General features: G+C 63.0%; 78 protein-coding genes, 1 tRNA gene and 1 pseudogene. 49 read left to right on the top strand and 31 right to left on the bottom strand.

Translation table 11 applies throughout. From position 1 onward, the window contains the following. Nucleotides 1–146: 146 nt before the first annotated feature. Both C0Z19_RS22765 and C0Z19_RS22760 read right to left on the bottom strand, forming a co-directional pair. Entirely contained in the window at nt 147–3,518 is a 3,372-nt protein-coding gene (locus C0Z19_RS22765; protein WP_102612101.1) for a hypothetical protein, read from the bottom strand. Between the two features lie 191 nt (nt 3,519–3,709). Beyond that, entirely contained in the window at nt 3,710–4,609 is a 900-nt protein-coding gene (locus tag C0Z19_RS22760; RefSeq protein WP_102612109.1) for a LysR family transcriptional regulator, read from the bottom strand. 120 nt (nt 4,610–4,729) lie between these two features. Between C0Z19_RS22760 and C0Z19_RS22755 the strand changes: the two genes are divergently transcribed. From C0Z19_RS22755 to C0Z19_RS22725, 7 genes are all read left to right on the top strand, one after another. Then, entirely contained in the window at nt 4,730–6,049 is a 1,320-nt protein-coding gene (locus C0Z19_RS22755; protein ID WP_233196246.1) for an SGNH/GDSL hydrolase family protein, read from the top strand. A gap of 289 nt (nt 6,050–6,338) precedes the next feature. Continuing rightward, nucleotides 6,339–6,422: a potassium-transporting ATPase subunit F gene (locus C0Z19_RS22750; RefSeq protein WP_102612099.1), complete on the top strand. Its 84-nt coding sequence runs from the start codon at nt 6,339–6,341 to the stop codon at nt 6,420–6,422. Beyond that, nucleotides 6,419–8,227 carry a potassium-transporting ATPase subunit KdpA gene (kdpA, locus tag C0Z19_RS22745; RefSeq protein WP_102612098.1) on the top strand — a complete coding sequence of 603 codons (1,809 nt, stop codon included), beginning with the start codon at nt 6,419–6,421 and terminating at the stop codon, nt 8,225–8,227. Before C0Z19_RS22750 ends, kdpA begins: the two co-directional genes overlap by 4 nt. A gap of 13 nt (nt 8,228–8,240) precedes the next feature. Further along, nucleotides 8,241–10,385, top strand: coding sequence for a potassium-transporting ATPase subunit KdpB (kdpB, locus tag C0Z19_RS22740; protein ID WP_102612097.1), 2,145 nt, complete (start codon nt 8,241–8,243; stop codon nt 10,383–10,385). 142 nt (nt 10,386–10,527) lie between these two features. Next, a complete protein-coding gene (gene kdpC, locus C0Z19_RS22735) occupies nt 10,528–11,109 on the top strand; it encodes a potassium-transporting ATPase subunit KdpC (RefSeq protein ID WP_102612096.1) in 582 nt (193 codons plus the stop codon). A gap of 79 nt (nt 11,110–11,188) precedes the next feature. Continuing rightward, on the top strand, nt 11,189–14,053 hold the full coding sequence (locus C0Z19_RS22730) for a DUF4118 domain-containing protein (protein WP_102612095.1): 2,865 nt from the start codon (nt 11,189–11,191) through the stop codon (nt 14,051–14,053). Between the two features lie 2 nt (nt 14,054–14,055). After that, nucleotides 14,056–14,754 carry a response regulator gene (locus C0Z19_RS22725; RefSeq protein WP_102612094.1) on the top strand — a complete coding sequence of 233 codons (699 nt, stop codon included), beginning with the start codon at nt 14,056–14,058 and terminating at the stop codon, nt 14,752–14,754. On the opposite strand, the gene C0Z19_RS22720 is transcribed toward C0Z19_RS22725, so the two are convergent. From C0Z19_RS22720 to C0Z19_RS22710, 3 genes are all read right to left on the bottom strand, one after another. Then, on the bottom strand, nt 14,749–15,012 hold the full coding sequence (locus C0Z19_RS22720) for a hypothetical protein (protein ID WP_102612108.1): 264 nt from the start codon (nt 15,010–15,012) through the stop codon (nt 14,749–14,751). The two genes, C0Z19_RS22725 and C0Z19_RS22720, sit on opposite strands and share 6 nt — an antisense overlap. Nucleotides 15,013–15,122: 110 nt before the next feature. Next, nucleotides 15,123–15,650, bottom strand: a complete 528-nt coding sequence (locus C0Z19_RS22715; protein ID WP_102612093.1) for a low affinity iron permease family protein — start codon at nt 15,648–15,650, stop codon at nt 15,123–15,125. 103 nt (nt 15,651–15,753) lie between these two features. Further along, nucleotides 15,754–16,734, bottom strand: coding sequence for a LysR family transcriptional regulator (locus tag C0Z19_RS22710; protein WP_102612092.1), 981 nt, complete (start codon nt 16,732–16,734; stop codon nt 15,754–15,756). Between the two features lie 75 nt (nt 16,735–16,809). Here C0Z19_RS22710 and C0Z19_RS22705 point away from each other — a divergent pair, with 75 nt between their 5' ends. Continuing rightward, on the top strand, nt 16,810–17,847 hold the full coding sequence (locus C0Z19_RS22705) for a threonine ammonia-lyase (protein ID WP_102612091.1): 1,038 nt from the start codon (nt 16,810–16,812) through the stop codon (nt 17,845–17,847). On the opposite strand, the gene C0Z19_RS22700 is transcribed toward C0Z19_RS22705, so the two are convergent. Continuing rightward, entirely contained in the window at nt 17,844–18,767 is a 924-nt protein-coding gene (locus C0Z19_RS22700) for a helix-turn-helix transcriptional regulator (RefSeq protein WP_233196245.1), read from the bottom strand. The two genes, C0Z19_RS22705 and C0Z19_RS22700, sit on opposite strands and share 4 nt — an antisense overlap. A gap of 103 nt (nt 18,768–18,870) precedes the next feature. Here C0Z19_RS22700 and C0Z19_RS22695 point away from each other — a divergent pair, with 103 nt between their 5' ends. Beyond that, entirely contained in the window at nt 18,871–19,662 is a 792-nt protein-coding gene (locus tag C0Z19_RS22695; protein WP_102612090.1) for a helix-turn-helix transcriptional regulator, read from the top strand. A gap of 304 nt (nt 19,663–19,966) precedes the next feature. Here C0Z19_RS22695 and C0Z19_RS22690 read toward each other — a convergent pair whose 3' ends face one another. Beyond that, nucleotides 19,967–20,902, bottom strand: a complete 936-nt coding sequence (locus C0Z19_RS22690) for a helix-turn-helix transcriptional regulator (protein ID WP_102612089.1) — start codon at nt 20,900–20,902, stop codon at nt 19,967–19,969. A gap of 192 nt (nt 20,903–21,094) precedes the next feature. Here C0Z19_RS22690 and C0Z19_RS22685 point away from each other — a divergent pair, with 192 nt between their 5' ends. Both C0Z19_RS22685 and C0Z19_RS22680 read left to right on the top strand, forming a co-directional pair. Continuing rightward, complete coding sequence (locus C0Z19_RS22685) at nt 21,095–22,105, top strand: LysR substrate-binding domain-containing protein (protein ID WP_102612088.1); 1,011 nt, start codon at nt 21,095–21,097, stop codon at nt 22,103–22,105. Nucleotides 22,106–22,165: 60 nt separating this feature from the next. Further along, nucleotides 22,166–23,251 carry a helix-turn-helix transcriptional regulator gene (locus tag C0Z19_RS22680; RefSeq protein WP_158243050.1) on the top strand — a complete coding sequence of 362 codons (1,086 nt, stop codon included), beginning with the start codon at nt 22,166–22,168 and terminating at the stop codon, nt 23,249–23,251. 41 nt (nt 23,252–23,292) lie between these two features. On the opposite strand, the gene C0Z19_RS22675 is transcribed toward C0Z19_RS22680, so the two are convergent. The 4 genes from C0Z19_RS22675 to C0Z19_RS22660 are packed head-to-tail and all read right to left on the bottom strand — an operon-like array spanning nt 23,293 to nt 26,775. After that, nucleotides 23,293–24,021, bottom strand: coding sequence for a lytic transglycosylase domain-containing protein (locus C0Z19_RS22675; RefSeq protein ID WP_102612086.1), 729 nt, complete (start codon nt 24,019–24,021; stop codon nt 23,293–23,295). 15 nt (nt 24,022–24,036) lie between these two features. Beyond that, nucleotides 24,037–24,696 (bottom strand): type III secretion system export apparatus subunit SctR, encoded by a 660-nt coding sequence (gene sctR / locus C0Z19_RS22670; RefSeq protein ID WP_102612085.1) that lies wholly within the window; start codon nt 24,694–24,696, stop codon nt 24,037–24,039. Beyond that, nucleotides 24,689–25,894: a type III secretion system cytoplasmic ring protein SctQ gene (sctQ, locus tag C0Z19_RS22665; protein WP_102612084.1), complete on the bottom strand. Its 1,206-nt coding sequence runs from the start codon at nt 25,892–25,894 to the stop codon at nt 24,689–24,691. Before sctQ ends, sctR begins: the two co-directional genes overlap by 8 nt. Nucleotides 25,895–25,899: 5 nt before the next feature. Next, complete coding sequence (locus C0Z19_RS22660) at nt 25,900–26,775, bottom strand: helix-turn-helix transcriptional regulator (RefSeq protein WP_175084071.1); 876 nt, start codon at nt 26,773–26,775, stop codon at nt 25,900–25,902. A 246-nt stretch (nt 26,776–27,021) separates the two neighbouring features. Between C0Z19_RS22660 and sctV the strand changes: the two genes are divergently transcribed. From sctV to C0Z19_RS22595, 13 genes are all read left to right on the top strand, one after another. Further along, entirely contained in the window at nt 27,022–29,250 is a 2,229-nt protein-coding gene (gene sctV, locus C0Z19_RS22655) for a type III secretion system export apparatus subunit SctV (protein WP_175084070.1), read from the top strand. Between the two features lie 34 nt (nt 29,251–29,284). Further along, complete coding sequence (gene sctS / locus C0Z19_RS22650) at nt 29,285–29,542, top strand: type III secretion system export apparatus subunit SctS (RefSeq protein ID WP_102612082.1); 258 nt, start codon at nt 29,285–29,287, stop codon at nt 29,540–29,542. Nucleotides 29,543–29,550: 8 nt separating this feature from the next. Then, nucleotides 29,551–31,659 (top strand): type III secretion system outer membrane ring subunit SctC, encoded by a 2,109-nt coding sequence (sctC, locus tag C0Z19_RS22645; protein ID WP_233196244.1) that lies wholly within the window; start codon nt 29,551–29,553, stop codon nt 31,657–31,659. After that, on the top strand, nt 31,660–32,838 hold the full coding sequence (locus C0Z19_RS22640) for an FHA domain-containing protein (RefSeq protein ID WP_102612080.1): 1,179 nt from the start codon (nt 31,660–31,662) through the stop codon (nt 32,836–32,838). A gap of 156 nt (nt 32,839–32,994) precedes the next feature. After that, nucleotides 32,995–33,195 carry a hypothetical protein gene (locus C0Z19_RS22635; RefSeq protein ID WP_102612079.1) on the top strand — a complete coding sequence of 67 codons (201 nt, stop codon included), beginning with the start codon at nt 32,995–32,997 and terminating at the stop codon, nt 33,193–33,195. Between the two features lie 102 nt (nt 33,196–33,297). Further along, nucleotides 33,298–33,768: a hypothetical protein gene (locus C0Z19_RS22630; protein WP_102612078.1), complete on the top strand. Its 471-nt coding sequence runs from the start codon at nt 33,298–33,300 to the stop codon at nt 33,766–33,768. A 62-nt stretch (nt 33,769–33,830) separates the two neighbouring features. Next, nucleotides 33,831–34,595 carry a type III secretion system inner membrane ring lipoprotein SctJ gene (gene sctJ / locus C0Z19_RS22625; RefSeq protein WP_102612077.1) on the top strand — a complete coding sequence of 255 codons (765 nt, stop codon included), beginning with the start codon at nt 33,831–33,833 and terminating at the stop codon, nt 34,593–34,595. Then, complete coding sequence (locus C0Z19_RS22620; protein ID WP_102612076.1) at nt 34,585–35,322, top strand: bcscK; 738 nt, start codon at nt 34,585–34,587, stop codon at nt 35,320–35,322. Before sctJ ends, C0Z19_RS22620 begins: the two co-directional genes overlap by 11 nt. After that, nucleotides 35,304–35,951, top strand: coding sequence for a type III secretion system stator protein SctL (sctL, locus tag C0Z19_RS22615; protein ID WP_102612075.1), 648 nt, complete (start codon nt 35,304–35,306; stop codon nt 35,949–35,951). Before C0Z19_RS22620 ends, sctL begins: the two co-directional genes overlap by 19 nt. Continuing rightward, the gene (locus tag C0Z19_RS22610) at nt 35,948–37,327 is read left to right on the top strand and encodes a FliI/YscN family ATPase (RefSeq protein WP_102612074.1); all 1,380 of its coding nucleotides are present in this window, start codon (nt 35,948–35,950) and stop codon (nt 37,325–37,327) included. Before sctL ends, C0Z19_RS22610 begins: the two co-directional genes overlap by 4 nt. Further along, the gene (locus C0Z19_RS22605; protein WP_102612073.1) at nt 37,308–37,802 is read left to right on the top strand and encodes a hypothetical protein; all 495 of its coding nucleotides are present in this window, start codon (nt 37,308–37,310) and stop codon (nt 37,800–37,802) included. The genes C0Z19_RS22610 and C0Z19_RS22605 overlap by 20 nt, the downstream gene beginning before the upstream one ends. Nucleotides 37,803–37,804: 2 nt before the next feature. After that, entirely contained in the window at nt 37,805–38,593 is a 789-nt protein-coding gene (gene sctT, locus C0Z19_RS22600) for a type III secretion system export apparatus subunit SctT (protein WP_233196243.1), read from the top strand. 27 nt (nt 38,594–38,620) lie between these two features. Further along, nucleotides 38,621–39,661: an EscU/YscU/HrcU family type III secretion system export apparatus switch protein gene (locus C0Z19_RS22595; RefSeq protein WP_102612072.1), complete on the top strand. Its 1,041-nt coding sequence runs from the start codon at nt 38,621–38,623 to the stop codon at nt 39,659–39,661. A gap of 44 nt (nt 39,662–39,705) precedes the next feature. Here C0Z19_RS22595 and C0Z19_RS22590 read toward each other — a convergent pair whose 3' ends face one another. Continuing rightward, the gene (locus C0Z19_RS22590; RefSeq protein WP_102612071.1) at nt 39,706–40,602 is read right to left on the bottom strand and encodes a helix-turn-helix transcriptional regulator; all 897 of its coding nucleotides are present in this window, start codon (nt 40,600–40,602) and stop codon (nt 39,706–39,708) included. A gap of 349 nt (nt 40,603–40,951) precedes the next feature. Between C0Z19_RS22590 and imuA the strand changes: the two genes are divergently transcribed. From imuA to C0Z19_RS22570, 3 genes are read left to right on the top strand one after another with little or no spacing between them, the layout of a single operon-like run. After that, entirely contained in the window at nt 40,952–41,659 is a 708-nt protein-coding gene (gene imuA / locus C0Z19_RS22580; protein ID WP_102612069.1) for a translesion DNA synthesis-associated protein ImuA, read from the top strand. Next, the gene (locus C0Z19_RS22575) at nt 41,589–43,079 is read left to right on the top strand and encodes a Y-family DNA polymerase (RefSeq protein ID WP_102612068.1); all 1,491 of its coding nucleotides are present in this window, start codon (nt 41,589–41,591) and stop codon (nt 43,077–43,079) included. Before imuA ends, C0Z19_RS22575 begins: the two co-directional genes overlap by 71 nt. Nucleotides 43,080–43,085: 6 nt before the next feature. Then, nucleotides 43,086–46,235 carry an error-prone DNA polymerase gene (locus tag C0Z19_RS22570; RefSeq protein WP_102612067.1) on the top strand — a complete coding sequence of 1,050 codons (3,150 nt, stop codon included), beginning with the start codon at nt 43,086–43,088 and terminating at the stop codon, nt 46,233–46,235. 25 nt (nt 46,236–46,260) lie between these two features. Here the strand turns inward: C0Z19_RS22570 and C0Z19_RS22565 are convergent, their stop codons facing one another. Both C0Z19_RS22565 and C0Z19_RS22560 read right to left on the bottom strand, forming a co-directional pair. Then, the gene (locus C0Z19_RS22565; RefSeq protein ID WP_102612066.1) at nt 46,261–47,184 is read right to left on the bottom strand and encodes a dTDP-4-dehydrorhamnose reductase family protein; all 924 of its coding nucleotides are present in this window, start codon (nt 47,182–47,184) and stop codon (nt 46,261–46,263) included. A 16-nt stretch (nt 47,185–47,200) separates the two neighbouring features. Next, nucleotides 47,201–47,416: a heavy-metal-associated domain-containing protein gene (locus C0Z19_RS22560; protein ID WP_102612104.1), complete on the bottom strand. Its 216-nt coding sequence runs from the start codon at nt 47,414–47,416 to the stop codon at nt 47,201–47,203. A gap of 139 nt (nt 47,417–47,555) precedes the next feature. On the opposite strand from C0Z19_RS22560, the gene cueR reads away from it, so the two are divergent. The 3 genes from cueR to C0Z19_RS22545 all read left to right on the top strand — a co-directional run bounded on the left by cueR (nt 47,556) and on the right by C0Z19_RS22545 (nt 48,920). Then, a complete protein-coding gene (gene cueR / locus C0Z19_RS22555) occupies nt 47,556–47,987 on the top strand; it encodes a Cu(I)-responsive transcriptional regulator (RefSeq protein ID WP_102612103.1) in 432 nt (143 codons plus the stop codon). Between the two features lie 206 nt (nt 47,988–48,193). Continuing rightward, nucleotides 48,194–48,340 carry a DUF3563 family protein gene (locus tag C0Z19_RS22550; RefSeq protein ID WP_102612102.1) on the top strand — a complete coding sequence of 49 codons (147 nt, stop codon included), beginning with the start codon at nt 48,194–48,196 and terminating at the stop codon, nt 48,338–48,340. Nucleotides 48,341–48,578: 238 nt separating this feature from the next. Then, a complete protein-coding gene (locus C0Z19_RS22545; protein WP_233196242.1) occupies nt 48,579–48,920 on the top strand; it encodes a hypothetical protein in 342 nt (113 codons plus the stop codon). Between the two features lie 66 nt (nt 48,921–48,986). Here the strand turns inward: C0Z19_RS22545 and C0Z19_RS22540 are convergent, their stop codons facing one another. Beyond that, the gene (locus C0Z19_RS22540) at nt 48,987–49,832 is read right to left on the bottom strand and encodes a 23S rRNA (adenine(2030)-N(6))-methyltransferase RlmJ (RefSeq protein ID WP_102612064.1); all 846 of its coding nucleotides are present in this window, start codon (nt 49,830–49,832) and stop codon (nt 48,987–48,989) included. Between the two features lie 194 nt (nt 49,833–50,026). Further along, nucleotides 50,027–50,998, bottom strand: coding sequence for a potassium channel beta subunit family protein (locus C0Z19_RS22535; RefSeq protein ID WP_102612063.1), 972 nt, complete (start codon nt 50,996–50,998; stop codon nt 50,027–50,029). A gap of 196 nt (nt 50,999–51,194) precedes the next feature. Here C0Z19_RS22535 and C0Z19_RS22530 point away from each other — a divergent pair, with 196 nt between their 5' ends. Both C0Z19_RS22530 and C0Z19_RS22525 read left to right on the top strand, forming a co-directional pair. Beyond that, entirely contained in the window at nt 51,195–51,992 is a 798-nt protein-coding gene (locus C0Z19_RS22530) for a 3-hydroxybutyrate dehydrogenase (protein WP_102612062.1), read from the top strand. 9 nt (nt 51,993–52,001) lie between these two features. Next, complete coding sequence (locus tag C0Z19_RS22525; RefSeq protein WP_102612061.1) at nt 52,002–53,243, top strand: DUF3734 domain-containing protein; 1,242 nt, start codon at nt 52,002–52,004, stop codon at nt 53,241–53,243. Between the two features lie 166 nt (nt 53,244–53,409). Here the strand turns inward: C0Z19_RS22525 and C0Z19_RS22520 are convergent, their stop codons facing one another. Further along, nucleotides 53,410–54,609 (bottom strand): amino acid aminotransferase, encoded by a 1,200-nt coding sequence (locus tag C0Z19_RS22520; RefSeq protein WP_102612060.1) that lies wholly within the window; start codon nt 54,607–54,609, stop codon nt 53,410–53,412. 381 nt (nt 54,610–54,990) lie between these two features. Here C0Z19_RS22520 and uvrB point away from each other — a divergent pair, with 381 nt between their 5' ends. The 5 genes from uvrB to C0Z19_RS22495 all read left to right on the top strand — a co-directional run bounded on the left by uvrB (nt 54,991) and on the right by C0Z19_RS22495 (nt 60,563). After that, nucleotides 54,991–57,081 carry an excinuclease ABC subunit UvrB gene (uvrB, locus tag C0Z19_RS22515; protein WP_102612059.1) on the top strand — a complete coding sequence of 697 codons (2,091 nt, stop codon included), beginning with the start codon at nt 54,991–54,993 and terminating at the stop codon, nt 57,079–57,081. Nucleotides 57,082–57,342: 261 nt separating this feature from the next. Continuing rightward, complete coding sequence (locus C0Z19_RS22510) at nt 57,343–57,891, top strand: iron transporter (RefSeq protein ID WP_102612058.1); 549 nt, start codon at nt 57,343–57,345, stop codon at nt 57,889–57,891. Nucleotides 57,892–57,921: 30 nt separating this feature from the next. Then, nucleotides 57,922–58,254 (top strand): cupredoxin domain-containing protein, encoded by a 333-nt coding sequence (locus C0Z19_RS22505; protein ID WP_102612057.1) that lies wholly within the window; start codon nt 57,922–57,924, stop codon nt 58,252–58,254. A gap of 48 nt (nt 58,255–58,302) precedes the next feature. Next, nucleotides 58,303–59,145, top strand: coding sequence for an FTR1 family iron permease (locus tag C0Z19_RS22500; RefSeq protein ID WP_102612056.1), 843 nt, complete (start codon nt 58,303–58,305; stop codon nt 59,143–59,145). After that, nucleotides 59,142–60,563: a 4Fe-4S binding protein gene (locus tag C0Z19_RS22495; protein ID WP_102612055.1), complete on the top strand. Its 1,422-nt coding sequence runs from the start codon at nt 59,142–59,144 to the stop codon at nt 60,561–60,563. The genes C0Z19_RS22500 and C0Z19_RS22495 overlap by 4 nt, the downstream gene beginning before the upstream one ends. Nucleotides 60,564–61,112: 549 nt before the next feature. Here the strand turns inward: C0Z19_RS22495 and hemP are convergent. From hemP to C0Z19_RS22475, 4 genes are all read right to left on the bottom strand, one after another. After that, complete coding sequence (hemP, locus tag C0Z19_RS22490) at nt 61,113–61,403, bottom strand: hemin uptake protein HemP (protein ID WP_102612054.1); 291 nt, start codon at nt 61,401–61,403, stop codon at nt 61,113–61,115. Nucleotides 61,404–61,561: 158 nt separating this feature from the next. Beyond that, nucleotides 61,562–62,044, bottom strand: coding sequence for an SRPBCC family protein (locus C0Z19_RS22485; protein ID WP_102612053.1), 483 nt, complete (start codon nt 62,042–62,044; stop codon nt 61,562–61,564). A gap of 40 nt (nt 62,045–62,084) precedes the next feature. Continuing rightward, nucleotides 62,085–62,510: an OsmC family protein gene (locus C0Z19_RS22480; protein ID WP_102612052.1), complete on the bottom strand. Its 426-nt coding sequence runs from the start codon at nt 62,508–62,510 to the stop codon at nt 62,085–62,087. A 132-nt stretch (nt 62,511–62,642) separates the two neighbouring features. Beyond that, nucleotides 62,643–63,515 (bottom strand): pirin family protein, encoded by an 873-nt coding sequence (locus tag C0Z19_RS22475; protein ID WP_102612051.1) that lies wholly within the window; start codon nt 63,513–63,515, stop codon nt 62,643–62,645. 127 nt (nt 63,516–63,642) lie between these two features. Here C0Z19_RS22475 and C0Z19_RS22470 point away from each other — a divergent pair, with 127 nt between their 5' ends. Then, on the top strand, nt 63,643–64,647 hold the full coding sequence (locus C0Z19_RS22470) for a LysR family transcriptional regulator (protein WP_102612050.1): 1,005 nt from the start codon (nt 63,643–63,645) through the stop codon (nt 64,645–64,647). 481 nt (nt 64,648–65,128) lie between these two features. Here C0Z19_RS22470 and C0Z19_RS22465 read toward each other — a convergent pair whose 3' ends face one another. Further along, on the bottom strand, nt 65,129–65,668 hold the full coding sequence (locus tag C0Z19_RS22465; protein WP_158243049.1) for an energy transducer TonB: 540 nt from the start codon (nt 65,666–65,668) through the stop codon (nt 65,129–65,131). Between the two features lie 398 nt (nt 65,669–66,066). Here C0Z19_RS22465 and C0Z19_RS28975 point away from each other — a divergent pair, with 398 nt between their 5' ends. Further along, the gene (locus tag C0Z19_RS28975) at nt 66,067–66,198 is read left to right on the top strand and encodes a hypothetical protein (RefSeq protein ID WP_269844880.1); all 132 of its coding nucleotides are present in this window, start codon (nt 66,067–66,069) and stop codon (nt 66,196–66,198) included. Here the strand turns inward: C0Z19_RS28975 and C0Z19_RS22460 are convergent. The 5 genes from C0Z19_RS22460 to C0Z19_RS22440 all read right to left on the bottom strand — a co-directional run bounded on the left by C0Z19_RS22460 (nt 66,177) and on the right by C0Z19_RS22440 (nt 70,829). Then, nucleotides 66,177–66,419, bottom strand: a complete 243-nt coding sequence (locus C0Z19_RS22460) for a (2Fe-2S)-binding protein (RefSeq protein ID WP_102612048.1) — start codon at nt 66,417–66,419, stop codon at nt 66,177–66,179. The two genes, C0Z19_RS28975 and C0Z19_RS22460, sit on opposite strands and share 22 nt — an antisense overlap. Nucleotides 66,420–66,643: 224 nt before the next feature. Then, nucleotides 66,644–67,531 (bottom strand): glutamate racemase, encoded by an 888-nt coding sequence (gene murI, locus C0Z19_RS22455; RefSeq protein WP_102612047.1) that lies wholly within the window; start codon nt 67,529–67,531, stop codon nt 66,644–66,646. Nucleotides 67,532–67,568: 37 nt separating this feature from the next. Continuing rightward, the gene (bfr, locus tag C0Z19_RS22450; RefSeq protein ID WP_102612046.1) at nt 67,569–68,051 is read right to left on the bottom strand and encodes a bacterioferritin; all 483 of its coding nucleotides are present in this window, start codon (nt 68,049–68,051) and stop codon (nt 67,569–67,571) included. 174 nt (nt 68,052–68,225) lie between these two features. Continuing rightward, on the bottom strand, nt 68,226–69,761 hold the full coding sequence (locus tag C0Z19_RS22445; protein ID WP_102612045.1) for a fumarate hydratase: 1,536 nt from the start codon (nt 69,759–69,761) through the stop codon (nt 68,226–68,228). A 165-nt stretch (nt 69,762–69,926) separates the two neighbouring features. After that, the gene (locus C0Z19_RS22440) at nt 69,927–70,829 is read right to left on the bottom strand and encodes a DMT family transporter (protein ID WP_102612044.1); all 903 of its coding nucleotides are present in this window, start codon (nt 70,827–70,829) and stop codon (nt 69,927–69,929) included. Between the two features lie 345 nt (nt 70,830–71,174). Here C0Z19_RS22440 and acs point away from each other — a divergent pair, with 345 nt between their 5' ends. From acs to C0Z19_RS22425, 3 genes are all read left to right on the top strand, one after another. Then, nucleotides 71,175–73,157, top strand: a complete 1,983-nt coding sequence (acs, locus tag C0Z19_RS22435; RefSeq protein ID WP_102612043.1) for an acetate--CoA ligase — start codon at nt 71,175–71,177, stop codon at nt 73,155–73,157. A gap of 128 nt (nt 73,158–73,285) precedes the next feature. Continuing rightward, nucleotides 73,286–73,657 (top strand): DUF4212 domain-containing protein, encoded by a 372-nt coding sequence (locus C0Z19_RS22430; RefSeq protein WP_102612042.1) that lies wholly within the window; start codon nt 73,286–73,288, stop codon nt 73,655–73,657. Continuing rightward, on the top strand, nt 73,654–75,669 hold the full coding sequence (locus C0Z19_RS22425; RefSeq protein ID WP_102612041.1) for a sodium:solute symporter family protein: 2,016 nt from the start codon (nt 73,654–73,656) through the stop codon (nt 75,667–75,669). Before C0Z19_RS22430 ends, C0Z19_RS22425 begins: the two co-directional genes overlap by 4 nt. Nucleotides 75,670–75,785: 116 nt before the next feature. Here the strand turns inward: C0Z19_RS22425 and C0Z19_RS22420 are convergent, their stop codons facing one another. Further along, entirely contained in the window at nt 75,786–77,288 is a 1,503-nt protein-coding gene (locus C0Z19_RS22420; RefSeq protein WP_102612040.1) for a DHA2 family efflux MFS transporter permease subunit, read from the bottom strand. Between the two features lie 165 nt (nt 77,289–77,453). Between C0Z19_RS22420 and C0Z19_RS22415 the strand changes: the two genes are divergently transcribed. Both C0Z19_RS22415 and C0Z19_RS22410 read left to right on the top strand, forming a co-directional pair. Then, a tRNA-Ser gene (locus C0Z19_RS22415) sits at nt 77,454–77,544 on the top strand. Between the two features lie 149 nt (nt 77,545–77,693). Then, nucleotides 77,694–77,912: pseudogene (locus C0Z19_RS22410) on the top strand (Arm DNA-binding domain-containing protein); the annotation flags it as partial. An 81-nt stretch (nt 77,913–77,993) separates the two neighbouring features. Here the strand turns inward: C0Z19_RS22410 and C0Z19_RS22405 are convergent. After that, nucleotides 77,994–78,203, bottom strand: coding sequence for a hypothetical protein (locus C0Z19_RS22405; RefSeq protein WP_102612039.1), 210 nt, complete (start codon nt 78,201–78,203; stop codon nt 77,994–77,996). Nucleotides 78,204–78,301: 98 nt separating this feature from the next. Here C0Z19_RS22405 and C0Z19_RS28970 point away from each other — a divergent pair, with 98 nt between their 5' ends. From C0Z19_RS28970 to C0Z19_RS22390, 3 genes are read left to right on the top strand one after another with little or no spacing between them, the layout of a single operon-like run. After that, nucleotides 78,302–78,622: a DUF1643 domain-containing protein gene (locus C0Z19_RS28970; RefSeq protein ID WP_102612038.1), complete on the top strand. Its 321-nt coding sequence runs from the start codon at nt 78,302–78,304 to the stop codon at nt 78,620–78,622. Further along, nucleotides 78,619–78,825, top strand: a complete 207-nt coding sequence (locus C0Z19_RS28965; RefSeq protein WP_102612037.1) for a DUF1643 domain-containing protein — start codon at nt 78,619–78,621, stop codon at nt 78,823–78,825. The genes C0Z19_RS28970 and C0Z19_RS28965 overlap by 4 nt, the downstream gene beginning before the upstream one ends. Continuing rightward, a complete protein-coding gene (locus C0Z19_RS22390) occupies nt 78,822–79,058 on the top strand; it encodes a helix-turn-helix transcriptional regulator (protein ID WP_102612036.1) in 237 nt (78 codons plus the stop codon). Before C0Z19_RS28965 ends, C0Z19_RS22390 begins: the two co-directional genes overlap by 4 nt. 137 nt (nt 79,059–79,195) lie before the next feature. On the opposite strand, the gene C0Z19_RS28960 is transcribed toward C0Z19_RS22390, so the two are convergent. Together C0Z19_RS28960 and C0Z19_RS28955 are read right to left on the bottom strand one after the other, a co-directional pair. Further along, the gene (locus C0Z19_RS28960) at nt 79,196–80,083 is read right to left on the bottom strand and encodes a type VI secretion system baseplate subunit TssF (protein ID WP_269844884.1); all 888 of its coding nucleotides are present in this window, start codon (nt 80,081–80,083) and stop codon (nt 79,196–79,198) included. Continuing rightward, nucleotides 80,001–81,062 (bottom strand): type VI secretion system baseplate subunit TssF, encoded by a 1,062-nt coding sequence (locus C0Z19_RS28955; RefSeq protein ID WP_102612034.1) that lies wholly within the window; start codon nt 81,060–81,062, stop codon nt 80,001–80,003. The genes C0Z19_RS28960 and C0Z19_RS28955 overlap by 83 nt, the downstream gene beginning before the upstream one ends. Before the next feature lie 344 nt (nt 81,063–81,406). Between C0Z19_RS28955 and C0Z19_RS22375 the strand changes: the two genes are divergently transcribed. After that, the gene (locus tag C0Z19_RS22375; RefSeq protein WP_102612033.1) at nt 81,407–81,601 is read left to right on the top strand and encodes a hypothetical protein; all 195 of its coding nucleotides are present in this window, start codon (nt 81,407–81,409) and stop codon (nt 81,599–81,601) included. Nucleotides 81,602–81,803: 202 nt separating this feature from the next. Further along, on the top strand, nt 81,804–81,996 hold a 193-nt coding region (locus C0Z19_RS22370), incomplete at its 3' end, for a hypothetical protein (protein ID WP_146012126.1).

Raw genomic sequence — 81,996 nt, 5'->3', positions numbered from 1 at the left:
GTGGGGCAGGGTGGGGCGGAATCGTTGTGTAAGCGCACGGCTACAAAAAATGTAGCAGACGTGCTGATGAGGTAAACCTGTCAGAAATGACAGTCCCGATCCGCCGCGCCGATCGAGACTGTCCGTCCGATGCGGTATCCGCTATCTCAGGAGAGCTGCATGGGCAGCACAATGCCGTCCGGCAGCGCCACGCCGTACTCCATCAGCGCATTGTTGAATTGGTCGTTCGCTTTTGCCGCCGGTTCTTTTTGCCACACCCCATCTCCAGCTTTCAGTGCGCTTGCCATTGCGTCCGCTTGATGCGGGGTCAACGTATTGAGCCACCTGACCATGGCAGCTTGCTCCGTATCGCCACCCGTGACCTTGACGTTTTCCGGTGTGAAGTAATCCTGGGTCAGGAAACCGCCGGCAGTAGGTGGCTTGCCGTCGAACGATGTCGCATGCTTTGCCAGTTGCGTCGCGATGTCCGGATGAACGCCCATGGCCTCGAGCAATTGCTTATCGTTTTCATCGTGCTCGTGTGAGGTTGCATACGCTTTGGCGCTCGTCCCGATCAGTGCGCCTGCGGCCACGAGGCCACCGCCGACCCAATCCAAAGCGGCGAGGGCGCTCTCGCTGAAAAGGGCTGAGCCGATGGGTACTTCGGCTGCATCGATACCCGATCCCGTCAGGAACGTCGCGTAGCCCGCCGTGTTGAGCACATTGCCTACCCCTTCCCAGGTTTTGCCGTCGCTGAATTCCTGCGCAGCTTCAGTGGCGCCTAGAATCGCCGAAGCGAAATCCGACGTGTCCTGCATAGCGAAGTGTATCGACAGGCTGAGCGCCTTGCGTGCCCCCTCCGGAATCTTGAGCGCGTCGATGTCGACCTTGGCGCTCTCGTAGCTTTTGGCGAGCAACGTCTCGCCGGAGCCGGGACGAAGCGAGGCGAGCTTGTCGCTCGGAATGCCGGCCGATAGCGCGTACGAGATACCGCCGAGCTCCTGCCGTATGCCCGACGCGCCGTCTTGCATGAAGGTGAGCAAACCGCCTTGCGTCGCTTCGCCCAACGTATATGCGGCGTTCTGAAAGTAGAGCACCGCACCCACGCTCTTGTTGATGCGCTTCCACCACCCTTGCGCAAGCTTTACGCCCTTCGGGCTCATCACGCTTTTGTCGCCGTCCGCACCGAGATCGCCGATCAGCTTCTTGCCGATCTGTTCATAGACTTTGCGCACCGAGCGTTGCAGCCAGAGCGTGTTGGTCGGATCGCTCGATGCATCGTCCGCGAAGCCCGCCTTTTTCGACAGATTCGCCATGGGCTCCGCCATACCCGCCAAGGCCTTCGTTACACTCGGCGTGTTCGCGAACCCCCATCTATACAGCCCGCCCCTGCCGGGCTGCGGCACATCGGTGTCGAAGCCGACGACGCCCTTCAGCGAGCCGCTGTAGGCCGAGACCGCTGCGTTCACGCCTTCCACTTTTTCCTTTAGCGGCGCGATCTTGTTTAAGTCGGTCCCATATGTTTTCGCGTTGTCCGGATTGTCCGCGAGCAGCGTTTTGACCAACGCCGCTTGCTGCTCCGGCGAGCTATTGGCGCCCCAATCTGCCATGGGAACGCTGACGAATGCGCTGTCCTTATTGGCTTGATCGTCGAGTGTCTTTACCTGCGACGAGAGGATGTCGAGTCCTTGCCGCACGCCGTCGATGGTCGCGCTGGCATAGACCGGATTCTGGTAAAGGCGCGCTTGCGTGCCGACGGCAAACGCAAGCGCCACGTTACCCTGGCCCGCCGCTGCCGAGGATACGCGTGCAAGCGCAAGCGCAGCATTGCCCTGGTTCTGGGCTTCGTCGAATACGAGCTGCGTAAAGGGAACGTTCGCCGGCTGCAACCTGTTTGCCTGTCCGACGATATAGGTTGCGATGCGGTCGACGGCGGCCCGGCCCGGCCCGCTTTTCCCGTGATCGCTTTCGAGCGCATGCTGGCAGGCTTGCGAGAGGTCAAGCATCGCTTCGTTGGAATTGAGGAAGTTGTCCTCACCCTTCCAATCCGACATATCGCCGATCGCTTGCTTGATCACATCCTGCACGCGCGAATCGGACATGATTTGCCCGACTTGTCCCATGGTGGCCGTTTGCGAATCGGTCACTTTGTTCAACGCCTGCATCATGGCAACGGCGCCATGCTTGTGATAGGCATCGACGACAGTCTGTACCGGCGCATCGACGAGCACCTTTCTTTGGGCATCCTGAATGCCGTTACGCATGGCAGTCGCGAAGGCTGGATCGCCGCCCGCATAGGTCAGATAGACGCTCGCGCGCGCGGTGATATCGCCGAGCGCCGTCGCACCCTGATCGGTGCCGGCGCACGCCACCGCCTGATCGCTCACGAGTGCGCGTACCTGGCCCCAGTTGCCCGCGGCGGCCGCCGACATGATCTTGCCCAGTTCGTTGCTCGTGCGACCGTTCGGAGCGAGTTTCCGGGTTTGATAGAGGCTCGCCGCATCGTCGATGGCATCGTTGAACGCTTTATCCTGCGGTGCGCGCGCTTTGATCGAGGCGGTCAATTGCTGCAGATCGGGCACGGCCTGCGGCGTGGCAGCGTAATCGAGCTCTTGGTAAATCGTCCCTATGAGGTTCGATTTCAATTCATCCAATTGCGTTTTCGGGGCATTGGCCGGGGCGCTCTCGAGACTTTGCAATTGTGTGCGCTCCTGCTCGAGATAGCCCAGGCGCTTCGAATTCAATGCGGTGATCGTTTGCCCGATCGGAAGCGTTCGGGCCGCATCCGCCGGATTGGCCGCCCGTGTGCCGAAGGCCTTGGGATCGAGCGCCGAAGTGGCTGCGAAGCTGGCGTCCAGGAACGATGTCGTGTCCGCGAACCCGAGGCTTCCGGCTGCCTGGCTGCGTTGTAGAACGTCGTAGGGCGAATCGCCAGGGCCGAGGATGAACTGCGCGATCCCGGTCTCCCCTTGACCGGGCTTGAACACCCCGACAGCCCCGCTCGAGCGTGGGTCGCTCGAGGGCAGTGCGAGCGGAACCTGCGGGAGCGGGGGCTGTGCAGGCGGTATCTCGGGCAGTGGCAAGCCGCTCTGCCAAAGCGCCCGGGACTTCGAGCCGTTCGTCGAATCGACTACGACGTCGCCGTTCGCCTCCACCGTGAGGTACGCGCCCGAGTGGCCGTTCGTGCCTGAACTCCAGACATCGTTCTTGCCGTTGACGCACAGCGTGTCGGGGTCGGTCTTGTACAGAACGAAATTCCCGTCCTTTTGCATGATCGCGACGGTCGCGCCCGACTTCGCCGTATTGGTTGACCACGCAGTCACGTGCGTCGTCAGGTCGTACTCGACGAGATTGCCATCGGCCTGCATTCGCAATTCGTAACGGCCATCGGCGGAGCGGATACTTTCGCCGGCCCGCAGCTTCTGGCCGGGCTGGAGTTCAATGGGCGGAGCAGGCGATGCCGGAGCCGAAGGATGCGGGGCGGTGGGAGCAGTCGATGCGGGCACCTGGGACGGTGCATCACCAATCGGAAAGGTCATGTTCGCACGATCGAAGTTCGATGAACGAACAGACTCGCATTCGATGATTACGCTGTTATGTCATAAGAAGCGCGTTAATTCGACGAATAGACGAACTTTAGTAGGATATTCGGCCGGTAATCGCTGGGCAATGGATCGTTTGGCGGCAGCGACAGGAGCGGACCCGGCCGGTGTTATCGCGCCTTCGAAAATCAGGCCTTCGCCATGGCCGCGAGCTGCGTACTCAGATAATCGATGAACAGACGCGCCCGTAACGGCTGATAGCGGCGGGGCGGATACAGCACGAATAGCTCATGCGGGGACGCGCGCCACGCCGGCAACACGCGCTGCAATCGCCCATTCGCGAGCAAATCGGAGACGAGCCAATCGGGGGCCAATCCGACGCCCACGCCGGCGAGCAGGCTCTCCCTTATCGCCAGCGAATTGTTGATGCGATAGCGCGCCCGCGTGAGGACGCTCGTTTGCCGTCCGTCGCGATGTTCGAGCGTAAGCGTGTCGCCTTGTGCGAGCCAGGCGAAACGCAAGTACGCATGTTTCGCGAGATCGTCGGGACGACGAATCTTCGGATGGGTTTGCAGATACTTCGGCGACGCGACGACCGTGCGCTCGTACACGGCAATGCGGCGTGCGACGACATCCTGGGGTGGCTCGCCCCCGATGCGCAGTGCCACGTCCACGCCCTCGACGGTGAGATCGACGAAGCGATCGTTTAGCGTGACGTCGACTTCGATGTCGGGATATCGCTCCATGAACGAGAGCACGAGAACGTTCAAATGCAGGACGCCGAAGCTGACCGGCGCGGCGACGCGCAGGCGGCCCTCGGGCCGTTCGATCAGTCCGCGGACATCGGCTTTCGCCTCGTCATACGCCTCGACCATCTGCCGCGCGCGCACATAGAAGCGCTCCCCCTGTTCCGTGCAAGAGAGCGTGGTGGTGGTGCGCGTCAGCAGGCGCGCACCCATTTCGGCTTCCAGGCCCGCGACGATTTTGCTGATCGTCGGCTGCGTGGTGTCGAATTCGCGCGCGACGGCCGACAAGCTGCCAAGCTCGACCGCGCGCACGAACACGCGCATCGCTCTGATCGTATTCATGCTCATGCAGAAATGGAATGGGTGACATGCAATTGTCTCGTCTTCAAAGGCAAATGTGAATGCCCTAGTCTGACACCTCCCGCCAATAGAACCATTCATGAACCGATGAGGACCGAGATCGTGCAAACAAAGAACGCTTCCAAGACCGCCTCCAAGACCACTTCGGGCCAATCTTTACGTGGCGCCGCGCACGCACTCGTGACGAGCGTCGTCGTCGCCGGTGCTGCCGGTGCCGCCGGGCCTGCGCATGCCGCCTGGATCGATACGTGGAGCGCGAGCCCGCAACCTGTATGGGCCGACGGCGCGTTGCCGCTGACCACGCAGATCCCGGCGACGTTGTGTGATAGCACCGTGAGGCAGGTCGTGCGCGTCAGTGTCGGCGGTGCGCGCATTCGCGTCGCGCTGTCGAACGAATACGGCAAGACGCCGCTCGAGATTGATGGTTTGCACGTTGCCAGGCTGGCAGGCACGTCTTCGGACATCGATCCGTCGACCGATCGCGCGGTGACGTTTGGTGGTGGCGTGACGACGGTCGTTCCGCCTGGCGCACGCATCCTATCCGATGCGATCGACCTGCCCGTCGCCGCACTCGAGCGTTTCGCGGTGAGCCTCTATGTGCGTCGGTGCACGTCGCTGACCACCTTCCACTGGGACGGCCGGCAACACGCCGAGCTTGTGCCGGGCAATCATCTTGAAAGCGCACGGATCGCCGCGCCCTCTCAGCTCGATGCGCGGCTGTTCCTGACTGAAGTGCTTGTCGATGCGCCCGCCGCGACGCGCACGGTCGTCGCCTTCGGCGATTCGATCACGGACGGCCGCGGCGCGACGATCGACACCGACCGGCGCTGGACAGACTATCTCGCGAAACGCCTTGCCGGAAACGACATCGCCGTTTTGAACGCCGGCATTTCAGGCGCGCGCTTGCTGCGCGACGGGATGGGCGTGAACGGGCTGGCCCGCTTCGATCGCGATGTTCTGGCGCGCCCGAATGTCAAGGCGGTCGTCATGTTGCTGGGCGTGAACGACATCGGCTGGGCTGGCTCCAGTTTCGCACCGCACGATGCGCCCACGACCGCGCGGGCCGTCATCGACGGGTATCGGCAACTCATCGAACGCGCCCACGTGCGTGGGGTGCGCGTGATCGGCGGCACGATCGTACCGTTCGAGGGCGCGTTGGACGGCTCGCCGATTCAGGGCTACTACAGCGCCGACAAGGACAAGGTCCGCCGGGAGGTCAACGCGTGGATTCGCGCCAGCGGCCAATTCGATGCGGTGGCGGACTTCGACGCAGCCTTGCGCGACCCGCAGCATCCGGCACGCCTGCTGGCGGCGTTCGACTCGGGCGACCATCTCCATCCAAACGATGCGGGCGACGAAATGATGGCCTCGGTGCTGACGGCGGCCATGTTGTTCGGGACCGGGACGACGGCGCATCGATGATCGGATGACTGCGCCGTCCGGGCGCAGCGTCAAGCCTGCCTGCCTGCTCGCGCGCGCAAGCCGTGCCCGGCGTTTACGCTTTTTTTACACGCGCCGCCTCACTCTTGTCGTGGCCTTTACGCGATCTCCTCTACGCTCCCGGGTGTCCTGATCGCTACGGGAGAACACCAAAAATGGACTTCATCTACCTCGTCGGCATAGCCATCCTTTTGGGGCTGTGCGTGGCGCTGACCGCAGGTTGCGACAAGCTGCGCAACCGTGGACCGGGAGGCCGGCCGTGACTGCCTGGATGATGTGGCTCGCGGGCGCTTCGACGCTGCTACTGCTGGCGTATCTCATCTATGCGCTGTTGCGCGCGGAGGATCTCGAGTGAACGCCAATAACCTTTTTCAAACTGCACTGTTTATCGTTGTACTGATCGCGCTGGCGATTCCCGTCGGCCGGTACATGACAGCCGTGTTGGACGGTTCGTCCGTGCTCGTGCGCAGGATCGGCAAGCCGATCGAGCAATTCCTGTACAAAGTTGCGGGCGTCGATGCGAACGCCGAGATGTCATGGAAGCACTACGCGCTCGCCGTGCTGCTCTTCAATGCGCTCGGTGCGCTCGCGGTGTACGGCTTCCTGCGTTTGCAACAATGGCTGCCGGCCAATCCGCAGGCCTTCGGCCCGATGACGCCCGATGCGGCCTTCAATACGGCCGTGAGCTTCGTGACGAACACGAACTGGCAGGACTACACGCCTGAGGCGACCGTCAGCTACCTGACGCAGATGGCCGGCCTGACCGTGCAGAATTTCTTGTCGGCTGCGACGGGGATTGCCGTCGTCATCGCATTGATTCGCGGTTTCGCGCGTCATACGGTGCAGACGATCGGCAACTTCTGGGTCGATCTCACGCGCATCACGCTGTATATCCTGGCGCCGCTGGCGACGATCATTGCGTTGATCTTCATCAGCCAAGGCGTGATTCAGAACTTCAAGTCGTATCAGGACGTACCGACGCTGCAGGTCACCACGTATCAAGCGCCGAAGAACGACGCGCAAGGCAATCCGATCAAGGACGCGCAGGGCAATCCGGTCATGCAGGACGTCAAGGCCGATAAACAGACGATTGCGATGGGGCCTGCCGCCTCGCAAGAAGCGATCAAGATGCTCGGCACGAACGGCGGGGGATTCTTCAACGCGAACTCGGCGCATCCGTATGAGAACCCGACGCCGCTGTCGAACTTCGTGCAGGTCTTGTCCATCCTGATCATTCCCGCAGGGCTATGCGTCGTATTCGGTCGAATGGTCGGCGACCGACGGCAGGGATACGCAGTGCTCGCGGCGATGACGATAGCGTTCGCCGTGGCGTGCTGGGGCGAGATTTCCGCCGAGCAGGCCGGCAATCCGCTGTTCGCCTCTCTGCATGTCGATCAACGCGCGTCGGCGCTGCAGCCGGGCGGTAACGCCGAAGGCAAGGAAGTGCGCTTCGGCATCGCGCAGACAGGCATCTTCACGGTGGCGACGACGGCAGCGTCGTGCGGCGCGGTCGATGCAATGCATGATTCGCTGACGCCGCTGGGCGGCTTCGTTCCGCTGTTGTTGATTCAGCTCGGCGAGGTGATTTTCGGCGGCGTCGGTTCCGGCCTCTACGGCATGCTCGTCTTTGCGCTGTTGGCCGTGTTCGTCGCGGGCTTGATGATCGGCCGCACGCCCGAGTATGTCGGCAAGAAGATCGAGTCGTACGAGATGAAGATGGTGTCGATCGCGATCTTGCTGACGCCGTTTCTCGTGCTCGTGGGCGCGTCGATTGCCGTGCTCTCGCCGCTTGGCACAGCCGGTATCGCGAACCCGGGGCCGCACGGTTTCTCCGAGATTCTCTATGCGTTCAGCTCGGCCGCGAACAACAACGGGAGCGCGTTCGCGGGGCTCACCGTGAATACGCCGTTCTACAACACGCTGCTTGCCATCGCGATGTGGCTTGGCCGCTTCGGCACGATCGTTCCGGTGCTCGCCATCGCAGGCTCGCTCGCCAACAAGAAGCGCCTTGCCGTGACGTCCGGCACGCTGCCGACGCACGGGCTGCTGTTCGTCGTGTTGCTGCTCGGCACGCTCGTGCTCGTGGGTGCGCTCACGTATGTGCCGGCGTTGGCGCTCGGTCCCATTGTCGAACATCTCTCGATGATCTCGGGTCATTGATTTCGAGGAAAGCATGACTACTGTCACTGAACCGCCTGTCCATCGTCCCGACAATCTCGGGCAGGCCCGTACCGCTGTACGGTCGATGTTCGATCCGGCCCTCGCAAAGCCGGCGATCGTCGACGCATTCAGGAAGCTCGGGCCGCGTACGCAATTGCGCAACCCGGTGATGTTTTGCGTCTACGTCGGCAGCATTCTGACGACGGTGCTGTGCATCGCGGCGTTCGCCGGCCAAGCCGAAGCCCCCACCGGTTTCATCCTGGCGGTAGCGCTTTGGCTCTGGTTCACGGTGCTATTTGCGAACTTCGCCGAGGCGCTTGCCGAAGGGCGATCGAAAGCGCAAGCGGCATCGCTTCGCAGTGCCAAACATAATGTGGTGGCGAAAAAGCTCAATGAGCCGCATCCGAAATCGCCGATTCTCATCGTCGCGTCCACCGATCTGCGTAAGGGCGATGTGGTGTTGATCGAGGCAGGCGACACGATTCCTGCCGATGGCGAAGTCATCGATGGCGTCGCCTCGGTCGACGAGTCTGCCATTACCGGCGAATCTGCGCCCGTGATCCGCGAATCGGGCGGCGATTTTTCGTCGGTCACGGGCGGCACGCGCGTATTGTCGGATTGGATCGTCGTGCGCGTCAGCGTCAATCCCGGCGAGGCCTTTCTCGATCGCATGATTGCGATGGTCGAAGGCGCAAAGCGCCAGAAGACGCCCAACGAAATCGCGCTGACGATTCTGCTCGTCGCATTGACGCTCGTGTTGCTGTTTGCGACGGCCACGCTGCTGCCGTTCTCGATCTTCTCGGTGGCGGCTGCGAAGGCCGGCCACGTGGTGACGATTACGGCGCTGGTGGCGTTGCTCGTCTGCCTGATTCCGACGACGATCGGCGGCCTGCTGTCGGCCATCGGCGTGGCCGGGATGAGCCGCATGATGCAGGCCAACGTGATCGCCACCTCGGGTCGAGCGGTCGAAGCGGCCGGCGATGTCGACGTCCTGCTGCTCGACAAGACGGGCACGATCACGCTCGGCAATCGGCAAGCCTCGTCGTTCATCGCTGCTCCAGGCGTCTCGGAGGAGGCGCTGGCGGACGCAGCGCAGTTGTCGTCGCTGGCGGATGAAACGCCGGAGGGACGCAGCATCGTCATTCTGGCCAAGCAGCGCTTCAACATTCGCGAGCGCGACATGGCTGCGCTGCATGCCGACTTCCTCGGATTTACGGCGCAAACCCGCATGAGCGGCGTGGACTTGCCCAATCGCGAGATTCGCAAGGGGGCGGCCGACGCCGTGAAGAAGTACGTGCAAGAGAACGGCGGCCGCTATCCGCAGGAAGTGCAAACGGCCGTCGACGATGTGGCGCGACGCGGCAGCACGCCGCTCGTCGTCGCCGAAAAAGCGGGCGTCCACGGCGAAGCCGGCCAGGCGCGCGTGCTCGGTGTGATCGAACTGAAGGACATCGTCAAGGGCGGCATCAGGGAGCGTTTCGCCGAGCTGCGCAAGATGGGCATCAAGACGGTCATGATCACGGGCGACAACCGCTTGACGGCCGCCGCGATCGCCGCCGAGGCAGGGGTCGACGACTTCCTCGCCGAGGCGACGCCTGAAGCGAAGTTGAAGATGATCCGCTCGCATCAGGCCGAAGGGCGTCTCGTCGCGATGACGGGCGATGGCACCAACGATGCGCCGGCGCTCGCGCAAGCCGACGTGGCCGTCGCGATGAACACGGGCACGCAGGCGGCGAAAGAGGCGGGCAACATGGTCGACCTCGATTCGAACCCGACCAAGCTCATCGAAATCGTGGAAATCGGCAAGCAGATGTTGATGACGCGCGGTTCGCTGACGACGTTCTCGATCGCCAACGACGTCGCAAAGTACTTTGCCATCATCCCGGCGGCGTTTGCGACGACATACCCGCAGTTGCGCGTGCTCGACGTCATGCATCTGACTTCGCCTGCGTCCGCGATTCTGTCGGCGGTGATTTTCAATGCGCTGATTATCGTGTTCCTGATCCCGCTCGCGTTGAAGGGCGTGAGGTACCGGGCCCTCGGCGCGGCATCGCTGCTGCGTCGCAATCTGCTGATCTATGGGCTCGGCGGACTCTTGCTTCCGTTTCCGTTCATCAAGCTCATCGATATGCTGATCACCGCGATGGGTTGGGCTTGACGATCTGTGCGTGTGACGAATTGACGATTCGAGCAGGCGAACAGGAACGAGAAGCTGAGCGGGCCCGACCTTCGATGCGCACGGCAGTGCAGTCGGATCAACGGGCCCTCCGAGAAACATCAATGGTTTTCATCGAGGCATCATGAAGAATATGCTGAGACCCGTGCTGGTGCTGTTTGCCGCGTTGACGGTGATCACGGGCATCGTCTATCCGGTCGTCGTGACGGCGATCGGGCAGGCTGTCTTTCCGCATCAAGCGAACGGCAGCCTGATCGAGAAGGACGGCAAGCCCGTGGGCTCGGAGTTGATCGGGCAGCAATTCGATGCGCCCGGCTACTTCTGGGGGCGTTTGTCGGCCACCACGCCGAATCCGTACAATGCGCAGAGTTCGGGCGGCTCGAACCTCGGACCGACGAACCCGGCGCTTGCGGACGAGATCAAGGGGCGGTTAAATGCACTGCATCACGAAGATCCGACCAACACGGCACCTGTGCCGGTCGATCTCGTGACGTCGTCAGGCAGCGGCCTCGATCCTGAGATTTCGCCCGCGGCCGCGGCCTACCAGGCGGCGCGCGTGGCGAAGGCGAGAGGTCTGACGCACGAGCAGGTCGATGCGCTGGTTGCACAGCATACGTCGGGGCGGCAACTGGGCGTGCTGGGCGAGGCGCGGGTGAACGTGCTCAAGTTGAACCTCGCGCTCGATCAACTGAAGCCGCTGCATTGAGCGATCCGCGATCGGCCCGGTGCGAGCAAGGACTTTTTCGATAGTGCCGCAAGCGCATCGGTCATGGTGAATACAAGTGATGGAAAGACCCGATCCCGACGCGCTCCTCGATAAGATCCACCGCGAGGAGGAAAAGCGCCTGCGCGGCCGGCTCAAGATATTTTTCGGCGCATCGGCCGGCGTCGGCAAGACGTTCGCGATGCTGCAGGCCGCGCGGCGCCGGTGGGAAGAGGGCGTCGACGTCGTCGTCGGCATCGTCGAGACGCACGGCCGCAAGGAAACGCTTGCGCTACTCGAAGGCCTCGAAGCAATTGCGCCGGCCGCGATCGAGTATCGCGGGCGGCAACTCGCCGAATTCGATCTTGATGCGGCGCTCGCGCGTAAGCCCGGGCTGATTCTGGTCGACGAGCTCGCGCATTCGAACGTTCAAGGCTCGCGCCATCTGAAGCGTTGGCAGGACGTGCATGAGTTGCTCGATGCGGGCATCGATGTCTACACGACCGTCAACGTCCAGCACTTGGAGAGCTTGAACGATGTCGTCGGGCAAATCACGGGCATCCGTGTGTGGGAGACCGTGCCCGATCGCGTGTTCGATCTGGCCGACGAAGTGACGCTCGTCGATCTGCCGGCGGAGGAACTGCTCGACCGTTTGCGCGAAGGCAAGGTGTACCTGCCGCATCAAGCGGAAAACGCTGTCCGTAACTTCTTTCGCAAGGGCAACCTGATCGCCCTGCGCGAACTGGCATTGCGCCGCACGGCCGATCGCGTCGACGCCCAAATGCGCGAGTATCGCGCCGATCAATCGATCGAGCGGATCTGGCAGGCCCGCGAGCGGATCATCGTCTGCGTGGGTGCAGGGCCCGAGAGCACGACGCTCGTGCGTGCAGCCGCCAGGCTCGCCGCGAGCCTCAAGGCCGATTGGCTCGCGGTGTATGTCGAGACGCCCAAGCTGCAGCGCCTGCCCGACGCCATTCGCAAACGCACGCTCGACGCATTGAAGCTGGCGTCCGAACTCGGCGCGGAGACGGTGACGCTGCAAGGCGAGGAGGCCACGCAGACGCTGATCGCCTACGCGCGCATGCGCAACGTCTCGAAGCTCGTCGTCGGGGCGACCCCGGCCTTCCGTTGGCGTAGATGGCTTCAGCGTTCTACCGGCGAGCGCCTGATTCGCGCGGCCCGCGACATCGATGTCACGCTCGTCAGTTCGGGCACGGTGCGAGAGACGGCCGAACGCGGGGAAGCCGTGGCGCGTTTCGCCGGCATCGGCGGTGCGGGCGGGCGCTCATCCGCTACTTCGTACTCCTATGCATTCGGTATTTGTGCGGCGATCACGATCGTTGCGAGTTTGTTCGTCGATCACATCTCGCTGACGAATCTCGTCATGCTGTACCTGCTGGGCACGATCTTCTCGGCCGCGAAGTTGGGGCGCGGGCCCGGCGTGATGTTTTCCTTCCTCGGCGTCGGCGCGTTCGATTTCTTCTTCGTGCCGCCGCGCATGTCGTTCACGGTTTCCGATACGCAATACCTGCTGACGTTCGCCGTCATGCTCGTCACCTCGTTGACGATCAGCAACCTGACGGCGAGCCTGCGCCGGCAAGCGCGCATTGCGACATTGCGCGAGCGACGCACCGGGGCCATGTTCGAAATGGCGCGCGCGCTCGGGGCGGCCCTGACGACGGCAAGCATCATCGAAGTGGGCACACGTCATGTAGCGGAAGTGTTTCAGGCGCGCGTAGCGATCTTGCTGCCCGATAGCGCGGAAAAAGTGAGGCAGAAGGTCGAGAACCCCGACGAGGCGCTGACGCTCGACGCGTCCGCCGTGGACCTCGATATCGCGCAGTGGGTATACGACCAGCAGAAATGCGCCGGTCGCGGCACCGAGACGCTGCCGGCCGCTGCTGCACTCTATCTTCCGTTGAAGGCACCGATGCGCACGCGCGGCGTCATCGCGATCGTGTCGCCGCGCATGGAGGAACTCGAGATCCCCGAGCAGCGCCGCATGATCGACACGTTCGCCGCGCAGATCGCGCTTGCGCTCGAACGCGTCCACTACGTCGAGATTGCGCAGGATGCGCTCGTCAGCATGGAGTCGGAACGGCTGCGCAACTCGTTGCTGTCGGCGATTTCGCACGACTTGCGCACGCCGCTGACGTCGATCGTCGGATTCGCCTCGATGCTGGCGGAAGGGCCCGGCGCCGACGTGAGCAGCGGGCCGCGAGCCCATGAATTGGCCGAAGCGATCCATGACGAAGCGTTGCGCATGACGGGTCTCGTCACCAACCTGCTCGATATGGCGCGGCTGCAGGAAGGCAGCATGAAACTGAACCGTCAGTGGTCGTCGATCGAAGAGGTCGTCGGCTCGGCGTTGTCGGCGTGCCGTCGGGTGCTGGCCGGCCGCGCAATCGAAATACGTGTGCCACACGATTTACCGCTCGTGCAACTCGATGCCGTGCTCGTCGAACGCCTGTTCGCGAACCTGCTCGAGAACGCGTCGAAGTACACGCCGGCCGGCTCGCCCATCACGCTTGCCGCAATGGCGGTCGAAACGGGTGCGTCGCGTTCCCTCCGAGTCGAAGTGCAGGACAACGGTCCCGGGTTGCCGGTCGGCATGGAGTCGCGTTTGTTCGAGAAATTCACGCGCGGGGAGAAGGAATCGGCGAAGCCCGGCGTCGGTCTCGGCTTGGCGATTTGTCGGGCGATAGTCGAAGCGCACGGCGGCGACATCGGCGCGTACAACCGGTTCGGCGCCGACGGCGCGGTGACCGGCGCGACGTTCTGGTTTACGTTGCCCGCGAACGAGACGCCGACGATCGAGGCCGAGGCCATCGAGGATGTCGAGACAGGCGATGCGCCCGCAGGCAAAATCGACGTGACGACGCCCGGGCCCGGAGCCCACACGTCGCCGTCGACGCCGACGCCGCCTCAGCCGACGAAGAGGGTTTAAGCATGACCGAATCCGCGATCACCGTCCTGCTCATCGAAGACGACAAACCCATCCGCCGTCTCGTCCAGGTATCGCTCGAAGCGGAAAGCATTCGCTTTCTGGAGTCCGATACAGGGCGCAAAGGCCTGTCGCTCGCAGCGAGCGCGCGGCCCGATCTCATCATCATCGATCTTGGATTGCCCGATATGGACGGCGCCGATGTCATTCGCCAATTGCGCGATTGGTCGTCGGTGCCGGTCATCGTGTTGTCGGCGCGCACGCGCGAAGAGGAAAAGGTGGCGGCGCTCGACGCAGGCGCCGACGATTATCTGACGAAGCCGTTCGGCGTGCCCGAACTGCTCGCGCGCATTCGTGCGCAATTGCGCAGGCGCAATCGCTCCGCGTCGGACCCATCATCGAAGCTGCAGTTCGGCGCCATTGAAATCGACTTCGAAATGCGCACCGTGCGGCGCGAGGGACAGCCTGTGCATTTGACGCCGATCGAATACCGTCTGCTCACTTCGCTGGCGCGCCACGCCGGCCGCGTGCTGACGCATCGTCAGCTGCTGCACGAAGTGTGGGGGCCTTCGCGCGTCGAAAGCCCGCACTATCTGCGGATCTATATGGGGCATTTGCGGCAGAAGCTCGAACGCGATCCGGCCCAGCCCGAGCACATCATGACCGAGACCGGCGTGGGCTACCGGCTCGTGGGCGTGTTATGAATCTTCTTCGAGACCATCGGCTTCTCGACGCTCCCGGCGCTCCTCGTTTGCGCGCCGCGCCCGCAGGCGTTGGCGCGACAGCACGGCGATGACTTCGCTCGTGCTGGCGCCAGCCGGTACTTCATTGCGGATGACGTTGGGCACCATCGGCAGGCCCAGGCGTTGCCGGCGCAGCGCACGAGCGATCGCCGTGCGGCATTCCTGCCCGTGGCATTCCCATTCGTCACGGATTTTTCCGCAATAACGGCACTTGTCCATGGCGGCCATTTTACCGACATTCGCCGGAGCGCTAAGCCGACGGAACGTCGGCCCGGCTCGCCTCACCGTTCGTGGCGATATTTCGGCACCACGAATCGGCGTGCTGTTCGCTATTGTCTGGCGTCGTCGACCGGGGCGGCTTTCGCTTCGCTGAGCGATTTATCGAGCGTCTCGCGGTCGGCTTTCGTCGTGCCCGCCTTGTTGGCAAGTTCCAGATAGGCATGGGCGATACGGCGCAGGTCTTCTTCCGATGCATCTTCGATGCCGATCAATTGGTTATTGGCACTGCGATAAGCCGCGATCAGTTCATTGAGCTTCAAGTGGATCGCGACACTGTCTTTGTTCTGGCTTTGCTGAATCAGGAACACCATGAGGAACGTGACGATCGTCGTGCCCGTATTGATGATCAGTTGCCATGCGTCGGAATATCGAAACAGGGGGCCGGACAGTCCCCAGACGACGATGATGAGCACCGAGGTGCCGAAGGCAATGGGCGAGCCGGCCCAGCGCGTGGCGGCGCTCGCAAAGCCGTCGAATGCACGCGTGATCGGGCGGCGGCTCGCGTATGCGGGGCTGGTGGAGTCCGGTACGGTGTCCAGGGGCGAGGTGGATGTCGAAGGGTCGTTGTCATGGGGCATGATCGTGGCGCTCCTTTCCTCCGGATACGTCGCTCGTAGCAAGCATATTGCTTGTGCCGATAGCGTGAGCAACGTGCATGCCCGGCATCGCTTGTTCGCACTCCTAACCTTTGACTGTGCGTTTTCGTGGGCGCGGATTGGGCGCAAGTGAGGCGGCATCGTTCATGGCCAGCCCGCAGGCGTGCCGGATGCGCTCCTTCATCCATTCGACGGCGCTTTCGCCGTCGCTATCGCGCCGCCACAGCAGTTGGACGGGGTAGCGCCCGAGTTCGAGCGGCGCGGCGCAAGCGCTCAAACGCGACATCCCGGCCAGGGCGGCTGCCGCGTGGGACGGCAGCGTGACGACGGCGCGCGCATTCGTCAGGAACGCCGGCACCGCCGAAAAATGCGTCAAGGCAGCATAGACATGGCGCGTGCGCTTCATGGCATGCAACGCGGTATCGACGATGCCCGTTCGCCCTGAAAAAGACACGAGAAGGTGCGGCAGAGCGAGGTAATCGTCGAGCGAAAGGGGCAGCGGCAAACGGACGGCTCGTTTGTCGATCACGCACGCGTAACCGCTTTGGCCGATCTGTTCCTGTGCGATCCATGCGCTCTTGACCGCCCCCGAGACGACAGCCAGTTCAATCTCGCGGTCGTTCAGCATGCTCTCGACAGTATGACGATTCGTTTGGCGAAACGCGATCGAGATGCCGGCGCCCGCGTGGCGTACGAGCCGCGTCAGATGCGGCCCCAGCGCCAGCTCGAAATCGTCGGACATTCCCACCGAAAAGCGGCGCGTCGCAGTCGACGGATCGAATGCGTGCTGCTGCGTCAGCACTTCCCACAGATCGGCCACGCTTTCCTCGAGCCGTTCGGCCATCGCGGCGGCGCGCGCAGTGGGCGCCATGCCGTCGCGCACCCGCACGAAGAGGGCATCGCCGCACGCTTCGCGCAACCGTGCCAACGCGGCACTCGTTGCCGCCTGGCTCAACGCGAGACGTGCGGCCGCTTTCGTCACGCTGCGCTCCTGCCAGATGGCGACAAATACAACGGCCAGGTTCAAATCGAGCCGCTTGATATCGAGCACGTTGATTTTGGTCATCGACTAAATTTGTTGGATAGATTTAGCGAAGGATAGCAAACTGCCACTATCGCTTTATCTTCAAGGGAAATCGCAATGACGACGCATCGGATGGGCGTGGCGGATCTCGCGCTGTCGGACATACAGGCAGCCGCGGACCATCTCGCCCGCGTGCTCGCTCCTTCGCCGCTCATCGATGTGAGCGGCTGGCACACGGCAGCCGGCGCGCCCATCTCCGTCAAGGCCGAATGCCTGATGCCGACCGGCTCGTTCAAGATTCGCGGCGCAACCTGGTGCATGGCGACATTGACGCCTGCCGAGCGCGCCCGAGGCGTCGTCGCGTACTCGACGGGCAACCACGCTCAAGCCGTAGCCAAGGCTGCCGCCGATGCGGGCGTCGCGGCGACGATCGTGATGTCGCCCGAGGTGCCGAAGGCCAAGATCGATGTAACCGAAGGATGGGGGGCGCGGGTCGTGATGGCTGAGCGTTCATCGCATGCGCGGCGCGCGTTGGCGGAGCGCCTGGCTCATACGCACGGGTACACGCTGATCGCGCCGTACGACGACAGGCGTGTGATGGCCGGTCAAGCGTCGATCGGCATCGAACTGCTGAAGCAATGCGGCGCGCAGCCGCCAGCCGCCGTGTTCGTTCCCGTCGGCGGCGGTGGGCTCATCGCAGGCGTGGCGGCGGCCATCAAGCAATTGGCGCCGTCGGTCGCCGTCATCGGTGTGGAACCCGCGCTCGAGGACGATGCAAGACAATCGCTTCGCGCCGGAAGGCTCGTTTCGATGGAAGCGCCGAGTGCGAGCATTGCCGACGCGATCAAGGTTCAATGCCTCGGCGATCTGACGTTCCCGCTGATTCGGCGATATGTCGACGATATCGTGACGGTGCAAGAGGGTCAGATCGCGGCGGCGAGCCTGCGCTACTTCAACGAGGCAAGGCTCGTGGTCGAACCCGGCGGCGCTTGCGCGCTCGCCGCAGCGTTCGAAAGCCGGTTGGCTTCGCTGCCCGGCGCACGGGTGGTGGTGCTGGCGTGCGGCGGCAACATCACGGTCGAGCGGCTCGCCGGCTTCGCCTCGCTCGGCGGCACGTGCGGCACGTGCGGCACACGCGGCGCGAACCGGCCCTAAATCAATTCGAGCTTCGACGTGAGGTACGTCAGCTCGGTGCGATTCGCGACGCCGAAGCGTTTGCGCAGCTTGCGCAGGTGATAGTCGACGTTGTGAGCGCTGGTGTCCAGGCGCCGCCCGATTTCCTTGTCGGAAGAGCCTTCGGCAATGCCCCTCAGCAACTCGCGCTCGAACTGCGTCAGGCCGTTCGACGTGTTATCCCTCGCGGCGCTCGTCAATTGTTGCGATGCAATCGAATGGACCGACATGCCGATCGACAGCGCCTGCTCGAGCGTGGTCGAGGTAATCCAATCGCGGGTGCGATGCTGGCCCGTGAAGCTCATGAACGCGTGCAGCCGGGTACCCGGGATCGACATCGCGAACATGAGGCCGCTGCGCATGCCGTCGTCGCGCATCGTTCGGATAAAGCCGTCCAATCCTTCTTGAGCGTCATCGCTTTGCAGCGCGCCAGATGGTTGTGCGCGCAACTGTTGCAAATCCCAAATCAGCGGTAATCTTCCGCTGCGCGCCGCATGCGTGCGCGGATCGACTTCGTGATACCGCTCGCGCACGTATTCGCCGCGGTAGGTGCCGGGCGTGAACGCTTCGTGCAAAAACAGCCGTTCGACCCGCTCGCGCACGATTTCGAGCCCGAAGTAAGCAAAGGTGGAAAAACCGATCAGGTGCAACAGCCCGTTCACTATGCGGCTTCGCTCGGCGGCATTCTGCGCTGCGGCCAAGGCGGCGGCGATCCCCAAGCGCGGCGTATGACGCGCCGTTGCACAGAGCTGGCGTGGGTCGTTGCACCAGACGACCTCGATCGGCCGGGAGCGCGGCGCCGCCGCCGGGTCGGAACCACAAGTACGCGAGAGTGGCGCAAGCGCCGACTCATCCTGGCGCAATGCAGGGTGATGCATCGAGAGCCTCCGATCGGGATTCATGCTGCCGCACCATGCGTTGTTTGATGTAACCGTGTTGGCGCGCGTAACATCGCGTAATAATAAACGTAAAAAAAACGATACCGGCAGGCGAGGTTCTCTACTCATGACAATTGATGACGAATTTCCAACGCTTGTATGGTTCTCGCAGGCGGACGCGTTTGCGTATCTGCGCCAGGTGGATCCGGGCTTCGACGCCGAACGGCACGAATCGGAGCTGCGCGAATGCCGCCAGCGCTTGCAACAAGAGGGCTTTTCGACGTTTTCTTATTTGGCGCTCGAAACGATTGGCAGGCGCATCTTGCGCGCCTACGTCATGCGAGAGATGGGAAATGTTGCATTTACGACGGCTTATTTGAAGAATCGGCTTTATGAAACCGATCCCCGGCTTGCAACCTTGCGGGAAAGCGGTTTGCCGGTCACGTGGAATCTTGATCAGTTGGAGACGGGGCCGAACGTGAATGAGCCGCGTGTGCGCAACCTTTTATCGAGCTTGCGCGCACATGGAATGCTCTGCGGCCTCATCCTCGGATTGCCGGCGCCGCGGGCTGAATTGCGCGTTGCCGTCGGGCTGACGTCGCAAGCGGGCGATACCCACTGGATCGACGATCGCGTGATGGGGGGCGTGCTCGCGATAAGCCTGACCATCAGCCGGCTCATGCAGCCTTACATCGACGACCGTGCCCGGCAGGCGCGTGTCATTGAATTGACACAAGAGCAAGCGGCCGTCCTCGAGCGGCTCGTGATGGGATTGTCGGATCATGAAATTGCCGCGGAAATCTCGGCGTCGCTGCACCGCGTCACCCACCACGTGAAGACCCTGCAGAAATTGTTCAACGTCGAAAATCGTGCGCAGCTCGCTTATTTTGCAGCCCGGTGGGGATGGCGCAAGGCGTAAAGCGTAAAGCGCGCGAGTGCGCACCCTCGTCGTGCGGCCGGGAAATTGGGAGTGCGTGGCGTAAAGAGCCAAGAAACATCGCGGATCGAATGGGTTAAAGAGTTTCATTGCGCGATGAATTGGGGATCCGTTTTCGACGTTGATTTTCGATGCGCGATCGATTGAGCGCTGGTCCTTGTCTGGTCGACTGCCGAACCGTGGCTCGTTCGGATGTCTTGGTTCAACTGAATCGAGCGCCGGACTGTGGTTCGAACCGGCTGTTACCTGGGGTTCGTAACTGCGCGGATCCGGCGCATCTGTAGAACTACGAATTTGCGCCGCAGCTCGTAACGGGCGCTCCGAGCACGCGGCCTGCGATGTACGCGAGCTGCACGCGATTGGTTGCGTGGTAAAGCTTCTTCAGTTGGCGCAGGTAATAATCGACATTGTGATGCGAGGTGCCAAGACGCTCGGCGATGTCCTTGTCGTTCATGCCGAGCGTGACGAGCTCGAGAATCGAGCGTTGAATGTCGCTCAATTCCGTGCAGTAGGTGGCACGCTGAAGTCGCGGCGCGCGCGACGTGAGAAATTCGTGCAAGCCCACCGCGAGCGCGTAGGCATGTCCGATCGCCATGTCGGGCAAACGAGCCTTGGACGTTTGCGAACTGGAGAACATCACGATGCACGTGTCGAGCGCATCGGGTGTGCCGAGCCCGAACGAAACGCCCGAGAGCATACCTGCCTCGCGGGCGGCCGTCGTCAGGCGCGTAGCGCGCGCCGTCGCGGCCGGGCTCTGCGTGGACGGTGCAGCCGCGGAGGCGCCGGACGAAGTGCCGGCGCCCGGCTGTGACGCATTCGTAGCGATCGACGATAGGTCCCAGAGCATCGGCCATTCGTGCCGGCACGAATAGGCAAGGCGCGCATCGATTTCGTAAAAGCGCTCGCGCAGATAGCGCTGGGCCCAGCCGGCCGGCGAGAACGCGTTGAAGTAGATAAGCCGATTGATCGTGTCGCCGATGCGCGAGACGCGCATGTAGCACAGCGAATCGAAGCCGGCCGCGCGCAGTGTCGGACGCAGCAGCGCGTGCCGCTCCTGTGCGTTGCCGGCTTTCGCCAGGTCGTGTGCGATACCGGCGAGACGCTGCCCGTCGGGTGCGTCCGAGTCGAGGGAAACCTCGGCAGCGCTATCGAGATCGACGTCGCCGAAGACCTGGAAGTTCGAAACATCGGTATCCGTATCGCTCATGCCATACTGACTCATATTTCTTGCTCCGGGGAAGGCGCGCCCCCGCACGCCAAAGAGTGAGGTCACAGTATCCCAGCGGCGGCAGCTTTCGTGCGAAGCATGATCCAGTAGTCGCCCTATGGTTTTCTTCGCTTCAACCGTGTATTACTACGAACCTTGGCTATGCCTGCCCGAGCCTTCGTTCAATTCGAAAGGTGTCGGTAAGAGATGCGCCGTTGCGCGTGCGTGGCAGGTAAGATTCTCCCTACTCATTTTCTTGTTGAGAAGACGCTTTCTCCCATGCGGCTGCGCCACATTGAAGTGCTGAGAGCAATCATGATCACGGGCTCGATCAGCGGAGCCGGCGATTTACTCCATGTATCGCAACCCGTGGTCTCACGCACGCTGCAGCACGCCGAGCAGCAAGCCGGGTTCAAGTTTTTCGAACGCGTGCGCGGGCGCCTTGTGCCGACCAACGAACTGCAGTCGATTTATCCCGAAGTCGAGCAGGTGTTCGCCGCCATCGAGAAACTGCGCTTTACGTCGGCTTCCGTGCGCCGCGGTGGTGCGCCGCTGCGCCTCGCGGTCACGCCAAGTCTGGCCAACAGCGTATTGCCGCGCGCGATCGAACGTATGCTCGTCACCCATGCGGACGCTGCCTTCGAACTGGCGACGTTGCATACGAACGAGGTCGTCGCCGCGTTGCGCGCCGGCGCGGTCGATCTCGGCATCTGCCTGTCGCCGCCCGCGGTGCCGGGCATCGAGGCGCACGTACTGTCGACGGGGCAAATGGTGCTCGCGACGCCGATCGGCTGGCCGCGGCTGCTGCGTCAATCGGCGCCGCTCAGCGAACTCGGTTATCTCGCGGATCGACCTTTCATTCGCTTACACGACGGTACGCCGCTCGGCTCGCTGATCGGTCAGCGATTGCAGCACGCAAGCCTGGGGCTGCAGGCCAACATCGTCGTGCAAACCTATTCCATCGCGCGGGCCCTTGTCACGCAAGGCATCGGCTATGCGCTGCTCGACACGTTCACGGCCGTGGCAGGCGGCCCGGGCGAGCTACACGCCTATCTGCTTTCGCCGGAACTTCAGTTCGAAGTGAAGCTGCTCGGCACCAGCAAGACCCTCGACGGGCCGTTCGCCGAATCGCTGCGCAGTTGCGTGGCGTCGGCTGCCGGCGAGCTGCGCGATGCGCTCGGCGCGATCGTCAGCGAACATCGGGTCAACCTCGCATGACGATGGTGCATGGCCGGATCCGCGTGGTGCAACGTTTGCGCGGACGTCGTGCGTACGTGTATGTCTCGCAGCTATAGCGAGACGACGAATTCGTATATCGATGCATTGTCCACGCCGGTACATTCAATCGGCAGCGCTGCCATGCGCTTCTGCGCGCTCGGTCAGCGTGTGTCGAAAGTGTCGTCGGTCTGGAAAATGGATACGAGAACGAAATGCTGCGGCGTCGAGCTATGGCTCGCGCAGGAGGTAACGAAACGCATCGCGGCGCGCTCACGCGGCGATGCAAAAAAGCGGTTCGATACGGCGTGCCGATGCTCTCGCGGCGCGGCGGCAGAGCCCCCGCGGCTCGGGCTCGCGGGTTCATTCGGGCAGCAAGCCGCGGCACTGCGCGCGGAGATGGTGGTCGCCGTGCAGTTGATGTCGGCCGAGGAGCCGGAGGAACGGGCGCGCTTGCTGCGCGCGCTGTTGCATGTCATGGGCTTTAGCGCGCTCGCCTATGCACGGGTCGATGAGCGGGCAGAACACCGTTTGACGGCTCACGCATGGGCGCTCGACGACACGGCGCCGCATCACTTCGGCCGCGAGTATATCGAAGGCGGCTACGGCGGGCTCGATCCGCGCCTTGCCGCAGTCAGCGCGTCGAGCGTGCCGCTCGTCTGGGATCTCGACTGGCTGCTGCGCGCGTGGCGTCGAGACGGCTCGCCGGAAGCGTTACGCGGTTTGTTTCCGGCGCTCGAGTGCGAAGGCGTTCAAAGCGGCGTCATGTTCAGCATTCCCACCGCTCCTGGCGGCGTGCGCGCCGTCGTCAGCCTGGCGGCTGGCCGGACAGGTGCCGAATGGATCGCCGAACATGTGTTCGTGCAGGCGCTCGCGTTCGGTTTGTCGTTGCATCGCTTCGCGTCGGACCCAAGGCGCCTCGCTATCGAAGTCGGCGCGCCCGATGTTGTTCAGAAAGAGACGCTGACCGAGATGCAGGCGCGCATTCTGTCGTGTCTCGTCGGTGGGCTGTCGGACAAGCAGATCGCGGCGCGTCTGCAAACGACGCCGCACAATGTCGACTATCACCTGCGTCTGTTGCGTCGCCGATATGGCGCGGCCAATCGCACGCATCTCGCGTTTCTGCTCGGCGGCTCCACGCATCGATGAACCGTGGGGCGGTTTCGCTCGATGCCGCCGTTCATGTCGGTTCAACGCAGGATCTTGACGGTGCCATTGCGGGGCAGACCATCGCTGACGCAGTCGGACAGTACGACGATGCCGGGCGCGCACCGCGATGCATGCGCACCGCGCGTCGAACGGGAAAGCGCGGCGCGGGCAGGCCCGCCGCGCGCGGCCGACGAAGAGGGCGGCGCAGCCCCGCCTGGCGCGAGCGGAATCGGGGCGACCTCGTGATGCCCATCGTCGAGTGCATGGGAAACGACGCGTTCGACGTAGCCCGCGGTAAATCCGGTGGTGAAGTTGCCGCTGTAATAGCACGACAGTGCTTTGCGCAGCGCGTATTGTTCGTTGGCTTCGACGCGCGCCGCACGCGCGAAGCATTCGCCGAGAATCGACGCCGCGACGCGCAGGTTTGCACAGGGGTCGAAGATCGAGGTGACGGATTCGCCGAAGCGCGCGAGGTTATAGCGATTGACCTGGCCGAGGCCGAGGCTGAAGTTGTAGCCGAGCCGCGTCAGGTTGTCGACGGTCGCAAGGGCCTCGTCGAGCGAGGCGGGTTGGCGCACGAGATGCGAGCCGACGACGCCGATCGCATACGGGTTGTAGCCCGATTCGACACTGACGAGCGCGGCCAGCGTATGCCCGTCGACATTGGGTGCGCAGCGCGCGGCCAACGAAAGAAAATCGCTGGCGCGCGCGGCGCTTGCATTGACGGCGAGAAGCAGGGCGACGATAGCGGCCGTCCAGATGCGACGCATCGCTCTTCCTCCCGACTAGCGGTATGACAGCACGAGCCCATGCACGAGCAGCGACCAGCCGTCGAGCATGACGAACAGCAGCAGCTTGAACGGGATCGAGATCGTCGTCGGCGAAATCATCTGCATGCCCAGGGCAAGCAGAACGTTCGCCACGATGAGGTCGGTCACGACGAAGACGACGTAAATCACGAAACCGATCTGAAACGCACGCGTCAGTTCGGAAAGCATGAAGCTCGGCACGAGCACCATGAGGTCGTCCGCCTTCAGCGTTTGGACGCGTTCGGCCGGCCAGATCGCCGTGGCCGAGCGCATGAAAAAGTTGCGTTCGCCGGGCACCGTATGTTGCTCGAGGAATTTCTTGAGCGGCGGTGAGATCGCCTGCCCGATCGCGACGACGTCGTCGACGCTCAGGGAACTGCCAATCGAAACGTGATCCTCTTGCATCTTGTCGAGGATGCTGCCGCCCACGGGCGCCATGATGTAGATCGTCAGGATCAGGGCGATGCCGTTCAGCACGATGTTCGGCGGCACTTGCTGCACGCCGAGCGCCGTGCGCAAGAGGCCCAGCACGACGACGAGCTTCGTGTAGCTCGTGACCATCAACGTGGCGAACGGCAGCGTGCCGAGCGCCACGATCAGAAAGATGGCTGTTACGGGACTCGGCATGCTACTCATCGCCGTTCTCCGAAAAACGCGAGACGCGGACGCCGAGCTTATTGCCGACGGCGATCAGATGCCCTTGCCCGACGAGTGCGCCGTTCGCGCGGATATGCACGGTGCTCTGATTGAGCGGCTGCTCGAGTTCGATCACGTAACCGCTCTTGAGCGCCTTCAACTCGGCGAGCGGCATCGATCGTTCGTCGAGCTCGAACGACACCCGTACTTCGAGCGCGTCGAGCTGCGCGAGCTTCGGCTCGGCGGACGCCTCGCCGGCCGCCGTTTGAGCGCTCGCGGTCGATGTCGGTGAGTTCGGCGCCGACGCATCGGAGCGCGGATTGGACGTCACGGGATTCTCCTCGATTTGGTCGATGACGATGCGCGTACCCACCGCTTTCGCCATCACGGTCAGGCGCCCGTCTCGCGTCGTCGCGATGCAGCGAAGCGCCTGACCGAACGATTGCCAGCGTTCGATGCCGATGATGTCGCCCGGTGCGATCGAACGAAGTTCGCCAACGCTAAGCATCGTCGAACCGACCTCGAAGTGCAGCGCTATCGGTAACGTGTCGAAATCGGATGCTTCCACCTTGGGCGGCGGCGGCTCTGTGGGGCAGGCAAGGCCCAGGAAGCGCTCTTCCGCAAAACGCAATGCGCCATGACAGCGCCATGCGCTGCCGGCCTTCGTCACGGAAAAGCGCAACAGGTCGCGCTCGTTGATGAACTCGCTCTTGTGCACGTGGGCGCCGGAGTGTGCGACGCCGAGTTCGATGCGCTGGCGCGTTTTCGCTTCGAGCTGGTCGATGATTGGGGCAAGCGCATCGGCAAGCAGCGCACAGCGAATTTCAACGGGCACGGTTTCGCTGGCGGCATCGCCGATCAACTCGTGTTCGCCGATCGCGTCCAGCACGAACCAGCCTTCGGCCGGGCCGAAGCGGAACGTGTAGACGTGACCGGGCGCCGCCAGTTCGGCGTCGGCGTCCCAGCGCAATGCGTAGTTGCCGCGTGCCAATGCCAGTGCGAACGGTGCGGGCCACGCGTACGCGCGATTGAGCGCGTGTGCGGCGAGCGTACTGATCCGCGGCAGACCGGCGGCGCTGGCGAGGGGCTGGGCCGCCTGAGGTGCGGAAGCGGAACGTGCAGCGCCGGTCTCTCGCGACGCATTCGCTTCGCGCGGCACGCTTGCGTCGCGCGTGGCGCTCGCGGGAGGAGCGAACATCAGCGTCAGACGACGAACAAGCGGCCCGCGAGGTACGCGAGCTGCACACGGTTGAGGACGCCGTACTTCTTGCGGATTTGTCGCATGTGATAGTCGACGTTGCTGCGCGACATGTTCAGTTGCTGCGCGATTTCGCGGTCGCTGAGGCCGCTGGCCGTGAAGTTGAGGATGCGCCGCTGCAGATCGGAGAGCGTCGGCGTTTGCGCCATCGACGCCATTTGCCCCGCCAGGAACGCGTGGACACCGAGGCCGAGCGCATAGGCCTGGCCTACGACGCGGTCGTTGATCCATTCGCTCGTTGCGTTGACGGAGCTGAAGATCATCACGCTGTGCTCGAGGCTGCCGGGATCGACGAGGCCGAAGGCGATGCCGCTGCGCGTGCCGCAGCCGTCGGCGTCTTCGAGAAAGCGCTGCATGCGCTCGCTCGATGCGGGGGTGACGGGGCCGTCGGCGGCGAGCGTCTCGTGGTCCCAAACAAGGGGCCAATCGTGCCGGCAAGCAAAGGCCATGCGCGGGTCGACGTCGAAGTAGCGCTGATCGACGTAGCGCTGCGCCCAGCCCGGCGGCGAGCACAAGTCGAAGTAGCGCGCGCGATTGACCATCTCGCCGAGCCGCGTCAATCTGCAGTAGCAGAACCAATCGAAGCCGATCGTACGCAGGGCGATGCGCAGCAACTGCTTGCGCTCATGCGCCGAATGCGCGGCGGCGAGGTCGGTCGCGATTTCGGAGGCGCGATCGCCGCCGTTCGCGTCGCCTGAACGGCCGACGTTCTTGCTGACTACGAGCTGGCAATCGGCCACCTCGATAAAGTCGATTGCGTGTCGGGGATCTCGCTCGCTGCTGCCTTTCGGCAGGCGCTTGCGCGCCTCGGGGTTCGTCATGCAGTCCTCCTTCTTGTAAGCGGCGCTACGCGTGTTCGAGCGTAGTTTCATGGTTTTCGACTATAGCCGTAGGGGTATAGGCCGCGGAACTGCACTGTTCAGTAGTGTTTCGGGGTGACCTCGCAGTCGATTTGCGAATTACTACGAAATTCACGATTGAGACGACCACCCCTCGCTCTTACACTTTCCGTCGCGGATCTGCGTTTTCGCATAGCGTGAATTGGAAATATTCGAGCGAGGGCTCTCATGTCGGTGGCGGCGCTTAGGAAGCAAATGAGGGGGTGGTTGCCGGGCCGAAGCGGCGCCGACGACGCGCGTCGTCCCGTGAAACCCTACGATCTTGCGTTGGCCGGCTTCATGGCGATCGTCGTGTCGCTATTTGTATTGCCGCTGCCCACGGCGGTGATGGATGCGCTCATTTCGCTCAATCTGGCCATCAGCGTCGTATTGTTGACGGTGTCCACCTATCTGCCGTCGGCGCTGAGCTTTTCGTCGTTTCCGGCCATGCTGCTGTTTACGACGTTGTTGCGTCTGTCGCTGAACATTGCCTCGTGCAAGCTGATCCTGCTCCACGCCAGTGCCGGACACATCATCGACGCATTCGGGCGGCTCGTCGTCGGCAACAATTTTGTCGTCGGCGGTGTGGTGTTTCTGGTCATCGCAATCGTGCAGTTCATCGTGATTGCAAAAGGCTCGGAGCGCGTGGCCGAAGTCGGCGCGCGTTTTTCGCTCGATGCGATGCCCGGCAAGCAGATGAGCATCGACGCCGATCTGCGGGCCGGGATCATCAGTTCCGACGAGGCGAAGCGTCGGCGCGAGCGGCTCGAACAGGAATCGCAGCTTCACGGCGCGATGGACGGCGCGATGAAGTTCGTCAAGGGCGATGCAATCGCCGGGACGGTCATCGCGTTCGTCAACATTCTGGCCGGCATTGCGGTCGGCACGGTCATGAAGGATATGAGCGTGGCCGACGCGCTGCACCGCTACGCAATCCTGACGGTTGGCGACGGCATGTCGGCGCAGATTCCGTCGCTGCTCGTTTCGATTGCTGCCGGTGTCGTGACCACCCGCGTGGCGACGCGCGATGCGAACGACAGCCAGCTCGGCGAGCAGATCGGCAAGCAGGTGACGGCCCATCCTCGCGCGCTGCTGATTTCGGCGGTCATCTTGCTCGCCTTTGCGTGCGTCCCCGGCTTTCCTGCCTGGTCGTTCGGCTTGCTTGCGCTTGCAACGGGCGGTGGCGGCGTGTTGCTGCTGCGTCGGCGCAAGGCGATGCCGCCGCTCAGGCTCATTACGCTGGCCGAACCGATCTCCGACGAAGGCGAAACGGAGGTGGGGCCGCATACGTCGGGCGTGACTTCGCCGCTGGCCGTGACGTTGTCGCGCAACCTGTCTCCGCATCTGAATCTCGTGCGTCTGCAAGAAGCGCTGGCCGCGGCGAAGACGAGCGTCGATGCCGACATCGGCCCGATCTTCCCGCGTGTGCATGTCGCGTTCGATGCCGCGATGTCCGATGGCAGCTATCAGGTGTTCGTGCAGGACGTGCTCGCATCGGAAGGGCAATTGCGGCCCGATCAACTGTTGTGGGACGGGGCGACGCCATTGCAGGAGAACGTCGAGCGCACGCCCGGCGAGTCGTTCGGCCCTTTTTCGCAGCCGGTCTGGCTGCCGCTCGATGCGCGCGCCGCGGAATCCGACGCCAAAGAGGCCGCGCCCGTTGCTACGAACAACGCCTGGGGTCTCGGCGCGAGCAAAGCCAGGGTGACACGCACGGTCGGATTGCGCAGCGAGGATGTGCTGGCCCGACACGTCGAAAGCGAAGTGCGCAAGCACGCGGCCGCGCTGATTGGTATCCAGGAGGCGCAGCACCTGATCCGGCTCGTGCGCCGCGATTATGCCGAGCTCGTCGCCGAGCTGATGAGGCTCGTTCCGCTGCAACGGATTACCGAAGTGCTCAGGCGGCTGCTCGTCGAAGACATTCCGATTCGCAATCTGCGGATCATCTTCGAAAGCATGATCACGTGGGCGCCGAAAGAGCCCGAGGACACGGTCGCGCTCGTCGAGCTGGTGCGGGTCGATCTGCGCCGGATGATCACGGATCGTCACGTCGGCAATGCCCGCAAGCTCGACGTCATCATGTTCGAGCCCGTGCTGCAGGAGCGTATCGAACAGGCCGTGCTGCGGACAAAGCAGGGCAACATCCTCGCTCTCGCGCGCGAGGTCAAGGACGACGTTTGCCAACAGGTGCGAAACATCTTCGACGGTCACCAGAGCGCGTCGGGCGCGAGCATGCCGCGCAAGCGCGCGACTTCGGTGCGCACGGCGGTCGTCGTTTCGCTCAATGCGCGCCGCTATGTACGCACGACGCTGGCCGGTGCATTGCCGGACCTGCCGGTGCTCTCGTATCAGGAACTCGAAGAAGACGTCGAGTTGCGCACGATCGGCTGGGTGATGAACCCGGCGATGGGTTCGTGAAGAACCGCCACCCCATGAGGCAGAGGGCTATCGGATGACTACGGAAACGATTCTGGATATTACGCGGCAAGCGCTGCTGCTCGTGCTGATGCTGTCGCTGCCGGTCGTGCTCGTGGCGGCGGGCACAGCGCTGTTCGTTGCGTTGGCGCAGGCCGTCACGCAATTGCAGGATCAAACGATCGGCCTGGCCGCACGCATGATCGCGGTCATGGTGACGATCATCGTGACGGGCGGCTGGATCGGTCGCTCGGTTTTGTTGTTCGGTCAGCAGTCTTTTGCGAGGTTGTTTTGAGCATTCCGATGCCTTCTTCTCGTCGCATGCGCCGCGCTCACGCTGCTCGTTCCCGTGACGCTGTGCGTCTTTCGCAGCTCGCCCTTGGCGCGCTCGCATTCTCGCTCGCCGGTCTCTTGGGCGTGCCTCGTTTCTCGCATGCCGCTGAATTGCAATGGCGCGACCGCCCTTATACGATCGTCGCCGACGGCAAGAAGGTTTCGGATTTCGTGCGCGAGCTCGCTTCCGCGCAAGGTGTCACCGCCGTGATCGACCCGAAGGTCGACGGCACGATCAGCGGCCATTTCTCGGGGTCGCCGCTCGCGACGTTGCGCAGTGTCTGCGCCACCTACGGGCTCACGTACTACTTCGACGGGTCGCTGCTTTATATCGACCGCGCCGAGGATGGGCAGACCCAGGTGTTCCCGATCCCCAAAGGCAGTGCGGGGGAGCTCTCGCGCACGCTCGAGGCGATGCAGATTCCCGACAAGCGCTTCCCGCTGATCATCAGCGATCGCGAGAATACGATTTACGTATCGGGTCCGCAGCGCTACGTCGAACTCGTGCGGCAGGCGATCTCGACGATCACCGACCCGAGCCGCGGGCTCGATCGCGCCGAGATCCGTGCGTTCCCGTTGCGGTACGCGTATGCCACCGATTTTCAGGTCAATCGCGCGGGCAAGGAAGTGACGATTCCGGGCGTTGCGACGACGCTGGGCCGCCTGTTCGGCAAGAACGAGGAGAACCGCGGCTTGCCGGGCTTTGGGGCCCGGCTCGGAACGCAGACCCGGCAGGTCAAGCTGTCGTCGGGCGATACGGTGAACGTGCCGAAGCTCTCGATCGGCGCGGCAAGTGGCTCGGATACGGCCGGCGGCACGTCGGGCGAATCGCTCGGCGGCTCGGGTCAGCCGATCGCGTTGCCGCAAATCGTTGCCGATGCGGGCACGAATTCGGTCATCGTGCGCGACGTGCCCGAGCACATGGCGCAATATGCGCAGCTGATTTCGGCGCTCGATGCGAGGCCGCGGCTGATTGAAGTGGGGCTCACGATCATCGACATCGACGAGAGCGCGCTCGACTCGTTCGGTGTCGATTGGCGGTTGCATACGCCGGGCGGCGATTTCCAATTCGGCAACGGCGCCAACCCGCCGCTTCAGTTCAGTTCCGGCTCCGAGAGCGGCCAAACCGGCGCGACGACACCGGCGGGCATGGCGCTGACAGCGTCGATCGGCGGCGCGATGCGCAACTATCTGCTCTCGCGCATCAATCTGCTTGAGAACAAGGGGCGGGCACATACGCTGTCGAAGCCGCTGATTCTGACGCTCGACAACAATGAGGCGATCCTCGAAAACCTGACCCAATTCTATGTCCAGGTGGCCGGGTATCAGGACTCCTCGCTGTACGGCATCACAACGGGCACGAGCGTCAAGGTCACGCCGCGCATCGTCAACGATCTGGGCAAGCCCGGTGTGATGATGTCGATCGATATCGACGATGGCGAACTCAGCAGCACGCTGACAGTGACACAGGTGCCGGCAGTCATCGAGCGCAACATCGTGACGAAGGCGATGATCGACGAAGGCAAGAGCCTGCTGATCGCCGGCTTCAACAATGACTCGCTCACGACCAAGAAGACCGGCATTCCATGGATTTCCGACATTCCATGGATCGGTAACCTGTTCAAGTACACGTCGAAGGACGGGTCGCGCTCCGACCGGTTCTATCTGCTCACGCCGCGTGTCGTCGAAACGGCGAGCACGTTCGATCCGAGCGCGCCGCCTCTGGGCGACGAATCGTTGATTCCGGGGCAGCCGCTCAATTCGGGCGAGGCGATGCCGAACAAGCCGAGTGCGCCGCTGATCGTTCCGCCTAGTGCAGCGCCGGGCACGCGGCCGCCGTCTTCGAGCGCGGCGCCCGCGCTCGATTCGGGCACCCCTGCTGCGGCGCCGAAGGCGCCGGCGAAGGAGGGCGTGCGCGCGAGTGCGTCGACTACGGCGGCTGCGCCTGCGTCCTCGGTCTTGCCTTCGAATGCGCCCGCGCATGACGGCGTGCCTGCCGAGACGAAGCCGGGGATGCGGACGGGCGCAGCCACGCAAATCGTTTCGTCGGCGGTGTCGACGTACGGATCGGAGCATTGAATGAGCGACGAGGCGAGCTCTCCATCCAGGCAGGCCGCGGTGGCTTCGACGAAGGCGCCGTGGAGTCTGTCGTTCTTGAGCGGGCCGTTATACGGCCGCACGTTGGCGCTCAAGCTCGGCGACAACTGGGTGGGCTCGTCCGCGCAATGCGATGTGATCGTGCCCGATCGCGACATCGCACCGCGGCAACTGCGGCTTTCGGTGGGGCAGATCGCCGTGTCGGTGCAGAACGTCGGCGATGTCGAGGCGACGCTCAATGGCGTCCCGCTCGACGCGACGCGACGCGCGCTGCGGCACGGCGACGTCGTCGAAATCGGCGAACTGAAGCTCGGCATCGTGCCTTCGGCGGAGCCGCGCGCATCGGCTGGTGCGTCGCAAGCGCAACCTGCGACGGGCCGGCTCACGCGTTGGGCGGCGGCGCCTTGGGCGGCGTGGATGGCCAGCCGGCGCTTCGTCGTCGGCCTGGGCGTGCTTTGGGGCGTGCTCGTGCTGGCCGGGGGGGCCTACCTTGCGATCGGCGCGACCGATCCGTTCTGGTTTCAGGCCAGCGCGACCGAACGCATGCAACAGGTGGCGGCGGCGCTGCACGACTATCCCGAACTGAGCGTGAAGCCAACGAGCACCGGCTTCGTCGTAGCGGGCTATGTCAACTCGCTATCGGATCGCGATCGGATTCAGCGGATCGTGCAGACGTTTCCGCAGACGACGATCGGCGACGTCTATGTGATCGACGAGTTGCTCGGGTCGGCACGGCTCTATTTCAGCGATACGCCGCTATCGGTGACCTACGGCGGACACGGCACGCTGCTCGTCGGCGGCGCGGCCAACCGGTCGCTTCAGCAGCGTGTCGCCAATTTCACGAAAGACGCGCGGCCCGCGTTGCAGGTCATCGATCACGTGGCCTATGCAGGAGGGGCTGCGCCCACGAACAAGAAGGCTGCGCCGCCGATCGCCGGCGAGGTGCCCGACATCGTGGGCGTCTATGACGACGGCAGCGGCACGCGTTTCATCGAGACCTCCGACGGGGCGCGGTATTTCGAAGGTTCGCGATTGCCCGGCGGGCTCGAAGTGCGGCAGATCAGCACCGACCGTGTGATCTTCGCGAGGGGAACGGATCGATTTTTCATGGATGTGAGCTCGGCGGCCGCGCACGAATTTGTCGCGGCGCCGCCGGGCTAGGTTTCGCGGTGCGGCGTACCGGCGAAAGCGCCGCTCGCGTAGTCGGGTTCTGGCGAGGCGAATGGCCTCGCTTGAGCAAGCAAGCGCGGCAACGCGCGTTTGTTAAGCGCCCTAGGCAAAAGGGGCATCGCATTTAAATCGCAAAGGAGAGAAACAATGGCAAGCATCGGTGGCACGAGCAGCGTCGACAGCACGTTCAGCGACATGCAAAAGCAGGAACAAGACTTCCAGATCAAGAGCCTGGAATTCAGCACGTTTCAGGACGGCAACAAGGCCGCCATGTCGGCCGTGCAAGGCAAGAGCAGCACGGTAGACACGATGTGCCAGACGTTGCGTCAGGGCGCGCACGTTTCGTAAGTTAACCGGGCGGTATCTACCGCCTGGTTGTGACCGGGCGTTGCGCAAGCGGCGCCCGGCCGGTCGATTTTTTTTGTTGTTCCGATCATCAGTGAGGCACATATGACCGTTCCAGCCGTCCCGACTGTCGAGTTGTCGGAAGCGAGCAAATCGAAGGGCGCGAGCGCGGCCGCGGCGGCGACTCAGGCGATGCCGGCCGCGCCCAATCAGGAAGCGGACGCCGCGGAGGCGAGCGCGTTCCATGCGCATATGTCCGCGCAGTCGGCCGAGTCCGCGCCTGTCGGCACCGTCCATATGCATCGTGGTGTGCATGAGACGCGCAGTTTGGATGCATTGGTCGACCACATGCGCAAGGAAACGGCCGCGTTGGACGCGCGTTACGACGCAGCGATGCAGCAGATGGAGCACCCGGCCGCATTGCTCGATACGAGCGACCCCGTGCTGGCGATGGTGAAGATGGCCGATTTCACGATGACCACTTCGGCGACCATGCAGCAGTATCAGTTCAGTATGACCATGGCCGACGCATCGAATGGCGTCACCCATTCGCTGCTGAAGAACAACGCCGAGTAGCCGGTTATCGCGCCACGCACGCGGATAACGCGCTGCGCTGCGCATCAGGTTAGGAAACACCTATGAAAACGCTGCTGCGCGCATGCGTTGTGCTCGCGTGCGCCTTCTTGCTGGCTGGCTGTCAGCAGGAACTCTACATGGACCTGACGGAGTCCTCGGCCAACGAGATGATCGCGGCGTTGGCCAATGCCGGCATCAGCGCGTCGAAGTCCGAAGTGCCTGATCATGGTTGGGAATTGCTGGTCGATGGGTCGTCGGTGCCGACCGCGCTCAATGCATTGAAGGCGGTGGGCCTGCCGCGTCAGCCGACGCAAAATCTCGGCGAGATCTTCAAGAAGCAGGGCCTCGTTTCGACGCCGGCCGAAGAGCGCATTCGCTATATCTACGGTGCCGAGCAGGAACTCGAGCGGACCTTGCTCGACGTCAACGGCGTGATCGTCGCGCACGTGCATGTGGTGATCCCCGAGAACGATCCGTTGTCGGACAAGATCAAGCCGTCCTCGGCGTCGGTCTACGTCAAATATCGTCCCGGCATCGACCTGAAGATGATGGCGCCGATGGTCAAGGATCTCGTGGCACACAGCATCGAGGGCCTCTCGTACGACAACGTGTCGCTGTTCTTGCAGGCGGCGGCGCCGAAAGAGAACGATCGTCCACAAGGCTTTCAGGTGGGGCCGTTCGCCGGCGCGCTGTCGTTGGTTGCAGTGCTGCTCGTGCTCTCGACGATCGTCGCCGTGGCGGTGTTCTTCCTGCGGCGTGGCCAGTTCAAATTGATGGGGCGCTCGGCGTCGGGCGGCGTCGCGCAAGAGCAGACTCATGTCGGTTGACGATGATCTGATCGACGATTCGAGCGGGAGCGCGCACGAGCTATGGCGGGCTCCGGCAAATCGCGGACGGTTCGCCCGTCTCATCGCGGATTTCAACTTACGTCCGGACGAGTACGTCGATCCGAGTTGGCCGCTCGGTATCTGGCCGGCGCCATGGAACGACATGGCGCGTTTCGGCGATCGAGGCAAGCGTGTGCTCGCGCGCGCGTTGCTCGACAAGGTGGGCTTGCAGCCCGATGCCGCGGGCGCGGTGCCGGCCGACTACGACTTCGGTGGGCGCGAGAAGCGGTTGGCGCTGCTGCCGCGCGACGCGTTCGGGGAACTGGCGAAGTTGTGCGGATTGTGCCTGCACAAGTCGTGGCTGCTGAGCAGCGACGTGACGCGTGGCGTCGAAAAGACCCTGCAGTTGCATTTCGGCGCGCAGACGATGGCATTCGTGCGGAAAGAGACGCCGCCGTTCGACGCGGTCAGCGAGACGCTCGAGCCGATGCGGCGCTACCCGAAGCTCGTCGTGCAGAAGATCGGTGCGCGCGGTGCACGTTTGCTGCTCGACTTCATCGCGCCCGCCGGCTTGCCGGTGTTCGCGCGCACGCGCCTGAAACTGCCGCGTATCGCCGACGTGCAGCCGGCCTATCGACTGGGCGACGATCAACGCTCAGAGCTGGCCGAGCTGCTGTTTCTTTGCCTTATCCCCGAGAGGTTGCGAGCATGGGACTGGCTTTTCTGATCACCGGCGAGAATCTGCAGATGCTCTCCGAGCGGCGCGTGCTCAAGGAGCACGAGTATTCGGCGCTGCTCGACGCGAACTCGATCGTGACGACGGCGAAGAAGGAGGCCGAGCGCATCGTTGCCGACGCCGAAGAGCGCAAGGAACAGATGATGCGCCAGGGCTACGACGAAGGATTTGCGCGAGGCGAGCGCGAAGGCGCCGAGCGCGCGTATGCGGCGGCGCTCGATACGGCGCACGCGCTTGCCTTGTCGCGGCGGAAGATGGCCGATATGGTCGTGCGTGGATTGCGCGAGCTGGTCGGCGAGTTCGCGCGGGAGCGCATTTTCGAGCTCGCGCTCAAACGCATCGACGCTTATGTGCGCGACGAGGCCTTCCTGGTCGTGCGCGTGGCGCCCGAATCGGTCGACGTGATGAAGCAGGCCGTGGCCAATCGACGCGAGGCCATCGCCAACGAAGCGCATGCGGACGCCGCCGCGATGCGGTCGCAAGCCATTCGCGTCGTATCGGATGCGTCGCTCGGCGACGATGATTGCGTCGTCGAGACGCCGGCTGGCAGCATCGATGCGCGTCTGTCGACGCAAATCGACGCGATTCGGGCCGTGATCGAAGCACGGAGGGACGCATGAGCGAAACGGATTCTGGCTGGCGCGATGCGCTGTTCGCGCAATTGCGAGGCGATGCGAACGAAGACGAGTTCGCGAAGGCGCTCGAGGGAGTGAATCCGCTGCGTATGCGCGGGCGCGTCACGCAGACTGCAGGGCTGTTGATTCACGCCTCGGGTGTCCATGCGAAGCTCGGCGAGGTGTGCGAGCTGCATACGCCGGGGCTTGCGCCGATGTTTGCGGAAGTCGTCGGGTTTTCTCGTCAAACGGCAGTGCTGACGCCGCTTGGCAGTCTTGCCGGCTTATCGAGTGCGACCGAAGTCTTGCCCACCGGACATGCGCATACGTTCGAAGTAGGCGACGCGCTGCTCGGGCGCGTGTTGAACGGTCTTGGGGAGCCGCTCGACAATCGCGGCCCGATCAAGGGCGGCACGCGCGTGAGCGCTTTCGCCGAACCCGTGGGCGCGCTCGATCGCACGCTCATCGACGACCCGCTACCGACGGGCGTGCGCGCCATCGATGCATTCCTGACGACCGGCATCGGTCAACGCGTCGGCATCTTCGCGCCGGCCGGGGTGGGCAAGAGCACGTTGCTCGGCATGATCGCGCGCGGCGCTTCGTGCGACGTCGCCGTCGTCGGTTTGATCGGCGAGCGTGGACGCGAGGTGCGCGAATTCATCGAGCACAACCTCTCGCCCGAAGCGCTTGCGCGCACGGTGCTCGTCGTCTCGACGTCGGATCGCCCCGCGATGGAGCGCGTCAAGTCCGCGTATGTCGCGACGGCGGTGGCCGAATACTTCCGCGACAAAGGATTGCGCGTCTTGTTGCTCGTCGATTCGTTGACGCGCTTTGCGCGCGCGCAGCGTGAAGTGGGTCTGGCCTCGGGCGAGCCGCCGACGCGGCGCAGCTTTCCGCCCTCGACATTCTCGGTGCTGCCGCAATTGCTAGAACGTGCGGGACAGGGTGCGCGCGGCTCGATCACGGCGTTCTATACGGTGCTCGTCGAAGGCGACGACGAAAGCGATCCGATTGCCGAGGAAGTCCGTTCGATTCTTGACGGGCACATCATTCTTTCGCGCAAGCTGGCGCAGGCGGGACATCATCCCGCCATCGACGTGTTGGCAAGCGCGTCACGCGTGATGACGCGTGTCGTCGACGATACGCATGTCCGTCGCGCCGCATGGGCGCGCGAACTGCTCGCCAAATATCAGGAGATCGAGCTGCTCGTGCAGATCGGCGAATACCGCGCGGGCAGCGATGCTCTGGCCGATGCGGCGCTGGCTGCGCGCGGCGCGCTGCGCGAGTTTGCCTGCCAGTCTCCGGCCGCGCTCGAACCCTACGGCGATACGTTGACCAAGCTGGCGGCTCTGGAGAACGAATATGGACAAAATCATCGCTAAGCTGACGCGCGTGCGCGAGATGCGACGTGACGTCGTGCTCGCGCAAGTGCGGCGCCAGGAGGCTGTGGTCGAGGCCGCGCGCGACGAATGGCGGCGTGCCGAAGACGAAGTGAAGCGATTGATCGCGGCGAAGTTCGAAGCGGGGCGTGTACTGACCAGCCAACGATTGGGCGAGCCCCGTTCCGCGCGCGAACTTGTCGGCGTCGGCATCGATTGGCAGTTGTTCGACGATCGGATCGAGGCCGCCCGCGAGCTGACCGTGCCGGCGCTCGCGCGGGTACGCGAAGAAACCGCGCGTCTTGACGAACTGCGTGAGCAATTGAGGCGTGCCGATGCCAAGCGCGATCAAGCCGAACGCACGGCCGAGCGCCTGACGCGTGCCGCGACGCAACGCGCCGAGGCCGCCGACGAAGCCCGCGCCGAGGAAGCGGCGCTGCGCGTTGCCATTGCGCCGCTGGGCGAGCACGAGGGCTGACGGTGCTGGCGACAGATTCATTCGACGTTGCCTATCAACTCGCGCGGCCGGCCATCATCGTGCTGCCGCGTGTCATGCCGATCATGATGATCGTGCCGGCATTCAGCTCGGCCGTTTTGACGGGGCTCGTGCGAAACGGATTCATGGCCGTCATCATCTTGTTCATCGGCCCGGTACTCGATGTCCATGCGTTGAAGGATCTGGCGCCGCTCATGTGGGTCGGTCTCATGGCGAAGGAGGCCCTGATCGGGATCCTGCTCGCGTATGCATTCAGCGCGGTGATGTGGGCGATTGCGACGGCCGGTACGCTCATCGATTTTCAAACGGGATCGAGCAATCAGTCATTCTTCGATCCGATTGCGCAGTATGAAGCGGGCCCCTGCGCGGGTTTTCTGAATCTGCTGGCGATCACGTTGTTCGTGACGAGCGGCGGCTTGCACCTGCTGCTCTCGGCGCTGTTCGAATCGTATCGGCTTTGGCCGGTGGCGTCGTTCGCACCGCATTTTGGCCCTGCGCTGTTGCCGTTCATTGCGCGCGGCGCGACGAGCATCATGACGTGGACCGTGAAGCTGGCCGCACCGGTCGTGATGGTGCTCGTACTGGTCGAACTCGGGTTTGGTCTCGTCAGCCGCGCCATGCCCCAGCTGAATGTCTTTCTGATGTCGCAGGCCGTGAAAAGCGCGGTGGCTGTGTTGATGATGGCGCTGTTTCTGCCGTTCATCTATGCGACGCTGCATGCGTATCTGGGCCCCGACAATTCGCTGCTCGATCTGCTCAGATCGATGCTTTGACCGGTACCGCTGAAAGGCTTCGTCGAGATGAGCGAAAAGGACCAGGCACCTACCGAAAAGCGCTTGCGCGATGCGCGCAAGAAAGGCCAGATCGTCTACAGCTCGGAAGTGAGCGCGGCGCTCGTGTTTCTCGTCGTGCTCGCGGCGATCGGCTCGCAGGCGCCGCGCGTCTTCGATACCTTGCGAGGGCTGTTCGATGCGATGTTCGCGGCTATGGCCGCGCGCGACCCGAAGCAATCGATTTCAACCGTGATGTCGCTGGCGTTGCAAGGGTGGCTGACGCTTGGCATCGGCATCGTGGTGCTCGCGGGCGCGGCGGGGTTGGCCGTCTCGCTCGCGCAAGTGGGCGGGCTGGTCGCTTTTTCGCGTATCGCGCCGAGCTTCGAGCGGCTCAATCCCGCCTCGGGCATGACGCGCCTGTTCTCGATGAAAAGCGTCGTCAACCTGCTCAAGACCGGCGTGAAGACACTCATTTTGTGCGTGACGCTGTGGGTGCTTCTGCGCGGCTCGTTGAGCGCGCCGTTGCAGGCCGGATACCTGCGTCCCGATGCGATTCTTGCGGTCACGGGCAAGCTTCTGCTTTCGCTCGCCGGTTGGGCCGCGCTCATCTTCGTCGCGTTCGCGGCGCTGGATTACGCCTACCAGCAGTACGCGTTTCTCAAGCAACACCGTATGTCGATGGACGAAGTGCGGCGCGAACACCGGGAGTCGGAGGGCGATCCGCATATGAATTCGCGCCGCCGCAGCATGGCGCACGAGATGGTTTTCAATTCGTTGCAGGATCGCGTGAAGATGGCTTCGGCCGTGATCCATTCCGCGAACGCCGCGGTGGCGCTTTGTTATGCCGGCAAGGGCAAGCTGCCGTGGGTCGCGGCTCGCGGCGAAGGCGAGACGGCTCGGCGTATCGTCGAATGGGCCGGCGAATTTCTTATACCGACCGTGGCGGACGGGCCGCTCGCCGAGGCGCTTTACGAGAGCGCACGCGAATACAAATACATCGAGCGCGGGCTATATGGGCGCGTGGCCACGGTCTTGCGTTGGGCCGACGGCGAAGACGTACCGACTTGAAGCGGTACGCCGTCGGGGAGAAATGCCATGCGCGCCATGCACCGTCATACGGCCTGCATCCTGCCCGCGAGATAAGCGAGCTGGCTGCGATTGCGCGCGCCGAACTTTTCACGCAGCTGGCGCAAATGGTAGTCGACGTTGTGGACGGTCGTGTTCAGCCGCGCGGCGATCGCCTTGTCGGACATGCCCACGACGACCGCGCCCAAAATGCGCTGCTGCAACTGCGACAGGCTGTTTGCGCCCTCCTGCCGGCAGATCGCCTGCACATAGGCGGCGCAGCGCTGATGCAGCGAAAGACCGAGCCCGAGCGCTTGGGCGATCACGCTGTCGGTGATCCATTCGCAATGTTCGGGGGGGCCCGCGAACAGAATCAGCGCGCGCATCGTCGTGCGCGGGATCGGCAGGCTGAAGGCGAGTCCGCTCGCGAGCCCGTTTTCCCGCATGCCGTCGAAGTAGCGCCGTAGCGGCGGATCGATACCGTCCTTGCGCGACGCATTGACGAGCGAGCGCAGATCCCAGACATGCGGACGGCTCGATTCGAAGGCGCGTCGCATATGCGGGTCTCGTAGCAGATAGCCGTTTTCGAGCGAGCGCGGCAGCAGATCGGTCGACAGATAGTTGCGCAGCAGATACGCGTGCTCGGGCTGCTTTTGCGCATTGAGCTTCAAGGCCGCGTAACCGAGACCGCTGAAGCCGATGATGTTGAGGATGCCGCGAATCATGCGGATTCGTTCGTCGGCCGTGCGGGCCGCGCCGAGTTCCGCGGCGATGAAGGTCGCGTCGCCGGTCTCCTCGGCGCGCACGAGCGGGGATACGTCCATTTCGTCGATATAGCGAATCTCGCAGGGCGGCTGCGACTTGAGCTCGGGCGCCCGGTAGGGCGCCGCCGTCGAGACGTATTGCAGATCTTCGCGTTCTTCGACCACGTCAATGTAAGACATGGAGTTTTCCTGTTTGTCGACCGGTAAGCCGGCGTTGTTTTCGGAACACGTTTACGGCGCCGCATGGCTTGCGAGAGGCGCGTCATTGAGAGATGGGAAGGTAGCCGGGTTGCACCTGCGGGTAGCACCTTTGCGCATCTGTGAGGATTTTATTGAGGGCAACCGGTCCGTGCCGCTTGTCATTTCGTAGTTTGGCGGCTCCGGATGCTACGAGGTTCGGGGGAATTTACGAAACGTCGTGGCGCGTGGTAATGGTGCGAGGCCCCACGAAGCCCCTTAAAAGTTCCAGTTCATCGCTGCGTATTTGCGTGTAAGATGCTGTATGGATATACAGTAATCGTGGTGCCCGATGCTCGCAGCCTCCCTTCGTGCCGAAGACATCCATCCGTCGTTATGGCGGGCCTCGCAGCTTGCTGGCGGCCGTGCTCGCGTATTGGAAACGGGATATCCGGCGTTGTCGGCCGAGTTGCCCGGCGGCGGTTGGCCGCTCGGTGCATTGGTCGATCTGCTCGTGCAGCAGGCGGGAATCGGCGAAATGCGGTTGCTGCAGCCTGCTCTGAGTGCGCTGGGTGAACGGCCGATCGCCCTGTTGCAACCGCCGCAGGTGCCCAATGGGTTGGGGCTCGGGTACATCGGGCTATCGCTCGATCGCCTGCTGCATGTCAAGGCGCCGAAATCGGGCGATGCCCTGTGGTCTGCCGAGCAAATCCTGCGGGCCGGCAGTTGCGGGGCATTGATTTTCTGGATGCCATACGCCCAGTCGTCATCATTGCGGCGTCTGCATCTGGCGGCGCAATCGAGCGAAACGTTGTTCGTGATGGTGCGGCCTTTAACGGTTGCGCAGGATGCCTCGCCGGCACTGTTGCGGCTGGCGTTGCGGCCGTCCTCCAGCGGGTTGATGGTCGATATCGTGAAGCGACGAGGGCCGTCGCGCACGGAGCCTTTGTCGATTCCTCTTCAACCCACGCCTGTTTTGTTGTCTCGCCATGCGCGTCTTTCTCGCCGTTCATTTGCCGAAACTGGCGCTCGAAGTGTTCCGGCCGAAGTGGCTGCCTGATTTGGGGGCCGGCCATCCGGGGGCCGGCAGTGTCGTGTTCGAGAAGGACAAGGTCGTCATGGCCGATGCCTCGGCGCAAGCGGCCGGCATTCGCCTCGGCATGAGACGCGGCGGCGTGCTGACGTTATTGGCCGAGGCCCGGCTGTACGAGCGCGACGCGGCGCGCGAGGTCGCGGCGCAGCGCGAGGTCGGCGTGGCGCTGATGCGGTTTTCTCCCGATGTCGCGCTGGCCGACGAAGCGACGGTCATCGTCGAAGTCGGCGCGAGCCTGAGGCTTTTCGGCGGCGTGCGGGTGCTGTGCCGGCAGGCGCGTGCGCTGTTCGACACGCTGGGCTTCACCGCGCGTATCGGCGTGGCGCCTACGGGCCAGGGTGCATGGTTGCTGGCGTGCTACGGCCAGCGTCGCGTCATGCAGCTCGCCTCGCTCGAACGCGCCTTGTCGCGGCTCCCGATGCATGCGGTGCCGGAGGCGCGGCCGTTCGTCGAGTGGTTCGCAGGCCTGGGCTGTGCGTCGATCGCCGACATTCGCCGTCTGCCTCGCGCCGGCTTGCAGCGCCGCTGCGGCGAGCACGTGCTCGATTCGCTCGATCGCGCCTTTGGCACGGCGCCCGAACTCTTCGATTGGCTCGCGCTGCCGCCTACGTTTTCCGCGCGCATGGAATTGCCCGATCGGATCGAGCATGCGGAGGGTGCGGTGCATGCCGCGCATCGGTTGATCGTGCAGTTGTGCGGCTGGCTTTGCGCGAAGCAATTGGCCGTGACGGCCGTTACGCTTTCGCTCGAACACGAGCGCGGTCGGCAAGCGGTGGCGCCTACCGTGATCGAGATCGCACTGAGCGAGCCTGCCTGGCAAGAAACCCATCTGTTGCGTTTGCTGAAAGAGCGGCTGCATCGCATCGAGCTGTCGGCCCCCATGATCGCCGTGCGGCTCGACGCCTCGAAGGTGGAAGCGGCCGTGCCGCCGGCCGAGCAACTCTTTCCCGATACCGGCGGGTCGGCGCAAAGCCATGCGCGCCTGCTCGAGTTGCTGGTGGCGCGGCTTGGCGAAGGCAACGTACTGCGTTCCGCACCGCTTGCCGATTACCGGCCCGAGGTCGCCAACCGTTGGGCGCCGCTCGCCCCCAATGCGTCTTACGCCAAAAGCGCATTGCCCGAAGGGTTGCCGCGACCGACCTGGATGCTGACCCAGCCTTTGCGCTTGTTGATGCGTGCGCATCGTCCGTTTTACGGATCGCCGCTGCGCGTCGTCTCGCCGGCCGAACGTATCGAAGCGGGCTGGTTCGACGGCGAGCTCGTCACGCGCGATTACTTCGTCGCCGAGGCCGACGATAAAAGCTATTACTGGATTTTTCGTGAACGTGTCAGCAGCCGCGATGCCGATGAAGGGCCGCGCTGGTTTCTCCACGGCCTATTTGGATGACGTGCGATGGTTCCCGGTCTCAATGGGCTGCCGGCGTACGCCGAGCTTTTTTGCCTCTCCAACTTCACGTTCCTGCATGGGGCGTCGCATGCTCAAGAACTCGTCGAGCGGGCGGCGCAACTCGGCTATGCGGGCATCGCGATCACCGACGAATGCTCGCTCGCGGGCGTCGTGCGTGCGCATGACGCCGCGAAACAGGTCGGGTTGCCGCTCGTCATCGGCTCGTATTTCCGTTTGCGCCATGCCGACGGTTCGCCCTCGTTCGGGCTCATCTTGCTGGCGCAAAATCGCGAGGGGTACGGCAATCTGGCGGAGCTCGTCACGCTCGCGCGCACGCGCTCGCCGAAGGGCGAATATCGGCTGACGCCCTTCGATTTTTCGCGGCCGGAATCCGGCTTCGCGCATCTGCGAGGGATGCCCGAGTGCCTTGCCATTCTCGTGCCCGATTTTCCGGCAAAGGAAGAGGCGCTTGCCGCGCAGCTCGAATGGCTCGACGAAACCTTCCCGGGCCGCGCATGGGCGGGCCTCGTGCTTCATCAGCGGGCGATGGACGATATTCATCGCGGAACGATCGAGTATGTTGCGCATCGTCAGGGCATGCCTGTCGTCGCACTGGGTCAGGTCGTCATGCATGTGCGTTCGCGCAAGCCGTTGCAGGATACGATGACGGCGATTCGCGTCGGCAAGCCCATTCATGAATGCGGTTACGAGCTTGCCCCCAATGCCGAGCAGCATTTGCGTTCGCGCCTGCGCCTCGCCAATCTTTATCCCGACGAGACGCTGCGCGAGACGCTCAATATTTTGTCGCGATGCAGGTTTTCGCTCGATGAGCTTCGCTACGAGTACCCCGACGAACTCGTGCCCGAAGGATTCACGCCCACCGCGTATTTGCGCAAAGAGACATACGAGGGCGCCCGGCGGCGTTTTGCCGCCGGTATTCCCCATCAGGTGCAGCAACAACTCGAGCACGAACTCGATTTGATTGCCGAGCTGCGTTACGAGCCGTACTTTCTGACGGTGTTCGATATCGTTCGTTATGCGCGCAGCCAGAATATTCTGTGTCAGGGGCGCGGCTCGGCGGCCAATTCGGCCGTTTGCTATTGCCTGGGCATCACCGAGGTCGATCCCGCACGCGGCAACATGCTGTTCGAGCGATTCATCAGCAAAGAGCGGGGCGAGCCGCCCGACATCGACGTCGATTTCGAGCACCAGCGGCGCGAGATCGTCATGCAGTACATCTATCGCAAATACGGCCGGCATCGCGCGGCGATCGCGGCGGCCGTTTCGACTTACCGTCCGCGCGGCGCATTGCGCGAAACGGGAAAAGCGCTCGGCGTCGATCCGCAGATCGTCGACGCCGTCGCCAAGTCGCACCATTGGTTCGATACGAGCCGCGATTTGCTGGCGCGTTTCGAAGAGTCGGGGCTTGATCCCACCCAGCCGTTGATTCAAGCCTGGGCGCGGCTGGCTGCGCAGCTGCTCAATTTTCCGCGCCATCTATCGCAGCATTCGGGCGGGTTCGTCATCAGCCGCGGCAAGCTCACGCGGCTCGTGCCCGTCGAGAATGCGGCGATGCCCGATCGCTCCGTCATTCAGTGGGACAAAGACGATCTCGAATCGTTAGGATTACTAAAGATCGATGTCCTCGCGCTCGGCATGTTGTCGGTGATACGGCGTGCGCTCGATCTCGTCTCCGAGCGGCGTGGCGAGCGCTTCGAAATGCAGGATGTCCCGGCCGAGGACAGCGCAACCTACGAGATGATTTCGCGTGCGGATACGGTCGGCGTGTTTCAGATCGAATCGCGCGCGCAGATGAGCATGCTGCCGCGGTTGCGGCCGCAGACGTTTTACGATCTCGTGATCGAAGTGGCGATCGTGCGGCCCGGGCCGATTCAAGGCGGCGCCGTGCATCCGTATTTGCGCCGGCGCCAAAAGCTCGAAACCGTCACTTATCCGAGCAAGGACCTGGAGGTGGCCTTGGGTCGGACGCTCGGCGTGCCGATCTTCCAGGAGCAGGTGATGCAGGTCGCGATCATCGCGGCCGGCTTCAGTCCGGGCGAGGCCGATCAGCTGCGGCGCGCGATGGCGGCGTGGAAACGCAAGGGCGATCTGCAGAAGTACTACGATCGCATCGTCAACGGCATGCTCGCGCGCGGATACGAACGCAGCTTCGCCGATGCGATCTTCGAGCAGATCAAAGGCTTCGGCGAATACGGTTTTCCTGAAAGTCATGCGGCCAGTTTCGCGTTGCTCGTCTATACGAGCAGCTGGCTCAAACGTCATGAGCCCGAGGCGTTTCTGGCGGCGTTGCTGAACAGCCAGCCGATGGGGTTTTACTCGCCGTCGCAACTCGTGCAGGACGCGCGCCGGCATGGCGTGCAAGTGTTGCCGTGCGATGTGACCGTCAGCGGATGGGATGCCGCGCTCGAGCCGATCGAGGGCGCGGCGCGTCCGGCCGTACGCCTCGGCCTTTCGCTGTTGCGCGGCATGAAAGAAGACGCGGCCGGGCGCATCGAAAATGCGCGAGCTGTCAGAGCGTTCGAGAGCGTGGACGATCTCGCGCGGCGGGCGCAACTCGATCGACATGATCTGCATGTGCTTGCCGATGCCAATGCGTTGTCGACACTCGTCGGCAATCGGCGCGAAGCGCTGTGGCATTCGGTGGCCGCCGTACCCGGGAAGGACATGCTGGCCGCGGCAGTCGGGGCCGACGATACGCCATTGCTCGGCGCACCGACCGAAGGACAAAACATCGTGGCCGACTACCGCTCGGCAGGACTGACGCTGCGGCGTCATCCGCTTGCGCTGCTGCGGGCACGCCTACTGGAGCAGCGCTTGATGCCGGCGGCGAAACTGAATGGCTATCGCAACGGCCAACCCGCTCGCGGCTGCGGCATCGTCACGGTTCGTCAGCGACCGGGCACGGCCAAGGGCGTGATTTTCATGACGCTCGAGGACGAAACGGGCAACGTCAACGTCATCATCTGGCCCGGTCTTTTGGAGAAGCAGCGCAGGGAAGTGCTCGGCGCTTCGCTGCTCGCCGTATACGGCGTATGGCAGTGCCAAGGACAAGTGCGACATCTCGTGGCCAAGCGGCTCGTGGACTTGTCGCATCTTCTCGGTGGGCTGCAATCGGAAAGCCGCAACTTCCATTGACCCGGAAGCGCTCGGGCGAGCCTCCTCAGCGCGACTGTGCGGGCACCGGCACGGGCGCCGCGTCGAGCACTTCGGCGATCGCCACATCGAACGGCGTGCGACGGCCGATCCCCAACGCATCGAGCCGGCTCGAATCGAGGTGGCAGTCGCGCGGGCGCGGCGTGGTTTCCATGCTTGCTGCCTGAGGCACGAGACGGGCCGGCACGCGCAGCGCCCGCGCGATGCGCGTGGCGATTTCGAACTTCGTCATGGGCTCCTGCGCGGACCACTGCGCGATGCCGCACACGGCTTCGCCCTCGGCGTGCCGCTCGAGCATGCCGCGGATCACGTAGGCGACATCGGGCGTGTAAGTCGGATAGCGCGTCGCCCAGGCGTCCATCGGAGCAGGCGGTGCATCGGGCGCCTGCGACGCGACGATAGCCGGCACGAGGCTCGTTACCGCCGATTCCGACCAGTCGACGATGGGCCCGAACAGCAGCGGCAGTCGCAGCACGCAGCCGAACCCGGTCGTTTCCGTCAGCGCTCGCTCGCCTTCGAGCTTGCTGCGTCCATACGCGTTGAGGGGGGCGGGTTCATCGTCGATACGATAGGGCGGGGCGCTGCCGTCGAACACGTAATCGGTCGAGATCGACAGCACCCACGCGCCGCACGCCCGTGCCGCCGATGCGACCGTGCGCACTGCCTCGACGTTCAGGGCCCGTGCGGCCGCGGGATCGCGTTCGCAGATGTCGGGCCGACGCTCTGCCGCGGCGATGACGATCGCATCGGGCCGCACTCGCCCGACGAACGAAGCGACCGCTTCGGCGTCGCGAATGTCGAGCGCGACCGTGCGCGCGTCGGTGCGTCGATACGCCGTGGGCACCACGCGCCAACCGGGACGCGTTTCGAGTTCGCGCATGACGGCGCGGCCGAGCAGCCCGGACGCGCCGATGACGGCAACCGTGAACATTGCGTGGCCCGTCCGCTCAGGCGTCGACGATGGTGCGGCTGCCCTTCACCTCGTAACCGGCATCGGCGATCGCGCTACCGATCTGTTCGGCGCTTTTTTGCGATTGGACACGCACTCGGCCGTCGTCCAGATTCACTTCGACGAGCGCAGCGGCGTCGAGCGCGGCGATCGCCTTGGTGACGGCGCCCACGCAGTGCTGACAGCTCATGCCTTCGACTTGGAATTCAATCATTGCCATGTTTCCTTTGCAAAAGAGTTGGGACGATGCCGGGCCGGTGTCGACGTTACCGGACTACAAGCCCGCTCCAACGAAGCGTATACCTTCCCGCGGTGGGAAGGTATACGCTTCCGACATTCAATCGGAGATCGGCATGAATATCGGAGACGCGGCCCGCGAGTCGGGGGTGACGGCAAAGATGATCCGCTACTACGAGAGCGTGGATCTGCTTGCCCCGAGGGGGCGCACGGAGGCGGGTTATCGCGTGTACGGCAAGTCCGAGATTCATACGTTGCGCTTCATTCGGCAGGCGCGGCATCTCGGGTTCTCCATTGACGATATCCGCAAGCTTCTGGGTCTTTGGCAAGATCGGTCGCGCGCTAGCGCGGAGGTGAAGACGATTGCGCTGCAGCACGTCGCCGAATTGGAAAAACGGATCGCGGAACTGTCGGAAATGCGCGACACGCTGACTCACCTCGCAGAGCACTGCCACGGCGATATGCGGCCCGAGTGCCCGATTCTGGATGGCCTCGCCAGCGTCGGGGAACCGGTGACCGCACCGCAGGCCCACTGTGGACGCGGCTGAGCCGCCGATCGCCCGCTGTGGCACCTAAATGGTGCATTTCGCGCCGCCATAGCGTCCTCCATGCACTATTCCAAATCGGAATGCCCTGCATTCGTGCATTTCACTCGCTATTTGCGCCCACATCTCTATAATCCGGGTTAACCCTTTTACGGGAAATCCCTGATGCGCGATTCGCTAGGGACGTCACCGACCCCTTGGAGAACATCATGTTTGCGTACATCCTCGAAAAACTGAGCAACTGGTTCGAATCGGCTGAGCGTAGCCGTCGCGAAGCGTACCTTGCCTCGTCGTCGGACATCGTCGACCTCGAACGCCGCCTGCGCTCGCTCGAAACGAGCGGCTACTCGATCTAAGAAGCTTCCGCGGCGGCGCCATGCCGCCAGCGCGCCTGTGCGCCCGCGTGCGCGCCGTCAAGACGCGATCCCTGCAAGCCCCGCTCGTCCAGCGGGGCTTTGTCATGGGTCTGGTGAAGGTGAAAGCACGACCGTTGCGACTGGCGCAAAGCGACCACCGTAGAAGTTGCCGCCGCGCTAAGGTACGATCATTCACGCATACGGCATCGCCCGGTGCGCACTTTCACGGATGGTCGACATGAGCTTTTCTATCCCGCCACTTTTGCGCGGCGTCCTTTGCGCAGCGGCGTGCCTCGCGCTCGCGGGGATCTCGCCGTATGCGATGGCCGACGGGCAACCGCTCGTGCTCGATTCGCAGACCGGCGTCCATGGTGGCCAAAGCGGCGTGGTACTCCAGAGCGCCCCGTTCTCGCGCGAGCCGATGGTGCCCGCGCAGCAGTTGCCCGCACCGCAACAGCTGAACCCGACGAGCGGTGAGCCGCCTATCGTGGTCGCCCCGTATATCGCGTTGCCAGGCGCAAACGGGGCCGCGCCCGCGCCGGGCAACGCGTATCGGATGGCGCCGGCGAACCGGCAGTAGCCTCGGCGCCGATCGGTTGTCCGGTACCCGAAAGCGGCATGACGAGGCGGCCCTCACGTCCGCCGGCTAGGCCATGCGCGACTCGATCTTGAACTGCGCCGTCTCGTCTTGGCCAAGGAATTTGGCAAGGTAGGGCATCGTCTCTTTCATCGCCCCCGCCAGCGTATAGGGCGGATTCAAAATGAACATGCCGCTCCCGTACAGGCCATAACCGTCGGACGGTGGGCGGCTCACGGTCAGCGAGACATGCAGCCAATTGGTTGGCTGCAGCGCTTTCAGTTGCTCGGGGAACCGCTGCGATTCGGCGCGCGTGACTTGCGGATACCAGATCGCGTATATGCCGGTGGCAAACCGCTTGAGGCTCTCCTCGACGCAACCGAGCGTGCGCGCGTAGTCGTGTTTGTCCTCGAACGACGGATCGACGAGAACGAGCGCGCGCCGCGGCGGCGGAGGCAGCAGTGCCTTGATGCCGTCGAAGCCGTCACCGGCATAGAGCATGGCGCGTCGCCCCGCATCGCGAAAGTTATGCCGCAACACCTCGATCTCGGTCGTGTGCAGCTCGAACAGCCGCATCCGGTCTTGCGTGCGCATCAGGCGCCAGGCAAGGTAGGGCGAGCCGGGGTAGTAGCGCAACTGTCCGTCGCCATTGAGTGCGCGAACTTGCGCGACGTAGTCTTCCAGCACCGCGGGCAGATCGGTGCGCTCCCACAGCTTGGCGATACCCGTTTCGAATTCGGCGGTTTTGGTGGCATAGCCTTCGACAAGCGAATACACGCCCGCCCCGGCGTGCGTGTCGATGTACCAATAGGCCTTGTCTTTTTGACCGAGGTAGCGCAACAACTGCACGACGACGGCGTGCTTGAGGACATCGGCATGGTTGCCGGCGTGGAAGGCGTGACGGTAGCTGAGCATACGGGCGTAAGAGTCGAGGCTTGAGGGCGGCGCCGCCGCGCTCGTGGCTCCGTGCGAACGCGCGTCCGTGTCGCGTCGCGTTCGGCCGGAATGCGCAAACGGGGTGCGTATTGTACGGCAGCGCGATGCGAGCGGTACCGCTGCACGGCTGGCATGCGGCGGCGCGCGACCGATGTTGCGCGCCGCCAGCTGCGTTACTGCTCCATGTCCACCACGATGTCCTCGATGCGCTGCTGGAGATCGGGCGTGATGCGCGCCGCCACTTCGATCGCCTTCATGTTTTCCGCGATCTGTTCGACCCGCGAAGCACCTGTGATCACCGTGCTGACATTGGGGTTCTTGAGCACCCACGCGATCGCCAGTTGACCGACGCTGCAGCCGAGCTCGTGCGCGACCTGTTCAAGCTTGCCGACGCATTCGTTCTTGGCCGCGTCCGTCACGCGCGAGCGCAACCAGTCGTAGCCCTCGAGTTCGGCGCGGCTGCCGGCCGGCACGCCCGCCCGGTACTTGCCCGTCAGCAGCCCCGACGCAAGCGGGCTCCAGGTGGTCAGGCCGAGGCCGATGTCTTCGTAAAGGCGCTTGTACTCCTGCTCGACTCGCTTGCGACAAAACAGGTTGTATTGCGGCTGCTCCATCACGGGCTTATGCAGATGATGGCGCTCGGCAATCTCGTAAGCGGCGCGGATTTCGTCGGCGCTCCATTCCGAGGTGCCCCAATAGAGCGCTTTGCCGCGCGTGATCATGTCGCTCATCGCCCATACCGTTTCTTCGATGGGCGTATTCGGATCGGGGCGATGGCAAAACACAAGGTCGACGTAATCGAGCTGTAGGCGGGCGAGCGATCCGTCGATTGCGTTGTGAAGATACTTGCGATTGAGCGTGTGATATTGATTGGGCGCTTCGCGCAGGCCCCAGTAGAACTTCGTGGAGATCACGAAGCTCACGCGCGGCCACGCGAGCTCCTTGAGCGCATGACCCATGATCTCTTCCGCTTTCCCGCCTGCGTAGACTTCGGCGTTGTCGAAGAAATTCACGCCCGCGTCGCGGGCCGCCGCGAGCGATTCGCGCGCGGCGTGCCGATCTACCTGATTGCCGTAGGTGACCCACGAGCCCAGCGAGAGCTCGCTGACCTGCAGGCCCGAACGGCCGAGTCGCCGGTAATTCATTGATGCCTCCCGGGTAAATAGTGGAAGCCAGAGCTTAATCCGATTTTCATCGAGTCGCGTTCCCGCTGGCCGTTGGGGCACAATAGCGAAGTCGGTCGTGGCGCTGAATTCGGCCGAAAGTCATATGTCGTTCGGCTGGCTTGTCGTGCGCCGTACGCCATGGTGTCATTGTCCATGCACGCTTAAGGGGTGACGAATGTCGTCGTTGAATACGAGTCTGAACGGGAAGGCGGCCGTGGTGACGGGCGCCGCAAGCGGGATCGGCAAGGAAATTGCCCTGACGCTGGCGGCGCAGGGCGCAGCCGTCGCGATTGCCGATCTGAATCTGGCCGGAGCGCAGGCCGTCGCGGAGGAAATTCGCGCCGCGGGCGGCAAGGCGATGGGCGTCGCGATGGATGTGACGAACGAAGAGGCGGTCAATCGCGGCATCGACGAAGTCGCCGCGCAGTTCGGTTCGGTCGATATCCTCGTGTCGAACGCCGGCATCCAGATCGTCAACCCGATCGAGAACTACAGCTTCTCCGATTGGAAAAAAATGCAGGCGATCCACGTGGACGGCGCCTTCCTCACGACGAAAGCCGCGCTCAAGCACATGTACAAGGGCGATCGCGGCGGCATCGTCATCTACATGGGCTCGGTGCATTCGCACGAAGCTTCGCCGCTGAAGTCGGCTTACGTCGCGGCCAAGCACGCGCTGCTCGGCCTCTCGCGTGTATTGGCGAAAGAAGGTGCTGCGCATAACGTGCGCTCGCATGTCGTCTGTCCGGGTTTCGTGCGCACGCCGCTCGTCGACAAGCAGATCCCGGAGCAGGCGAAGGAACTGGGTATCAGCGAAGAAGAAGTGGTCAAGCGCGTCATGCTCGGCCAGACGGTCGACGGCGTGTTCACCACCGTGCAGGATGTCGCGCAGACGGTGCTGTTCCTTTGCACATTCCCGAGTGCCGCGCTGACGGGGCAGTCGTTCCTCGTGTCGCACGGCTGGTGCATGATCTAAGGAGAAGACATGGGGGAGCGCAAGGCCATGCGCGTTCGCGCAAGCGTGCCGATCACAGCCGATACCGGCGGGCAATCCAAGGCGGGCAGTGCGGCGCGCGTTGCGGCGTCGAGCGCCTTGCCTCCTTACCAGACAATCGCGCTCGTCTTGCAAGGCGGGGGCGCGCTCGGCGCGTATCAGGCCGGCGTCTATGAGGGCTTGCACGACGCCGGCATCGAGCCCAATTGGATCACCGGCATATCCATCGGCGCGATCAACACGGCGATCATCGCCGGCAACGCGCCCGAACATCGCGTCTCGAGGTTGAAGACGTTTTGGAATACGGTGTGCCAGCCCGCGTATGGCTTGCCGCTGCCGCCAGCGGTGGAGCATGCGCTCTTCGATTCGTCGACACCGGTGCGCACGGCATTTACCGCGATGCAAGCGCTGAGCGCGATCGTCGACGGACAGAAGGGTTTCTTCGTGCCGCGCGTCCCGCCGCCGTTGCCGTTCGTGCAGGGGCCGCCCAGCGCCGCCAGTTGGTACGACACGGCGCCGCTGAAGGCGACGCTCGAGCGTCTCTGCGATTTCGATCGGATCAATTCGGGGGAGACGCGCGTTTCGGTCGCGGCCGTCAATGTCGGGACGGGCAATTTCGCGTATTTCGACAATCAGCACACGAAGCTGCGAGCCGAGCATTTCATCGCATCGGGGTCGCTGCCGCCCGGCTTTGCCGCAACCGAGATCGACGGCGAGTTCTACTGGGACGGCGGGCTCATGTCGAACACGCCGCTTTCCGAGGTCATTCAGGCTTCGCCGCGCCGCGATACGCTCGCGTTTCAGGTCGATTTATGGAGTGCCCGCGGCCCCGTGCCGACGAATCTGACGGATGTGCAGGGGCGGATGAAGGATATCCAGTATTCGAGCCGCACGCGTCTCGTGACGGACATGATGCAGCACTCGCAGCGTTTCAGGCACGTGCTGCGCGAGGTGCTCGCGCGCGTTGCGCCCGAACATCGAAGTGATCCGTGGTGCAAGCTGGCCGAGGAGTTGTCGTCGTCGCATCGCTACAACGTCTTTCAGTTGATCTACAGCGACAAGGAATTCGACGGCAATTACAAGGATTACCAGTTCGGCGCGTCGGCCATGCAATCGCATTGGACCTGCGGTTTGCGCGACATCCGGGATAGCCTGGCGCAGCCGGGCTGGCTCGATATGCCCGACAACGACGCAGGGTTCGTCACGCACGACATCCATCGCGACCTGCGTTGAATCGGGCGGCGGTGGTCAGTCGATCGACCGGAGTGTGAACCGGCGCGGCGCCTGACGGCGCACCGGCCGCGCGCGCGACCGTAGGAGACTGCGGAAAAAAGAAAGGCGCCCCGCGGGCGCCTTTCGCTCGATACGGCCGCGCATCGCGCGGCGCATGCGTTCTTCTTTACTTCAATACCTGCGCAACGGCGTTCGCTACCGCGTCGATGTTGCGCATGTTGAGCGCAGCGACGCAAATGCGGCCCGTGCTGACCGCGTAGATGCCGAACTCTTCGCGCAGGCGGTCCACTTGGGCGGCGCTCAAGCCCGAGTACGAGAACATGCCGCGCTGCGCATTGACGAAGCTGAAATCGCGCGGCACACCGGCGGCCTTCAGGCGCTCGACGAGGCCGTTGCGCATCGCGCGGATGCGGTCGCGCATCTCGCCGAGTTCCTGTTCCCACATTGCGCGCAGAGCAGGCGTGCCGAGCACTGTCGCGACGATGGCGCCGCCGTGCGTCGGCGGGTTTGAGTAGTTCGTGCGGATCACGCGCTTCAATTGCGAAAGCACGCGCGCGGCTTCATCCTTGCTCTCGGTGATGATCGACAGCGCGCCGACGCGTTCGCCGTACAACGAGAACGACTTCGAGAACGAGGACGACACGAACACATTCAGCTCGGCGGCGGCAAACAGGCGCACGGCTGCCGCGTCGGCGTCGATGCCGTCACCGAAGCCCTGGTACGCGATGTCGAGGAACGGCACGAGATTGCGCGCCTTGACCACTTCGACGATCTGCTTCCATTGCGCGTCGCTCAGGTCGACACCGGTCGGGTTATGGCAGCAGGCGTGCAGCACGACGATCGTGCCTGCGTCGTAGCTACCGAGCGCTGCGAGCATGCCTTCGAAATTGACGCCGTGGCTTTGTGCGTCGTAGTAGGGATAAGCGACCACTTCGAAACCGGCGCTTTCGAACAGCGCGCGGTGGTTCTCCCAGCTCGGATCGCTGATGGCGACCTTGGCGGCCGGGTTCAGGCGCTTCAGGAAATCGGCGCCGATTTTCAGCGCGCCCGTACCGCCCAGCGCTTGCGCCGTGACGACGCGACCGGCGGCGATCAGCGGCGAGTTATCGCCCAGCAGCAGCTTTTGCACGGCCGCGTCGTAAGCCGCGATCCCTTCGATCGGCAGATAGCCGCGCGGCAGTGCCGCTTCCACCCGAGCCTGCTCCGCTTCGCGGACTGCGCGCAGCAGCGGGATCTTGCCTTCTTCGTTCGTGTAGACGCCGACGCCGAGATTGACTTTGGTCGGGCGCGTATCGGCGTTGAAAGCTTCGTTGAGACCGAGGATCGGGTCGCGGGGGGCGAGTTCGACAGCGGAGAACAGGGACATGGTGTGTCTATCGGCGGTAGTAAGAAAACGGGCAGGAAGCGGTTACGAAACGGGCAAAAAGCCGCCACGAAGCGAGCAGGCTCGTGCATGCGCTGAGCTATCCGTCGCTGCGCGAGGCGTGACGGATCGGGCCGGTATCGGCCCGGTTTGCGTGCGCCAAATGCGTGATTGTAACGAATCCGGGCGGCAGTTTCGCGCGCTTTCGGCCCTCGGATAGGCATGCCGGCCTGAACGACCGTGCGCTTTTTATCGATTCGGCATGCGAACGCGTGCGCTACGGCTTGCCGGCGGGGCGGCGATTCGGCGAAAAGGGCGCGGCGCTGCCTGGGTGTCCGCGAAACGTTAAAATGGCTGTTTTCTCGGCGAAGGAAGCGCCTTTCCATGTCCGAAGCTCAGCCGCATGCCGCCGAAGTGCTCGACGAATCGAAGTTCATCGAATTCGAAGGCTCCCCGTTCCATCTTTATCAGCCCTATCCACCGGCCGGCGACCAGCCGACCGCCATCGCCAAGCTCGTCGAGGGTATCGAAGACGGCTTGTCGTACCAGACGCTGCTCGGTGTGACGGGCTCGGGCAAGACCTTCACGATGGCGAACGTCATCGCCCGGCTCGGGCGTCCCGCGATCGTGTTCGCACCGAACAAGACGCTCGCCGCTCAACTCTACTCGGAGTTTCGCGAGTTCTTTCCGCGCAATGCGGTCGAGTACTTCGTCTCGTACTACGACTACTACCAGCCGGAAGCGTATGTGCCGCAGCGCGACCTGTTCATCGAAAAGGACTCGTCGATCAACGAACACATCGAGCAGATGCGGCTGTCGGCGACCAAGAGCCTGATGGAGCGGCGCGACGTCGTAATCGTCGCGACCGTGTCGGCCATCTACGGTATCGGTAATCCCAGCGAATACCACCAGATGATCCTGACGCTGCGCACGGGCGACAAGATCGGTCAGCGCGACGTGATTGCTCGGCTGATCGCCATGCAATACAACCGCAACGAAGCCGATTTTCAGCGCGGCGCGTTTCGCGTGCGCGGCGATACGATCGATGTGTTCCCGGCCGAGCACGCCGAAATGGCCGTACGCATAGAACTGTTCGACGACGAGGTCGACTCCCTGCAACTGTTCGACCCGCTCACGGGGCGCGTGCGACAGAAGATCCCGCGCTTCACGGTGTATCCGTCGTCGCACTACGTCACGCCGCGCGAAACCGTGATGCGCGCCGTGGAGACGATCAAAGCCGAATTGCGCGAGCGTCTCGAGTTCTTCCATACGGAAGGCAAACTCGTCGAAGCGCAACGTCTCGAGCAGCGTACGCGCTTCGACCTCGAAATGCTGCAGGAGCTTGGTTTCTGCAAGGGCATCGAAAACTACTCGCGCCATTTTTCGGGGGCGGCGCCAGGCGAGCCGCCGCCGACGCTCGTCGACTATCTTCCGCCCGACGCGATCATGTTGCTCGACGAATCGCATGTCCTGATCGGGCAATTGAACGCGATGTACAACGGTGACCGCTCGCGTAAGGAGAACCTCGTGCAGTACGGGTTCCGGCTGCCTTCGGCGCTCGACAACCGGCCGTTGAAGTTCCCCGAGTTCGAACGCAAGATGCGCCAGGCCGTCTTCGTTTCGGCGACGCCGGCCGATTACGAGAAAAAGCAGACGGGGCAGGTCGTCGAGCAGGTCGTGCGGCCGACGGGCCTTGTCGATCCCGCTGTGCAGGTGCGTCCCGCAACCGCCCAGGTGGACGATGTGCTGAGCGAGATCAACGCGCGCGTGGCCGTGAACGAGCGCGTGCTCGTGACCGTGCTGACCAAGCGTATGGCCGAGCAGCTCACGGAGTTTCTGGCCGACCACGGCGTAAAAGTGCGCTACCTGCACAGCGACATCGACACGGTCGAACGCGTCGAGATCATTCGTGATTTGCGGCTCGGCGCATTCGACGTATTGGTCGGCATCAACCTGCTGCGCGAAGGGCTAGACATACCCGAGGTGTCGCTCGTGGCGATCCTCGACGCGGACAAGGAAGGCTTCCTGCGGGCCGAGCGCTCGCTGATCCAGACGATCGGCCGGGCCGCGCGCAATGTCAACGGCACGGCGATTCTCTACGCCGACCGCATCACCGATTCGATGCGGCGCGCGATCGACGAAACCGAGCGGCGGCGCGCCAAGCAGATCGCCTATAACGAGCAGATGGGCATCACGCCGCGAGGCGTCGTCAAGCGCGTCAAGGACATCATCGACGGCGTCTACAACGCGGACGAAGCGCGTGCCGAGCTGAAGGAGATGCAGCAGCGCGCGAAGTTCGAGGACATGTCGGAAAGGGATCTGGCCAAGGAGATCAAGCGGCTCGAGAAGCAAATGATGGAGCACGCGAAGAATCTCGAATTCGAAAAGGCGGCGGCCGCGCGCGATCAACTGGCCATATTGCGCGAGCGCGTGTTCGGCGCGAACGTCGGCGATTCGGTGGCCGGCGCCAACTGAGCCCGATCGGCGGGGCGACCTTTGCGACCCTATGCGCGCAAGGGTCGCGTGGCCTAAACAATGCCGTTCGTGTACACTTACGTCTGATTGATAATCGTTCGCATTCGCGTTTCTGTTCTCCCTCCGTGATCGGCGCAAAGGCGTTTGGCGGGTGTGGAGGAAGGCACGCGGAAGCGGCGATCGTTCATCGTGGTTACCGGCAGGCGCCCTGAGTGGCGCGGTTTCGATTTTCGATCAGGCAAAAGAATAGAGGAGTTTTCGATGCAGCGTTCCACCTGGATTCTGAGCGGCGTAGCGGCCGTAGCGGCAATGGCCGCAATGTCGGCGTCGGCAGCCGAGTATCCGATCGGCAAGGCCCAGATCCAGGGTGGCATGGAGATCGGCGCGGTGTACCTGCAGCCGGTCACGATGGATCCCGAGGGGATGATGCGCAAGGCGTCGGATTCGGACATCCACCTCGAAGCCGATATCCACGCGGTCAAAAACAACCCCACCGGGTTCGCGGAAGGCGACTGGATGCCGTATCTGCAAGTGCATTACGAGCTGAAGAAGGTGGGCGGCGCGCAGTCGATCAAGGGCGATCTGATGCCGATGGTCGCGGACGATGGCCCGCACTATGGCGATAACGTCAAATTGTCGGGCCCCGGCAAGTACCACTTGACGCTCGTCGTCGAGCCGCCGATGCAAACGGGCCACATGGCGTTTGGCCGCCATGTCGATAAAGAGACGGGGGTCGGCCCCTGGTTCAAGCCGATCACGTTGCAATACGATTTCACGTTCGCCGGCATCGGCAAGAAGGGCGGCTACTAAGCCGCGCGGTTCGCCATAGGGAACGAAAGCATGAAATTGCGAATGAAAGTTGCGCTGGCCTGCTCGATCGCGATCGCCTGCATGGCGGCGCGCGCGGACGACGCTGTCACCGTCAAGCTCGAAATGGCGGACGGCAAGCTTACGCCGGCCCGTATCGAGGTGCCGGCGGGCAAGCGAATTCGAATCGAAGTGCGCAATACCGGTAAGGGTGCCGCTGAGTTCGAAAGCGTCCAGTTGCGCAAGGAAAAAGTGCTGGCTCCGGGCGCCGAGTCGGTCGTCGTCATTGCCCCGCAGTCGCCGGGCGAATACAAGTTCTTTGACGATTTCCATCAATCGGCGCAAGGCGTCATCGTCGCGAAGTAATGGCATTTGCGCACGGCGGTGGAACGCCGTGCGCGTGGAGAGTACGGGATGGGCCAGGTATTGTTCGTCGTGTGGCGCGAAAGCGTCGAAGCATTGCTTGTCGTGGGCATTCTTTACGCGTGGCTGAAAAATGGCGATAGCGACGCGCGGCGAGGGTTGCCGTTTTTATGGGCCGGCGTAGGCGCCGGCCTGCTGGCGGCCGTGGCCCTCGGCGCCGCGCTCGTGGGGTTCAGCGAATTCCTTTCGGGCGACGCTGCCGACTACTTCCAGATCGGCATGGTGCTGATTGCCTGCGTGCTGATCGTGCAGATGGTGTTGTGGATGAAGCGCCACGGCCGCACGCTCAAGCGCGATATGGAGCGCTCTTTGCAAGAGCGGACGCGTGACGGCAATGGCTGGGGTGTGGCCGTGCTTGTCGCGCTGGCGATTGCGCGCGAAGGCAGCGAAACGGTCATCTTCTTGTACGGGCTCGGGTTCGGACAATCGGGGCATGTCAGTCGAAGCGACGTGCTCGGCATCGTGCTGGGGCTCGGTCTCGCGTTTCTGACGTTCTACGTCCTGCAACTGGGAGGCCGTCTTTTCTCGTGGCGACGCTTCTTCCGCGTGACGGAAGTCATGCTGTTGCTGCTTGGCGCGGGTCTCATGCAAACGGGCGTCGACAAGCTCATCGACAAGGAAATACTACCGCTCGGCATTTCGCAGGTTTGGAATAGCGCGGCGCTGCTCGACGATTCCAGCACGTTCGGCTCACTGGTTGCCACGCTCACGGGCTACCGGGCGCATCCCGCGCTGACCAACCTGATCGCCTACGCGTTGTACTGGCTTGTCGTCGGCTGGCTGGCGCGCCGCGCCGGCCGTGCGCCGGCGGCTGCTGCCGGGCGCACAGCATGAGCACACCCGCGTTCGCTCCCGCCTCGCCCGGGCGGCTCGCACGCGTCGGCGCCTGGATGCAGCGCAACGGTGCAGCGATCCGAGCGATCCAATGGGCTGTCGTCGCTGTTTATGCGTTTCTCATCATCGTTCCGGCCTGCTTGCCGCTGCCCGACCAAAGCGCGCATCTTTGGAACAATCTGACGCTGGCCGCGCAGTTCGTGTTTTGGGGTATCTGGTGGCCATTTGTGCTGCTCTCGATGGTCCTGCTCGGCCGCGTGTGGTGCGGCGTGCTGTGTCCCGAGGGCGCGCTGGCCGAATTCGCCAGTCGCCATGGCCGCGGCCGCGCCATTCCGCGGTGGATGCGATGGGGCGGATGGCCGTTTGTGGCATTCGGCCTGACAACCATCTATGGCCAAATGGTCAGCGTCTATCAGTATCCGCGCGCCGTGCTGCTGGTGCTCGGCGGGTCAACCGTCGCAGCGATGGTGATCGGTTTTTTATACGGGCGCGACAAACGCGTCTGGTGTCGTTATTTGTGCCCGGTCAACGGCGTTTTTTCGCTGCTGGCGCGTCTTGCGCCGTTTCACTACCGTGTAGACGAGGCCGCTTGGCGGCGTTCCTACACGCTGGGCGAGCGCGGTCATCGCGTGATTCCGATCAACTGTGCGCCGCTCGTGCCGTTGAGGAATATGAAGGGCGCGGCGGCTTGCCATATGTGCGGCCGCTGCAGTGGCCATCGCGATGCTATTTCGCTGACGTGGCGCTCGCCTTCGCATGAAGTGGTCCAACTGGGTCGCGACGCGGCCAGCGGCTGGGACACGGCGCTCATCCTCTATGGCTTGCTCGGCATTGCAATCGGTGCGTTCCACTGGACGGTGAGCCCCTGGTTCATCGGTCTCAAGCAATTCCTCGCCACCTGGCTCATCGACCATGATTTCACATGGATGCTCGACACGAATGCGCCGTGGTTTCTGTTTACGCATTACCCCGATCAGAACGACGTCTTCTCGTGGCTCGATGGCACTTTGCTGATCGGCTACATCCTGGCGACGGCCTTTGTTTACGGCACCACGCTGCTCGCGCTGTTGGCTGCAGGTACGCGCGTGCTCGGCCGGTTCGATCGCGCGCGGCTGCATCATCTCGCTCAGGCTCTGATCCCGGTTGCCGGAACCGGCGTGTTCCTGGGATTATCCGCGACGACCTTGTCATTGCTTCGTGCCGAGCATATTCCGCTCGATTGGGCGTCGACTGTTCGTATCGGCGTACTCGCGATTGCCAATGTATGGAGCGCATGGCTGGCTTGGCGGGTCACGGGTCGCTATGTATCGCGATTTCTCCCGCGAGCGGCTGCTATGGCTTGCTTTGCCGCTGCTCTGGCGGTGGCCGACAGCGCTTGGTGGTTGATGTTCTGGGGCTTTGCCCGGTTAGCCCATTGAGCGGACGGAGGCGGCCGTTTCTTCGCGCAACTGCCGCCCAGAACCGCCAGAGGAGGCGACCACGAGGGGCCGGTAGCGGCGCGCCAAATTTCGGCGGTGCAGGCTGGGGGGATAAAAGCTTCCCAGCGGGGGAAGGATCGGCGCTTTGAAAGAGGCAAAAGCGCAGGAAAGTCGGAAAGTCTGGTAGCTCGGCGAGCGCAGGGAAGGATCGGAAGGGCGGGAAGGGTCAGAGGCGCAGGAAGAACCACAAGCGCCAGGAAGAACCAGAAGCGTGGGAAGAACGAGAGCGCAGGGAAGGGCCACAAGCGCAGGAAAGAACCACAAGCGCAGGAAAGAACCACAAGCGCAGGAAAGAACCACAAGCGCAGGAAAGAACCACAAGCGCTAACCCGAACAAGTTCCGGCGCAAAAAGAACACCGAAAAAGGCGGCATGGCTGGCTGCAACGACGCTAAAGGGCGCACGCGGGGGTCTAGACTCGTGTGCTTTTCGTTGCGCTGGCTACTGCCTAACACCTCTCAAGGGAGGTGGTCCCCACAATACTCGGTACTTACTTCGTCAGAATCAGTTTCCCTAGCCGGGTTGCACGCAACTGATATCGCTCACCGTTATGAGCGATAAAAACGTGACTGCGGCCTTGCAATAAGTGATCGCTCGAAAGCGTGCGTTCTGCGCGCTCGCGGTGTTCGTTGTGCTCTGCGGCGTGGACGGTGCATTCACCTTCCGAACTCGCGCGTGGCGTGACCAGGACTGCGGTCGATAGATTTCGCGAACGTGAGCGAGCTGCGTTGCTCGTGGATGCTCTCAACGTTAGCGTAGGCTGGCGTGTGGGTTCGCTCATGCTTGTGGCGTCTGTCGTGTGGCTCAATGTTGACAATCATAAATGAGAATCATTATCGATTGTAAAAAACAAATTCATTGAGATATGGCACCGATAGAGCAGAACCATCGTAGTAGGAAAGGCCGTCCGGCGAACCGGGCGGCCTCTCGGAGGTTGGATCAATGCAGAGCGTCAGGCTGCCGCGGGTTGCGCGCGTACTCCCGAATCAATCGTACGGTGTCGATATCGGCCTCACGATAGGCCGATTTCACGATTTCGCTTGTCTGCCGTGCGTCCTCCGTGTCGGGCGTCGGCAGCGTCGTCGCGTACTCGAACCTTAGAAAGAGTTGCAGCGCGTCGGGTTGCTCGATGGTCATCGTGAGCGACCCGCCCACGTGAGCCTCGGTCGCGAGAATGTCATAGCGCACGCTTTCGTGCGGTGTCAGCGTCACGCGATCGCGTACCGTCGCGTGGCCATAGTGCAATTCCCGCTCGAGCGTATCGGCAGTGCGCGAAAGAATCGTGCAACTGTCGAGGCCCAACACGAAAAGCTGCGGCTGCTCGGCGCGCAGTACGAGCCCTTCCCACAATTGGTCGCGCGTCAGCGTTTCCGCAAGCGGATTCAGCGGGTCGTTGATCTGGACGAGATGTTCGAAATTCAAGACGTCTTCCTTCAGCTTTCAGGTACGGCGTTGGAGCAGTTTACGCGTCGTCGGGCGTAGCGGGCAACGTCGCGGCGAGCCCCGTATTGATGTCGATAGGGTGCGTCAAAATCTTGTGAACGGGGCACGCGTTTGCAATCTGCAGCAGCCGCTCGCGTTGCTCGTCGGTCAACCCGCCATGCAACACGATCGCGCGCTCGATCGTCGAGCCTTGATCGCCGGTCTTCATCGAGAGCGATACCTGCACGTCCTCGAGCGGCCAGCCCTTGCGTTGCGCATACATCTTCAACGTGATCGACGTGCATGCACCCAATCCGGACAGCAAGAGCGATACCGGAGTTGGCGCGCGATCACCGCCGCCAAGCGATTCGGGCTCGTCGGCGTGCCACAGATGATGGGCGCCGTCGTCGAACGTGACTTGATAGTTGGTTGCACCGATGGTCGCCGTAACAACGCGCTCGCTCATGCCTTTCCTCCAGGTAGGTGCGCCGCCCATCCGGTGTGCATCGGCATGCGGCCGCGCGAGCGACTATTGTGACTCAATTCGCGATCGTCCGCGCCGCCGCGTGGCCAGGCTGCGAAGCAGTTCGTTGCTTATTCAATGCGCGATTTCGCCCATCCGCCCGGCTTGATAATCGATGATGGCTTGGCGGATCTCTTCTTCCGTATTCATGACGAACGGCCCATGGCGCACGATCGGCTCGTGCAGCGGCACCCCGCCAATCAGCAGAACGTCGAGCCGGTCCGCGCCCGCCGTCAGCGTCACCGTGTCGCCGTCGTCGCTGAATATCACCATGCGTTGTGCGCCGATCTCGCGCTGCTCGCTTCCATAGCGTCCGGTGCCACTCAGCGCGTAGGCGAACACGCGATAGTTGCGCGGTACCGCTTGCTCGATCGTTGCCCCCGCTTCGAGCGTGAAATGTTGATAGATGATCGGCGTGCGTGTCTCGATCGCGGCGCTCACGCCGAGCGCTTCACCGGCGATGACTTTGACGCTGACCTTGCCGTCGCTCGTCGTGGCTGTGGGAATGCGTGGCGAAGGGATCTCCTGGTAACGCGGCTCGATCATCTTGTCTCGGCGCGGCAGATTCACCCACAGTTGAATGCCGTGCACGCGGCCGCCATCCCGGGCAAACGCGGGGTCGGGCATTTCGCTATGCACGACCCCTGCGCCGGCCGTCATCCATTGCACGTCGCCGGCACGAAGCACACCGCAATGGCCTGCGGAGTCTTTATGCGCGAAGCTGCCGTCGAGCATGTACGTGACGGTTTCGAAGCCGCGATGCGGATGATCGGGCGCGCCCTTCGCCTCGCCGGGCGCATAGTCGACCGGGCCCATTTCATCGAGCAGCAAGAACGGATCGAAGTCCATTAACATTCGGGTCGGGAACGGCCGATGGACGACGAAGCCGCCTCCTTCGACCGTACGCACAGCCGCGATGGTTTCGGCAATCGTGCGGGACTGAGTCATAACGATATCCTCGGTGGGACGCGCATTCGTGCGTCGCATAAGCAGGTGAGGGCTATTATATGGACCGTCTCGCGCCCGGTTTAGCCGTGCCCGGAGCAATGGATTGTCCTACCGCTGGAACGATGACATGCAACTTGATTCGCAGAACCTCAATGACCTGATGTATTTCGCACAGGTCGTCGAACACGGCGGGTTTTCCGCTGCCGAGCGGGTGCTGGGCATCTCCAAGTCGCGGCTGTCGCGCCGCGTCGCCGAGCTTGAAACGTCGCTCGGGGTGCGCCTTCTGCAACGGTCGACGCGCAAGTTGGCATTGACCGAGGCGGGCGAGCGCTTCTTTCGGCATTGCCAGATGATGCTGGCCGAAGCGCAAGCGGCGATGAACGCGGTGCAGGAGCTGCGTTCCGCGCCGCGAGGTACCGTGCGCGTGAGCGTGCCCGTCACCGTATCGCAGACCATCCTCTCGAACATTCTTCCCGAATTTCTGCTGCGCTATCCCGAAGTGCGCGTTTCGATTCGCGTGACCAATCGCGTCATCGACCTCTACGAGGATTCCGTCGACGTCGCGCTGCGCGTCCGTTCCGATCCGCCTGACAACGCCAATATCGTCGTCCGGCCGCTGTGGCGGACGCAGCAGATGCTTGTCGGTGCGCCGAGCCTGCTCGCACAAAATGCGCCGCCTGTTGCTCCGGGCGACCTCGCGCGGTTCGAGACGCTCGATACGCCCAGCGCCGACGGTCGGCACATCTTCACGTTGATTGCACCCGACGGTCGCAGGCATACCCATGAGCACGAGCCGCGCCTCGTGACGGCGGATCTCTCGACGATACGCGAAGCCGTGCTCGATGGTATTGGCATCGCAGCGCTGCCGGAAATGATGTACGGTGCGGCGCTGCGTGCCGGGCAACTTTCACCCGTCATGCCGGGATGGACGTTGCCGGCGCCGCAGCTTTTTGCGGTTTTCGTGTCTCGGCAGGGTATGGCGCCGGCGGTGCGGGCATTCGTCGACTATCTCGTCGAGAAGCTCGAGGACGGCGTCCACAAGATGGTCGAATGCCCAACCCGGGAGCAGGTGAGGGCCGCTCAGTTGGCGAATATGTCCACCGCGGCCGATGTCGCCGATCCGGCCCAATGATGCACACGTTGACGACGGTGAATCGCTTTTGCCATTCAAGCGACGCCGGCGATCGGTAGTTTCAATGGCTGTAGTCTTGCAGCGAAGGTTGTCGAGGCCTATATTGAATTGCCTTTCGCGTTGGGGCGTCCAATGCGAAACCAGACGGCTGCTCTTATAGCAAGCCGGATAGGGCAGAAAGCGTGGTTCGTACAGGGTACGGCGATCGCATGCGGTGCTCGAGCCAGTCCGATGGCCAACGAGCCCGCCGCCCGAAGGCGCCGCGTGCGCACGAAAAAGGCCCTCATCACCGATGAGGGCCTTTACCTTTTACGGCCATGTTTGCCGGCGCGCGCCGGCAAAGTCCTCGGGCCGGTTGACCCGACTGGCGTTCGAGCGCGTTCGTGGTCGCATACTCAAATCTCAGGCGGGCAACGATCAGGAGTGCGAACCAAGGGGGCCGCTCACGGGGACAAATTGCAGATAGGGGATGGATTCGCGTTCATTCATCATCGAGTCCGAACGTGAACGCTTGCACGAAAGCGACGCGAATCGGCGAGCCGTTTTCGACGTAGGGCCGGCAAGCACTTTCCCTCAGCGCCTGCACGGCCGCATCGTCCAGGCGGGCAAATCCGCTGCTCTTGATGAGGGCGATGTTGCCGATAGCTCCCGTTGCATCGATCACGAATCGGATCGTCGCCGTGCCCGCTTCGCCGCGTCGTTTCGACAGTTCGGGATACGTTGGTTTTGCGATACGACAGTCAGCGTGATCGACCGGTTTGGGCGCGGCAAGGGCGATCGTGTCGCGTGGGACCGGCGCAGCCGCGGGCGCAGAATTCGCCGTGGACGAGTCGGGCCGCGGCGCGGGCTTGTCGGCGCTTGCGGTTGCCTGGGTAGCTGTTTGCGTCGTTTGATCGGGCGGCGACGGAACGCGGCTGACCGGTGCCGGATGCGATGCGGCGGCGATGGGGCGCGTTCGGGTGGCGGCTATCGGCTGTTCCGGCAGAGAGCGCTGCGCGACGGCGCGCGATGGAGGTGGCATGCGCTGTGGTGGCGCATGCGGCGGCGATGCCAGCCCCGTCGAGCCAGGCGTCGCTTCGGACTGCGGACTCAGCAGGCGGGCCACGATTGCGTGAGACCGAAGCTGTCGCGGAGCCTGGTCATCATGCGGCGCGACGAAGGCAGCAATCAGCGCCGCGTGGACGAGCGCTACACAGACGAAAGCGGGGACGATACGCGAATGCGGCATGCCAGGGGAGTTGCCGGCTCATTGCCGGTTGCAACGGGAGACGAAGCTCAAATGGTATCGCGAACGCAGCCCGCGCCTGCAGGTTGCAGTTGCATATTGCACGCTGTAGATGTGGGGCGATGCCGGTACTGTCGTTGCCCCTTTAGTAGCGGCAAACCAGCAACGAAATACACAGTGTCGCAACGAAACCTATGAGCAATTCCATCTCGAACTCCTTTGAGCGAAACGGGCGGCTGCTGGCTGTGGCGAACTGGCGTGCCGATGGGGAAGCGGAAATGGTGTTCGACGGTATTCCGATGGCCTATGCTGCCTTCCGTTCGTAGAACGTGACGGGCACGGGCTGGGACACGGCAATCGATGCGACACCGCATTCGCTCTCGCAGATGCCGCACTGAGCCATGACTTCGCGAACGGACTGCTCGCACTTGCCGCAGCAGGTGGCGACGCCGAGCTCGAATTGCAGCTCGTCGAAGGTGTCGGCTCCTTCCGCGATGGCCGCGCGGATTTTGCGGTCGGAAACAGACTTGCAGACGCAGACAATCATGACTCGGTCACAGCAAAAACGTTAATGCGAACTATTATCATTACGTTTTGCGAGATTGGCAAGCACGGCGGCTGATTTTTTGTAACAAGCGAACAGCGGCTGCGGACACCGCTGGCCCCGATAGGGTGAAACGATGGGCCGGTTTCTGAAGGTCGCGAGAAGCGGGGTTACCCCCGGAGGAAGTCAGACGGGATCGTGGCCGCGGCCGGTGGCGCGCAACGCCATCAGGCAGCCGCCGGCCGGTTCCGCCCGCCGGTACGCTCGATCACCACATGCTCGACCGGCGCGTCAAGCCCCAGCAGCGTGGAGGCGAGCCGATGCATGTGCGTGCCCTCACCGGTCGAGCACAGTCGCGGCGGTGGGGCGGGCTCGTTGGTCGGCGCCCGCAGGCCATTTGCCTCGAGCACGCGCGCCAGTTGCCTTGCGATCGCCACGCTCGTGTCGATGAGCGCCAATCGCGATCCGGCGATTTCGCGGATGACCTTATCGAGGAAGGGGTAATGAGTGCAGCCCAGTACGAGCGTATCGGCGCCGGCTGCAAGCATCGGCTCGATATAGCGGGAGAGCAGGGCTCGCACCTCTGGCGTGTCGATCTCGCATCGCTCGACGGCTTCCACGAGACCGTGTCCGGCTTGACAGATGAACTGGCAATCGGCGGCGTAGCGCTCGAGCAACGAGCGGAACCGTTCGCTGCGCAGCGTAACTTGCGTTGCGAGCACACCGACGATGCGTGAAGTCGACTGATGCGCCGCGGGCTTGATGCCCGGCTCGACGCCGATGATGGGTATCGACAATTGCGTGCGCGCGAGCGCGATCGACTCTGCCGTTGCCGTGTTGCAGGCGACGACGAGCGCCTTCGCGCCTTGCGAGGCGAGCCACTGGCCGATCGCGAGCGTGCGCTCTGTAATGAATTCGTTGTCGCGCTCGCCATAGGGCGCAAACAGCGAATCGGCGACATAAAGCAAGCGCTCGTGGGGCAATTGTGCCCGCACCGCGCGCAGCACCGACAACCCGCCAAGCCCCGAATCGAAAATGCCGACCGGCGCCACATCCGCAGCCGGCGCGGGCGAAAGCGGCGAATCGAAACGGGCAGCGTCGTCCCGGGTGGTCATGGCGAGGGAATCGAGTGTGTTGCGTTGGCCGATGGAATCAGGATTCGGCGGGCGAGCCCATCGCCGATTGCTGATAGTTCTGAAGCCCGACTTTGTCGATCAGATCGAGCTGCGTTTCCAGCCAATCGATATGCTCTTCGGTATCGTCGAGGATCGTCGAGAAAATGCCGCGCGATACGAAATCGCGCACCGATTCACAATAGGCGATCGCTTCTTTACATGTGGCCTGCGAGCCTTGCTCGAGCTTCAGATCGCATTCGAGGATTTCTTTCGTCTCTTCGCCGATCAAGAGCTTGTGCAGATCTTGCAAGTTGGGCAGCCCGTCAAGCATGAAGATGCGCTCGATCAACATGTCGGCATGCTTCATCTCACCGATCGACTCGTCGTACTCGTGCTTGCCGAGCTTGTCGAGCCCCCAATGCTTGTACATGCGCGCATGCAGAAAGTACTGGTTGATCGCCGTCAGCTCGTTCTTGAGCTGCGCGTTCAGATATTCGATGACCTTTTTATCGCCTTGCATGTTGGTTCCTTCGTGATGGGGCTAAGAGCGGTAGACGCCAACGATAAACGCTGCACCCGTAAAAGCCAAGGCTTCGCACCGCAGGTTGGCCGTTCGGCCAGGCGCCGATCCAGCAAAAAGCCGGGCATGCGCCCGGCTTTCGTCGTCATGCTGCCCGCTATAGGCGACGGCCGCTCATGCCGTCACGACAGGGAGCTTGCCGATCCTGGCTTGCCACTCCTTCGGCCCCGTTTGATGAACGGAGGTGCCCGTCGAATCGACCGCAACCGTCACCGGCATGTCAAACACGTCGAACTCGTAAATGGCTTCCATGCCGAGATCTTCAAATGCGAGCACCTTCGCGCCGCGGATGGCCTTCGAAACGAGATACGCCGCGCCGCCGACGGCCATCAGATAAGCCGCTTTGTGTTTCTTGATGGCGTCGATCGCGACAGGGCCGCGCTCGGCCTTGCCTATCATCGAAATGAGCCCTGTTTGCGCGAGCATCGTCTCGGTGAACTTGTCCATGCGTGTGGCCGTGGTCGGGCCGGCGGGGCCGACGACTTCGTCGCGCACGGGGTCGACCGGGCCGACGTAATAGATCACGCGATTCGTGAAATCGACGGGCAGTTTCTCGCCCTTGGCCAGCATATCGGCGATGCGCTTGTGCGCGGCATCGCGCCCCGTCAGCATCTTGCCCGACAGCAGCAGCGTCTGGCCCGGCTTCCAGCTCGCGACTTCCTCAGGCGTGAGCGTATTCAGGTCGACGCGCTTGCTCGTTTCCGTGTTCGGCTCCCACTGAACTTGCGGCCAGGCGTCGAGCGAAGGTGCCTCCAAATGGGCCGCGCCCGTGCCGTCGAGCGTGAAGTGCGCATGACGCGTGGCCGCGCAGTTCGGGATGATGGCGATCGGCTTGGACGCGGCATGCGTGGGCGCAGCCATGATCTTGACGTCGAGCACCGTTGCCAGACCGCCGAGCCCTTGTGCGCCGATCCCGAGCGCGTTGACTTTCTCGTGCAGCTCGACGCGCAACTCTTCGATCCAATCGCGCGGCCCGCGGGCGATGATGTCCTGGATGTCGATCGGATCCATCAGCGATTCCTTCGCCATCAACATCGCCTTCTCGGCCGTGCCGCCGATACCGATGCCGAGCATGCCGGGCGGACACCAGCCCGCGCCCATCGTCGGCACGGTCTTGAGGACCCAGTCGATGATCGAGTCGGACGGGTTCAGCATCGCGAACTTCGACTTGTTCTCGGAGCCGCCGCCTTTGGCCGCGACTTGCACGTCGACCTTGTCGCCGGGCACGATCTCGTAATGGATAACGGCCGGCGTGTTGTCCTTCGTGTTCTTGCGAGCGCCCTCGGGCGGGTTCACGATCGACGCACGCAACACATTGTCGGGATTCAGATAGCCGCGACGCACGCCTTCGTTGACCATGTCGGTCACGCTCATGGTCGCCGCGCCGCTTTCGCTGCCCCAGCGCACGTCCATGCCGATCTTCAGGAAGACCGTGACGATGCCCGTGTCCTGGCAGATCGGCCGGCGGCCTTCGGCGCACATGCGGCTGTTCGTCAGGATTTGCGCGATGGCGTCCTTGGCCGCCGGGCTTTGCTCGAGTTCGTAGGCGCGACCCAGCGCCTGAATGTAATCGAGCGGATGGTAATAGCTGATGTACTGCAGCGCGTCGGCGACGCTCTGGATGAGGTCTTCCTGTTTGATGACTGTCATGGCTGAGTGCTGTGGGGACGGAGCGGCGAATCGAAACATCTGCGCTTTGTGCTGGCCGTCGGGGCGCCGAACGGGGGCGCTGAAAGCCGTGAAAGCGCGCAAAAAAACACGATATTGTACCGTGCCGGCGCAGCGGCTGCCGTGCGGCAGCCCACCGGGCGCGTGTCAGGGCGTGACGGGCGGGGAGCGCTTGAGGTTGACGCTTGCGATCGCGATGCCCGTGACGACGCATGCCAGTGCGATGCCGTGTGCGAGCGTCGGACGCTCGTCGAGGAACACGATACCGTAGGCCGCCGCTGCGATCGGCAGGACGGCACTGAATACGCCCGCGAGCGACCCATGCACGTGCCGGATGCCCTTCATCCAGAGCCAGAACGAAAAGATGCTGGCGGACAGGCCATACCAGAGCGTCAACGCCCAGATGCCGGCCGGCACGGCCGCATAGTCGAAACCGGCCAGGCCTTTGATCCCGAGCGGCAGCATCAGCAGAAAGCCGAACAGATGCGTGTAGGCGCAGATGTCGATGGCGGCGAGCGTCTGCGTCAGCCGGCGCGACAAAATCACGTAGAGCGATTCGCAGCAGACGGCGCCGAGCACCATGAGATTGCCGATCAGCGACCCGGCCGCGGGCGCTGTCGCCGACGAGGCGGGCGCATGGGAGAGATTGACGACGACGATTCCGAGCATGGCGAGCGCAATCGAGGCAAGTGCCCGCAGGTTCGGCCGTTCGCCGAGGAATAGCCAGGCGAACAGGGCGACGACAGCGGGAATCGTGCTCGTGATCACGCCGGCGGCGACGGCGCTCGTGCGCGCGACGCCGCTCAGCATGAGCAGCGTAAACCCGAAGGTGCCAAACAGTGCCTGCAGAAATAAATTCAGCCACTCGCCGCGTTTGACCTGGCGCATCTTCGACGGACGCAAAAGCGGCCACAGTACCGCTAGCGCAATGACAAAGCGCAGCAGCGCGAAGACGAGCACGGGAACGAAAGCGACGATCGATTTACCGATGCCGACGTTGCTGCCGACGAGCAGCATCGCCGTGATGAGGAACCATGCGTACCGATTCAAGCTGTAACTCAGAGGGAAAGTTCGGCTAGCATTGTAGGGGGCTGGGTACAGCAGCGCAAAGCGAGCGCGGTTTATGTGCGGCGCACCGCAGTGCCGCAAGCCGCGCAATCCTGCCGAACGGCCGATGGCGCGCGCTGTAAGTACCCGGTAAGTTGTCGCCTTTACTGTTCGATGACGACCATGCGGGCCGCCCGCCTGGCTTTCGTATTACCTGTTTTCGCTGCATCGCGTCATTGCATGCGGCTTTGCGCGGCATCGGGGCGCGAAGCATCGAGCCATGGGCTTGCTGCCGCACCCGGCCGGCGCCGGATTCACGTTTCATCATTGTCCATAAGGGAGTTGTCGATGTCTGCGATTGAATCGGTTCTTCACGAAAGTCGGGTGTTTGCGCCTTCCGCGGAAGCGGCGGCGGGGGCGGCGATTTCGGGAATGGACGCTTACCGGGCGCTGATGGCCGAAGCCGAGCGGGATTACGACGGTTTTTGGGCGAAGCTCGCGCGCGAGACGCTTAGCTGGCGCAAGCCGTTTTCGAAAGTGCTCGATGAGACCAACGCGCCGTTCTACACCTGGTTCGAAGATGGCGAGCTGAACGCCTCGCACAACTGCCTGGACCGTCACGTCGAAGCGGGTAATGGCGATCGCACCGCGCTCATCTTCGAGGCCGACGGCGGCGAGGTGACGCGCGTCACCTATCAGGATCTGCTGCAACGCGTTTGCCGGTTCGCGAATGCGTTGAAACGGCGCGGCGTCAAAAAGGGCGACCGTGTCGTCATCTATATGCCGATGTCGGTCGAAGGCGTCGTCGCGATGCAGGCCTGTGCGCGGATCGGTGCGCCGCATTCGGTCGTGTTTGGTGGGTTCTCGTCGAAATCGCTGAACGAGCGGCTCGTCGACGTCGGCGCCGTCGCGCTCGTCACGGCCGACGAGCAGATGCGCGGCGGCAAGGCTTTGCCGCTCAAGCGCATTGCCGACGAAGCGCTCGCCATGGGCGGGTGCGAAGCGGTTCAGAGCGTGTTCGTCTATCGTCGAACGGGCGGTGAGGTCGAGTGGCATGCGCCCCGCGATATCTGGATGGATGAGGCCGCCGCACAAGAGGCCGATACGTGTGCGCCCGAATGGGTCGGCGCCGAGCATCCGTTGTTCGTGCTCTATACGTCGGGCTCGACCGGCAAGCCCAAGGGCGTGCAGCACAGCACGGGCGGCTATCTGCTCTGGGCTGCGCAGACGATCAAATGGACGTTCGACTGGAAGCCGTCGGATGTCTTTTGGTGTACGGCCGATATCGGCTGGGTGACGGGGCATACCTACATCACCTACGGCCCGCTTGCGCTCGGCGCGACGCAAGTCGTATTCGAAGGCGTGCCGACTTACCCGGACGGCGGCCGCTTCTGGAACATGATCGAGAAGCACAAGGTCAGCGTCTTCTATACGGCGCCGACGGCAATCCGGTCGCTGATCAAGATTGCGGAGGCCGACGCCAAGGTGCATCCGAGGAGCTACGACTTGTCGAGTCTGCGGATTCTCGGCACGGTTGGCGAACCGATCAATCCCGAAGCGTGGATCTGGTATCACGAGCAGGTAGGCGGCTCGCGTTGTCCCGTGGTCGATACATGGTGGCAGACCGAGACAGGCGGCCATATGATTGCGCCGATGCCGGGTGCGACGCCGCTGGTGCCGGGCTCATGCACATTGCCGCTGCCCGGCATCATGGCTGCGATCGTCGACGAGACGGGGCAGGACGTGCCCAATGGGCAGGGCGGCATTCTCGTCGTGAAGCGGCCGTGGCCGGCGATGCTGCGTACCGTGTGGGGCGACCCGGAACGCTACAAGAAGAGCTACTTCCCGGCCGAACTGGGCGGCAAGCTTTATCTCGCTGGCGATGGCTCGGTGCGCGACAAAGAGACGGGCTACTTCACGATCATGGGCCGCATCGACGATGTGCTCAACGTCTCGGGCCATCGGCTTGGGACGATGGAGATCGAATCGGCGCTCGTGTCCAATCCGATCGTGGCCGAAGCCGCGGTGGTGGGGCGTCCCGACGACACGACGGGCGAGGCCGTGGTCGCATTCGTCGTGCTCAAGCGGCCGCGCCCCGAAGGCGAGGAGGCCGTGAAGCTTGCGAACGAGTTGCGTGCCTGGGTAGGCAAGGAGATCGGGCCGATCGCCAAGCCGAAGGATGTCCGTTTCGGCGATAACCTGCCGAAGACCCGGTCGGGCAAGATCATGCGGCGCTTGCTGCGTTCGCTTGCCAAGGGCGAAGAGATCACGCAAGACGTGTCGACGCTCGAGAACCCGGCCATCCTCGAGCAGCTTGCGCAGGGGCGTTGAGCGGCTGTGCCGCGCTCGCCGCGCAAGTGGGCGCGGCGCTGATGCCCCAACGCCCTGGCCGCATCACGTAAGGGCGTGGCACGGACAATCCCGATTGCCCGTGCCGCGCCTTTTTGATACATAGGCGCATGGCCGCGCCGCACTCCTTCGATCCCATCGTCCAAGCCTCGCTCGAACCGCCTTCGGTATCGAGCGCGATGGTGCGTGCGCATCGCCGCTATTGGCGATTCAACGTGGCGCTGATCAGCGGATTGATGCTGATTGGCTTTGCCGTGTCGTTTCTCGTGCCGTTGTTCGCACGCGAGCTGTCGAGCGTACGCGTGGCCGGATTCCGATTGCCGTTTTATCTGGGCGCGCAGGGCTCGATCCTCGTTTATCTGCTGCTCATCGTGGTCTACATTGCGGCGATGACGCGGGCCGACCGCCGCTTGCGGCAGGCTGCTGCGATCGATGCCGCAAGCCATGCCGCAAGCGATGCCAGTCGGGAAGCGACGCGATGAAACTGGCGAACCGGCTGGTCCGCGCTTACGCGTTCTACACGATCGGCTTCCTGTGCTTCATCTACACGATGTGGCGCATCGAAAGGGCCGCGGGGCCGGGCGTGTGGGTCGGCTATGTGTTTCTGTTCGTGCCGATCGCCGTGTACGCCGTGATTGGACTGTTGTCGCGCACATCCGATCTGGTCGAGTACTACGTGGCGGGGCGGCGTGTGCCCGCGGCATTCAACGGCATGGCGACGGCGGCCGATTGGTTGTCGGCGGCGTCGTTCATCGGATTGGCCGGTTCGATCTATGCAACGGGATATGACGGGCTGGCCTACCTGATGGGGTGGACCGGCGGCTATTGTCTCGTGGCATTCCTGCTTGCGCCTTATGTGCGCAAGCTCGCGCGCTACACGATTCCGGACTTTTTGGGCACGCGCTATTCGAGCAATGTGGTGCGCGGCATCGCGGCGATGGCGGCGATTTTGTGTTCGTTCGTCTACCTCGTTGCGCAGATTCAAGGCGTGGGACTGATCGCGATGCGTTTCATTGGGGTCGATTTTGCGATCGGCATTGCATGCGGGTTGGCGGGTATTCTCGTCTGCTCGTTTCTCGGCGGCATGCGGGCGGTGACATGGACGCAGGTTGCGCAGTACGTGATTCTGATCAGTGCGTTCCTGATACCGGTATCGATGATCGGGCACAAGGACGGTCTCGGCTGGGTGCCGCAATTGACCTATGGCCGGCTGATGGCTCGCATGGAGAAGCTCGATCAAGCCGTGCGCGATGCGCCGGCAGAACGCAGCGTGCGTGAGTCGTACCGGGAGCGGGCCGCACATATCGATGCGCAGATCGCAGCTTTGCCGGGCTCGTATCTCGACGAGAAAGCGCACCTGATGCGCGAACTCGATGCGCTTCGTCGGCGTAACGGGCCGTTGAGAGAAATTCATCAGCGCGAGGTGGCGCTTGAAGCATTTCCGCGCGACGCCGCTGCGGCGCGTGTCGTCTGGACGCAGAGGCGTGACGATCTGCTTTCGCGCGCGACCGACCCCGTACCGATGCACGAGCCGTTTCCTGCGGCCAACGATGAAATCCGACGGACGCACGAGCGCAATTTTTTGTCGTTGCTGCTCTGCTTATCGCTTGGCACGGCGAGTCTGCCGCACATTCTTTCGCGCTACAACACGACGACATCGGTGGGTTCGGCGCGACGATCGGTGGCGTGGACGTTGTTTTTCATTGCGTTGTTTTACGTCAGCGTGCCGGTGCTGGCGGTGCTGATCAAGTACGAAGTGTTGACGCATCTTGTTGGCAGACCGATGTCCGATTGGCCCGCTTGGGTGACGCAGTGGCATCGCGCCGAACCGGCGCTGATCAGCATTGGCGATGGGGGCGGCGGGGTCATTCGATGGTCGGCAATTCGGATGCAGCCGGATATGGTGGTGTTGGCTGCGCCGGAAATTGCGGGGTTGCCGTATGTGATCTCGGGGCTGGTTGCGGCGGGCGCGCTGGCTGCGGCGTTGTCGACGGCCGATGGGTTGTTGTTGACGATCGCCAATGCGTTGTCGCACGACGTTTATTACCACATGGTCGATCCTGCGGCGTCCAGTCAGCGGCGCGTCACGATGTCGAAGATCTTGCTGTTGGGTGTCGCCTTGTTCGCGTCGTATGTGGCTTCGCTCAATACGGGGAATATTTTGTTTCTGGTCGGGGCGGCGTTTTCGCTGGCGGCTTCGAGTTTCTTTCCCGTACTTGTGCTGGGCGTGTTCTGGAAGCGCACGACCCAGCGAGGTGCCGTGGCGGGGATGTTGGCGGGGTTGGGCGTGTGCGTGTATTACATCGTGTCGACGTATCCTTACTTCGGTCAATTGACGGGGTTCGCGGGGCCTCGGTGGTTTGGTATCGAGCCGATCAGTTCGGGCGTGTTCGGCGTTCCGGCCGGGTTCGTGGCGACGATCGCGGTGAGCTTGTTCGATCGCGCGCCCGATGCATATACGAAGGCGCTCGTCGATTACATCCGGCATCCGTAAAGGTGCGCCTTTCGACAACAAAGGCGCTCTGTTGCACGCGCATTGGATTGCGGTGGAGCGAGGACGAGACGGGGATAGGCAGCGAGCGCTCGTGAGACCGAACGTGCGCTGAGCGATTAGTAGTGTTCCCGTGAGGCCTCTTTTCTGTTGGTGGGTGCATGGCCGGCTGCCGGTGCGCTGTGGTTGTCCGCGGCCGGTTGCATGTCTGCGCTGCTTGGCCGACCCGGACGCAGCAACGAGCCGCCAATTGTGCCTGCCGCTGCGGCAAAGATGGCCCCGAACCAAAATGCGACGTGATAGCCGCTATTGAGCGCCGTCACTGCGCTTGCTGAGGCCTGCATCGCGTCGCTGCGCGCGGCGGCGAGACTTGCCAGCACCGCGAGGCCCAGCGCGCCGCCCATTATGAATGAAGTATTGACGATGCCCGATGCGAGGCCGGAATCGCTCGGATCGACGTCGCTCATGGCGGCGAGCAGCATGGGATTGAATGCAATGCCTGCGCCGAGGCCGAGCAGGACCATGCCGGGCAACACGTCGAATACGAAGGTGCCGTCGACCGGCGCGCGTGCGAACAGCGCAAGACCGCACGCTGCGGCCAGCAGACCTGCTGCAAGCGGAAGACGCAGACCGAAGCGCATCACCACGCGCGCCGACAGGCCGAGCGAAAGCAACGCCATGATCAGGTTGGCCGGCAAGAACGCCAAGCCGACTTGCAACGGGCGATAGCCGAGGACGCGCTGCAGATACAGCGCGGAGATGAAGAACCACGCGAACATGGCTGCGGCCCACAGCACGCCGACGACGTTGGCCGTCGCGACGTTGCGCAGGCGGAACAGGGCGAGCGGCATCAACGGATGCTGCGCGCGTGCTTCGATGACGAGAAACACTGCCAGCAGCACGAGCGCCGCGAGCAAGAGGCCAAGCGTTTGCGCCGAGGTCCAACCCGCTTCATTGCCGTCGACGACGGCGTAGACGGCCAGCATCAACGAAGCCGTGACGGTTACAGCGCCGGCCACGTCGAGCCGCTCGCCGTGAGCATGGCCGGGCGCCGGCGGCAGGAGGGCCATGCATAGCCCGTAGACGGCAATGCCGATGGGCAGGTTCACGAGAAAGATCCAGTGCCAACTGAGCAGGTTCGTCAGCAACCCGCCAAGCAAAACGCCGATGCTGCCGCCCCCGGCGCAGACGAAGCCGTACACGCCCATCGCTTTGGCTCGTTCGCCGGTTTCGGTAAACAGATTCATGATGAGCGACAGCGAAACGGCGGAGACGACGGCGCCCCCCAGGCCCTGGACGGCGCGGGCGCAGACCAGTAGCCCTTGGGAGTTCGCCAGGCCGCAGATGAGGGAGGCGAGCGTGAAGAGCGTGATGCCGCCGAGGAACAGCTTGCGATGGCCGTAAAGATCGCCGAGGCGTCCGCCAAGCAGCAGGCAACCGCCGAAGGTGAGCATGTAGGCGTTCACGACCCATACCAGCGAGGTTTCGGTGAAGCCGAGGTCTGCGGCGATCGATGGCAACGCAACGTTAACGATTGTCGTATCGAGCACGATCATGAGCACGCCGAGACATAGAACGATAAGCGCCAGCCAGCGTTTGTTGCCATGGATGGAATGCGTCATTCGAGGAGCTCCGGGGAGGTGTTCGAGGACGGGGCCGATTCTATGACGAATCCGTCGTAAGGCTGGGGCAGATGGCCCGATGTAGAGGCGCGACCAGGTCTCGGTCGTCGAACGCAATGAGCGCGTGCGCAGCGCTTTCAGACTCTGCTATACTCCTCGGCTCTCGGAGAGATGGATGAGCGGTTTAAGTCGCACGCCTGGAAAGCGTGTATAGGTTAACAGCCTATCGGGGGTTCGAATCCCCCTCTCTCCGCCAGTCAAGCTTCTCAGGCGTTCTCGCCGGTTCTCAGGAAATCTCGCTCAGCCTTATCTGGCGGGGAAGTTGGGGGTGTAGCTCCTCTTGCGTCCTCTCAGCGCTACTCGCACAATCGCACCATCAGTTGGGGGTAGGATTGGGGGTAGGAAATGGGCGCATCTGGGAAGCTCCATCGGCTGAGCGCATTGCAAGTGGCGCGTGAAGTCGATCCAGGTTATTACGCCGATGGCGGCGGTCTTCACCTACAGATCACCCTGAGCGGTTCTCGCTCGTGGATTTTCCGATATCAACTTGCCAAGCGCTCTCGTGAGATGGGCCTAGGGGCGTTGTCGTCCATATCGCTCGCTGAGGCGCGCGCCGAGGCTGCCGATATGAACTCATACCGTTTCGGTCATCCGTCCGATTCCGAAAGACATCTGGGCAGGCCGCCATCGTCGGCGGGCGACGACTCAAGCCTTGCGCGCGAGCCAGTCCTCAGCAAACTTCTTCGCGTGTGTGATAGCCGCATCCTCGGTGTCGAAATCGCCAAGGGTCCGATACGACGCCTCGGGGTGAAATCCGACCTTCGTGAATACGACTTGAGCGGCGAATTTGCCTTGCTCGGTGACGCGAGGCTCGCAGTTCGCTTCATAGCCGCGCAGGATAAATACAGCCTTCATTGCATCGGGAGGTGTGTAAGACGACGAGATCGTAGCACGGAGCACGAGCGCCAATTTGTGAACGAGCTACGTCCTTTGCGTGGATCCAGGAGAACGCCATGCAACAGCTGACCAGCAATGATCTTACACAGGAGCGCGGATGCATTTTGAGCGACTGCGGGGCCTACCGGTACCGCCTTTGGCGTCTCTGGGACGCGTCGTTGCCGACTCTCGCTTTTGTGATGCTAAATCCCTCGACGGCTGATCAGCTGGCGGATGATCCGACAATCAGGCGCTGCATATCGTTTGCGCGCGCCTGGAAGTTCGGACGGCTCGAGGTGGTCAACCTCTTTGCTCTGCGCACCAGAAAACCTGACGAACTGCTCAGGCATTTGAATTCGCTGGGCGTGAGCGAAGAGGCCGATCATGCGAGCCGCTGAACGGAGCGGCGGCGATCATCTGTGCGTGGGGCTCGCATCCCGCCGCACGCAAGCGGGATGGATCGGTGGTGGATCTCATGCGCGACGCGGCGACGCAAGGAAAACTCTTTCATCTCGGGCTGAACAAGGATGGTAGCCCGAAGCATCCGCTTTACATTGCCGCAGGCGTGCAACCCGAGCGCCTTGAATGGAGTGTGCGATGAAGGTTATCGGAATCAAGCAAGTCGCCGAGAAGGTTAATCTCGGTCAGTCGACGATCTATCGCATGATCAGTAAGGGTCTGTTTCCGAAGCCGTTCGCACTCGGCGAGAATCGGACCGCTTGGATTGAAAGCGATATCGATGATTGGCTCGCGGACAAGGCGGGCAAGCCCAGATCGTTGGCAAGTGGCGCCGTCGTCGAGCACGATAAGATCGTGCGGCAGGGCGTCACATAGCGGCGAGAATCGGTTGCCGCCGCCGCTTCCTTTTACGATGCGGCAGTGCTGCTATCGCGCTCCGAGCCAACGCAACGGCGGATCGGCCGCATCGAAACGCTGCGCTGCGCAGTTTCCGCGGAGCGGGTGCATGGTCATTATCCGATAGTCAACCCCTGCGTTCCCAGTAGGGGTTCTCCGCGATAGACCTCTGCGACTTTGTGCGACTTGACGATTAACTCGATGCAATCCTGGTCGGCATAACGCAAGAAATATCGCTCCATCAACTGCGCGAACGTATGCAATGCGTGGCCGGCGAACGCTGTTTCGTCGATCGTCATCGTGATCTGAAGGCCGGGCACGAGGATTGGCATCGGAACGGGGGGCACGTCCATCATCCGCCTAATGCGAACGCAACGTAGTCTTGCGATGCCTGCGATGTAGCGCGTAGTCCCCGGCGAGGCCAACTTGCCGAGTTGCAAGAGCAACGACTGCAATTCGGCCAAGCTCGAGGCGGCTAGGGCAACGATGTTCGGAGAAAACGCCGAGACGAGCCGCCATAGCGATTGATCGTCCTGCGGCGGAACACCGCTGGCTGACAGGGTGATAAGCATCGAAACGGCACCCTCGAGATTGAGTGCCTCGCTGTGCAGGTCTCCCCCCATTGCCTCGATGGTGAGCTTTTCCGCGAGGTCGCCGTTCGTGCAGGTGAGTTCGATGGCAAGCTTGGTTGCGTTCGGTGCGACCGGTCGCTCATCGATGTCGAGCAGTGAAATGGCAGCATTGCATCCGGGCATTTCTCGGGCGACCCGCCTGTCTTGCTCGCGCACCCAGAATACGCCGACGGATGACCAGTGCTGGAGTGAGTGGTGCGGCGGTATTTGGGCGCCTGGCTTGCTCCCTTCCTCGCCGTGCATCATGCGCACGGAATCGATAGAACGGATGACGGCCGGGGCAGTCTCGCTATCCGGTGGAGCAACCGGGTAGGTCGTCACATCGGCTTTGACGTCGACCGGTTTTGCATCGGCCTTGAATAGATTGACGATGGGCGTGCAGAACAGCCGTAGATGGTCCGCGCTCAGTTGGCGAAGCTGTTGAACTGCCGAAGCGTTCGCCGCATGGCCCGCGACGGGCAGATGCAAGGTGAGCCGGTTGCACGGTGAGCCGGTTGCACGGGCCGGCGGTGCGCAGCAGCGCGGCGAAGTCGATGTCGATGAATCGAAACTTGTGTGGGAATGCTGCATATTCGATCAGCAGCCGCATCGCGGGCTGCGGGTCGCACTGCAGCGGACCGATCAGGGCTTGCTCGCGATCGAAGCCGACAGCGCAGGTGGGCGTGCGCTCCAACGCCTGCCAGCGGCGGCTGTCATCGGTTTCGACGAAGGCGGTGGGCGGGTGCAGCAGGATGGCATCGACGAGGGCCGCTGCGAGTGGTCGGTCCGCATTCAGATAGACACGAAGCGTGCGCGGCACAAGCTCGCTTTCGGGTGTGAGGTCGCGCCCGGGCGACGCAAATTCGATGGAGAGGATTCCTGCGGTGTCGTCGGGCAACTGGCCGGCGCTCAGTGTTGGCGCGGCGGTCGGCGGCGTGAATTGCGCCCGAGTGATCGCCAGCGGCGCGAGTGTCAGATCCCACGCGGTCGTGAACCGGCATAGCGATGGGCGATGCTCCAGTTCCGTCCCTCGCGGGATCGTGACGGTTTGCGTGAGCCCATCGAACAGCCCTTGAACGTTGACGCATGCAATCGAGCACGACGGGACTGCTTGCAGATAGGCGGGGAAGACCATCTCGATGAACGGGACGGTGAAATCAGAATAGCGGTCGTCGATACGCTGCGCTGCGTTGGCGTTGAGCCAGGCAGCCTGTTGAAGCATGCGTTCGACATGTGGATCGTCCGTCTGCCCAGCGGACATCGATAGCCGCGCCGCTGCTGCCGGATTCGCACGCTCGAACCGAAGCATCTCCTGGCGCAGTTGCGTGAGCTCACGCTCGAAGTACGGCAGCAACGATTCGAAATCATCCATGAGGTAGGCAGTTTGGGACGGGAAGCCCGGTCAGCAATGAAAGTGATGTCCGCGTGCGCCGTCAAAGCGGTAGTGATCTCGCGGGCGGGGCGGCCCGCAATATAAGCAGGGTTAGGCCGAATAACAATGAGATTTTGCAAATTATTATTCTGTCTGAGCGGGATTGCGGAAAAATTGCCGATTTGTTTATCGCTCGTGATTTGCGGAAATTGTTCCATCTGCCGATGAAGTCATTGGTGAGTGGTATCGTTTTCATCTCATGCGCGTAACGAAAATAATTACGAGATGAAAGTTTGCTATTAGAATCACCGTCCAAATCCGAAGGACGCTTTCCAGAACAATCAATGGACCGGTTGTTTTTCATGTTCAAAGCTATCAGCGCTGCTGTGATTGGCGTCGGCCTGCTTATCGGCGCGACGATGAGGCCCGGTCAGCGCGACTTCCTGCGGGCATCGATCGTGGTGTCCGGGCAGGTCGTCCGGTTGAATGCCGGTGGATACTACCCGCGGATCGAGTTTGTGACGAAGGCGGGCGAGTGAATCAATTATTCGCAGATAGGATTATCTCGAAAATTAGGTGGGCGGCGAGGTGCTGATTCCAAGTGCAATAAGAATTATCTTGGTTGTGTGTTGAGAGTTTCCCTTGTATTGGAAGGCGCGCCTTCAGGTGCGGAAGCGTGATGCTGATTTAATGCTCCAGTGCTGTGCGGGGCGTGTCTTATGTGAAGTTTGATAGTGCGATATGAAACTATTCGATCCATCGGCCCTCTTGCAGCTTCAGAATAAACGTCTTTTCAGCGCCGATACACCGATGACCGGCCGTTCGGAACTGGTGCCGCTTGATTTTCACTGCACCGAGGGGTTGTCGGTGGTTTTCGAGATTGACGTGCGCTTTGCATCGCAGGACTTCAATATCGAACTGAAGCAGATGCTTG

The sequence above is a fragment of the Trinickia soli genome (genome assembly GCF_002879855.1).
In the GTDB taxonomy this organism is placed as follows: domain Bacteria; phylum Pseudomonadota; class Gammaproteobacteria; order Burkholderiales; family Burkholderiaceae; genus Trinickia; species Trinickia soli.
The sequence above is the reverse complement of the archived record's forward strand: the minus strand, read 5'-3'. Positions and strand labels throughout refer to the sequence as shown.

Bases quoted from the DNA above. Each gene is read 5' to 3' on its own strand.
- C0Z19_RS22765 (WP_102612101.1), bottom strand. From the start codon at position 3,518: ATGACCTTTCCGATTGGTGATGCACCGTCCCAGGTGCCCGCATCGACT.
- C0Z19_RS22760 (WP_102612109.1), bottom strand. From the start codon at position 4,609: ATGAATACGATCAGAGCGATGCGCGTGTTCGTGCGCGCGGTCGAGCTT.
- C0Z19_RS22750 (WP_102612099.1), top strand. From the start codon at position 6,339: ATGATGTGGCTCGCGGGCGCTTCGACGCTGCTACTGCTGGCGTATCTC.
- kdpB (WP_102612097.1), top strand. From the start codon at position 8,241: ATGACTACTGTCACTGAACCGCCTGTCCATCGTCCCGACAATCTCGGG.
- kdpC (WP_102612096.1), top strand. From the start codon at position 10,528: ATGAAGAATATGCTGAGACCCGTGCTGGTGCTGTTTGCCGCGTTGACG.
- C0Z19_RS22730 (WP_102612095.1), top strand. From the start codon at position 11,189: ATGGAAAGACCCGATCCCGACGCGCTCCTCGATAAGATCCACCGCGAG.
- C0Z19_RS22725 (WP_102612094.1), top strand. From the start codon at position 14,056: ATGACCGAATCCGCGATCACCGTCCTGCTCATCGAAGACGACAAACCC.
- C0Z19_RS22720 (WP_102612108.1), bottom strand. From the start codon at position 15,012: ATGGACAAGTGCCGTTATTGCGGAAAAATCCGTGACGAATGGGAATGC.
- C0Z19_RS22715 (WP_102612093.1), bottom strand. From the start codon at position 15,650: ATGCCCCATGACAACGACCCTTCGACATCCACCTCGCCCCTGGACACC.
- C0Z19_RS22710 (WP_102612092.1), bottom strand. From the start codon at position 16,734: ATGACCAAAATCAACGTGCTCGATATCAAGCGGCTCGATTTGAACCTG.
- C0Z19_RS22705 (WP_102612091.1), top strand. From the start codon at position 16,810: ATGACGACGCATCGGATGGGCGTGGCGGATCTCGCGCTGTCGGACATA.
- C0Z19_RS22700 (WP_233196245.1), bottom strand. From the start codon at position 18,767: ATGAATCCCGATCGGAGGCTCTCGATGCATCACCCTGCATTGCGCCAG.
- C0Z19_RS22695 (WP_102612090.1), top strand. From the start codon at position 18,871: ATGACAATTGATGACGAATTTCCAACGCTTGTATGGTTCTCGCAGGCG.
- C0Z19_RS22690 (WP_102612089.1), bottom strand. From the start codon at position 20,902: ATGAGTCAGTATGGCATGAGCGATACGGATACCGATGTTTCGAACTTC.
- C0Z19_RS22685 (WP_102612088.1), top strand. From the start codon at position 21,095: ATGCGCCGTTGCGCGTGCGTGGCAGGTAAGATTCTCCCTACTCATTTT.
- C0Z19_RS22680 (WP_158243050.1), top strand. From the start codon at position 22,166: ATGTCTCGCAGCTATAGCGAGACGACGAATTCGTATATCGATGCATTG.
- C0Z19_RS22675 (WP_102612086.1), bottom strand. From the start codon at position 24,021: ATGCGTCGCATCTGGACGGCCGCTATCGTCGCCCTGCTTCTCGCCGTC.
- sctR (WP_102612085.1), bottom strand. From the start codon at position 24,696: ATGAGTAGCATGCCGAGTCCCGTAACAGCCATCTTTCTGATCGTGGCG.
- sctQ (WP_102612084.1), bottom strand. From the start codon at position 25,894: ATGTTCGCTCCTCCCGCGAGCGCCACGCGCGACGCAAGCGTGCCGCGC.
- C0Z19_RS22660 (WP_175084071.1), bottom strand. From the start codon at position 26,775: ATGACGAACCCCGAGGCGCGCAAGCGCCTGCCGAAAGGCAGCAGCGAG.
- sctV (WP_175084070.1), top strand. From the start codon at position 27,022: ATGTCGGTGGCGGCGCTTAGGAAGCAAATGAGGGGGTGGTTGCCGGGC.
- sctS (WP_102612082.1), top strand. From the start codon at position 29,285: ATGACTACGGAAACGATTCTGGATATTACGCGGCAAGCGCTGCTGCTC.
- sctC (WP_233196244.1), top strand. From the start codon at position 29,551: ATGCCTTCTTCTCGTCGCATGCGCCGCGCTCACGCTGCTCGTTCCCGT.
- C0Z19_RS22640 (WP_102612080.1), top strand. From the start codon at position 31,660: ATGAGCGACGAGGCGAGCTCTCCATCCAGGCAGGCCGCGGTGGCTTCG.
- C0Z19_RS22635 (WP_102612079.1), top strand. From the start codon at position 32,995: ATGGCAAGCATCGGTGGCACGAGCAGCGTCGACAGCACGTTCAGCGAC.
- C0Z19_RS22630 (WP_102612078.1), top strand. From the start codon at position 33,298: ATGACCGTTCCAGCCGTCCCGACTGTCGAGTTGTCGGAAGCGAGCAAA.
- sctJ (WP_102612077.1), top strand. From the start codon at position 33,831: ATGAAAACGCTGCTGCGCGCATGCGTTGTGCTCGCGTGCGCCTTCTTG.
- C0Z19_RS22620 (WP_102612076.1), top strand. From the start codon at position 34,585: ATGTCGGTTGACGATGATCTGATCGACGATTCGAGCGGGAGCGCGCAC.
- sctL (WP_102612075.1), top strand. From the start codon at position 35,304: ATGGGACTGGCTTTTCTGATCACCGGCGAGAATCTGCAGATGCTCTCC.
- C0Z19_RS22610 (WP_102612074.1), top strand. From the start codon at position 35,948: ATGAGCGAAACGGATTCTGGCTGGCGCGATGCGCTGTTCGCGCAATTG.
- C0Z19_RS22605 (WP_102612073.1), top strand. From the start codon at position 37,308: ATGGACAAAATCATCGCTAAGCTGACGCGCGTGCGCGAGATGCGACGT.
- C0Z19_RS22595 (WP_102612072.1), top strand. From the start codon at position 38,621: ATGAGCGAAAAGGACCAGGCACCTACCGAAAAGCGCTTGCGCGATGCG.
- C0Z19_RS22590 (WP_102612071.1), bottom strand. From the start codon at position 40,602: ATGTCTTACATTGACGTGGTCGAAGAACGCGAAGATCTGCAATACGTC.
- imuA (WP_102612069.1), top strand. From the start codon at position 40,952: ATGCTCGCAGCCTCCCTTCGTGCCGAAGACATCCATCCGTCGTTATGG.
- C0Z19_RS22575 (WP_102612068.1), top strand. From the start codon at position 41,589: ATGCGCGTCTTTCTCGCCGTTCATTTGCCGAAACTGGCGCTCGAAGTG.
- C0Z19_RS22570 (WP_102612067.1), top strand. From the start codon at position 43,086: ATGGTTCCCGGTCTCAATGGGCTGCCGGCGTACGCCGAGCTTTTTTGC.
- C0Z19_RS22565 (WP_102612066.1), bottom strand. From the start codon at position 47,184: ATGTTCACGGTTGCCGTCATCGGCGCGTCCGGGCTGCTCGGCCGCGCC.
- C0Z19_RS22560 (WP_102612104.1), bottom strand. From the start codon at position 47,416: ATGATTGAATTCCAAGTCGAAGGCATGAGCTGTCAGCACTGCGTGGGC.
- cueR (WP_102612103.1), top strand. From the start codon at position 47,556: ATGAATATCGGAGACGCGGCCCGCGAGTCGGGGGTGACGGCAAAGATG.
- C0Z19_RS22550 (WP_102612102.1), top strand. From the start codon at position 48,194: ATGTTTGCGTACATCCTCGAAAAACTGAGCAACTGGTTCGAATCGGCT.
- C0Z19_RS22545 (WP_233196242.1), top strand. From the start codon at position 48,579: ATGAGCTTTTCTATCCCGCCACTTTTGCGCGGCGTCCTTTGCGCAGCG.
- C0Z19_RS22540 (WP_102612064.1), bottom strand. From the start codon at position 49,832: ATGCTCAGCTACCGTCACGCCTTCCACGCCGGCAACCATGCCGATGTC.
- C0Z19_RS22535 (WP_102612063.1), bottom strand. From the start codon at position 50,998: ATGAATTACCGGCGACTCGGCCGTTCGGGCCTGCAGGTCAGCGAGCTC.
- C0Z19_RS22530 (WP_102612062.1), top strand. From the start codon at position 51,195: ATGTCGTCGTTGAATACGAGTCTGAACGGGAAGGCGGCCGTGGTGACG.
- C0Z19_RS22525 (WP_102612061.1), top strand. From the start codon at position 52,002: ATGGGGGAGCGCAAGGCCATGCGCGTTCGCGCAAGCGTGCCGATCACA.
- C0Z19_RS22520 (WP_102612060.1), bottom strand. From the start codon at position 54,609: ATGTCCCTGTTCTCCGCTGTCGAACTCGCCCCCCGCGACCCGATCCTC.
- uvrB (WP_102612059.1), top strand. From the start codon at position 54,991: ATGTCCGAAGCTCAGCCGCATGCCGCCGAAGTGCTCGACGAATCGAAG.
- C0Z19_RS22510 (WP_102612058.1), top strand. From the start codon at position 57,343: ATGCAGCGTTCCACCTGGATTCTGAGCGGCGTAGCGGCCGTAGCGGCA.
- C0Z19_RS22505 (WP_102612057.1), top strand. From the start codon at position 57,922: ATGAAATTGCGAATGAAAGTTGCGCTGGCCTGCTCGATCGCGATCGCC.
- C0Z19_RS22500 (WP_102612056.1), top strand. From the start codon at position 58,303: ATGGGCCAGGTATTGTTCGTCGTGTGGCGCGAAAGCGTCGAAGCATTG.
- C0Z19_RS22495 (WP_102612055.1), top strand. From the start codon at position 59,142: ATGAGCACACCCGCGTTCGCTCCCGCCTCGCCCGGGCGGCTCGCACGC.
- hemP (WP_102612054.1), bottom strand. From the start codon at position 61,403: ATGAGCGAACCCACACGCCAGCCTACGCTAACGTTGAGAGCATCCACG.
- C0Z19_RS22480 (WP_102612052.1), bottom strand. From the start codon at position 62,510: ATGAGCGAGCGCGTTGTTACGGCGACCATCGGTGCAACCAACTATCAA.
- C0Z19_RS22475 (WP_102612051.1), bottom strand. From the start codon at position 63,515: ATGACTCAGTCCCGCACGATTGCCGAAACCATCGCGGCTGTGCGTACG.
- C0Z19_RS22470 (WP_102612050.1), top strand. From the start codon at position 63,643: ATGCAACTTGATTCGCAGAACCTCAATGACCTGATGTATTTCGCACAG.
- C0Z19_RS22465 (WP_158243049.1), bottom strand. From the start codon at position 65,668: ATGCCACCTCCATCGCGCGCCGTCGCGCAGCGCTCTCTGCCGGAACAG.
- C0Z19_RS28975 (WP_269844880.1), top strand. From the start codon at position 66,067: ATGAGCAATTCCATCTCGAACTCCTTTGAGCGAAACGGGCGGCTGCTG.
- C0Z19_RS22460 (WP_102612048.1), bottom strand. From the start codon at position 66,419: ATGATTGTCTGCGTCTGCAAGTCTGTTTCCGACCGCAAAATCCGCGCG.
- murI (WP_102612047.1), bottom strand. From the start codon at position 67,531: ATGACCACCCGGGACGACGCTGCCCGTTTCGATTCGCCGCTTTCGCCC.
- bfr (WP_102612046.1), bottom strand. From the start codon at position 68,051: ATGCAAGGCGATAAAAAGGTCATCGAATATCTGAACGCGCAGCTCAAG.
- C0Z19_RS22445 (WP_102612045.1), bottom strand. From the start codon at position 69,761: ATGACAGTCATCAAACAGGAAGACCTCATCCAGAGCGTCGCCGACGCG.
- acs (WP_102612043.1), top strand. From the start codon at position 71,175: ATGTCTGCGATTGAATCGGTTCTTCACGAAAGTCGGGTGTTTGCGCCT.
- C0Z19_RS22430 (WP_102612042.1), top strand. From the start codon at position 73,286: ATGGCCGCGCCGCACTCCTTCGATCCCATCGTCCAAGCCTCGCTCGAA.
- C0Z19_RS22425 (WP_102612041.1), top strand. From the start codon at position 73,654: ATGAAACTGGCGAACCGGCTGGTCCGCGCTTACGCGTTCTACACGATC.
- C0Z19_RS22420 (WP_102612040.1), bottom strand. From the start codon at position 77,288: ATGACGCATTCCATCCATGGCAACAAACGCTGGCTGGCGCTTATCGTT.
- C0Z19_RS22405 (WP_102612039.1), bottom strand. From the start codon at position 78,203: ATGAAGGCTGTATTTATCCTGCGCGGCTATGAAGCGAACTGCGAGCCT.
- C0Z19_RS28970 (WP_102612038.1), top strand. From the start codon at position 78,302: ATGCAACAGCTGACCAGCAATGATCTTACACAGGAGCGCGGATGCATT.
- C0Z19_RS22390 (WP_102612036.1), top strand. From the start codon at position 78,822: ATGAAGGTTATCGGAATCAAGCAAGTCGCCGAGAAGGTTAATCTCGGT.
- C0Z19_RS28955 (WP_102612034.1), bottom strand. From the start codon at position 81,062: ATGGATGATTTCGAATCGTTGCTGCCGTACTTCGAGCGTGAGCTCACG.
- C0Z19_RS22375 (WP_102612033.1), top strand. From the start codon at position 81,407: ATGGACCGGTTGTTTTTCATGTTCAAAGCTATCAGCGCTGCTGTGATT.